The following is a 115,343-nucleotide window of genomic DNA, read 5'->3' as shown; positions in this document are numbered from 1 at the left end:
CTGGTTCTGCATACGTTCTAGCGAACACTCTAGGTTTTGTACACGGTACATCTTTCTCTCACGGTCTAATCGACTTCCTAGTTCTGTCTGGCAACGCGTCTAAGATGGGTCTAATGGTTGTTTGTGGCCTAGGTTACGCTGCACTTTACTACTTCGTATTCCGCACAGTAATCAAAGCACTAGACCTTAAGACTCCTGGTCGTGAAGACGAGTCTGAAGATCAAGCTGTAGCAACTGGTTCTGAGCTAGCTGGTGAGCTTGTTTCAGCATTCGGTGGCAAAGCTAACATCACTGGTCTTGACGCTTGTATCACTCGTTTACGTGTAGCGGTTGCTGATACTGAAGTTGTTGACCAAGACAAACTGAAGAAACTAGGTGCTGCTGGTGTAGTAGTAGTAGCTGGTGGCGTTCAAGCTATCTTCGGTACTAAGTCTGACAACCTGAAAACAGACATGGATGAGTGGATCCGTAACAACGGCTAATCACTGATTCAATCGAATAGAAGGAGGCTTTATGCCTCCTTTTTTCGTTTTTGTATGCTCTTCACCACTCTCGCTAAGTTGACTTAACATCCACCATTCTCTAACTCTAAGATGACATTTATCTTTTATAGGTATCTATGCTTCTTCGCATATATATTTATAGGGATTGATTATGAAACAGTATGGGTTATTGGGCTTACTCATAAGTAGTGTTGCCTTTACATCGCAAGCGTCAGAGAACGCAGACCTTGAAGTGGGTTTGGCATTAGACCAAGATTTGAGTGCCGTGATTGAAATTGATAGCACTTATCGCGTCACAGTAGGTAATGATGGCGCAGCCTTCGATTACATGCTTAAACGCGGCAAGTTTGATTCAGAAACGCCCTTAGATTGGTATGTGGGTGTTGGTGCTTGGGCTGAGTGGGAAGATGACTTTGGTGTCCGTGTTCCGCTTGGTGTGAAAGTTAACTTCTACGATGGCTGGAATGCTTATGCACAGGTTCACCCTGAGTTGGATTTGTACGCTGGTGCTGAATTGCAGCTTGGTGGTGCGGTAGGCGTGACTTATAAGTTTTAGCCCCAAAAAACAGCAAAATAGGTGCGGTTGAACCGCGCCTATTTTTTTATGTATCTAAGTGGGGCAGGTGGCTAAGCAGCTAAAAGGTAAAGGTCAGGCCCACGTTTGCCTGAAATTGGTTCATCCAGTCCGTATCAAATCGTATCACGCAGTTTTGACCTGTCGAAGGGACAGTACAAGCGCCACTGGTATCGTTGTCTACCACAGTTCCAAGCCATCGCAGTTGACTGGTGAAGGCGAGACTATCGGACAGTTTGTACTCCACACCGCCAAAGATTGACGCTGAGAATCCGTATTTATCCTTGGCCCAATCCACATCAACATAGGATGCACCTAAACCTAGGCCCAGGTAACCGGAAAATTGATTGGTTGCAGGGTAGTAAATGCTGCTCTGGAAATGCAAATACTGAATCGATGAGTCCAGTTTCAAAGAGTCTAGCTCAGACTGTTGGTTTGAATAAAAGAAGCCAACACGACCTTTTTCTAACGGTGTTTCAACGGCCAGAGAGTAGCTGGCTGCATTCTCCATGTCATAGGTATTGTCGTCTTCATCTTCGACCGCTCCGCCGCCGGTAAAGCCAATCATTGGCGTAATTAGAATCTCCGCAGACAGAGATGCCCCTGAATACATCAGGAGTGCGAAAAGCGCGAGAGTATTTGCTTTGTTATTCATGGGCCTATCCTTATCCATACACTCACTAATTGTGATGGTTACATCAATATTGTGCGACTAATTTCGACGATTCTTGAACATACTTCACACACCTGATATCACTTAAATAAGGCTAAACAAATTTATAATAACCAGAGGTGTCTATGGAACATGATCTGAAAAACGCTCTACAAATTACCGCTTTTATCTTTATTGTGCTGCTTACGTTCGGTTTCATCGCAATAACCAACTAATACAGCGACAATAGGCAAAGTACATCTCGTCAGGATGTGCTTTGATGCCGATGAACAGTGGCGTAATCACTAATACCGATATCGCAATAGACTTGTCTTACTACGACAAGTTTATTGCGGGTAAAACAGCTTTGGTTGCCCAAGGTGGTGGCCAGAGAGGTATTTTTACATCTGGTGTATTAGACGCCTTCCTTCTTTCCAATTTCGATCCATTCGATGACTTTGTCGGCACATCGGCTGGCGCTTTGAATCTGTGTGCTTTCGCCTGTCGAGACAAAGGTCTCGGTAAATCTTTCATTATGGATCTCACAACGGATCCGGAATTCTTCAATCTCTTTTCTTATATTCGTCATCGCAAAGGGCTAGGGATGGAGTGGGCGCTTGAAAAGATTTTGGCGTACCCTTACAAGCTTGATCTCGATTTGGGGCGGCAGGCTTTAGGTGGGCGCAATATCTACGCGGCGGTTACCGACACGAAAGACCTCAAAGATCATTATTTCCCTCTATTTAGCGAAGATTGGCGCAAGATCATGATTGCGACCTGCGCAATTCCACGTCTTTATAATGGTGAGGTGGAAATTGCAGGTGAGCGTTACGTAGATGGCGGTGTGTCGGCCTCTATACCGGTTCAGGAGGCGTGGAGAAGGCAAGCTCGTTCTATTGTTGTGATTCGAACTGAGCCGGCTTCTGAGGCGAACCCTGACAGCCAATCCGACCAAGATACTCCCAAGCCACCCAAACCGATCACGGCAGAAGAACTTGAATGGTTCCGTGACTCTTTTAGCAGTGTGCAAGAACATTGGCAGCAAAAAATAGATCAGTGGAAGGTAGATTGGACGTCGTTTTTCCAGCAGCAAATCACGCGTTCTAAACAGCAGAAGCGAGACAGGCGGCATTTAGACTTGCTCAATGGTGGTCGCTGGCTGTTTGGTGCCGACGATATTTATCGCCTTAGTCATTTGGTGGGAGATAAGTTTGATTCCGGTTTGGCGGATATGTTGATGGTGCACTATCAAACCTACTCATTAACCGAAGATTTCTTACACTCGCCACCCGATGACACCTTTGTTGTTCAGATTGCGCCGAGTGAGCCACTGAAATCGAACTCTTTGATGAGCGAAAAAGAAGATCTGCTGCACGACTACCAACTGGGAATGGAAGCCGGTTTCAAATTCGTCGAGTTGTATTGCTCAATACAGAACGCTAAAGCATCACACGTCATCCAATTCGCATAATCATCAATCCATTTTTGTTTTTCCCACAACTAAAAATGGCTGCGAGTTCATTATTCGCAGCCATGGCTTAGTGCACTGTTGCTTGGATATCGGGTTATTTTAATATTAAGTGACAGGCAAGATACGCATACAGTTTGTTGAACCAGCGACATCCATGATATCACCTTGCGTGATGATCACGAGATCACCAAACTTCAGCATCCCTTTCTCTTTTAAGCAGGTTAGGGTAGAGAGCGCGATATCAAAGCTGTCCTCTTTATCTGTTTCAAAGTAAATAGGGGTTACACCACGATATAAGGTACAGCGATTTAATGTGCCTTCGTTGCGCGATAAAGCGAAGATGGGCATATCGGCGCTTAGGCGTGACATCATCAATGCTGTGCGACCTGACTCTGTTAGGGTCACAACACCCTTGATCCCTTCCATATGGTTTGCCGAATAGATGGTGGCCATCGAGATGGTCTCTTCTGCTGTGACAAATGTGCGGTCAATTCGGTAATTAGATTGGTTAACTCCCGCCATCTTCTCAGCACCAATACAGACCTCTGCCATCGACTTAACCGTTTCTACAGGATACATCCCGGCAGCAGTTTCACCGGATAGCATGACGGCATCGGTGCCATCGAGTACGGCATTGGCCACATCCATTACCTCGGCACGGGTCGGCATGGGTGCGGAGATCATCGACTCCATCATCTGGGTTGCAGTGATGATGGTACGGTTAAGGGCTCTAGCGCGTCGTATAAGCTGCTTTTGTACACCGACTAACTCTGGGTCGCCTATTTCAACTCCGAGGTCTCCACGGGCTACCATGACCACATCTGAGGCCATGATAATGTCATCCATGTTCTCAATACTAGAAACGGTCTCGGCGCGTTCTACTTTGGCTACCAAATGCGCTTCTAAACCTGCGTCTCTTGCCAGCTGTCTTGCATAACTCATATCTTCTCCGTTGCGAGGGAAAGATACGGCTAGATAGTCGACTTGAATTTCTGATGCAGTAATGATGTCGCGCTTATCTTTTTCTGTGAGGGCTTCGGCTGAGAGGCCACCGCCTTTTTTATTGATCCCTTTGTTGTTAGAAAGCGGACCGCCAATGATGACTTCTGTATGTACTCGGCAGCCTTCGACGGCCGTCACTTTAAGCTGAACTCGGCCATCATCCAATAAAAGGATATCGCCGGTATCAACATCATTCGGAAGTTCTTTGTAGTCGAGGCCGACGGACTCTTGGTTTCCTTCGCCTTTTCCGAGGCTGCTATCGAGTGTGAACTTGTCACCGACCGAGAGTTGGATTTTACCGTCTCTGAAGGTAGAAACTCGAATCTTAGGACCTTGAAGATCGCCAAGGATAGCGACTTGTGTGCCAAGCTTTTTGGCGATAGCACGAACTTTTGCAGCTCTTTGAATGTGATCTTCGCTGCTACCATGAGAAAAGTTCATGCGAACAATGTTGGCGCCGGCCTTGATGATCTCTTCGAGGACATTGCCTTTATCTGTGGATGGACCCAGTGTGGTGACGATTTTTGTTTTTCTTACCTGTGCTGTCATGAATACTCCTACTGTGAGACCAAGTAATCTGTGTAAGACAGAATTAAGTATATGCAGTAATCAATAATTTATTGGGAGCCAACAAGATATTTCTCTAATTACATAAAATAATTGGTGTTGGGGCGCAGCGTGGATGTTTTCTGGTGAAAATTAAGTCTGAATTCAATCGGGATGGGATGAATTTCTATTAAAGTATTTGACTCGAAACACAAAGATTCATGTATATACGTGATACTGGTCACGGCAATATACCAAGGGACTTCACAATTACTTCGCAAAGTAAAAAAATTACCCGGTTGATGATTTCTGGAGCGTAAAATGTACATGGCTCAACCGGGCCATATTGATCATATCAAACAGGTCAATGCTGGTCGTGTATATAAACTAATAGACCTTAAAGGTCCCATTTCTCGTATCGATCTGTCCAAACAAAGTGAGTTGGCTCCGGCGAGTATTACCAAAATTACTCGTGAACTCATGGAAGCTCACCTTATTCATGAAACGACGGTACAAGAGGCGACCACGCGTGGGCGTCCGGCTGTGGGTTTGCAAACGAATAACGAAGGCTGGCAGTTCCTTTCTATGCGATTAGGTCGTGGCTACCTCACGATTGCACTCCATGAATTGGGCGGTGATGTGCTTATCGATACCAAGATCGATATCCACGAGCGCGACCAAGATGATGTGCTTGCGCGTTTGCTTCATGAAATCGACGAATTCTTCCAAACCTACGCTGAACAGCTTGATAGGGTAACCAGTATTGCTGTTACCTTGCCGGGTCTTGTGAACTCGGAGCAAGGTATTGTGCTGCAGATGCCTCACTACAATGTTGAGAACCTTGCCTTAGGCCCTGAGATCTATAAAGAGACGGGGTTGCCAGTATTTATTGCTAACGATACTCGCGCTTGGGCACTGGCCGAGAAGCTGTTTGGTAATTCTCAAGACAACGACAACTCTGTGTTGATCTCTATCCACCACGGTTTAGGGGCGGGTATCATCCTAGATGGCCGCGTTCTTCAAGGGCGTCATGGTAACATCGGTGAACTGGGTCATATCCAGATAGATAAACAGGGCAAGCTTTGTCACTGTGGTAACCGAGGTTGTCTCGAGACAGTAGCCAGCTCGCAAGCGATTCGTGAACAGGTGAAAGAGCGTATTGCGAATGGTGAAAGCTCTTCTCTAGAAGGTATCGAAGACGTTACCATCGAGCAGATCTGTGCTGCTGCGGCTGAAGGTGACCCGATGGCCGTTGAGGTGATTGAGCAGCTTGGGCACTACCTAGGTTCAGCGATCGCGATTGTGATTAACCTATTCAACCCTGAAAAAATCTTAATTGGTGGTGTGGTTAACCAAGCGAAAAACGTGCTTTATCCAGCGATTCAAAAATGCATCGAAGAGCAGAGCTTGAAAGTCTACCACCAAGACTTAGAACTGATGGAGTCTCGCTTTTACAAGCAGGCGACGATGCCGGGTGCGGCGCTGATCAAGCAAGCACTGTATGACGGTCAATTATTGATGAAGGTGATTGAAGGTTAATTTATAAATTGACTTCGTCACCGCTCATATCTGAACACCTACCATTTACTTCAATGGCATATTACTTACAATGTTGCCACTAGTTTAAGAACCTCCCTATGTAGTTTTGCTTTAGCCTATTGATTTAGGCTATTGTATCTGCAGTTATTGTTATCACTAAGGTGTTGTATGTCTGGCGTTTTGAACTCGGTTGATCAAAGAACCAAGTTAGTCGGTGAAAACCGTTTAGAGCTGTTACTGTTCAGTTTAAATAGCCGTCAATTGTTTGCGATTAATGTTTTCAAAGTAAAAGAGGTGCTTAAAGTACCTGCATTAACCAAGCTACCGGGTTCGCATCACAATATTACAGGTGTGGCCTCACTGCGTGGTGAGTCAGTGCCTGTGATTGACTTGCGTAGTGCCATTGGCTTCCCACCATCTCGCCAAGAGTCACAAGAGAGTAACCTGATCATTACGGAATATAACCGTACTGTGCAGGGCTTCTTAGTCGGGCAGGTTCGTAATATCGTGAATACCATGTGGACGGAGATCCAACCGCCACCAAAAACGGCAGGTCGTGCAAACTACCTAACCGCGATCACCCATATCGAAGAAGATAACCAACAGAAGATCGTTGAGATCATCGACGTCGAGAAAGTGTTGGCAGAGATCATTGATTACGATGTCTCGATCTCGGAAGGGGTACTGGATGCCGAGTTGGCCGTTCAGTTAGTTGGTCGTAACGTCTTGATTGTTGACGACTCTTCAACGGCACGTAACCAAATCAAAGGGACCTTGTCTCAGCTTGGCTTGAACATTATTGAATGTTGCGATGGCCTGGAAGCGTTGAACTTACTCAAGTCTTGGTGTGATGCTGGTAAAGATATCAACGAAGAGCTGCTATTGATGATCACCGATGCTGAAATGCCAGAGATGGATGGCTATAAACTGACTCATGAAGTACGTAGCGACCCTCGAATGCAAGATCTGTTTATCACACTGAATACTTCATTAAGTGGCAGCTTCAATGAGGCGATGGTAGAGAAAGTGGGGTGTAATCGCTTCATTTCTAAATTCCAACCAGACTTATTGGTGGAAGTGACTCAAGAGCGTATGCGTCAGATTTTATAATAATTGTCAGAGCGCGGTTAGTTTTAGATGATTTTATGGAAAACGTTTGCTATATTGGTGGTGCATATTTAAACAGAGTTAAATATGTACAAATGACTAACGTAACTTTTCATGAACAATCTAAGGTAATCCCTCTTAATGATATGGTTGACGTCAAAAGTCGTAATGACTTTGAGTTTATTACTATATAGGGAATTTAAGAAAAGACGTACGGAAGCTGAAGTTGAATCATAATTCAACGTATTAGATTTGAGGGAGGCTGATAGCCTCCCTTTTCTATTTCTGAGACAGCATTTGTTTGTCAAAGCCATTTTCTCTTAGCGAGTGAATGCTCTTAGCTAGTGAAACTCCCGCGATTTTGTTTTTAACCCCGTTAACTCGTCGGTCAGGTCGATCAGTTGCCCCGCAATTACATGAACGACATCGCCTTCTTTTTCGATGATTCCTTTCACTTTTAAAATTTTAGCGGTGAGATACGCTTGCTGCTGACAACGAGCGGTAGCCTTCCAAACCACAACATTGATGTTGCCGGTATTATCTTCTAGGGTAAAAAAAGTCACACCAGCGGCGGTTCCCGGGGACTGCTTACCAGTGACAACACCCACAACCGTTACAAGTGACTTGTCTCGTTGGTGCTTTAAATCTTGCATGTGGATAAAGCGACCGAGTTTGTTCGCTTGCTCAAGTAGCGTTATCGGGTGCTGGTTTAAAGAGATCCCAGTGCTGGTGAAATCCTCCAACAAATCTTGTGTTGCGTTCGGTTGTCGCAGCGGTTGAGGTTGTTCATGCACATCTCGAAAGAGTGGCAGTTCTGAAGCTGAGTCCATCAAAGTCCAGCGTGTCTGGAAGCGGTCACCTGACACATTGTGCATCGCATTGGCAGAGGCCAAAAGCTCGACATCTCTGCGGTTGATAGAGAGCTGAGTGATCTGATTTGGATGGGTATAACCTTGATATGGACGATTAGCAACCAAACTTTCCATTGCTTGTTCACTCAAGCCTTTGACTTGCCTCAAGCCCAGTCGAATCGCGAGCCCTTGCTCTACTTTGACGACAGTATGATCGCGTTGTGATGCGTTAACACAAACCGGCAGCACCTTAACGTGATGTCTCTGAGCGTCTTGCACTAGCTGTGATGGGCTATAAAACCCCATAGGTTGGCTATTTAATAATGAGGCGTAAAAGCACTCTGGGTAATAGCACTTCAACCAAGCGGAGCAGTAGGCGAGTACCGCAAAAGAGGCGGAATGACTTTCAGGAAAACCGTATTCACCAAAGCCACAGATCTGTTTAAAGATCTGCTCGGCAAAGGCGATGTCGTAACCGCGACTCTGCATTCCGTCGATGAGCTTAGATTTAAACTTAAAGACGTTTCCATTCTTCTTCCACGCCGCCATCGCTCGTCGTAACTGGTCGGCTTCACCGCCAGTAAAACCAGCTGCAACCATGGCCAGCTTAATGACTTGTTCTTGAAAGATTGGCACGCCTAAGGTGCGCGCGAGTACCGATTCGACCTCAGAAGAGGGGTAATTAATAGGCTCTTGTCCATTTCTTCGTTTCAGAAAGGGGTGCACCATATCACCCTGTATTGGGCCCGGTCGAACAATCGCAATCTGAATCACCAGATCGTAATAGCTCCTCGGTTTTAGGCGTGGCAACATGCTCATCTGAGCTCGGGATTCTATTTGGAAAATGCCTACCGTATCGGCTCTTTGAATCATTCCGTATACATTGGGATCGTCTTGCAAGCGAGTGATCTCTGCAATTGATAGGGAGTGTCCATAATGTTGCTGGATCATGGTGAAGCATTTACGAATCGCCGACAGCATACCCAGAGCCAACACATCGACTTTGAGCAGCCCAAGTGCCTCTAAATCATCCTTATCCCATTGAATGATAGTACGTTCTTGCATTGCAGCGTTCTCAACCGGTACCAACTCATACAGTGGACCAGAAGAGATCACAAAGCCTCCCACATGCTGAGATAAGTGGCGCGGAAAGCCGATGATCTCATCGACCAAATGGATAAACTGTTTTCCTTTGAGTGAGTCTGGCTGCAACCCAAGTAACGTGAGCTGCGCTTGCCAGCCCTGTTGCTTATCCCGGCGGTTGGTGTTCTTAATGAAATAGTCGAGCTGGGTCTCTTGTAGCCCTAATGCCTTACCGACATCTCGCACTGCGCTTTTAAAGCGATAAGAGATCACCGTCGCGGCTAATGCAGCCCGTTCGCGACCATATTTTCGATAGATGTACTGAATGACCTCTTCACGACGTTCATGCTCGAAGTCGACATCAATATCAGGCGGCTCATTACGCTCTTTACTGATAAAGCGTTCAAATAATACGGATATTTGACGAGGGTCGACAGAGGTGATCTCAAGACAATAACAGACCACAGAGTTAGCGGCTGAGCCTCTTCCTTGGTACAAGATCCCTTGCTGCTTAGCGAACATCACAATGTCGTGAATGGTTAGGAAAAAGAACGGGTAATCCAGCTCTTCAATTAAGTGGAGCTCTTTCTCTATGGTTTGTTCTATATCGTCGGATACCCCGTCAGGGAAGCGAATTTTCTTGCCCTGTTCAACCAAGTGTCTGAGGTGTTGAATTGGCGTTTGTCCTGCTGGTATCAATTCACTTGGATACTCATAACGCAGGCTATCCAAATCAAATTGGCACAAGCTGGCGATGTGGTTGCTTTCATCCAACCATGACTTTTGGAATACGTGACTGAGCTTGTTAATGCTTCGCAAGCACCTTTCGGCGTTAGCCAGTAAGTGACTGCCTACTTCAGGAACCGAACATTGATGTTTTATCGCGGTAAGCGAGTGCTGGAGTGGCAGGCGATTGGCACTGTGCATCAATACACCGCCGCACGCGGTAACCGGAAGCTGCAAGTTTTGAGAGAGTGAAGCACAGTGTGCGACATAGTCATGATCGCTCTGTTTTAAATGGCGCTGTACCCCGATCCACAATCGCCCTTGATGATGCTGATTGAGCCAGTTTCCCCAATGGTTGTCTTGATCGTGTTGCTGAGGAAGCCAAATAACTAAGCAGTGTTTTGCCGACATGATATCCCACTCTGACAGTTGGTATGCCCCTTTACTGCTGCGTCGACGTGCATTGGTGATAATACGGCATAGCTCCGCATAGGCTTGTCGGTTTGGGCATAAAAGCAGTAACTGACACTCCTCATTAAGCCAAAACATACTACCAACAATCTGCTTGAGCGAGAGTTGGTGCTGCTTGATAGCGGCGTGCACTTTGACGATTCCAGCCACAGAGCACTCATCGGTTACGGCTAAGGCGTTATAGCGCAGAAAATCGGCCTGCAGAACCAGCTCTTCGGCATGGGATGCTCCCTCTAAGAAAGAGTAGTTACTTTGACAAAAGAGCTCAGAATAGTGCTGTGTCATAGAGCGTTAAGATCCTGATAAGGTTGAAGAAGGCACAAGTTGTAGTTAGGTGCGCTCACCCATTTCTTATATAACTAGCTGAAAAGCCCATGGACAAACCATGCTTTATTGGGGGTGCGAAATACCCAGAGCCAGCGGCCTGTTTCACAGCGTGCAATGAAATAATCTCGAATCACTTTCTCACCATCCCACCAGCCAGAAACAATTCGTTCCGGTCCTTGAGACAGGGTAATAGGTGTATTCAAAGGCTCTGGAGTCGGCAATAAAATGCTTGGCCTTAAGCGCTTTTGAGACGGCAAAGGTGCGGCAATTATCGCTGGCGACTCTCGACTTTGTGACTGAGTTGTTAGGTCTGGCAACGAGTATTGATTGGCTTTTTCTGGCCTCGGGTCTTGATGGATTAAGGGAGAGTGAATCGCCCCTTGGCCAAGTTTAGCTTGCAGTAGAGAGAGCAGGTCTAACGAAGCCAACGTTCCAGTATTGCCATCAAACAGGTCGTGATACGCGGCTTGAGGCTCTCCGTGGCGAATTAAGGTCAGAGTGAGGCCCTGAACCGGTGCGTTAATCGTAACCGACTCTAAGCTGAGATGAGTAAGCTGCGCCCACTTACTGGCAAGGTAATCTCCTTGTGCAGAGAAAAAAGGCACACTGTGATCATCGCAGTCACGTAGATGCAGAGTGAGCTTGATTTCAAACGCGACACGGTCACGCAACTTCAAAAAGGCTTCAAGCTGCTTAAGTAGTTTGGTCAGTGGCTTCTCGATAAATTGCAGGTTCTCGATATCAAACAATAGCTCAAGGTACTGCTCGAACTTTTCAGGCGGATGATAAAAATCAATAGGGTGTTTAAACTGCCCATTCAAGCGCCCAACGTAGTTGACGAGATCAATATCAAAGCGGCGCGCAACGTCTTGGATCGGCAATTTCAATAAATCGCCAACCGTCTCCATACCCACACGTTGTAGTCGTTCTATTTGCTTCAATGGCAGTTCGGTGCTAGTTAAGCTCTGCTGCTGAACATGCTTCTTCATTGTCTCAGTATTGTTTGTGATGACATTCAGCGACTGCTTCCCCAACAAAATCGCAGCCAATGGGGAGTAACCTGTGGCGAACTGAAAGCGAACGTTCAACGCTGCTAGGTGCTGCTGCAAGGTTCCCCAGTAGTTATCTAATCCGTCATAGAGCGACAACATATTGGATGTTTTAATCAACAAGCCGTTTGGTGGTAGCAGCGCCATATCGGAGGTGACCAAATAGGCCCAATGTGCGATCTCTTTGAGGCGGTTTGACTCAAGATCGGCACGATACGGCAATACCTGAAGCTGGTGGTTGAGCGCTGCCGCAGAGCCCAGTCCCATACCAAGAGCGATTCCAGAGGCGATTGCCAAAGAATTGGCCTGCATGACCTTATGTGTCTTTTCATCGACAATGATCAGCGGGTGCTCGTTTTGGTTATCGCCACTGAATAGACTGTCTAATTGCAGCGACGGGAAATGAAGATAGAGCCACAACATGCTTCACCCTTGCTTTGCGATAGGGAAAGGGATGACAGTCGAGTGATCGTGCAGCTCGGCCGGTGTTTGCTCTGTCAGTAGTGGCCAATGCTGTTGCATGTTGATGATTATACTCCCATACGACCAACTTCCTTTGCGCTTGATGACTTCGACTTTTAAACCAAGGTGATGCGATGACAATTTCATGCTTAATGACACGGGTAGGGAAAGCTGGTTGTGATTGCTGTCTTTGAAATGAAACTGCAGACAACGACCCGTTTCACTCGCTGCTTGTAAACGCTTGGTTTGATGAATCTCTAGCTCTGTACCCCATAAGAGTACTGAGTGGCAGGCTCCACTTTTTAGGCACTGCTCAGCCGCCCACAAGGCTTCAATATCGCTGTTTGGGGTGATGACGAGTATGTTATTTAAGGGAAGCCCTTGAGCATCAAAGAACTCTCCACAGACATTACCGGGAGGGTTAATGAATACGGCAAGGCGTTGAGTATTTTGTTGTGCTAGATAAGGCGTCAGCAGACGAATTTCACCTAAACCGGGTTGAGACTCTACTTCTATTACGCCATGCGTAGGAAAGCCCCCGTTGAGCTGATTGTCGAGCTCTGGGTAGCCAGTTGAGAGAGTTTGCCCTTGCGTGCTGGGCTGTAGACCTTTCCAGATTAGCTGGCGGTCTTGTAGGTTTTTGATCAGTTCATGCATAGTTAAATACCTGTATATATATACAGTATATTTAACTCTGGGAATTATGGAAAGAAAAATGAGAGAAAGAAGCGAGCCCCATGTTCAATCGGTTGTTTTTAAAACAAAAAAAGCCGCAAATAATGCGGCTTGATTAAAAATGGGTTTGCTTATGTTGCTGCGCGATTATTTCTTTGGTTGCGCATCAATGCATTGACCATGCACGTCAGTCACACTTGGGTTCATCAAGTGCAGGTACAGCGGCATAATGTCCAGTGGTGTCTTCAGCTTGTTGGCGTCTTCGCCTGGGTAAGCTTTTGCACGCATACGCGTTTGTGTCGCACCCGGGTTAATCGCGTTCACGCGCATCGCAGTGCCTTCTACTTCATCCGCTAAGATTTGCATCATGCCTTCGGTAGCAAACTTCGAAATGGCGTAAGAACCCCAGAAAGCACGGCCAGAGTGACCAACGGTTGAAGAGGTGAAGATAATACGACCCGCTTCCGACTTCTTAAGTGCAGGCAGCAGAGCTTGAGTCATTAGGAACTCTGATTTCACGTTAATCTGCATAACATCATCAAAAGAGTCTTCTTCAATCTGTTCAAATGGGCTTAGTGTGCCCAGAACGCCAGCGTTGTGCAGAAGACCATCTAAACGACCGAACTGAGACTCAATGGTCTCTGCCATATCGATGTAGTTCTGTTTGGTCGCACCCTTAAGATCGAGTGGGATAATCGCAGGTTGTGGGTAGCCTGCGCTTTCAATTTCATCGTAAATAAACTCAAGGTTTTTTACGTTACGGCCGAGCAGAATCACTGTCGCACCATGTTGAGCAAAACTTAATGCAGCTTGGCGGCCAATACCGGCTCCAGCGCCTGTAACCAAAATTACTTTGTCTTTGAGGGCATCTGTAGAGATTGGGTAATCCACTGTGCTTATCCTTCTTTTTTATGTTCGTCATTCCATTGATGTTTAATCACACAGATAACCGCAGGAATGATTAGAAATTCTTGGTAATCGTGACAAGATGGTTACAATACACTAATTCGTACATTAGGGGATATGACATTGGAATTTTTGTTGGACTACGGCTTGTTTTTAGCCAAGATTGCGACTGTTGTAATCGCCATCGTTGCAATTTTAGTGATTGCAAAATCGGTGGGTGGCAAATCAAGCGCAATAAAAGGTGAGCTGGAAATCACTAACCTATCTGATCATCACAAGCAGACCATTGAACAGCTTGAACATCACCTACATGATGACGCTTTCATCAAGGCTCGTGACAAAGCAGAGAAGAAAGCGGAAAAAGAGAAAACAAAATCACGTGGCAAAGAAGTGAAGAAAGCGGCGAAAGAGGGCGAGCTAGACAGCAAGCGTGAACCGCACCTTTTCGTTTTGGAATTCAATGGCAGTATCGATGCTAAAGAGGTTGCTTCTCTGCGTGAAGAGGTGACAGCAGTTCTGGCTGTGGCTCGTGAAGGTGATGAAGTGCTGCTGAAGCTTGAGTCTGGCGGCGGCATGGTTCATGGCTATGGTCTAGCTTCTTCTCAACTTGATCGTATTAAAGCTGCAGGCCTTCCTCTGACTATCTCGGTTGATAAAGTTGCAGCAAGTGGCGGTTACATGATGGCGTGTATCGCCGATAAAATCGTTTCTGCACCGTTTGCGATTGTTGGTTCGATTGGTGTTATTGCACAGTTACCAAACTTCAATAAGCTACTGAAAAAGTATGACATCGAATTTGAACAGCTAACAGCAGGCGAGTACAAGCGCACGCTGACCATGTTTGGTGAGAACAACGATAAAGCTCGTGAGAAGTTTAAGCAGGAGCTTGAAGAAACACACGGTCTGTTTAAAGACTTTATCCGTGATCACCGCCCAGAGCTTGATCTTGAGAAAGTGGCGACGGGTGAACACTGGTTTGGTACACAGGCTCATGCATTAGGGCTGGTGGACGAAATCCGCACTTCTGATGACATCGTTGTGGATGCGTGCAAAGAGAAAACGGTACTGGCAATCCACTATGTTCAGAAGAAAAAATTGTCAGATAAGCTGGCTGGAGTGGCAGGTAAATCTGCAGACAACATCTTATTGAAACTGATCGAGCGTGGTCAAAAGCCAATCGTATAATGGCTAGCTAACTAGCTAATCAGCTTACGCCAGTAAAAGAAAAGCGCATGGGCTTCGGCCGATGCGCTTTTTTGTTATTAGGTTGCTTGGAATCTATGGTTTAGGCCTAACATTAGGCTTAAACGAGATTTGACTATATCTTCGCACCATAATCGTTACGTTTTGGACAAGTCGCGAGGATTTCTCGATGTCCGGTGTCTTTCAGTTCTTCTAACACCACATCGAAGCCCCATAAACGGTAGAGGTGCTTCATTACCTCGTCGTAGCCTTTATCAAGAGGAATACGGTCGTGAGGCACGTATTGCAGAGTCATTGAACGGTCACCGCGCACATCCACGTTGAATACTTGAATGTTTGGTTCTAGGTTACTCAAGTTGTATTGCGCTGCGAGTTTTTCACGAATCATGCGGTAGCCCATTTCATCATGAATTGCACTTACCTCAATCACGCTTTTACGGTCATCATCGAGTATCGAGAACAGCTTGAAGTCGCGAATGATCTTTGGTGACAGATATTGGCTGATAAAGCTTTCATCTTTGAAGTTATGCATAGCAAAATGCACAGCCTCGAGCCAATCACTACCAGCCAGCTCAGGGAACCACTCCTTGTCTTCATCTGTAGGATTCTCACAGATTCGACGTATATCTTGGAACATCGCAAAGCCGAGCGCGTAAGGGTTAATCCCGCTAAAATATGGGCTGTTGTAGGCAGGTTGCGCGACAACACTGGTGTGGCTATGCAGGAACTCAAGAATGAATTTGTCACTGACCAAGCCTTCATCATAAAGATGGTTCAAAATCGTATAATGCCAGAAGGTCGCCCAGCCTTCGTTCATCACTTGAGTCTGTTTTTGTGGGTAGAAATATTGGCTAATCTTGCGCACGATACGAACACACTCGCGTTGCCATGGTTCTAGCAGCGGCGCATTTTTCTCAATGAAGTAGAGAATGTTCTCTTGTGGCTCGCTAGGGAAACGTACCTTCTGCTCTTCCTCTTTATCGCGGTTCTTCGGTACGGTTCGCCACAGTTCGTTTACTTGAGATTGCAGATACGCTTCTCGTTCTTGTTGGCGAGCCGTCTCTTCTGCAATGGAGATTTTTTCAGGTCGTTTATAGCGATCTACACCATAGTTCATTAGTGCGTGACATGAGTCCAATAACTGCTCGACCTCCGAGACTCCGTATTTCTCTTCACAGTCGGTGATGTATTTCTTGGCGAACAACAAGTAGTCGATAATGGAACTGGCGTCAGTCCACGTTTGGAAGAGGTAGTTACCCTTAAAGAAAGAGTTATGGCCGTAACAAGCATGCGCCATAACAAGCGCTTGCATGGTCACGGTGTTCTCTTCCATAAGATAAGCAATACATGGGTTAGAGTTAATCACGATTTCATAAGCAAGGCCCATTTGACCGTGCTTATAGTTTTGCTCGGTTTGGATGAACTTTTTACCAAATGACCAGTGGTTGTAATTGATGGGCATGCCAATACTTGAGTAGGCGTCCATCATCTGCTCAGAGGTAATAACCTCGATTTGGTTAGGATAGGTGTCGAGTCGGTAGTGTTCAGCCACACGTTTGATCTCGACATGGTATTGTTCTAAGAGGTTAAACGTCCAATCAGGGCCGTCTGGCAGCATCTTGCCTCTGTTTTTATCCGCAGGGCTATCTTTCTCTGCAACGCTTGATTTTGCTGTCATGAAAAGCCTCCTTACGCTGTCTCTTTCTGGAACAGTTCTCTGAATACCGGGAAAATATCGTCCACAGTTTTAATGTTTTTCATGGCGAAGTTATCGAAGCTTGCTTCTAACTTCTCATACTCGTGCCACAACGTTTGGTGTGAACGACGAGTGATTTCTATGTAGGAGTAGTACTGACAGGTTGGCAGTAGTTTGTTAACAAGCAGTTCTTTACAGCGCGGTGAATCGTCTGCCCAGTTATCGCCATCGGACGCTTGTGCTGCATAGATGTTCCATTCGTTTGATGGGTAGCGTTCAGCGACGATTTCATCCATTAACTTCAGAGCGCTCGATACAATCGTGCCACCGGTTTCTTGAGAGTAGAAGAACTCATGTTCGTCCACCTCTTTGGCTTGGGTATGGTGACGAATGAACACCACATCGACGTTTTCATAAGTACGATTGAGGAACAGATATAGCAACACGTAGAAACGCTTAGCGATGTCTTTAGTCGCTTGATCCATTGAGCCGGACACATCCATCAAACAGAACATGACCGCTTGACTGGATGGGATAGGGCGCTTCTCATAGTTCTTGTAGCGCAGGTCAAAGGTATCGATAAACGGCACACTCTCGATTTTCTTTCTCAGTTCAGCGATTTCATCTTTAAGGCGCGTCTCTTCAAAAGGTTGAGCCGGTTCCGTCATCTGAACCTTGTCGAGTTGTTCCATCAGCTGATTTAATTCACGTCGTTTCCCAGCTGTCATTGCTGTTCTTCTAGCAAGCGACTGTTGCAGTGAACGAACTACTGCGATGTTGGAAGGAATCCCTGCTGTTTGATATCCAGAACGATGGGTTTTCCATTCAGTGATTTTGTTTATCTGATTCTTTTCTAGGTTAGGAAGTTCGAGATCCTCGAACAGAATATCTAGGTATTCGTCCTTGGAGATTTGGAAAATAAACTCATCTTGACCTTCACCATCAGGACTGGCTTCGCCTTGCCCTGAGCCACCACCTTGACCACCGCCTTTTGGACGTTCAATTTTGTCGCCAGTGATGAACTGATCATTACCTGGGTGGACGCGCTCTCTGACGCCTCCTTGCCCTTGATGGAAGCTTGGCTCTTTGATGTCTTTATGCGGAATAGAGACATCCTCACCGGTTTCGGTGTTGGTGATTGAGCGTCGGTTAACGGCATCGGCTACCGACTCTTTAATTTGCTCTTTGTGGCGTCGAATAAAGCGCTGCCTGTTTACGGCGCTCTTATTCTTACCGTTGAGCCTCCGATCAATAAATTGTGCCATAAGAACTCCCTCTCAAATTTATGTCGTGAACCTACTTCTTGTGAGTAGTGGAGCTGCCCGCATTAGGCAGCTCAACACGTTTGGCTTATGAGGACTTACGAACTCTTAGGTACCATTCAGAGAGCAGTCTTACTTGTTTCTCGGTGTAGCCTTTTTCCATCATACGAGCGACAAAGTCATCGTGCTTCTTCTGGTCTTCAGAAGATGTTTTCGCGTTGAAAGAGATAACCGGCAGTAACTCTTCTGTGTTTGAGAACATTTTCTTCTCAATCACAGTACGCAGCTTCTCGTAACTGGTCCAAACAGGGTTTTTACCGTTGTTGTTCGCTTTGGCACGAAGCACAAAGTTCACGATTTCATTACGGAAGTCTTTAGGGTTACTGATACCCGCGGTTTTCTCGATTTTTTCGAGTTCAGCATTTAGCGAAGCTCGGTCGAACAGTTGGCCTGTTTCAGGATCGCGGTACTCTTGATCTTGAATCCAGAAGTCGGCATAGGTGACGTAGCGGTCAAAGATGTTTTGGCCGTACTCAGAGTAAGACTCCAAGTAAGCGGTTTGAATTTCTTTACCAATAAACTCAACGTAGCGAGGAACAAGGTAACCTTTCAAGAACTCAAGGTATTTCTCTGAAGTCTCTTGAGGGAACTGTTCACGCTCAATCTGCTGTTCAATGACGTAGAAGAGGTGAACAGGGTTCGCCGCAACTTCAGTTTGGTCGAAGTTAAATACTCTTGAGAGAATCTTGAAGGCGAAACGTGTCGATAGACCTGACATACCTTCGTCAACGCCGGCGTAGTCACGGTACTCTTGGTAGCTCTTCGCTTTTGGATCCGTGTCTTTGAGGGTTTCACCATCGTAAACACGCATTTTAGAGAACAGCGATGAGTTTTCTGGCTCTTTCAAGCGTGACAGGATACTGAATTGAGACAGCAGTTCCAGCGTACTTGGTGAACATGGTGCTTTTGACAGTTCACTGTGCTCAAGCAGTTTCTGATAGATTTTCACTTCTTCAGATACGCGTAGACAGTAAGGGACTTTTACGATGTATACACGGTCGAGGAAGGCTTCGTTGTTTTTGTTGTTGCGGAATGTTTGCCACTCAGATTCATTCGAGTGAGCCAGGATCATGCCGTCGAATGGTAGTGCAGATAGTCCTTCGGTGCCGTTAAAGTTACCCTCTTGAGTTGCGGTTAGTAGAGGGTGTAGAACCTTAATTGGCGCCTTAAACATCTCTACGAACTCCATAAGGCCTTGGTTTGCCTTACACAATGCGCCAGAGTAGCTGTATGCATCTGGGTCATCTTGAGAGAAGTGTTCAAGTTTACGGATATCCACTTTACCAACCAGTGACGAGATATCTTGGTTGTTCTCATCGCCCGGTTCTGTTTTCGCAATCGCGACTTGGTCAAGAATGGATGGGCGAACTTTTACGACCTTGAATCGTGAAATATCACCACCGAATTCATGCAGACGTTTTGCAGCCCAAGGAGACATGATTGAGCGTAGGTAACGCTTTTCGATGCCATACTCTTGTTTCAGTACATCGCCGTCTTCATTAACGTCAAATAGACAGAATGGGTGGTCGTTAACAGGGCTTCGCTCGCCGTCAGCAGAAAGCACGTAAATTGGCACTTTTTGCATTAATGATTTTAGCTTCTCTGCCAGAGATGATTTACCACCACCTACAGGGCCAAGAAGGTATAAGATTTGTTTGCGTTCTTCTAACCCTTGTGCGGCATGTTTGAGATAAGAGACGATCTGCTCGATAGCGTCTTCCATGCCATAGAAATCTTCGAATTCACGATAGCGAGAGATCACACGGTTAGAGAAAATTCGGCTGAGCTGAGGGTCTTGTGCGGTATCGATGACTTCAGGCTCACCGATAGCCAGTAATAGGCGCTCAGCAGCGTTGGCATAAGCACTTTTATCGTCTTTACACAGCCCAAGGAACTCTTGCAGAGTCAGCTCTTCTTCTTTGGCTGCTTCGTAGCGTGATTGATAGTGGTCGAAAATACTCATAGTCACATTCCCCTTGTTAACCTGTCAAAACTGACGAGCGATTGAAAATTACGAACTCCCCACAACTTAAGCCTAGACCCGCTTATACAATTTTGCTTAACAATTATGCATTTATTTACATTTTTGTCTGAATTGTGATGTCCGAGAATGTTGCGAACTGCGGGTTTATGCTTAAACAAATTACTTTTTATACGAAGCCTTTTTAAACAGAGTTTTAAATTTTCAGTTTTTATTATTTGATAGATAAAAATGTGTAATATCTGGTATTGATTCTGTGTATGGTTGATTTTTGGGTATTTCGTACCATATAATGACTTTGGTTTCTATTTAGACGATGTGAATAAGGTTTTAGTAGTGAAGAGTAATTGGGTAAAAGCGTTGGTGGTGGGTACCACTTTATTGGCGACTTCTGGGGTGCAAGCAAAGATATCTCAATGGTCATTAGGCGTAGCGGCTTCTTACTCACCAGCGGTTTATAAAGATACCCCTTCTAACAAAGCTGTGATTCCAGTTGTGGGTTACGAAGGTGAACACTTTTTCATGCGTGGCTTTAGTCTTGGCTATCGTCTATTCCCTGTTGGTACACCTCAGAATATCGTTTTTCGTGCCCTTTACGATCCACGAACACTAAAACCGGGCGATTCCGACAACGCTGATATCCGAGAGCTGGATGAAAGAGAGGCATCGGTATTGGGTGGCGTGAGCTATCAATTGATTACTTTGGTGGGCATGCTTGAGGTTTCTGCTGGTTCAGACTTGGGTTTTAAACACAACGGCATCTATGCAGAAGCAGCTTGGAGACTACCGATTCGCCGTAAAGGGTGGGGGATTACGCCTTCAATTGGTTATGCGTATAACAGTGAACGTTTGAACAACCATCTTTACGGCGTGAGCTCTGAAGAGGCCGCAAGAACGAACCTGAACGAATTTGATGCCGATTGGGATGGTCAATACTTCATTGGTTTGGGTGGTTACATGCATATTACGCCAAACATTCGTGTAACCGGTGGTGTGCGTTATACCAATCTAGAGGGCGATATCGAGAGAAGTCCGATCATTGAGAGCGGCATTAATACGACCGCTAACGTTGGTATCGCCTACGTTTTCTAATATCCGTCTTTAAGATGTCAAAAAGGGTTGCCCATCATGAGCAACCCTTTATTATTTTTGTCTATCTACTATGCGTTGAAGATTTGAGATAGCTCTGTCGCACATAGGTGGTATTGGCGAGGGCAGTTGCGCCATGTCGTCAGCATGCGGCGGTACTTATCAAGCATCGGCATTTGGCTGTTGAAGTGGTGATCCGCTTTATCAAACTGCGGGTAAAGGCCTTCTGAGTCAGTCAGGAAGCGCACGTAATGTACGATCTGTGCTTCAGATGCAATGTCAAATCCTAGGAACTGTAAACGACGTTGATCCACTTCTTTACGCTCTTCATCTGCAAGCATCTTGTTTGATTCTTGCATCGCGTGGTACATCTCCATGATGTCGATAATTTCGCGACACTCTGCTTCTGTTAGGCAACCAAACTCTTTGTTCAGTTCACGCATTTGTAGTTCGTAACCACGTTCTACAATCGTTTGTAGACGCTGGTATTTAGCTGAGTTCTCAGGATCCATTTGAGACATTAGGTAGTATTGATTTGATAGAATTAGACGCTGAGCATTGGTCATTTCCATGGGAGGAACCTCACTAAAAAACTAAATGTTGTAATTTGTTTGTTGAGGTAAGAGTAACAGCAATTCTACTTACCGAAACATGATCTCAACACGGATTTAATACGTTTTTTTGAAATGATCAACAGAAGTTGTAACGAAAAATGAGAGGAGATGAATAGAAACCGTGAATGAGTGGCGCAGTAGAGCGCCAATAAAAAAGCGCCTCATCAAATGAAGCGCTCCTAAAGAATTAGTGGATCAGTACTTAACGTTGGAGTGGTACTCACTCAGTATTGATACAATCTCATCCATAGTCTCTTTGCTTGGTGGATTCACACCTTCTAGAGGGTACTCAATGCCTAGAGCTTCCCATTTGTGAGCACCAAGTTTGTGGTATGGCAGTAGCTCTACCTTTTCAATGTTGTCCATATCTTTAATGAACTCACCTAGTAGGCGCGCATCTTCAGGGTTGTCTGTGTAGCCAGGAACGACAACATAACGAATCCAAGTCGTCTTGCCAATCTTGTGCAGGTAACGGGCGAAATCGAGAGTACGTTTGTTAGATACACCTATGAAGTCTTGGTGGATTTCGTCACGCATGTGCTTAAGGTCAAGCATAACAAGATCAGATGCGTCTAGCACCTCATCGATAACGTCTGTGTGTTTGCGAATGTAGCCGTTAGTGTCGAGACAAGTGTGGATGCCTTCCGCTTTTGCAGCTAGGAAAAAGTCACGTACGAACTCAGGTTGTAACATTGCTTCACCACCTGAACACGTCACACCACCGCCAGAAGCCTTCATAAAGTGACGATAAGATTTTGCTTCGTTGATGATCTCTTCAACGGTTACTTCTTTGCCGTCATGCGTGTCCCAAGTATCACGGTTGTGACAGTACATACAGCGCATTAGACAGCCCTGTAGAAACACAATAAAGCGGATTCCTGGGCCGTCGACGGTACCACAAGATTCGAATGAGTGAATGCGACCAGTTGTAGACATGAGCTGTTCTCGTATTAGTATTTATGTTGGTTATTTTATTACAAAAACGGTACATAAAATAGGGTCAATGCCCTTTGAGCGCCTAAAAATAAAGGCAATCACCACTGAGGTTGATTGCCTTTATCTGTATGTTTAGCAAATGAATACTTCGGCTGATTTTAGCCTAGAAAAATGCGAAGAAAGTGACGCCGCCAGTGGTGTAAATTGACTCTTTGGCTTCTTCGTAATCGGGTGTTTTCATGGTCAATGAGAAAGCGGCACCCACATGTTGATTGTACCAAGCAACACCTGCAACAGCGGTGGCTTGAATGTTCTCTAGTGTTACATCATAAATTGCAGGGTTTTCGCCGTTTTCATTGGCATATTTTTCAACGCCAGAACGATCGCCTTCTATGGTGATGTCATTAAAACGGTAACGACCTTCAAGACCTGCGTATGTAAACCAACCTGTGTTTGAAGCACCGATCATGCCTGGGCGGAAAGGGTTTTCAGAGGTAATGGTTGCCGCACCAAAGTTGCCGCCTAAATCGGTACCCCAACGCAGCATGAAACCTGTTGAAATATCACTTCTAAAGTTACCGACATTCACCTCTGATACGTTAGAGATCTCGAAGTCTGTATTCGCGATAGAGCGCGAGCGCATTAAATTAAAATGACTTAGGTATCCAACGCTGCCCGCCCACTCATCATCAACTTGATATTCCCAACCTAAAGGATCATCTGATTTGGTGATTGAGTGAACCAGTTTTTGAGCATCTTCAGAAAGCGCACGCTCACCTGTTGTACCAAAGGTAATGTTAAAACGTTGTGCTTGTTGAGGGTGCAGGCTGATGTAGTTGAACTCTGTGTGCAAGTAACCTGCGTATGGGCGGTCATTAGGCGATGGTGTTTCCAATTCAATATCAGACGGTGTGTACATCTTATGTCCGATGGTTACTTCCCACTTATCAAGAGAGCTTGCGCCCCAAGCTGAAAGGCTGAGTGGTTTTGCCCAGGTGTAAGGGGTAATTGCCGATGAGGTATAACTCAAAAACAAGCCGTTCGTATAGTCTTGGTCAACGCCAAAGATGCCATCGTTGTCTAGAGCGAAAGTGACGGTGGAACGCTCTGAAGCAATCGATGAAAAAGACAATAGAATCAGGGGTAAAAAACGGACAAGTTTCATGAAAAGGTACTCTTTGGTAACGAACCGAGATAGTACCGCAATTTGGTGAAGTGTGTGGAAAAAAAGTGAATGTAAGAAAACATTTTTGCGCAACTTAACATTTCAATTTATCAATAAACCATATGGCATATATTGATAGGTATAAAAAAGCCCCGCACATTGGCGAGGCTAATATTTTTACTGTGTTAGTCAGCTATAAGATTATAGAGACTCAGTAAATGTACGTGCGATTACGTCAGCTTGTTGCTCTGCAGTTAGAGAGTTGAAGCGTACAGCGTAACCAGATACACGGATTGTTAGCTGAGGGTATTTCTCAGGGTGCTTAACTGCGTCTTCTAGAGTGTCACGGTTAAGAACGTTCACGTTAAGGTGTTGACCACCTTCAATGCCAGCTTCGTGGTGGAAGTAACCATCCATTAGGCCTGCAAGGTTCGCTTTCTGACCTTCAACGTCTTTACCAAGAGCGTTAGGTACGATAGAGAACGTGTAAGAGATACCATCTTGTGCATCAGCAAACGGTAGTTTACCTACAGACGTTAGTGACGCTACAGCACCTTTCTCATCACGACCGTGCATTGGGTTAGCACCAGGAGCGAAAGGAGCACCAGCACGACGACCGTCTGGAGTGTTACCTGTCTTCTTACCGTATACAACGTTAGATGTAATAGTAAGAACTGACTGTGTAGGGATAGAGTTACGGTAAGTCTTAAGCTTACGGATCTTGTTCATGAACGTAGAAACTAGTTCACAAGCGATATCATCTACACGAGAGTCGTTGTTACCGTATTTAGGGTAATCGCCTTCGATTTCGAAGTCAGTTGCGATACCGTCTTCGTCACGGATTGGCTTAACTTTAGCAAACTTAATTGCAGATAGAGAGTCAGCTGCAACAGATAGACCAGCGATACCACAAGCCATAGTACGACGAACGTCACGGTCGTGAAGAGCCATTAGAGACGCTTCGTAGCTGTACTTGTCGTGCATGTAGTGAATGCTGTTTAGCGCAGTCACGTATTGCTTAGCTAGCCAGTCCATGAATGTGTCTAGGCGACCCATTACGTCATCGTAGTTAAGAACTTCGTCAGTGATCTTGTCAGAAACAGGACCTACTTGAAGTTTAAGCTTCTCATCTACACCGCCGTTGATTGCGTAAAGCATTGTTTTCGCAAGGTTAGCACGAGCACCGAAGAACTGCATTTGCTTACCAACGATCATTGGAGATACACAACAAGCGATAGCGTAATCATCAGACTCAAGGTCAGGACGCATTAGGTCATCATTTTCGTACTGGATAGAAGAAGTATCGATAGATACCTTCGCACAGAAACGCTTGAAGCCGTCAGGTAGTTGCTCAGACCAAAGAACAGTGATGTTTGGCTCTGGAGAAGGACCCATAGTGTATAGAGAGTTTAGGAAACGGAAGTTCGTACGTGTTACTAGTGTACGACCGTCGATACCCATACCACCCATAGACTCAGTAGCCCAAATTGGGTCACCAGAGAATAGCTCATCGTACTCAGGAGTACGTAGGAAACGAACCATACGTAGCTTCATTACGAAGTGGTCGATCATTTCTTGAGCTTCAACTTCAGTGATCTTGCCAGCAGCGATATCACGCTCGATGAAGATGTCTAGGAAAGTCGAAGTACGACCTAGAGACATTGCAGCACCGTTTTGAGACTTAACAGCTGCTAGGTAGCCGAAGTAAGTCCACTGGATAGCTTCTTGAGCTGTTTGAGCTGGCTCAGAGATATCGAAGCCGTATTTAGCAGCCATCTCTTTGATTTGACCTAGAGCGCGGTGTTGCTCAGAGATCTCTTCGCGAAGTTGCATTGTTTCTGCTAGGTTTTCGCCGCTTTCGAATTGCTCTTGAAGAGAAGCAAACTGAGCTTGCTTGTCTTTCATTAGGAAGTCGATACCGTATAGAGCTACGCGACGGTAGTCACCGATGATACGACCACGACCGTATGCATCTGGAAGACCAGTTAGAACACCAGACTTACGACATTTTAGGATATCAGGTGTGTAGATATCGAAAACACCAGCATTGTGTGTTTTACGGTATTCAGAGTAAATTTTTGAAACAGCTGGATCTAGAGTCTCACCGTATGCTTTGCAAGAACCCTCAACCATGCGGATACCGCCGTTAGGGATGATAGCACGCTTAAGTGGTTTCTCAGTTTGAAGACCAACGATTGTTTCTAGGTCTTTCTCTATGTAACCAGCATCGTGAGAAGTGATGGTAGAGATAACAGAAGTATCGAATTCTACAGGCGCCTTAGTTGCGTTTTCCTGTTTGATACCTTCCATTACCGAAGCCCAAAGCTTGTTAGTTGCTTCAGTACCTTCAGAAACTAGGAAAGATTCGTCGCCTTCATACGGCGCGTAGTTCTTTTGAATGAAATCACGAACGTTTACTTCATTTTGCCACTCACCTGCAGCAAAACCTTCCCAAGCTTTAGCAAATTGCTCTGCCATGACATACCTACCTTTTTAGTAGAAAAAACACGTACTTTAACGCTGTTGAGCCAGCGCCCCTGTATAGGGTAGTACACTCTTATTAATAACAATATGTATTATCACATCGGATTCATATGATTATATATATTGTCATTACTTTTTAAATGGTGTCTCACTTCGATGTATTCAAGACTACGCTAAAAATTTTCTGCAAACCTTAAACTAAATCAATAAATGCTAAAAAAAGTTGAGAAAATAGGGGTGGTGACTTGCACCACCCAAACTTTTTTTGAATTTACTCTGTTTATTTGAATCTAGCTGTGCTCACTAAATACGTTTCATCAGAGTATTCAGACCAACTTATAGCCAAGCTTTAATGCCGTATTGGCCTTCAAGCATACCTACAGCAAGCATTGCAACAAGACAGATAACAAGTACACCAACCGGGATAACGATCTTGTCTACAAAAGATAGACGTTTAGGACGCTCTTTGTCACCAATTAGGCCATTGTTATCAAGAAGCATTGTTAGAGCCCAAGCTAGAACTGGGTTAACAACCGCTGAACCGAAGATACAGATACCAGCTGCTTGAGAGTCTTTTGAATCTTTAACCATCTGCATACCGGCTTCAAGTAGAGGTAGAGATACACCTACAAGTAGCGCAACACGCATCACTGGTGGCCATACTGCTACGTCCATTGGGAAGCCAAGAATCGCAACAATGATACATAGAGAACCAAGTAGGATTGCACCGCCAGGGATAGGACGTTTAGCAATCGCTGCTGGGATCATGTAAGTACCCCAAGAAGATGTGATGTTACCACCACCCACAGCTGTACCAACCATTTGACGTACTGAACACATAGTCATTGTGTCATCTACATCCATAAGAACTTTTTCAGACTTTTTAGGGTAGTTCAACTCTTGGAAGATACGGTGACCTAGGAAGTCAGGCGACCACATTGCTACCGCAAGGATTGCAAATGGTAGAGAAGCGATGAAGTGTTCTACGTTTGGTAGACCTAGCATCCAACCTTCTTCAGTTGAACCCCACCAGTAAATTGGGTTTAGGTTTGGAAGACCAGTTTCAGTTACGAACTTAATGTCAAAACCTGCACCAAGCACTAGAGCGATTATTAGACCAGTAAAGGCACAAACCGGAATCGCTAGCCAACGCTTATTTACTTTAGCAAGGAAAGCGTATAGGCCAATAGTAACCGCAAGTACGATTAGACCGATGTAACCCATGCTACCAGCAGCAACGGTGTCAGATTGAAGACCAACAGCCCACTCTTGGATTGAGTTGATTTGGCTCATAGTACCGGTTAGACCAAGGAAGATGAGCAAGCCACCGGCAGTACCTTCAGAGGTAAGGTTAACCAGTTTCGAACCACCTTTGAGTAGACTCAGGATTAAACCAAAGACACCGATAAGGATTGCCAATGCAAGAGGGTGAGCACCAGCAAGAGCAATGGTACCGATAAGAGGGATCATTGGGCCGTGGTTGCCGGCAAGGTTTGCTTTCGGGTTAAAGAAACCAGAAGCAAGAATACAGAAAAGTAGAGCAGGGATAAGCATCTCTACACGTGCTACTTCAATCGCGAAGTCTTTGCCTAGGTTAACGTGATCCCAAGCTGCCGTTAGACCTTCTGCCCAAGACATCATTACCGCTGAGTACATCGCGATGATGCCGATAGTACCAGCAAGTGCTGGAACAAGATCTTCAAGTTCAAAACGGAAGTCACGACCAGGAAGGTTAAGGCCGAAGCGGCGAGGCTTCATGATTTGCAGCTCGTGATCTAGGTAGTCTGAGCGGCTTTCGAATTCAGAAGCAGGGCGGTGAAGCTCTTGATAGCTTTTTTCTTCTACTTCAGAGTTCGCATTGTTGACAACGTCTGACATAGATTCCTCATATTTTTATTTGGTAGTAATTCTAAAGATGAATTCTATAAGTGCGCGAAATTGCGTCATCTCTTGTTTATAACTCATTAACACAATGTTGCACGATTTTTATGTGCCTTATGCAGCAAAGTTAAAAGAAACATTTGGCATTTTTATATGCCTTATTGTGTGTCGGGGAGTCTAACAAGCTTACCCTTTAGGGTGATTGATCTTGATCACTTTATGAGTTTATGTGAAAGAAAGCTACAAAATGCTCTTGCTCAATAAGTAAACTTTAAAGAAATGTGTAATTTGTTTTCATAACTTGACGTTTATCCCACCTCGTCACAGTTTTGTCCTAAGGATAAGGTAGCTCCTTAATGTTTGGCGTGCTTTTTGCTATATCATCCGCAGAGACTTAATTTTGGCGCGCTGTTGCCACAAACAGGACGAAAATCGATGAAAAAGACACAAATGTTGCCACTAGCGGCAATGATCTCAGGACTACTGGTTGGTTGTGGCGGCGGAAGCGGCGGTGGTGGCGGGGGCGGTGGTCCTGTAATAAAAAGTTATACATTTGAATTTGTGCAGATGGAAGTTAACAAGTCGACTTCAGAATGCACGAATACTAGTAGCCCAACTATTTTTAGATCCTATAGTGATGGCAACTTTGACTACGCAAAGATAGCTACAACGGTGTACGATATTCATAGTTATAATGCTGATGGTTCGTTCAATAAATCTTTGAAGGATAAGTTATCTAATGGCAAGTTGACATTCACAGAAAATGATGTTGAGGATGGTGGTTTTGTTACTGTTATTGATAGTGTAAGTTTCGCTGGTACTGAATTTGCGCATACATTGTCAATTCAAAAAGAGCTTTTAGGAAATTATCTAATCAATATTGAAGCGACACAAGGCACAGCTGCGTGCTATACATCAAATCAGCTCTCGCGAGCATCTGAAGAAAAAGCGGTTATACTCGCAAGCGCTAATAGTATCGCTTCATATTCGGTTGAAACTTATTGGAGTGGACAAAAGTTAGGAAATTCCCTTATCAAAGAGCTTAGCATTATTGATGGCAATGAGGATATCTTGGGGGCAGGGTATGATGCCAACGGCTCAATTATCGAGTACGCATCAATAAAAGGTAGTGATCTGTCGAATGATGATGGAACAACGCCGAATGCGGTGTCATTGAAAGAGCTAACTGATAGTGTTCCACTCTCATGGAATTCGAATAGTTCATTGAGCTCGGAATCTGCAGTTGTCAGTGCAAACGCGGATACAGCACGGTTCAAATGGCAAGCTGTAACTTCATTAGATCTTAACTTGAAATACTCGGATGATTTCACTTACTCAATATCGACGAGCGCCTATCACGATGAAGGGTGGACTATTGACAAAAATCAATACATCTCAAGCATGGGTAATTTCCTAGACGTTGATTTTGTTGATGCAGATGCGGTGATTACGAACAGTAACCCAAGGCTAGATTGTGGAGTAAGTAGCTGCGAAGTTAGTAGTAACGGTGCAGTTGATTTAAATGAAGAAACAGTAGTTAGAATTAATATTCCAGTGGATACTGTTGCAAAACATGCAGTCTATGCAAAATCATCTTCCTCTATTGTTGATGTAAATATCCCAGAATATGATGGTATTTCAAATAGTGCATTGCCGACCGATGGTAATGTAATTGAAGTGACATATATGTCTTTAGGTTCTGTTACGTCAACAGAGTTTGAGCTTTTAGCTAATGAGTATTCAAGCCCACAAAGTTCTGACAAATTCGTGGATAGAGTTTCGTTATTGTTACCACCTACGACAAAAAGAAGTTCAATTCTGGACAAATCTGAATTGAGTTATCAAAAAATTGAGAAAGAAATACCAGCTGGTTAATGTTGCTGGGTTAACAAAAATAAAACATAAAAGCCCCGTTAATCGGGGCTTTTTTATAGCTACTATTCATCTAATTGAGAGGAAAACGCTACTTTGTGCATAATAAATCAGAGTGAAGTGCTATTTATTCCTAAATGATAGGTTAATAATTTGTTGCATGTTGCTGCGTGGGGTGCTAGTTTGTATCGCATGAAAAGGTCGGAGTACCTTGCATTTACACAAACTTGGGAGAGAAAGCGCATGAAAGATGTACCAGCGCTGGACATAAAGGACTTACACAAAACGTTTGGTCAAAATGAAGTTTTAAAAGGAATTTCGCTTTCTGCGCATAAAGGGGACGTGGTTTCAATCATTGGTTCCTCTGGCTCTGGCAAGAGTACCTTTCTTCGCTGTATCAACCTTCTAGAAACGCCAACAGCCGGTGAGATTTGGGTAAACGGTGAGCTTATCCAAATGAAAAACAACCGCCTTGGCGAGTCAATTCCCGCAAATGAAAAACAAGTTCAGCGAATCCGTTCTCGCTTAGCGATGGTTTTTCAGGGGTTCAACCTATGGTCACATCTAACCGTTCTTGAGAATGTTATTGAGGCACCTGTCCATGTTCTGGGTGTACCTAAAGCTCAAGCCATTGAAAATGCAGAGATGCTACTCAAGAAAGTGGGCCTATACGAGCGTAAAGACTATTACCCTGGTCACCTTTCTGGTGGTCAACAGCAGCGTGCCGCTATCGCACGTGCACTGGCTGTAGACCCAGAAGTCATGCTGTTCGATGAACCTACATCGGCGCTTGACCCAGAACTCGTCGGCGAAGTATTGGGCGTAATGCGCGACTTGGCTGAAGAAGGACGAACCATGCTGGTGGTAACACACGAAATGGCGTTTGCCCGTGATGTATCGAACCATGTGATGTTCCTTCACCAAGGCTTGGTGGAAGAGCAGGGCGATCCAGCTAAACTGTTTACAAAACCTGAGTCAGAGCGTTTACAACAGTTTATCTCATCGATTTATTAACGTATTGCGGGCATCGCTATCAAGGTATGAGGCGGTGCTGTGTAATAAACACAACAATTTAACTAAAAACACAACATTAAAAATATCTAAATCACAGGAGTAGGGATATGAAAAAGTGGTTACTGGTAGCAGCACTTGCTGCAACTGCTGCAACTGGCGTAGCTCAAGCAAAAGAGTGGAAAACAGTTCGTTTTGGTATTGAAGGTGCTTACCCTCCATTTAGCTGGACTGAAGCTGACGGCTCTATTAAAGGCTTTGACGTGGATATGGCAAATGCACTTTGTACTGAGATGCAAGTGAAATGTAAGATCGTTGCTCAAGACTGGGATGGTATTATTCCTTCTCTACTTGCTCGTAAATATGATGCGATCATTGCGGCAATGTCTATCACTGAAGAGCGTAAGAAGAAAGTAGATTTCACAGGTAAATACGCGCAAATTCCTAACAAATTTATTGCTAAGAAAGGTGCAGGCTTAGACTTTGATAACTTAGACGGTGTGAAGATTGGTGTGCAGCGTGCAACAACGCACGATAAGTACCTAACAGATAACTACAAAGATGTTGAGATTGTACGCTATGGCTCTTTTGACGAGGCATATCTTGACCTGAACAATGGTCGTATCGCAGCAGTTCTAGGTGATGCATCAGCACTTGAAGAAGGTGTTATCAACAAAGCGGGCGGTGAAGCGTACGAGTTTGTTGGTCCATCACTAACTGATCCAAAATGGTTCGGTGATGGTATGGGTATCGCAGTTCGTAAGCAAGACAAAGACCTAACCAAGAAACTAGACGAAGCGATCATCTCGCTACGTGAAAAGGGTATCTACCAAGATATCGCAGCTAAATACTTCAACTACGACGTATACGGTCAGTAATATCCTGAGAAGACTCTAGGGAGAGAGCGCATCTCTCCCTATCTCTCCCAACTTTTTCGCTGTTCTGTTGGAATTCATTATGTTTGATTTACAAGGGTATGAAGCTTCTATCTTCAAGGGAGCTTTACTCACAATTGAAGTCGCTTTGCTGTCGCTGCTACTCGCTATGATATTGGGTATGTTAGGCGCACTGGCAAAATTGGCTCCTTATCGCTGGGCAAGAGCTATTGCCACACTCTACACCACCATTATTCGAGGCATTCCAGACCTTGTATTGATGATGTTGATTTTCTTTGGTGGTCAGATCCTTTTAAACAACAGTTTGTATTCCATCAATGAATGGCTCAACGAGTGGTTTACGTCGAGCGACCCTAACCACGAATGGACGTCATACCTTCCAGATTATATTGACGTTAGCCCATTCATCGCAGGTGTCTTAACCATCGGCTTTATCTTTGGTGCTTACATGGCTGAGACCTTCCGTGGCGCAATCATGGCGGTTGATGCTGGAGAGATGGAAGCGGCAAAAGCGTATGGAATGAGTCCTGTGAAGGCGTTTAGACGCATCCTCTTACCACAAATGATTCGTCATGCGTTGCCGGGCTTTGGTAATAACTGGTTAGTTCTGCTTAAAACAACCGCTTTAGTCTCAATTATCGGATTAGAAGATATGGTTCGCGTGAGTGCACTGGCTGCAGGTTCAACCAAAATGCCATTTACTTTCTACATGGCTGTTGCGCTTATCTTCTTGTTCTTTACCAGTGTTTCGACGGGGTTGTTGAAGCTGGTTGAACGCAAATTTAGTATCCACGCGAGGTAATTATGGACTTTTCATTGATTATTGAAAGTTTACCTATCTACCTAGACGGCCTTTGGACAACGGCGTGGATGGTAACAATTGCCCTTATTATCGGCTTATTTGTCGCGATTCCATTAGCAATTGCACGTAATAGCCACAATATGTTGATTAACGCCCCGGCGTGGTCGTTTATCTATTTCTTTCGTGGTACACCGCTTCTGGTTCAGCTTTATCTGATCTACTACGGTATGGATCAGTTTTTCCCAGTGAAAGACACACTGTGGGAAAATGCATGGTTCTGTGCATTAGTGGCGTTTATCCTCAACACGTCGGCTTACACGGCTGAAATTATTCGTGGTGCTATCAATGGTTTACCAAAAGGGGAAGTGGAAGCGGCAAAAGCGTATGGCATGAGTACTGCGAAAACCTATCGCCGTATCATCTTACCAAGTGCTCTTCGTCGTGCACTGCCGGCTTATAGTAACGAAGTGATCTTCATGCTTCATGGCTCTGCGGTTGCAGGTATCGTAACGATTATGGACTTAACAGGCGCAGCGCGTTTGGTTAACTCACGTTACTACGCACCATTTGAGTCGTTCTTAACCGCAGGCCTGTTCTACATGGCATTGACGTTTATCATCATTGCAATATTTAAATATGCTGAGAAACGATTCTTGGCTTATCTAAGACCACTTAGTTAATGAGACGGCGCTTTCGGGCGCCGTTTTTTATTGTTCAGTGTCCCCGTCACGTTTATCTCAAAAGCGTTAACTCCATTCAGGATATCGTTAGGTTATTGGTCTTATAAATTGATTTAAGCCTAACCATAGATACACTCAACTCGATTTTTTGGGAGTGTCATAAAACAATGAAAAAAAGCACATTAATGTTAAGTATGGCATTGCCTGTGTTTACTATGCTGTCTGCGTGTGGTGGCGGTGATTCTGGTAGTTCGGCGCAGCCACAAACGGCGGTTCAAAAAGCCTTAGAAAGCGGCGATGCAGCCCATGTTCAAAATGCCAATGAATTTATCGAGGCGAGCGAAACCTTAGTCAGCGATCTAAATCGCCAGTTTAATCAAGTAAAAAGCCATTTATTGCAGGGCGATGATGGCTCATCGTTGCAGCGATTGCATTGGGATCCAACCCACGACACTGCGATTATCTCACCGACCTTCGGTTTTAATGACACCATTCTTAAAACCAATAAAGCTATGATAGATGGCTACGCCGATCAAGAGCTTGTGATTGGTGTAGCAGGCTATACGCCTTCACAAACACGATATGCGGCACTGGCAAGTAATCCATTTCGAACTCAGAAACGTTTTTCTGATTCAGTTAATGAAGAAATGGAAGCATGGTTAAAGAACTTAATCAGCTGGACAAGTGGGGTAGATCAACCAAAGAAGATCGTATTGGCTCAATTCGATCAATCTCACTATTTTCCCGATGATCAGGCGACGCGTGACTGGATCAAGAAAAACATCAATCCTGACGCAGAGATCAACGACGATGACGCGTGTGACGGCGATAAATTAAAAGCGTGTCTTGAAGATAAACCTGATCTTTTGATTATTTCTCAGAAACTGAATGATGGTGATAACCTAAACGATGTGGTCGAAGGTTTAAAGTACGCATTCACCCACCAGATCCCAGTCTTATATTTGCATTGGGACGGAGGAATGACGGAGCTTGGTCATGCTCTTTTCGCAGAGATGCATATTACCTACGTGGGCGATAACTACTGGCGTAAACTTGGGATATCGGATTGGGATCCAAGTCAGCTACTTGATCAGCTTCCAGAATCGGTACTCGCCGAACAAGCCTTATTGAAACGTCTCAAAGATGACATCTTTAATGTCGACCTGAGTCTATGTGACGATAAGTCCTGTAGCGATGAATCATTGATGGATGAAGAGTTTTATCAAGCAGCAAACTCGATTCGCTCTCATTTAACCAATTTAGATAAACAGAAAGTCGACTTATTTGCGAGTGATGATTATGAGTACGAAAAACTCATGTTGCTGTTGGCCGACAGCTATCGACAAGACGTGCTTTATCCGATGGACAAGAACAGCACTGAGCGAATTGATTTTCTCAAGTCCTATTTCAGTGATTATGTCCAGTATCAAAGCCGTTCTTTGAATGCCGCACAGCCAAGCTTGGGTAACTTCAGCACTAAAACTTTTGAAGACGTTCAACTAACTGATAAAACGGTGACATTGGAATCAAAACGCAACTTCCGCTCGGCGGGTTTGTATGCGCTACCGGGTCAGACAATCAAAGTGACACGTGTTGATAACAATGATGTAAGTACTTCCATTGTATTTAATTCGCTACGCAGTGGTGCAACTCATGAGTTTTCTAAAGATGGCGGCTATGCGAGGCCGAAGTTCCTCACATCGGTCGCTTATCCTGTAGAACATGGCGAAACTATCACTCTGACCTCTGCCTATGGTGGAACACTGCAGGTTCATTTTGACAAGAATGATATCAACGTCGAGTTGAAGTTTGAGAACGTTGCTCAGCACCCGGTATGGCGAAGCGAGGATGATAATGATCGTTTTGTTGCAGAGCTAGAAGCCGCGAAATTTGATTGGGCTGAATTGATCACCCCGGGATTTGAGGTGCACTCAAAGTTAGACAAGATGCAAACCTCAATTGGTTCCAGTGACTGGAATCAACCGCATGATATGGCACTTGCCACTGAGCGATACATGCATAACTTCCCCCATGCTTTGGCGGGATTTAGAGGCCCGGGTATCGACGAGATAGCGCAAGTTCATGGGTATGGAGACAGTAAGGGGTGGCAAGTTGAGATGATAGATATCGTCAAACACATGAATGCTGATCAAGCGACCTGTGGCTATGGCTGTTCAGGCAACCCATATGATGCGTATTGGGCGTTTCATCCTCTTGGTCATGGTGACTTGCACGAGTTAGGACATGGGTTAGAGAAAGGGCGATTTCGATTCAGCGGTTGGGATGGTCACGCTACGACCAACTATTACTCGTACTACAGCAAGTCACAATACTATCGAGATACAGGAAAAGTATCTTCATGTCAGGGGTTGGACTTTAAAGGCCAGTATGAGCTTTTGCAGCAAAGTCGAAATCAACCAGACCCAAATACCTATATGGCTCAGCAAAACCAAACAAGCTGGAGTTGGGGTGCTCGTGTTTTCATTCAAATGATGATGTTGGCACAAGAGCAGGGCGTATTGGATTACGGTTGGCATATGCTTGGTCGTCTGCATTTGATTGAGCGAGAGTTTAATCGCCTTAAATCTAGCGATGAGCTTTGGAACACCAATAAACAGACGATTGGATTCGATAGCTATTCTAGAGATGAAGCAAACCAAATCACCAATGATGACTGGTTGTTGATAGCACTTAGCTATGTGAATGAGCGCGACATGAGAAACTACTTAGATATGTGGGGCTTTAGTTTTAGCGACAAAGCGAAACAACAAGTCGCAACTCTGAGCTTAACGCCAATGCCGTTGACCTATTTTGCAAGTTCAAACCAAGGTTATTGTGTTGATGAGTTTGCTAAAACGTCAGTCAGTGTCGATGGAGTGACGGCTTGGCCTTTGGATTAATCGACTAGGGTAAATAAATTCGTCTATTACAGGGCAAAGAAAAGGGCTTATTATTGTTAATAAGCCCTTTGGAGTGATTTATTTGAGTTACTTTTTATACCAGCATGAAGTCTCCATCGAAGCTTGCATCTGTGTAAATAACAACTTCTTTGTCTCCTTTGGTGAAGCTATAAGCAGTGATAGTTTCGCTGCCGTCCAGTCCAAGTTTATCCAGCATATCGGTATCTAAATCGACTTCATCTGATGTTCTATAGCTGAAGCCTTGTAGGTGACTCACATCAATATCTTCAATCCCAATGGCATAAAATTCGGCAACATGGTCTGTATTGCTATCTACCATAAAGTCAGACGCTACAGAATCATCACCATTTTTGGATCTGTTTCCATCCAGATCAAAGTTCTGATTGAAGGTTTTACCTAGAGATAAAGTCACCTTATCACCGACGTCATCACTGCCTATCACAGCTTCAAAACCGTTAATAGATGTTCCTTTTGACATGTCGATATCAACAGGACCTTGATTATCGGCCATTAAGACATCAAACCCTTTGCCACCATGAATGACAGAGTCTGCGGCATCATAGATAACAGTGTCGTTACCTTGACCGGCTTTGATGACATCACTGCCTTCGCCGCCATCTAGCACATCATCGCCTTGACCGCCTTTTAGCGTGTCTTCGCCGCTACCACCAAGAAGAATGTCATCGCCTTTGCCGCCCTTGAGTAAATCGTCCCCTGAACCGCCGTTGAGAACGTCATCACCTTGACCGCCTTTTAGTGTATCTTCACCACTTCCGCCAAGAAGGGTGTCATCGCCCTTGCCACCTTTAAGCAAGTCATCTCCTGAGCCGCCACCGAGGGTGTCATCACCATGCCCGCCGCCGAGGGTGTCGTTGCCGCTACCGCCAAGGACAATATCATCACCTTGCCCACCACGGAGCATGTCATCACCACTACCACCAATGACGGTATCATCGCCTTTACCGCCTTGGATGAAGTCGTTGTCAGCACCGCCATCTAGCCAGTCGTCGCCTTTACCACCGCGCAGGGTCTCTTTATCAGCTTCAAGACCGACAGTGGTTACAACGTCATCAAAGTCACTATCACTACCGCCAGGGTTGTCGTTGAAGTGTTGATTACCTTCACCTGGGATTCCGCTGTATAGATTTGGGGCGTCACCTAATGAATCAAATACAACGGACAATAAGTTGTTACCTGCTACGACGGTGATGTTAGCGTTAGTATCAGAGGTAGTGTTGACCGAAGAGTTGCTCTCGAGATCTGCGATATTGAAATTCAGCTCACTGTCTTTGGTGACGCCCTTATCTCCACCATCGGGAATAATGAAGAAGCCAAGGGTGTCAATACAGTGGCCAATAGACAACTCAAAACTAGGTTTGCCATCTTCAGCATCGGCTAGTGCGTCATGTACTTTGCCCCAAACGACGTCGATGTTAACTTCGCCTTTATCGTCAATGGTATAGTAGCCATATGAGTTGTTAAATCCGGCTTCGGAGCTCTCTAGGGTAATCGATAAGGTGCCTGAGAAGTTAGCCAGAGAGTAGGTACCGTTTTCATTGAGAGTTGGGGAGCTGTTGCTATTGTGACCGCCAAGGATCACATCGTTGCCGTGCCCGCCAACAAGGTAATCAGTACCATCACCTGAGAGTTCAAGTGAATCGACAGAGGTCACATAGAAGTCACTCGAATCATCGGCGACTTGATTACCATTCTTGTCAAACACTTCGCCCACGGCGGTGAATTGCAGTTCGTCAAAGGCTTTGAAGCCAGTATCAATGGGTGAAATGATCAAGTAGCCATTATTGTTGGATGTGCTAGAAGTTACACCATCATCTTGAACTAAATCGTTAGCAGTGAAATCACCTTCTGCAACCAACAACCCTTCGCGATAAGCCGCCCAGTGACCAGTCTCGTGAATGCCGCTACCACCTTCATTGAGGTAAAGGTTAGATATCCCAACTTTAGCAGCCATAGTGTGCTCGTCTAGAGACACGGAAAGCATTTCAGAACCGATAACATCGCCGTCGTTATCATAAGAGAGGCCGATTTGGGCATTAACGCCACTTTCTGGTACGCCTTCGACACCATAGCCCGTTCCACCTGCTCTAACGTTTCCTCCATTCGTTACGGATACATCGGCAGGTTCTCCATCAGGTCCGTAAGCGGAGAGGTTATCATCTGAGCTCAGGGTTACTGAATTGTCTTCTTCATCGCTGTAGGTATTATCAAAATCAAGGAAGAACGCACCTTGGTCTTCATCATAGTAGAGTGGGTTAAAACTATCACCAATAATGATGTCATCGCCTTTACCACCGCGAATCAAATCATCACCAGCCTCTGAGTGTTGATCCCAGTTACCATCGGTATCTCTTGGTGTACCATCACCGACTAAGAAGTCATTGGCTTGGTACTGATACAGCTCAACGTTAGCAATAAGGGCACCATAGGTATCTTCAGTTTGCTCGGTATCAATGGCGCGGAACGAAAGTGTGTGCTCACCTGCTTCCAAATCGAGATTGAGTTTGGCGTCGTACCATTTGTGGTCGAGATCTGTACCGTCGTTTTGGTATTCTGCGACCACTTCGCCATCAATGAGCACTTGGAATGGGCTGGTATTGGTTTCCTCGCCTCTGTGACGGTTTGCATAATCGAAAGTGAGTTGGAAGGTGCCGCCACGGCCAAGTAGGTCAGGCGAGACAGTAAAGCTGGTGGAAGCGGTAGTGTTGGTTTGGTCACTGCCGATACCGGCATGATTGTGTGAATCAAGTTCCAGCACGTTGCTAGGTGTTGATTCTTCTTCGCCATCACCCTCATCCGCTGGATGTTCACCTGCAGGTGCTCCTCCCACGCGAACAAATTGAATTTCCATTAAACCTTCAGGGGAACCGTCGACACCGTTGTTATCATTGTCGGCTTCCCAGCCTTCTATTGTCGCGTAAGTTCCCCAGCTACCTCCCAAACCCGGGCCTCCGGATTTATCATCGCTTTCCGTGACATTAAATGTACCGTTGGTAATCAGGTTCTGATTCTCAGCGAAGGTGTGGCCATTATGGTCTCCGTAAATGGCGTCATTGTTACCACCACCTTCGACATAGTCATTGCCTGCGCCGCCAACAATAACATCGTCAACGCAGTCTATAATGGCTTTGTCTTTGGCTCTGACTGCGTCAGGGTTAGCGAGTTCACCAGTTTCATCTTTAGCTTTAATAGAATGGTTCCAAGACTCAACGACATCATTACCGGCTCCCGCCCAAATGATATCTGAACCGCGTCCCGAGGCAATAAAGTCGTCATCACTTTCGGTAGGTAGGTCTGCGACGACAATATCATCTCCTTTACCTGCACGTATCGAGTCTGCACTACCGGTCCCCGAAATTATGTTGAGTGGATCGCCATTTTGGGATTGGTCTCGGTTAGGTACGGCTACCTTATTGGTATTTGTTTCTTCTGCCGACGTCCCTGTCACATCGTTTGTTAATTGAATAGCCATTGCTATCTTCCTCTAATATATCGTGTAGATATAAGAGGCAGCACAGCCATCTCACAAAGAGATCTGTTGCTTTCCGTCCCTACCTCGCAGTAGGTTTGGCTTTATCTTCTTTCTTGGGTTTAAATTTCTCTCATTGCTTTGTAGGCACTCACTGATAATGGGTTGAGTAGGTACTCAAGAGGTGTTTGCTGTTCCAAAAGGATCATCACCTCGGCGGGCATACCTGGGTACAACGAGATACTTTCTAACGCTTTTAACTCGGCCTTGTTTAATGAGACACGAGCTAAATAGGCGGAAGAACCGGTCGCTTGATCGCTAATGCGGTCAGCGGAAATATGAATCAACTTCCCGTTGATAGGGGGTGTTTTTCGAAAGCTGTAGGCAGTGAGCCTGACTTGGGTGTCTAACCCAACGCGCAGTGCTTCGATGTCTTCAGGTTTTACCAAGGCTTCCACGATTAATTCGTCTTCTTGAGGGACAAGCTCCATCAGGGTTTCACCGGGTGGCACAATGGCATTTTCAGAGACGATATTAAGCCCAACCACCACGCCACTTTGTGGGGCGACAATCTCAACGCGAGTTAAGACGTCTTGCGCATTAACCATGGCTTCACGAGTTTCATTGAGTTTACGTTCTAGATCTTGAATCTCTTCGCCGAGTGTTTTGGCGTAAGTGTAATCGGCATTGATCAGCTCAAGCTTTGCCTCAGCAATAGTGCGTTTTGAGCGCCCAATTCTTGCTTTCAAATCGGCCACATCGCCTTGGAGTTGTGAACGTTCGCGTTGCAGATCAAGTAAGCGTGATTTAGAGGTGTTACCCGAAAGCAGCAGTTTTTGGTGCATCTGCACTTGTTCTTCCAAATATTTCAAGCTGCGAGTACCGGCATAATAACGCTGTTGAAAACCTTGAAGGTCGAGTTTTGATTGCTCTACCTTTTGTTCAAGCACTTCGGACTCTCCTGACTTTAAGGATTGTCGTTTGGCGAATAGATTACTTTGGGTTTTGAGCAAGCTTGCGACGTTAGGATCGGAACCAAGCGAGAGTAGTCGCATGTCAAATTGGATCTCTGGGTGGTTTGCGAGCTCGGATTGAAGGCGATTGAGGCGTGCTAAATCACTTTGCCATTGGGCGCGTAATCTTAACAGTGACGCCTGCGCTTTGGTTGGTTTGAGTGTGATTAAAGGTTGCCCCTTGAGGACAAAATCACCATCAGACACATGAACCTGTTGAACTATTCCACCTTCTAGGTGCTGAATTGGCTTACGTTTTGACTCGACAATAACAACGCCGGGCGCGATCGATGCTGACGAGAGTGGAGCTAGATACGCCCAAGCGCCGAAACCGCCTAAGGTGAATATTAAAATGGTCCAAATGAAGAGTTGTGTTCGAGCGGTTGAGAAGACGACTTTTCTTCCATCGTCAAAACGAATACCTTTATCATCAAAATTTAGGTTAGCCATTAGATACCTCCTTAGAGGCAACGTTGAACATTGAACGTATCACTTTATCCGCCTCACCAGCACGAGATATCTGTCCATTTCTTATTTCAACCACCCAATCTACATGACGAAGAAGGCTTGGGTTGTGCGTCACCATGACCACTGAGATGGCTTCTTTCTTAGCAAGTTCGAGCAAAGAGATCAGATACTCTTCGCCTTCTTGATCGAGGTAGGAATCGGGTTCATCTAAGATCAATAATTTGGGTGATAGGACGATGGCTCTTGCCAGGGCTAACTTTTGAGCCTGACCGCCAGAGAGTTGATGCCCAAAGCTGCCTATCTGCGTCTCATAGCCATTTGGAAAGGCGGTGATTGCATCATGCACCCCAGCGCGAATTGCTGCACGGACGATTTGGCTATCGGTGACGTTGTCATCGAAACGGGCGATATTTTGTTTTACTGTGCCAGTTAGGAACTCAATATGTTGCGGAAGGTAGCCAACGATGTGCTTAAATTGGTTGCTGTTCCAGTGTTCAACATTAAGCCCATCTATCGTTACGCCGCCTTTGGTTGGGCGAATCATCTTGGTGACCATCTTACACAGAGTCGATTTCCCTGAGCCACTTGGTCCAATTAGGGCAACGCGATTACCGCTCTCAAGGGTGAATTTGATGTTTTGTAGAGTCGGGGTATTACTCTGCTCATTAGCAAACCAAGTGACGTTATCTATCGTTAGGTCGCCCTTGATCTCTTCGAGTTCAGTACGCTCTTGCGGAGTTCGGTGAGAAGAAAACTCTTTTCTTAGTCTTTTGTTCGCATCTAGCCCGGTGCGCCATGCTTGTATACCTCCAGAGAGCATTTCGATGGGCTGTAAGGCTCTCGCCATGAGAATTGAGCCTGCAATCATTCCACCCGCAGACATGGCATTCTCAATCACCAAACTGGCACCGACCGCCATAATCACCAACTGCAGTAGCATTCTTAAATAACGGGAGAAAGCACTAAGAGAGCAGGTGGCCTGATCTAAATTGTGTCGAGCCCAACTTTTTTCGGCGATTGTGTCTTGATAAGAGTTGGTAAGGCCTGGTTGTTGATGCTGGCTATAAATCGTATCGTGCTTTTGAAAGCATTCGTCGTTCTTTCGCTGTGTAGCAAGCTGACTTAAGTACGTTGCATTAAAGTGTTTTGACTTGAGCCAATGGGAGAAAAGCGTCGTGAGCAGAATAAACACCACAGCAGCCATACCAACAAATCCAATGCTTGGATGGATGGCGAACATAATGATGATAAAAATCGGTGTGAATGGAAGATCGAACATCACAAAGTAAGAAGGTGAGGCCAAAAGACTTTTCACCTCGTGGATGTCGTTAAATAGATTTTTCTCTTTGATACTCGGAGAGAGCGTGCACTGTTCAAATAGCTGTTTTGAGGCGAAGAACTCAAATTGTACTGCTTTTTTTTGCGCATACTTTGCGCGCGAGGCGTCAAGCAAGGCTTGTGTTGTCAGTAGGAAGACTGCAATGCCTGCGAGTAATAAGAGTGTGTCGAGACTTTGGCTTGATAATACGCGATCAAAAACTTGAAGACTGAATAAGGGAACCACGAGCATTAGCACACTGATCGCCCCGCTGACGACAGTCATCGGTAACAAGTTTTTCAAGCTGATGGGGTTGATGCTGCTCCAAGGCTTCACATCCATTTCAACTCTCCCTGACTATGGTTAATCGCTATTACAACGGTTGTGCCAATGAACGAGGTTGAATTTGATGTTTTAATTATGACTTGAAGTAAAGTACAAAAATCCGCATAAGCCAAATAAAACTTATGCGGATTTATAGGACTATCTTACTTAAATGTTGACCAAATTGGTGCGTGGTCCGATGGCTTCTCTATGCCGCGTAGTTCGTAATCGATGCCTGCTTCCGTACACTTATCAGCAAGTTTTTGAGTTGCGAGTACCACATCAATGCGAAGACCACGGTTGTCTACAAAGCCTTTAGAGCGGTAATCAAACCACGAGAATTGATCAGTGACTTCTGGGTGTAGTTGGCGGAAGGTATCTACGAAGCCCCAATCCATCAATTTTTTTAGCCATTCACGCTCTTCTGGTTGGAACGAACATTTACCTGTTTTCAGCCAACGTTTTGCATTCGGCTCGCCGATACCGATGTCTGCGTCGATAGGGCTGATATTGATGTCGCCCATCACGATGATTTGCTCATCTTTGTTGTGATAGTCGTTTAGGTAGGTCATCAAGTCTTTGTAGAATTCACGCTTATATGGATATTTGGTTTCATGTTTGATGTTGTCCCCTTGCGGGAAGTAGCCATTAAGCACGGTTGTCTTTTCGCCATTCTCATCTTCAAACGTCGCCATGATCATACGTTTTTGATGGTCTTCATTGTCTGTTGGGAAACCCTTCTGAACAGAGATAGGCTCTTGCTTACACAGCATCGCAACACCGTAGTGCGCTTTTTGGCCGTGGAAGTAAACCTTGTAGCCCATTGCTTCAACATCAGCAATTGGGAATGCCTCGTCGTGCACTTTGATCTCTTGTAAACCAATCACGTCAGGTTGATGTTTGTCGATAACCGCTTGCAGTTGGTGAAGGCGAGCTCTTAGGCCATTGATGTTGAAGCTAATTACTTTCATTGATTTTTATACCTCTCGTAAACCTTTGCCTACAGTGCAGCAAAGACTATTTGATTTGGTGAGTTTCATAGTTAATCGTATTTAACCATGCTTAATAATGTATGTCGCCATTTGTAGAGACAAAGTGGCGACATAAAACGACGTGAATACTTGTATTGAATTTATTGAGTCTTGAGCAAATCTAAGAAGAACGCGTATTCTAGTGCCTCTTCTTTTAGTCGCTTAAATCGACCTGATGCACCACCATGACCTGCTTCCATGTCGGTTTTGAACACAAGTACGTTGTTGTCTGTTTTCATCTCACGCAGTTTCGCTACCCATTTCATAGGTTCAAAGTACTGTACTTGTGAGTCATGTAAGCCTGTTGTCACCAACATATTCGGGTAGCTTTGAGCTTTGACGTTGTCGTATGGCGAGTAACTCAACATGTAATCGTAGTAGGTTTTATTGTTGGGGTTACCCCATTCGTCGTACTCGTTAGTTGTAAGAGGAATCGACTCATCAAGCATGGTTGTTACTACATCAACAAATGGAACATGAGCGCCAATGCCTCGATACAACTCAGGAGCTTGGTTGATGATTGCTCCCATCAAAAGACCGCCAGCCGAACCGCCTACTGCAAATACTTTATCTTCAGCCCCGTAGCCTTCTTCAACTAGGCCTTTGGTGACATCGATGAAGTCATTGAACGTGTTTTGTTTAGTCAGCTTTTTGCCATCGTCATACCAAGGGCGTCCTAGCATCTCTGAGCCACGAATATGGGCAATAGCATAAACGAAGCCTCGATCAAGCAGGCTAAGGCGAACTGAGCTGAAGGTTGGCTCTATGGTTGAGCCGTAAGATCCGTAACCATATTGGTAGATAGGGTTCGTGCCGTCTTTCTTGAATAGATCTTTGCGATAAACCAAAGAGACGGGTACTTGCTTACCATCGCGAGCCGTAATCATGATTCGCTCTGATTGATAATTTTCCGCATTGAAATCACCTAATACCGGCGTTTGCTTCATGATTTCGGCCTCACCTGTATTAAGGTCAAAATCATAGTAAGTGCCAGGAGTCGTTAGGCTGCTGTAATAGACTCGCACCTTAGAGTTATCTAACTCATAGTTACTTGTTAGGTAGGCAGCAAAGGCAGTGTCGTTGAACTCAAGTGGAAACTCTTTGCCTGTAGAGAGTTGACGCACTTTCACCGTAGACAAGCCATTTGAACGCTGCTCGTAAACCAGATGATCATTAAATAGCTCAAAATCGACAAGCTGTACGTTGTCGTCAGCTGGAATGACATCGACCCATTTTGAGCGGTCATGCATCTCTTCAGCCGTTGTTTTCATCAAACGGAAGTTGACCGCTTGGTAGTTGGTGTAGATGTAATACCAATCCTCTAGCTTGGCGATGCTGTACTCAATACCCGTTTCTCTTGGGTAGAAGGCTTCTGCTTTTGCATTTGGATTGTTGGCATCAATAATTGAAACACCACTGGTTTCAGTACTCGAGTGCCAAATGTATACCTGCTCGCCATCTTTACTCTTACTGATGCTGGTGTAGTAAGCACTGTCAGCTTCTTCGTAGATCAGCTCATCGCTTGTTTGAGGTGTGCCCAATACGTGGCGGTAAACTTGATAGCCGAGTAAAGTTTGTGGGTCTTTCTTGATGTAGTAGAAGGCTTGGTTGTCGTTTTGCCATGCAATAGCGCTCGAGGCGCCTTCAATTTTATCGTTTAGGTATTCACCTGTTGTCAGGTCTTTAATCTTAATCGTGTAAATACGGCGGCTCAGTGTATCTTCACCATAGGCCAACAAGTTTTCATTTGGACTGATTGTTAGGTTACCAATGCTGAAGAATTCATGTTCTTTAGCCAGTGCGTTAACATCTAAAATGACTTGTTTGTCTGTTCCTAAAAAGTGTTTTTCGCGCAAATGAACTGGGTATTCGTTGTCACCTGTCACTTCATTTGAGTAGTAATAGCTGCCTTTACGAACCGGTACCGAATTGTCGTCTTTCGCGATTCGGCCTTTGATCTCTTCGAATAGTTGCTCTTGGGATGCTTCTGTGTGTTTTAGTACAGTCTCTGCATACTGGTTCTCTTGCTCGAGGTGCTGCAAGATCTCTGGGTCTTGGCGTTCATCATCACGCATCCAATAGTAATCATCAATTCGTGTGTCACCATGAGTCGTCATTGAATGAGGGACTTTCTTAGCAACGGGAGCTTGGGTTTTTTGAGCGGCGAGTTGCGATGGAGAGTAGTGGTTCATGGTTGTGATTCCTTGATTGCTGCATCCGGCGACAAGCGTCATCGATACGGCCAATGTGGTTAAAGCGAAACGCATCTTTACATCCTTAGTGTGCATCTTACTCGTTTTAATGCCAGCATCCTTTGTTATTGGAGTATAGGTAACTTAGTTTCCTTCCAGTGATGTTATTTATAATTGGATTCTGGATATGCACCTTAAACGTAAGTGTCTGTTATTGTTTTCAAAAAATCAAAGTAATGTTTGTTGAAATTGGTGCTAGGTACTAGGCGAGGGTAAACGGGCAATAAAAAAGGGACACGCCTTTCAGCATGTCCCTCTGTTTGTGAGGCAAGATTTGGGTTCTACTTTAGATAGCCAATGGCATTTCGTTTGAGTGGTCAGGCTTACGATTAACCCAACGTAAACCAAGCATGGCGATAAGTGACATGGTAATCATCAAGCAACCCAGTGGCAGTTGGTCTTGAGCTGGGAAGAACGATGCTAGCAGTGTTGCAATGCCAGCACCTAGGTTCTGCATGCCCCCTAAGATCGCGCCACCCGTTCCAGCGTGGTATGGGAATGGCGACAGTGCCCCTGTTGTTGCTGCTGGGAATAAGATACCCGCGCCCAAGAAGTAAATGGTTGCACCGCCAATCAAAGTTAATGCTGTAGTTTGACCAAACAGACCCGGGATAAGCACGACAGCTGAGCCAACCAAGATCGACACTAAACCAACATTCAGTGCACGGCGCTCAGAGCGACGTTGTGCGATGTAACTCGATAGGCCTGCACCCACTAAGTAACCCGGAATAGGCAGCACAAACAGTAAACTCACGGTTGTTGCAGGTAAGCCAAGCACACCGCCAAGCAATACGCCAGCTGCTGCCTCGAACACGGCCACGCCCGCAAATGTTGCCACCAGTACCAACAAGAAGCCTTGGAAGCGTTTGTCAGACAGAACAAACTTGTAGCTGTTGATGACCGATTCATTTTTACGTCGCTCTTTTGGCAGAGTTTCCATCATGCTCGTCATCATGGTGATCACAACAGCGATACCAAACAACGCGAGAAACAAGTAGCTAGAACGCCAGCCGAACGCTTCTGTTAGGTAACCGCCTAATACTGGTGCCATCAATGGTGAGAAGATCACACACATGCTGATTAAGCTGTTCGCACGGTGTAGTTCAGCACCTTCAAAACAGTCGCGAGTCAATGTACGAGACATCGCACCACCACAACCGATGCCCAGTCCTTGAATAAAGCTACCTGCCAAGAACCATTCATATTCATGAGCGAACAGGGCGACCAAGGTACCAAGGATGTAGATGATCAAACCTCCGACGATGATCGGTTTACGACCGAGGCGATCAGAAAGCGGGCCGTAAACAAATTGCGACAAACCATAAGGGATCAGGTAACACGCCATCACAGCTTGAAGTGACGACGCAGAAACCAAGAACTCACCTGCCATATGACCAATAGAAGGCACGTACATCGTTTGAGTCATTTGACCTACGGCTGTCAGAATAGCGATTAAAAAGGTAAGTTTCGCTAATGGAAACGAGGCGGACATTTGCGTATCTCTCCAAAAATTAAAAACGTAAAAAGCCTTAGCGCTCCACTAAGGAGAGCCAACTAAATAAAGCAATTAGGGAATCTAGGCGCGAGATATTAGAGTTTGATTGCCGAATTAGCAATCAAAAAATGTGAAGTTGAACAAGATAAAAATCTATAATGTAGATGAGAAAAAGTAATCCGAAGTTTCTACCTTTAAAGATGTGAAATGTGGCAGTGAGCTTCATTGATATGTCTCTTTGACAAAGCGAAACTTCGATTAATAGTGTGAGTTAAAACATCTATTTAAGTAGCGAATATCGTTAGTTGAGCACCTTAGCTTCAATAACTTAACTAGACGTGACAACACCGAAAGCGATTGAAAATCAATGTGTAAAAATAGAAAGATACGTTTTATTAACATTTATATAAACTTTCGTTTTATATGTGACCGATTTGTGCTGTAATTGTCGGCTAAGCTATTCGTCTAAAAGACATAAGTAGAATTGCATTTTTGCTATCGGTATGTTTTTAGGTCCACGGAAGTCTTTTGGCTTAAATAAGGATATTCAATGCGCTCACTTTCAGTACAGTGGAAAATCACCCTCCTAGCAGGGTGTTGTTTACTCATCACTTCACTTTCTCTTATTGGTTTCTCGATCTACAACGCTTCAAGTAATCAGCAGGTGATCAAGTCTCAAAGCTCAGATTCTGTTATTAACAAAACGGAACAGCTATTGGCGTCTGTTTCGCAGTTAAATGCACAAGAAACCCAACGTTATGTAGATGAAGCAATCTATCGTGCAGAGATGCTAGCGGCGAGTGCTAAGTTTTTAAAGACTAATGCTGAAGAGAATTTTACGCCAAGCGAAGAGCTGCGAACTGCATTAGACGAGATGATTCGTCGTTCAGTTTTAGACTTTGATTCAATTCTCGGTGCTTATTTGGTATTTCGCCCTGAAATGCTCGATGGCGAAGATGGTAACTATGTGGACGCCGACTATGTGGGCTCTAACGAAGTGGGTCGTTTTGCCCCTTATTGGAAAGTGGCAGACAATGGAGAGAACGTACTGTCGAATGTTCTTTCTGAGCAACTCCTCAACGATAACTCAAACAGTGAGCGTTTCTATTGCCCGTTATCGAGCGGTCAAACATGTATCAGCACACCTAAGGTCGTGACTAGCGGTGGTCAATCACTACTAACTTCATCGATCTCTGTCCCCATTCTTATTGATGATACGCCAATCGGCTTTTTGGGTATCGACCTTCGACTCGATGGACTGACTGACATCGTCGCAGAGTCTGACGCTGAGTTGTTTAATGGTAATGGCGCAATCTATGTGGTTAGTTTAGACGGCTCTGTGATTGCAGCGGATGACGCCTCAGTCACGACAGGTTCTCAATTTGCTAGCAGCAATACCAGCAGCGACCAACTGACAGACTTTATGTTTGGCGGTGAGACCATGACTCAATGGAGCGAAAACGGTGAGTGGTTACTCGCATTTGCCCCGGTTATGGCGGCTAACCAAACTTGGGGTGTGTTGTTGGAGATCCCTAAGCAGAGCGTAGTGGCGGATGCCAACCTACTTGATGCCATCATTAGTGAAAAGTTGAGTGAAAGCATTAAGACAGAGCTACTAGCGGGTGGTCTGTTTATTGTGTTGGGCTTGGGTATCATCGCGTTTGCCTCACTCTCTATTGTGAAACCGATTCGTCAAGTCGTTGAAAGGTTGGACGACATCGCATCTGGTGAGGGCGATTTAACGCAGCGACTTGAGGTTAAATCTCAAGATGAAGTTGGTCAACTTGCACAAGGGTTTAATCGATTCTTAGATAAGCTTCAACCGACGATTAAAGAGGTAATTGCGACCTCAGAGCAGGTTGCGAACACCACAAGCGCAGCGAAGGCTTCAGCGTCTAGCACTCGTCAAAGCAGTGAATCGCAGTTTAAAGAAGTCGACTTAGTGGCGACAGCAGCAGAAGAGATGACGCAGACTGCAAGCCTAGTTGTTCAAAATGCTGAGGTAGCTGTTGGCGCTGCAAGTGAAGCTAACTCTTCTGCTAAGCAAGGACAGCAAGTAATCGAGCTGTCAGCTGGAGAAATGAGGAAGCTGGTGGAGCGTATGTCGAGCGCAGTACCTATTGTCGAAGATCTTGCGAAGAACAACGCTAACATTACCGACATTCTTGGTGTTATCGAAGGTATCTCAGAGCAAACCAACTTGCTGGCTCTAAACGCAGCGATTGAAGCGGCTCGTGCGGGTGAGCAGGGTAGAGGCTTTGCTGTAGTTGCTGATGAGGTGAGAAATCTAGCAAGTCGCACTCAGGCGTCGGTAGGAGAAATTCGCCAAGTCATTGATAAGGTTCAAGCGGGCACTCAGGATGTGGTAGAAGCGATTCAAGAAGGTAATATTCTAGCCAATGACACCGCCTTACATGTACAGAATGCGGTAGAAGATCTTGGTTCGATCTTTACTTCAATTGAAGCGATCAGCGATATGAACAATCAGATCGTGCGAGCGGCAGAAGAGCAACAGTCGGTATCGGGTGAGGTTAATCAGAGTGTGGTCAATATTCGCGATTTAAGTGCGCAAATTCTAGAGCAGGCCTCGAAATCTGAAGAGCAAGGAAACCAAATTGATACCTTATCTCAGCAGCAGCAAGCGCTAGTTAATCAATTTAAGGTTTAAAGACTTTTTGCGCTTTAAAAACAACAAAGGGACACGCATCAACGTGTCCCTTTTCGTTTGCTCAGAATTCGAATTACTCTTCGATAAACCAATAGCCTTTGTTGACGAGGTCGGTAATAAGCGCAATGCCAGACGGGCTTACCGTTTGTTCTGATGTGATCACTGGTTCATTACACAATGAGGTCAGTAGTGCGCTGTCATTCTCTTCGACTCTAATGACTTCGCCGTTAATGTAAGCAACATTCGCTTCTACTTCGTGGTATAGGGCTTTAAGGCCTGACACTTTGTAAATCTCACCCTGTGACGCAAGGTGGTTAGACACTTCTTCCGCATTCCACAGTGGTTCAGGAGCAACTATATCAAGCTGGTGGCGTGACTGGCTCAGTAGACAACCCATAAAGTCACTCACTGTGTTCGGTTGCTCTAGCGCTGAATGCAGCATTTTAGTCAGGCTTGCTAGGTCAGATTGACGAATTTGACCAAAGTTGCCTTGTGTTTTGAACTCAGGATCATGTAAGTGGGTATCACCCATGTCGTGTGCTAGAACAAAGTCAGCAAAATTACTGATCAGTTCTTGCTCTTTAGGTGAGCGATAACCGATTGAGTAGCTCATAGATGGTTCTAGCGTTGTACCTTCATGTGGAAACCCTGGTGGGATGTAAAGAATATCACCCGGCTCAAGAATCTGGTCAATGATTGGTTCGAAGCCTTCAATTTGGCGTAAAGCTGACGCTTGTACGGTCTCTTTGTATTGACCTTCATCTTTAGCACCCACTTTCCATTGACGCTTACCTTGGCCTTGGATGATGAATACATCGTATTGGTCGATATGAGGGCCAACACCACCATTTTCTGCTGAGTAACAAATCATCAGATCATCAAATAACCAGTTTGGAAGCTGTTGGAAAGATTCCGCTAATTGAGCTGCACCTTGATGCCAGTGGTTTGCGGCTTGAACAATCAATTGCCAGTGGCTTTGCGGGAGCTGTCCAAACTTCTCTTCTGTAAATGGACCGTGCTCAGCAGACCATTTGTTATCAAGGTTAGAAACAAAGCGAGAGTCGACCTCTTCTTCCATTGAAAGCCCGGCAAGTTCTTCTGGGCTGATTGGGTCAATGAAATCTTTGAATCCACCTTTGATGATGGTTGGTTGCTTATGCCAGTATTGTTCTACAAACTCGGCCATAGAGAAGTTAAGTTGGTACATGTGTATCCTGTTATATTCGTGCTAGGTGCTAGGTGCTAGGTGCTAATTTAGCTTGAAGGTCTTTTTCAACGATTTTGATCGCTTCTAACGCGATTTTTGGGTCAATTTCGTTGCTTTCAAAAAGGTAGATAAGGTCAACAGCCAGCTTGATCTCATCTGGGGCATTATCTAATGGTGATGGTGCTTGTTCAGTGCTCATCTCTATTTGGAACCTCTAGGTCTAACTGTCTTTGAATTTTTTTCATCGACTCTTCACAGCGTTCGAGTCGTTCGGTCGTAAGTTGCCACGCCTTTTCTGCTTGCTCTTTTTGATAAGCAGGTGCGGAATCCAACGCTGTTCGTTTTTGCTGAACAAGAGAGGATAAACGCCGTTGCCAATCCTGATGTTGGGATAGGGCATTGTAAAGCTGATTGGTCGAACTGGTCTGATTTAACTGGCGGTCGTCACGCAGGTCGTAGTTGGCAAGCTCCCTCTGGATTGCTGCTATTTGGTTTGTGAGCTTTTCAGTTAAGTGGCTTGCTCTTGCCGCAGAAAGTTGCCCATTGGCTAATTCAGACAGTATTCGCTTGTAATTTGATTGTGTCTCTAACGCATAAGGCATAAGCACCTTAGCACGAGACTTAAATAGCGTGCTATCAAACAGAGGCTGGTGATAAGCCCCACGAGCACCATCGACTTGTTGACAGTGACCAATGAGGGTTTCAAGTATCTTCGCGAGTTGATTAAATCGAGACATAGCCAAACGTTCGCTCAGTTAAAGGTTTACAAACCAAGCTTCATAAGCGAGTTTAATGGCGAGAACGCTCACAACAGTAACAAACACGGGGCGAATAAACTTAGCGCCGAAACGAATCGCCGAGTGCGCCCCAACGAATGCACCAGCCATTAAGCAAACACCCATAGTTAAACCCAGTACCCAATCGATATGACCAAGAATCGCAAAGGTGACAAGCGAGGTGAAATTACTGGTGAAATTCATCGCTTTGGATAAACCAGACGCGAGTAAGATGTTTAGGCGATACAGCGCCATAGAGCTAACTGTCCAAAACGCGCCAGTACCTGGGCCTGCAACGCCATCATAAAAGCCAAGAACAAAACCTTGGTACTTTTGTTTTTTCTTAAGCACAGGGCAAGGTTTTGGTGACACGTTGTGATTGGCATTCGGTGTCTTATGAAAAATCGTGTAGATCGCTGCAGCGAGAATAATCAGTGGTAAGACTTTCTCTAGCCATTGAGTGCTAATGGCATCGACGGTTAGCGTACCTATGGTTGCGCCGATCAAAGTCGCTATAAATGCATTTATCCAACATTCTGGCTTAAACAGCTTCTTTTTATAGTAAGTAAAAGCGGCGGTTGATGAAGCAAATGTTGCAGCGAGTTTGTTGGTTCCCAATGCAATGTGTGGAGGCAAACCAAGAGACAGCAGAGCAGGTACGGTAAGCATGCCGCCGCCGCCGGCAACAGCATCAATAAAACCAGCTGCAAAGGCAACCAGAGCAAGTATGACCAACATGGTTGGTTCAATCATTTCCATAAATAGCTATTATTCTCGTTATATGCTGTATCAGCAGTGTCGCTTTGAAATTTGCTCGTGACCGAACATTAAATGGGTATGTTCAGGAACGGCTTATGCGTTCCCAATCATTAGTATTTTATCGTACGTTTAAAAGGCGGTAAGGAGTCTAATAAAGACTTGCCGTAACGCTTTGTGACTATGCGTCGATCAAGGATCGTGACTTTACCAGAATCTCTTTCCTTACGCAGTAGTCGTCCAACAGATTGAATCAACTTTTTACTCGCCTCTGGAACCGTGATTTGCATAAACGGATTCCCACCTTTTGACTCTATGTATTCAGAGTGCGCTTGTTCGACCGGAGAGGTAGGTACGCCGAATGGTATTTTGGTGATCACCAAATTCTCTAGTAGTTCACCCGGTAAATCCAAACCCTCAGAAAAGCTACCAGTGCCGAAAAGAACGCTGGTTTTGCCTTTTTCTATAAGGTTTTTATGTTTTTTTAGGATTTCTGAGCGCGATGTGTCGCCTTGAACTTGTAACGCCCAGCCCTTTTTAACGAAATCGGTCGCCAAGCCTTCTGCAACCTGATTCATTTGCCAATAGGAAGAGAATAAAACGAGGTTGGCTTTGTTGTCTTCAATTACCTTAGGCAAAATTTCGATAAGATATTCTGTAAACTGCGGTGCCTGAGGTTCGTACTTCATTGCAGGTACAATTAACTCCGCTTGATTTTGGTAATCAAACGGCGAGGCTAACGCGAGAAACTGAACGCCGTCTTCTGGTTTTTGGCTAATACCAGCTTGATGACAGAAGAAGCTAAAGGAGTTCAGGGCTCGCATCGTTGCAGACACTAATACAGCACCAACGCAGCGGCTCCAGATTTGCTGATCTAGCTGCCAGCCAACCTCTAGCGGAGAGACATTAACAATGAAGTCGCCTTCACTCTCTTTGTTGAGCTCTAACCATCGGGCTAACGGAGCTCCTTTATCACGTTTAGGTTCAGCCATCAGACGCCAAACTTGCGCAAGGTTCTCAGTTCTTTGTATATAGAAGCCGATTTCTGCCAAGGCAGGTTCAGCAAGTTTGGTTGAAAGCTCACCCTCTTTGACGCGCTCAGCGATAAGGTCTGCGATTTTTGCGACCGCTTGGCTGGCCTTTTGACTCAACTGCTTTAGGTCTTTCGATTCGCTTTCTAGCCACTCAGGAAGATCGCCGTGTTCAAATCTATATAAGCCATCTTCGAACTGGCTGGCATTAAAACGCTTGCTTAACTGAGTCAGACTCGGAATAAGCTGTTGAACAGAATCTTGTAGCTCATTTCTAAACCGGTAGACACGTTTCTCTTCAGCTAGGCCAGAAAGCTTAGTGATTGATTGATTTAAACGCTCTAACCACGAAGCCGCACCTTTTAAGCTTGCTGCAGCCGAAGAGTGGTCTCGTGCCACATGAGGTAGATGATGCGCTTCGTCAAACACATAGATGCAGTTTTCCGGTTCAGGCAAGATGACACCACCACCTAAATCAGCATCGGCCATAACTAAACTATGATTTGCGATGATTACATCGGCCTTGTCTAGCTCAGAGCGCGCCTTTTGGAACGGACAGTCTCTATGTGCTGGCATACTGTTATTACAGCTGTGCTTATCGCTAACAATCATTTGCCAAATCATATCGTCAATAGGTTTTGGCCACGAGTCTCTGTCGCCGTCCCATTTACCTTGTGCAAGGCTGCGGTACATGGTTTCAAGCTGTTCAATGTCTTTCTTTTTAGGCTTTGACTCAAACATCGCCATTTGGCCGCCATCGGCACCACATGCCACAGCAAGCTTTTCTGCGCAGCAGTATCGTTGTCTGCCTTTTGCCAATATAAAAGAGAACTCTCTATCAGTCAGTCTTCTATATAGAGGCAGGTCTTTGTTGACGAGCTGCTCTTGTAGGGCAACCGTTGCTGTTGATATGACGATTTTTCGGTTGTTGAGAACCGCAACAGGGATCGTCGCCATTAAATAAGAGAGAGATTTACCAATCCCTGTGCCTGCTTCAGCAACAATCATGCGATTACTTTTATGGTATTGGCCACAAAGTGTCTTTGCTATTTCTGCAACAAGATAGTTTTGGGCGCGCCTAGGTACAAAGTTGTCCAACTGTGACTGAAGGTTTTGATAACTGGTGCGAATAGAATTTTGTATTTTAGTGGTTAGCATACTGTGACCCAAGTAACGAAGCCGCGATAGTAGCACATTTCACTAGACCGTTCATTTTCCGTGAAATAGCTTGCTTTTGAATCAAAGGTAGATCTTGTTCACAAAAAAAAACTGAACCTTCATGAAGTTAGCGATTTTATTTGTTGTTCAAAATATAAATATCAAAATAAAGCTCGCTTTGAGTGTTTAATTCTGTATTGTGGTTGTTGTTTAGTCTTTTAATGGTGTTTTTAACTGTTGTTGGGCTTTTTAGGTTTATTATATTTTTGGTGAAATGACCCGAGAAGTGTCTCGTAAAATGATGAAAAAAATTGTAAGTGATTGAATTTATTTGGTTTGTCTTTTTTTTAGGTTTGTTTTTAGTTTATTTGACACGCAGGATAATCTTTTGCAATCTAGACCTCGAAATTTAGTGGCGGTGGTTAACCAACAAAGAGTGGTAATCATCAACACAAAACAAAAAAAGGGAACCGGGCAAGGATCTCCCATTCTTAGAAAAGGCAGTGGATTTATTATGAAAAAGACTCTATTAGCTCTTGCTATCGCAGCAACAGCAACTTCAGTAAACGCAGCAGAAATTTACGCAAACGACGACACTAAAGTTGGCCTAAAAGGCGAGGTAGATATCTACCTAACAACTTCAGAAGTTGACCAAATCGGTGGTGGCGTTGAGAAGAACGAAGCTGACGTTTCAACTTGGGCGAAAATCCAACTTGATGCTGAGCAAAAGCTAAACGACCAATTTACAGCATTCGCATCTTTCGAAATCGAAACCGGTTCTGGCGGCAACGCTAAGTTTGATGATGTTCTAGTTGGTTTCAAAACTGACACTTGGGGTATGGCTTTCGGTGAAACAGGTGACCTAGCTGAGTCTGCTGATGCAATCCAAAAAGATGACATCACAAACGAAGGTAACTACATGGGTTCTACTGGTGGTCACCACGCAGAATCTAACGGCCACGGTGCAGTTTTCAAAGGTCAATTCCTTGAAGGTCTAACTCTTGTTGCTGACATCAACACTGACTCTACTGAAAATGTAGACAACACATACGGTATCTCTGCTGATTACGCATTCGGTGCATTCTCTGTAGGTGCTTCTTACATCACTGGTGAGCGTACTGAAAACGTTGATTACCTACTAACAGGTGTTTCTGCATCTGCTGAGTTTGGTGGCCTATACCTAGCTGCTACTTACGCACAGTACGAAGGTAACCAAGGTTACGGTTACTGGGATCTACCAACTAACTACGGTAACGGTGAGACAATGGGTGTTGCAGCAGCATACCAGCTAGACGCTGTACGTCTTTACACTACTTACTCTATCGCGACTACTGATGAAGAAGTTAATGCTACAACTGGTGTTGTGACTTCAATCTCTGACATTGACTCTACTAACCTAGTTGTTGGTGCTGACTACGCATTCCGTGACAACGTTCTATTCTTCGCTGAATACCAAACAGCTGACTTCGAGCAATCTGCATCTAACACTACTCTAGATGCTGACGGTATCACTGCTGGTGTTTACTACACTTTCTAAGTCGTAGCTTAGTATGATATATAAAAGCCAGCGTTAAGCTGGCTTTTTTACATTTATTGATAAGGAAACGTTCATGAACAAATGGGTTTTGGGTCTTGTTTGCCTTGCTGCTGCCCCGCATAGTTTTGCCGGTGTTGAATTCGGCAATGGTGTGACATTGAATACACTCAACGGTGAAGTTATTGAAGATGCTGAACAGGTGTCTTTAGAGCCGGGAGAGAACCAACTTGTACTCGATTATACCGGGTATCTAAGCGAGCGAGGTAAACGAGAGTTCTTAAGCACGGTTCCTTATATTGTCATTGTTGATGTACCAAAAGACAGTGATGTCGAGATTGACCTAAAAAGCCGAAAATATGGCCAAGTGTCTAGTTGGGTGGACAAAGAGCAGCCATTATTTGAAGTGACGGTAAACGGTGATGAAGTCGAAGCGATGCAAGAGATTTTACCGCCTGCAAAAGGTGCATTGCCTTATGGTGATATTCCAGAGTTAGTTAAGGTATATAACCAAGAGCATGGTTTAGTATTTGATTCTGGAAAAATTCGATCACTCAAAGAAGAGTTAGCGGCAGTACAAACAGGTGCAGTAGTCGGTTCTACAGTAGCCCCAGACAGCACTGTTCAAGAGTCTGAAAATACGCTTCAACTTAAGCTTTGGTATTCAAGAGCAAACGAAGAAGAGCGTAAAGCTTTCCAAAAATGGTTAGTTGACCAAAAGTAAGATAAAGATTTTTATGGCGAGGAGTTCAACCTGTATTTGGACTCCTCGCTTGTTCATATTCCTTTTTAGCTCCTAGAACCAGATCTAGGTTTAAATCTCTTTCCACTCTCCCGGTTGTAAATCACCTAAGTTCATTCCGCCCATTGAGTAGCGAATAAGTCGTAGGGTAGGGAAACCTATATTAGCTGTCATACGGCGTACCTGACGGTTACGGCCTTCAATGATTGTAATCGAGAGCCATGTAGTCGGAATGGCTGCTCTGAAACGGACGGGCGGGTTTCGTTCCCATACGCTAGGTTCTGGCATGATTTCCACTTTCGCTGGCAGAGTCATACCATCTTTTAGCTCCACTCCTTTTCTCAATTTATCTAAATCGTTCTCTGTTGGAGCGCCTTCGACTTGTACCCAATAGGTTTTTGGCGATTTAGAGTTAGGTTGAGTCAGTTTCGCTTGATAGATACCGTCATTGGTCAGCACCATCAGCCCCTCACTGTCTCGGTCTAACCGACCCGCTGCATACACATCTTTAACCGGGATAAAATCGGCTAAGGTCTTACGGCCCTCACCATCAGTAAATTGGCTCAAAGTATCGAACGGTTTGTTAAACAGAATCACCTTTCGGTCTTCTGGTGCGATCTTCGGTTTGTCACTGCTCGGTTTACGCTTGTAGCGCTGTTTACTGGATGAATTTGCTTTATTGGCAGCAGAAGAACGACGCTCATTACCCTTGTGATTTTGACGCGTGGTGGCTTGGCTGCCCCGTTTAAATTGACCGCCTTGACGAGAGGCCCCATTAGAGCGCGAAGTGCTACGAGAGCGAGTAGACATGTTAACTACCTTGCAAAAATGTAAACGAAGTGTGCTGAAAAGTTTTCACTGAAACGGAATTGAGCTATCATTTGCGCGCCTAAAAGACACAAAATAGAACAAGTTAATGGACTACAAAGCCCAATTTGTTTAATTATACCAACGTGTTTTATTATAACAACGCACTCACGGATTTGGTTCATACCGTCATAAATCGGTATGAAAAATAAGATAGAGTACGACTATCGAGTAGACATTCGGCGCTCTCAAGCGCAGTTTACTGGTCAATTTAAACATTCTCACAATGAGTGAGCTTGTCAGAACTATAGGGAAATTTCATGCCTACTGAAAAACCAACCATCATCTATACCATTACAGACGAAGCACCAGCACTAGCAACATACTCACTATTGCCGATCATTCAATCTTTCACCGCTTCTTCTGGTATCAACGTTGATACTCGTGATATTTCACTTGCAGGGCGCATTATTGCTAACTTCCCTGACTATCTAAACGAAGAGCAACGTATTGGTGATGCACTTGCTGAGCTGGGCGAGTTGGCAAAAACACCGGAAGCAAACATCATCAAGCTTCCAAACATTTCAGCGTCTATCCCACAACTTCAAGCAACAATCAAAGAACTTCAAGCAAAAGGCTACGCACTTCCTAACTACCCAGAAGAAGCAAGCACTGACGAAGAGAAAGCGATCAAAGCAACTTACGACAAGATTAAAGGTAGTGCTGTAAACCCGGTACTACGTGAAGGTAACTCTGACCGTCGTGCACCGCTTTCTGTAAAAAATTACGCGAAGAAAAATCCACACTCAATGGGTGCTTGGGCAGCAGATTCTAAGTCTCATGTAGCGAGCATGGACGGTAAAGACTTCTTCGGTAGCGAAAAATCAACAACAATCAACGGTGCAACAGAAGTGAGCATCGAATTTGTTGGTCAAGATGGCGCGAAGAAAACTCTTAAGCCTGCTTTTGCTCTACAAGACAAAGAGATCATTGATACGTCAGTAATGAACAAAGCTGCGCTTGTTGCCTTCTTTGAAAAAGAGATTGCTTCAGCGAAAGAGCAGGGCGTTCTTCTTTCTCTACATATGAAAGCAACGATGATGAAGGTTTCTGACCCTGTGATCTTTGGTCATGCGGTTAAGGTTTACTACAAAGATGTATTTGCTAAACACGGTCAACTATTTGAAGAGTTGGGTGTTGACGTGAACAACGGTATTGGTGACGTATACGCTAAGATCGCATCGCTACCGCAAGATCAGAAAGAGGCTATTGAAGCGGATCTGCAAGCGGTATACGAAACTCAACCACCACTAGCTATGGTTGATTCAGACCGCGGCATCACAAACCTACACGTACCAAGCGACATCATTGTTGATGCGTCAATGCCGGCGATGCTGCGTTCTTCTGGTCAAATGTGGGGCCCAGATGGCAAGCAAAAAGATACTAAAGCGATGATCCCAGATCGTAGCTATGCAAGCATCTACCAAGCGGTTATCGATTTCTGTAAAGAGAATGGCGCATTTGATCCAACCACAATGGGTAGCGTACCAAACGTTGGCCTAATGGCTCAAAAAGCAGAAGAGTACGGTTCTCACGACAAGACGTTCATCCAAGATGCGGCTGGTACGGTTCAAGTTGTTGACGCAAATGGCGCAGTACTTCTTGAGCAAGCAGTTGAGGAAGGCGATATCTTCCGTATGTGTCAGGTTAAAGACGCGCCAATTCAAGATTGGGTTAAGCTGGCAGTAACTCGTTCTCGTGCTTCAGGTACGCCAGCGGTATTCTGGCTAGACGAATCTCGTGCACACGATGCAGAGCTGATTAAGAAAGTAAATGCTTACCTACCTGAGCATGATACAGATGGTCTAGAACTGAAGATTCTTTCTCCACTTGAAGCGACTAAGTTCTCTCTAGTTCGTATCAAAGAAGGTCTAGATACAATCTCAGTAACGGGTAACGTTCTACGTGACTACCTAACGGATTTATTCCCAATTCTAGAGCTAGGCACGTCTGCGAAAATGCTATCTATCGTTCCGCTAATGAATGGTGGTGGTCTGTTCGAAACGGGTGCAGGCGGTTCTGCTCCTAAGCACGTTCAACAAGTTGAAAAAGAGAACCACCTACGTTGGGACTCTCTAGGTGAATTCCTAGCACTTGCAGCTTCACTTGAGCACCTAAGCACAGTAACAGGCAACGCGAAAGCGCAGGTTCTTGCTGATGCTCTAGATAAAGCGACTGGTGAGTTCTTAGATGAGAACAAGTCACCGTCACGTAAAGTGGGTGAGTTGGACAACCGTGGCAGTCACTACTACCTAGCAACATACTGGGCAAAAGCACTCGCAGAGCAAACGGCTGATGCGGAGCTTGCACAAGAGTTCGCAAGTGTTGCCGCTAGGCTTTCTGAAGGTGAAGAGGCGATTGTTGCTGAGCTTAATAATGCGCAAGGTGTGAAAGGCGAGCTAGGCGGTTATTACCTGTTTGACGATGCTCTGACTTCAGCGCTAATGCGTCCAAGTGCGACACTAAACGCAGTGATTAATGCATAATCACCGTCTAACCTAGACTCAGTAATTGATAAACGCCTCAGCCTAAATAGCTGGGGCGTTTTTTATTGGTGTATAGATATAAAAAAACGCTCTGCATAGGGCAGAGCGTCTTCGGATAATGAATGTAGCTGGACTACTTTGTTTGGCCAGTTTCTACCGGAATAACGGAGCTGGCGTGGGATCCTTTCGGGCCGCTCTCTACTTCATAGTCGACCTGCTGTCCCGCTTTGAGTGTGCGGTAGCCATCCATTTGAATGGTGGAGTAGTGGGCAAAAATATCGCCTTCTTCACCTTCTGGACAAATAAAGCCAAACCCTTTGGCATTGTTAAACCATTTTACTGTACCTGTAGCCATGCTATACATCCCTCATGCATTTTGTTACTGATGTTGTTTATATCAATTGTGAAAAGTGTCACTGATATGATTCGAAACGACGCGGTATCTGGTCGTTATTCTGAACTTCTACATTGCTGACATGAAATATCGCTGCCTTGCGTAATTATTCCGTGTTGTTAAATTTTAATGTAAAAAAAACCTTTTAGCTCCAATGTAGCTAATGATTGAGCACAGTCAATAGCAAATTGGTAGAAAATTGATCATTTTTAATAACAAATCACACCTGAGAATTAACACTACCTATTAACTATTTTGTAACTTATAAGCGCAAATATATGTTTTACGTATGTTTATGCTGCCTTTTTAATCAATCACATATGTTAATCGACGCAATAGGCATCTTTTATTTGCAGCAAGGTAAATGGTGGATTAGGCTCAATGTATGGGTTCTATTTTTGGTCTTGTTTTCTAACACGGTTTCGTAGTACACCCGACACTGTGAATGTGGTAGATTTAGAGTTCGCACATGTCGTATTTCCAAAAATAACCTTAGCAAAGCTAACATGAGTAGAAACTTTGAATGGGCGGCTCCAGGCTCTGATTTACTGGAGAAAGAAAAAACGAAAGTTAAGCCACCGGCAATGTATAACGTTGTACTTAATAACGATGACTACACGCCAATGGACTTTGTAATCGAAATCCTAGAGCGATTCTTCTCGCTAGATATCGAGAAAGCAACGGAAGTCATGCTCAAGGTTCATTATGAAGGTAAAGCTATCTGTGGGACTTACAGCGCAGAGATAGCGGAAACAAAAGTAGCGCAAGTAACGATGTACTCAAAGGAAAATGAGCATCCGCTACTATGTACAATGGAGCAAGCTTAAAGACTTGTTCGGACAACAATGTTGTTCCCTTAGGAGGTACTTATGCTGAATAAAGAATTAGAATCAAGCTTGAACGGCGCCTTTGCTCGAGCGCGAGAAAAGCGACATGAGTTTATGACTGTCGAGCACCTCCTACTTGCATTATTAGAAAATGATGCGGCCAAGGAAGCGCTTTTGGCATGCCAAGCCGATCTTGAAGCCTTACGCAACGAGCTCGATATTTTCATCGATCAAACCACACCTCTTATTCCTGAAAGCGACGAAACACGTGAAACTCAGCCGACGCTAAGCTTCCAACGTGTTCTTCAACGTGCCGTTTTCCACGTGCAATCATCTGGTCGCAGTGAAGTAACGGGTGCTAACGTGTTGGTTGCTATCTTCAGTGAACAAGAATCTCACGCAGCTTACTTGCTCAAGAAGAATGACATCAGCCGCTTAGATATTGTTAACTTCATTTCTCACGGTATTACCAAAGCAAGCAATGAAGGTGACAATGCTTCCTCTTCAGACTCATTCGGTGCTGAAAATGCGGAAGAAGCGAGTTCAGAAGATAGACTGGAAAATTTTGCAACCAACCTCAATGAAGTCGCGAAGAAAGGCAATATCGACCCACTTATTGGTCGTGACAAAGAGCTTGAGCGCACTATTCAGGTGTTATGCCGCCGTCGTAAAAACAACCCGCTTCTTGTGGGCGAAGCTGGCGTAGGTAAAACCGCCATTGCTGAAGGTCTTGCTTGGAGAATTGTCGAAGGCCAAGTACCAGAAGTGATCCAAAGCAGTGTCATTTACTCTCTAGATATTGGTTCTCTGCTTGCAGGGACTAAATACCGTGGTGACTTTGAGAAACGCTTTAAGGCGATTCTTAAACAGCTAGAGAAAGAAGAAGACGCGATTCTTTTCATTGATGAGATTCATACCATCATTGGTGCGGGTGCGGCTTCGGGCGGTCAAGTTGATGCGGCAAACCTCATTAAGCCTCTGCTAAGTAGTGGTAAGTTGCGTTGTATCGGTTCAACAACGTACCAAGAGTACAGCACCATTTTCGAGAAAGAGCGTGCGTTATCTCGCCGTTTCCAGAAAATCGATATTGTGGAACCATCGTTAGATGACACCACTAAGATCTTGATTGGTCTTAAGCCGAAATACGAAGCGCACCACGAGGTTCGTTACACTAATAAAGCCCTGCGTGCTGCCGTTGAGTTGTCAGCGAAGTACATTAACGAACGTCACCTGCCAGATAAAGCGATTGACGTAATTGATGAAGCAGGCGCTCGCAGTCGATTAGCTCCAGCAAGCCGTCGTAAGAAAACGGTGAGTGTAGCGGATATAGAGTCAATGGTTGCCAAGATGGCTCGTATTCCAGAGAAGTCTGTCTCTTCGTCAGATAAAGACATTCTACAAAGCCTTGATGATCGCATGAAAATGCTGGTATTTGGTCAAGACACCGCTATAGACGCGCTAAGTGAAGCGATCAAGCTAACTCGTGCTGGCTTGGGTGCCGATAACAAACCTGTTGGTTCATTCCTTTTTGCAGGCCCTACAGGGGTGGGTAAAACAGAGGTGACAGTTCAGCTGTCTAAACTGATGGGTATTGAGCTACTGCGCTTTGATATGTCGGAATACGGTGAACGCCACTCTGTGAGCCGTTTGATCGGTGCACCTCCGGGTTATGTCGGTTACGATCAAGGTGGTCTATTAACTGATGCCGTGATCAAGAACCCTCATTCTGTGGTACTGCTTGATGAAATTGAGAAAGCTCACCCTGACATCTTTAACCTACTGCTACAAGTGATGGATAACGGTACGCTAACGGATAATAACGGTCGTAAAGCTGACTTCCGTAACGTAATCCTTGTGATGACCACCAACGCCGGTGTAGCAGAGACAGAGAAGAAATCGATCGGCCTGATCCAGCAGGATCACGCGCCAGATGCGATGGGTGAAATCAAGAAGGTGTTTACACCAGAGTTCCGTAACCGTCTTGATAACATCATCTGGTTCAACAGCCTAGACCCAACAGTTATTAGCCAAGTGGTTGATAAGTTCATTGTCGAACTGCAAGTTCAACTTGATTCTCGTGGCGTGTCTTTGGAAGTATCAGAAGATGCTCGTCACTGGTTAGCAGAGAAAGGTTACGACAAAGCAATGGGTGCGCGTCCAATGGGACGTGTGATTCAAGAGCAGCTTAAGAAGCCTCTCGCGAACGAATTGTTGTTCGGTAGTCTAGTCGACGGTGGTACTGTTAAAGTGTCTCTGAAGAAAGATGAGCTGCAATTTAGCTATGTTGGTGCTAAAGAAGAAGTGATGCACTAACCAGTCAACTTGAATAGCTCGATTGAATCAATAAAACGTACGGCTCAGGTCGTGCGTTTTTTTATGCTTGCGAGATACGAGATACGAGATACGAGATACGAGATACGAAGAAATAGAGAAGATAGAGATAAGTGGAAAGGACAAAGTGCCAAGCGTTAGGCAATAAAAAACGGAGCACTAGGCTCCGCTTCTTATCGTATTCACTAATGAGACATTAACGAGCACGGAAGACGATGCGGCCTTTAGAAAGGTCGTATGGAGTCATCTCAACAGTTACTTTGTCACCAGTAAGAATACGGATGTAGTTCTTACGCATTTTACCAGAGATGTGTGCTGTCACTACGTGACCGTTTTCAAGCTCAACACGGAACATTGTGTTTGGTAGAGTATCAAGGACAGTGCCTTGCATCTCGATTACGTCTTCTTTAGCCATCTAATCCTCTTTCGACATTTGGCGGTTTTCAACGGCGATGATAGTGCCGTCAAAATCAAATTATGTAAAGTTGTGGCGTATTCTACCCTTGCCACACTTGATTTACTAGCCTTTGATGACGTTGAAATCGTACTTTATAGTTCATAGCGGGGCATTCGTCGATTTGATAACCCAAATAAAGCCACTGTTTTTGGGTTTGTTGGGCATGCTGAATTTGAAACAAAACCCCAAGCGTTCCCAGTGATAAGTCGACATCTGGGTCGAAGAAGGTGTAGAACGCACTGGTGCTTTGGCTCATGACATCGGTAACTGCAACCGCGACTAACTTTTCTTCCAGATAAACGTGCAAATACTGTGTATTAAGCCACTCGTTCTTTGAAAACTGCAAAAATTCGTCTTTCTGGGGTGGGTACATAGTACCTGAACGGTGACGAGCAGTAATATAACGGCTGTATAGATCAAACCAGTTTTCATCCATCTGTGACTTCATCGTCCATTGATAAGACTTTGCCTTGTTTAATAGCCGTTTTTGACTCTTTGAAAGTTGAGTGTCTGGAATAGACAATCTCAGTGCATGACACGAAGAACAGTTATCACAATGGGGCTTATAAATGGTTGCGCCACTGCGACGAAACCCATTAGCTAAAAGAACCTCATAATTATCTGAGGTATGCATATGCTCGTCGAGCGTGACGGCGACGCGCTCTTGACGCTCAGGCAAGTAGCTGCAGCTATGATTATCGGTTAATCCTATTCTGATTTGGTGCAAACCTGAACTCATTCCGACAGTTCCTCTAACCATTGTGAACGAAAACATAGTGGGTCAATAGGGTGCTCTTTTAATAATGACAGAGATTCAAGAAAAGTCTCTCTTTCAATCTCCAAAGCGCCTAAAGATTCAAGATGCGGATTCATCACTTGGCAATCGATCAGTTGGCCGCCATGCTGAGAAAAGTGTCGACAAAAATACCAGAGTGCGATCTTAGAGGCATTGGTTTGAGTACTGAACATGGATTCACCACAGAACAGCTTGCCCCGAAGAATGCCATACAGGCCTCCAACAAGCTCATCCCCTTGCCAAACTTCAACAGAGTGGCAGTGACCCATTTTGGCTAGTTCAATATAAGAGCGTTGCATATCTTGGTTTAACCAAGTCTCTTCTGCCGGGCGGAGTGAAGAACAGAGCCCAATGACTCTATCGGTCGCTTGGTTAATGCTGACACGATAGTTATGTTTTCTCTGAAATTTTTTGAGACTTTTCGCTGGTTGAAAGGTCTTAGGATCAAACACGGCTCGCGGAGCTGGGCTCCACCAAAGAATGGGCTCACCCGGGCCATACCATGGAAAAATGCCATGACTATACGCATTAAGAATACGCGCTGGAGAAAGGTCCCCACCAAAAGCAAGTAATCCGTTGGGATCATCAAGTGCTTCAAAGGGTGAAGGGAATTCTATACTAGTAGTATCCAACTCTGTTAAGTATATAGTCATTACTATCGCTTATTGATTTACATAGACCCGAGGTCGTTAGGAGTGTTGTTATGAAGAAGTTGCTTTGGATTTTACTGTTTTTGCCTCTTATAGCAAATGCAGCCTACAACCGGAATCAGGCTCGACCTGTGAATGAGGTGGTGTATGGCGAGATTGATACCGTACGTTACATAACCCAACAAGAGATTGTCGAGTCAAAAGCCAATGGCTGGGAAACCCTGCTTGGTGCTGCAATTGGTGGTTTAATTGGCAATCAGTTTGGTGGTGGCACGGGTAAAGAAGTCGCAACCGCGGTCGGTGCCGTTGCTGGGGCGGGAATCGCGAGAAACCGTGGCAATACACAATACCGAGTGGAGTATAAGTTAGTTGAACTATTAGTTAAAACCAAGGACAACAAGCTCGTTAATATTATTCAAGATGTCGACAGCTCAATGCTCTTTTCACGCGGTGACGATGTACGAATCCTATACTTTTCCGATGGTGTTCGCGTTGATCTAGTGTACTAGTTCGAAAATACACTTTGTTTGATGATTGATTGAGCTTTTTCTGGTCGATTTGCTCTGGAGTTCATCGGAAAAGTTCGTTAGTCTGCAATTACGAAGAATTATTCATCGCCTGAAAATAAATCCAAGACGGTCGATCAGGCGATACAAGGATTATATAGATTTAATGGAAAGCCTTACGTTACAACCAATCCAAAAAGTGAGTGGGGAAGTTAACCTACCTGGCTCGAAAAGTGTTTCCAATAGAGCTCTGCTTTTGGCGGCACTAGCACGCGGAACAACACGTCTAACCAACTTGCTAGACAGTGACGATATCCGTCATATGCTGAATGCTCTAACTAAGTTAGGTGTTACTTATCAGCTGTCTGATGACAAAACGGTTTGTGAAGTGCAAGGTTTAGGTGGAGCGTTTGAAAGCCCACAAGCATTGGAGCTGTTTCTAGGCAATGCTGGTACCGCGATGCGTCCACTGGCTGCAGCTCTGTGTTTAGGTACTGGTGAGTATGTACTGACTGGTGAACCACGCATGAAAGAGCGTCCAATCGGTCACTTAGTAACGGCTTTGAAAGAGGCTGGTGCGGATGTTGAATACCTTGAGAATGAAAACTACCCGCCATTGAAGATTAAAGGTACGGGCTTGAAGAGTGGCACAGTTTCAATTGATGGCTCTATTTCAAGTCAATTCCTAACAGCTTTTCTGATGGCTGCGCCGCTTGCGGATGGCGAAATCACGATTAAGATCGAGGGCGAGTTAGTTTCTAAACCTTATATCGATATTACGCTTCACATCATGAAACAATTCGGTGTCGATGTAATCAATAATGACTATCAAGAGTTTGTTATTCCAACTGGCCAACAGTATGTTGCACCCGGTGATTTCCTTGTAGAAGGTGACGCATCTTCAGCCTCTTACTTCCTAGCTGCAGCTGCAATTAAAGGCGGTGAGATCAAGGTAACGGGTATTGGTAAAAACAGTATTCAAGGAGATATCCAATTCGCTGATGCACTAGAAAAAATGGGTGCAGAGATCGAATGGGGTGACGACTACGTTATCTCTCGTGTTGGTCAATTAAAAGGCATTGATATGGATTACAACCATATCCCTGATGCCGCGATGACTATTGCAACGACAGCGCTGTTTGCTGAAGGCACGACAGCGATCCGCAATGTATACAACTGGCGCGTAAAAGAAACAGATCGTCTTGCTGCAATGGCGACAGAACTACGTAAAGTGGGCGCAGAAGTTGAAGAGGGTGAGGACTACATCATTGTTCAACCTGTTTCTGAGCTTAAACACGCGGCAATCGATACCTATGACGACCACCGAATGGCGATGTGTTTCTCGTTGGTTGCACTGAGTGATACACCGGTCACGATTAATGATCCAGGCTGTACGTCTAAGACTTTCCCTGATTACTTTGACAAGCTGAAAATGCTTAGCCAGTAATTGGATTTAGACTAAAAAAGCTTGCTCTAGGGCAAGCTTTTTATTTGCGGTTACCGATAAGCGATTCGTCGGCGAGGGCTCTCTATTAAAGTAAGTTTAACGGAGTACTTTTGATGCTGGTGAAAGGCTACTGTTGTAACGTAAACTCTTTGGATAAGTGATGAGCTAGGTATTTGAACATATTGAATACCGCAGTCGTGTTCTCTGTTGGTAAGCCGTTGCTATCCAAGAAGTATTCACCTTTGAATACCAATACATCATCTTTTTCTGTGACGCTCTCTGCGCGCATTCCCTCTATATAGTCATCGTGAGACTGAATGACTTGGTTGGCGATAAGCAGAAGGTCGAACTCTGTGATTACTTGTTTACTCATTGAGATTCTCTAATAACGATGGATAGATGGAGTTTAGAGCGACAGAGTAGAAATTCAATGACCTGACCCCAAGTCGAATAGGAGTTTTCGATTTTATGTTCGATATTTTGTGATTTATGACAAAAATAATTGAACAGGGCTCGCCATTGAAACATAGACAAGATTAGTATGACCCCGTTTATATAAGAAGCTTGAAAAACAGGCGTTTTGAAGTACGGTTTGATTGTACTTTAGTCTCAAATCCTATTGTGCCCCTTTTCTCAACTGAGTCGCTGAATTGTCGAGCGATCAGATCCAATTTTGAAAAAAGCGGTTGATCTTCTTTTAATCTCGCACAATAGTAAAAAAAGAAGCAATGAATTTAGAATATCATGCGTAAAAGCCCACAGTTTGAATTGTTGGTGCTGAAGCATCGTGATTAAGGACGTTAGTGTCAATATGGGTAAATCGCTCGTTATAGTGGAGTCGCCAGCCAAGGCTAAAACTATCAATAAATATCTTGGCAAAGACTTTGTCGTTAAGTCGAGTGTAGGTCACGTGCGTGACTTACCAACCGCAGGACAAAGCACAGGCAAGAAGGCGGCTGCAGTTTCAACAAAGGGTATGAGCCCAGAAGAGAAAGCTCGTATCAAGAAAGAAAAAGATCGCAAAGCTCTTATCAAGAAAATGGGTATCAACCCATATAAAGAGTGGGAAGCGAACTATCAAGTTCTGCCAGGCAAAGAAAAAGTCGTAGCAGAGCTTCAAAAGCTGGCTGAGAATGCAGACCACGTATATCTCGCAACCGATTTGGACCGCGAAGGAGAAGCTATCGCATGGCACCTTCGTGAGATCATCGGTGGCGATGAAGCGAGATATAAACGAGTAGTATTTAACGAAATCACTAAGAATGCGATTCAACAAGCATTCGAAACCCCAGGTGAGCTGAACATCGATGGTGTGAACGCTCAGCAAGCACGTCGATTCATGGACCGTGTTGTGGGCTTTATGGTGTCACCACTGCTTTGGAAGAAAGTAGCGCGTGGTCTATCTGCGGGTCGTGTTCAATCGGTAGCTGTAAAGCTATTGGTAGAGCGTGAACGCGAGATCAATGCCTTCATTCCAGAAGAGTTTTGGGACATCCACGCCGATACTCAAACTGGCGATAAGACAGATTTCCGTCTTCAGGTTGCTCAGAAAGCAGGTGTTGCTTTCAAGCCTGAAAACGAAGAGCAGACAAAAGCAGCCCTAAGTATTCTAGAGAAAGCGGAATACGAGGTGTGTAAGCGTGAAGACCGTCCGACTAAGAGTAAGCCGTCAGCGCCTTACATTACGTCGACGCTTCAACAAGCTGCGAGTACTCGTTTAGGCTACGGCGTTAAGAAGACCATGATGTTGGCTCAGCGTCTGTATGAAGCGGGTTACATCACTTATATGCGTACAGACTCAACAAACCTGAGTTCAGAAGCGGTCGATATGGCTCGCGACTACATCGTGTCAGAGTTTGGCGATAAGTACCTGCCAGCAAAACCACTGGTTTACGGCAGCAAAGAGGGCGCACAAGAAGCGCACGAAGCGATCCGTCCATCAAGTGTTGATGTTAAATCTGACGACCTGAAAGGCGTTGATGCGGATGCTCATAAGCTTTACTCATTGATCTGGAATCAGTTCGTTGCGTGTCAAATGACGCCAGCGCAATACGATTCGACCACAATCAGCGTTAAGGCTGATGAGTACACACTAAAAGCTAAAGGTCGCATCCTTAAGTTTGATGGTTGGACTCGCGTGCAGCGTCCAATGGGTAAAAACGATGACACTATTCTGCCATCGGTACAGCTTGGCGATAAACTGAACCTGATCACGCTTGATCCTAAACAGCACTTTACTAAGCCACCGGCGCGTTTCACTGAAGCGGCCTTGGTTAAAGAGCTTGAGAAGCGTGGTATTGGTCGCCCTTCAACTTATGCATCAATTATCTCTACGATTCAAGACCGCGGTTATGTAAAGGTTGAGCAACGTCGTTTCTATGCTGAGAAGATGGGTGAGATTGTTACTGACCGTCTAGATCAGAGCTTCAATGACCTGATGAACTACGATTTCACGGCGCGTATGGAGCAAAAGCTTGACCAAATCGCAGAAGGTGAAGCGAATTGGAAAGGTGTTCTAGATAACTTCTTTACTGATTTCACGGGTGACCTTGAGAAAGCCGACCTTGGTGAAGAAGAGGGTGGTATGAAGCCAAACCACATCGTAGAGACAGATATCGAATGTCCTACTTGTGGTCGTAACATGGGCATTCGTACCGCTTCTACCGGTGTATTCCTAGGCTGTTCTGGTTACGCATTGCCGCCAAAAGAGCGTTGTAAGACAACGATCAACCTTGGTGACGAAGAAGGTATCATCAATGTTCTTGAAGAGGACGTTGAAACGGCTGCACTACGTGCTAAAAAACGTTGTCCTATCTGTGAAACAGCAATGGACGCTTACCTAATTGATGATAAGCGTAAGATGCACGTTTGTGGTAACAACCCGAACTGTGACGGTTACATTGTTGAACATGGTGAGTTCAAGGTTAAAGGTTACGATGGTCCTGTTGTTGAATGTGACAAGTGTGGTTCAGACATGGTTCTGAAAAACGGTCGCTTTGGCAAATACATGGACTGTACCAACGAAAACTGTAAAAACACACGTAAGATATTGAAGAACGGTGAGGTTGCGCCACCGAAAGAAGACCCAGTTCACTTCCCTGAGCTTCCTTGTGAAAACTCAGATGCGTACTTTGTACTGCGTGATGGTGCTTCAGGCCTGTTTATGGCGGCAAGTAACTTCCCTAAATCGCGTGAAACACGCGCACCACTTGTGGAAGAGCTGGTTCGCTTTAAAGACCGTATTTCGCCTAAGTTCCAGTACCTGACGACAGCTCCTGTAGCAGACCCTGATGGTAAGCCGACAGTCGTTCGCTTTAGCCGTAAGACTAAAGAGAATTATGTTCGAACGGAAGTCGATGGTAAGCCATCTGGTTGGACCGCGCTGTTTATTGACGGTAAATGGGAAGTTACCGATAAGCGTAAAAAGCCGAAAGAAAAATAATCAATGATAAAAAGCAGCCGTTATGGCTGCTTTTTTTTGCTTGAAACATGCAAAAATATGCAACGCGATGCAATTTCTATCTCAAAGATGCAAATTGATTTATTTTATATGTTGAATTAAATGTATAAACAGAGCGATAAATCTTTGCGACGATTAACAGAAATGTAACTTAATTAAAATATTGTAATTAGCAGATCAGCATTTTCATGTAGAAGTCATGTGTTTTCATTGTTAATGTAATGTTTCTGAAAGTCTGTGTAGTGTGAGCTGCTTTGAGAGTTAGAAAAGCAATCGTTTCACATACCACAGAATGGCATCTTAAAAATTGAAATCGACTGAAAAGTCGATAACGTATATAAAACCAAGTGCAAAGAATAGTGCACACATAACAACGTTTGGCTTAGTATTTTGTCACTGAATATGAATGGATATGTACTAAGTGCCTAAAATAAATAGTTGGTACTTATCCCCCAAGGTAATCCTTTTGTAAGTACCAACATCGACAAGCTATAAATATATGGAGAATAAAATGGCTGGTGTATTGGGAATGATTCTTGCTGGCGGTGAAGGCTCTCGCTTAAGACCTTTAACTGAATCTCGCAGCAAACCCTCGGTTCCATTCGGCGGTAGCTACCGCTTGATCGATTTCGCACTTAATAACTTTGTAAATGCTGATCTGATGAAGATCTACGTGTTAACACAGTTTAAGTCGCAATCACTATTCCACCACATGAAAAAAGGTTGGAATATCAGTGGGATAACAGATAGATTCATCGACCCAATTCCTGCGCAAATGCGTACGGGTAAGCGTTGGTATGAAGGTACAGCTGATGCGATTTATCAGAACCTTCGTTTCATGCAACTAGAAGAACCAGACCAAGTTTGTATCTTTGGTTCGGACCACATCTACAAAATGGACATCAAGCAGATGCTTGATTTCCACAAAGAGAAGAAAGCGGCATTGACGGTTTCTGCTCTGCGTATGCCTTTGGCTGAAGCATCAGAATTCGGTGTTATCGAAGTTGATGCGGAAGGGCGTATGATTGGCTTTGAAGAGAAGCCTGCGAATCCTAAGTCGATCCCGGGTGACCCTGACTCTGCTTTGGTATCAATGGGCAATTACGTATTCGAAGCGAACGAGTTGTTTGCTGAACTGGTTGAAGATGCTGACCGTGAAGGCTCTTCACACGACTTTGGTAAAGATATTATTCCAAACATGTTCCCACGTGGTGATGTGTTTGTGTACGACTTCAGCACCAATCGTATTACGGGTGAGAAAGAAGAAGTGTACTGGCGCGATGTAGGTACGATTGACGCTTACTGGCAGGCTCACATGGATCTGTTAGAAAAAGATGCGCCGTTCTCGCTATACAACCGCAAGTGGCCACTTCACACTTACTATCCACCTCTACCGCCAGCGACGTTTACAGACTCTGCTAACGGACGTGTCCAGATCATCGATAGCTTGGTGTGTAATGGTAGTTATGTACGCGGCTCGCGCATTGAGAAATGTGTTCTTGGTTTCCGCAGTAACATTGCATCTGCTTGTGATATCAGCGAAAGTATCTTACTTGGCGACGTTAAAGTCGGAGAAGGCTGTGTTCTTCGCCGTGTTATCGTCGATAAAGATGCAGATATCGCACCGGGCACGCAGATCGGTGTCAATCTGAAAGAAGATAAAAAGCATTACCATGTATCAGAAGATGGTGTTGTGGTAATCCCTAAAGGAGCACGAGTTGGTTACTAAGACTCTCTCGGTACTTTTTGTAGCGTCTGAAGTTGAAGGTTTAATTAAAAGTGGTGGCTTGGCTGATGTAGCCAAGGCACTGCCGAAAGCGTTACAAACACTCGAACAGGACGTTCGAGTGACCATCCCCGCATACAGTAAAATCCCAAATATTGAGTCGGCAGAAGTTATCTTGTCGACTGAATTAGACCACTGGCCTCATACGGCTTATCAAGTAAAACAGCTCAACGTAGAAGGTGTTCAAGTGTTTGGTATTGAGTGCCAACAGTACTTTGAGCGCCCTGAAATGTACGCTGAAAACAATCAAGCTTACGCTGATAATGGCGAAAGATTTGCGTTTTTTAGCGCAGCTTGTTTAGACATGTTGCCAAAACTTGGCTTCCAGCCTGATATCGTTCATGCCAACGACTGGCATACTGGCTTTGTTCCATACCTACTAAAGTCTCGTTATCAAGAACACGATTTCTATAAATCGATGCGCAGTGTTATTTCGATACATAACGCGGTCTTCAAAGGTGTGTTCTCTTATGATGAGTTGCAGAACTTGCCAGAAATGCATAGTCGTCATGTACCGGAAGCAGCTGTGAGCGATACGCACGTTACTATGCTGAAAGCTGGCGTCATGTGTGCTGATAAGATCAATGCGGTAAGTCCAACTTATGCTGAAGAGTTAAAAACGGAACTTGGTAGCCACGGTATGGCGAAAGAGTTCCAGCATCGCTCTGCAGACTTGTTTGGTATTTTAAACGGCTGTGACTATAGCGCGTGGAATCCTGAAACAGACGCTTACTTACCACGTAAATACAAAGCGACTAAGCATAGTATGGCACGAGGTAAGTCCGCGTGTAAGCAGAAGCTACAACAAGAAGTTGGATTACCTGCGACGGATTGTGCGGTGTATGGCATGGTGTGTCGTCTGACGAATCAGAAAGGTGTTCATTACCTAATCCCAATCATTGAAGAGTTCCTTAAAAACGAACTACAAATCGTGATAGTAGGGACAGGTGACCCTGTATTGGCCAGTCAGCTAAAAGAGCTTTCGGCACTCCACTCAGAGAAGTTCTCTTTTGTTGAAGCGTATAACAATGAGTTGGCGCATTTGGTCGAAGCTGGGTCTGATTTCTTCTTAATGCCATCGGAATTTGAACCATGCGGTTTGAATCAGATTTACAGCATGGCTTATGGCACTCTGCCAATCGTGCGTTCAGTTGGTGGTTTGAAGGACAGTGTTAATCACTATGATGACAATCCAGAGTTGGCGACAGGTTTTGCGTTCGAAGAACCGACACCACAAGCTCTGCTCTCTGTTCTTCATCGTTCTTTGTTGCTTTATGCACAGCGCCCTTCAGAGATCAAACGTGTCCAGCTTTATGCTATGGAACAGAATTTCTGCTGGGAAGACGCTGCCAAAGCATACCTCGCGATGTATCAAACGGCATTGTAATAGTCGATAAAACAAATCAAGGTGCTCTAGTGAGGGCACCTTTTTTCGTTTCTGTGGACGAGAAAGGATTTTTGCTTTCGAGGTTTGCATTCAAATAGTGTTTGAGTGGTAATTAGCTATTCACAAGGCTGATTGATGATTGACACTACTATCACTTAATCGGTTTAATAGCGTGCTATCATTACAAAGCGCCTGATAGAGGTGCACAAGCCAATAAGTAGAGTTTAAGCGATAGGTATGTCTGAGAGTTTATTATTCCATAAAACATTCAATCACCCGACCAGTGATGAGTGGGTCGTTTTCGTCCACGGTGCTGGTGGTAGCTCGTCTATTTGGTTTAAGCAGATCAAAGCCTACAAGCAGCATTTTAATTTGTTGTTGATTGATCTAAGAGGACACGGTAAGTCTGACAATCTACTCAAAGAGTTGATCAGTAACCGCTATACGTTTAAAGCGGTAACACTCGATATTCTTAAAGTGCTCGACCATCTAAAAATCCGTTCAGCTCACTTTGTTGGCATGTCTCTAGGTACCATCATTGTACGCAATGTTGCGGAGCTAGCAGCAGAGCGCGTTCGCTCTATGGTACTAGGTGGTGCAGTCACACGTTTGAATACACGCTCTCAAGTGTTGGTTAAATTAGGTAATCTAAGCAAACACATTATCCCTTATATGTGGCTATACAGCTTGTTTGCTTACATTGTGATGCCGCAGAAAAGCCAGCGTGAATCACGACACCTTTTCATTCGTGAAGCGAAAAAGCTGTGTCAGAAAGAGTTTAAGCGCTGGTTTATTCTCACTGCAGAAGTAAATCCGTTGATGCGTTATTTCAAAGAAAGAGAACTGCCAATTCCCACTTTGTATCTGATGGGAGAACGCGACTATATGTTCATCAAACCTGTTAAAGAGATGGTGGCAGCACATAAAGCGAGTGAACTGGTAGAGATCGCCAATTGTGGCCACGTTTGTAACGTGGAGCAGCCGGAAGAGTTTAATCAGCGTTCGATAGCCTTTATTCAAAAGCAGATTCAGTAGTGCAGTTATCTTAGAGAAGCTAATTTGAGCCCAATAGATACAAAAACAGGAAGCCTATGAGCTTCCTGTTTTTATTTGGGGAGTGAGATAGCAACTCGGGGAATGAGATAGTCAGGCAAAGAAATAGTTAATCGGGGCATGGAGCGCCACATTGCCAACAAGATCCAAATTGCGCCTCATTAACTTCATGACAATGTTTACAACGCCACTCTTCATAAATGATTGAATCTTGTTGTTTCTTATAAGCATTGATAAGAGTTAGTGCTACAGATGCCTGTTCAGGCTCATAGAGCCACACGTAAGGGTCTGTTTCTTCGGAGAAAGGTATCTCGCCCTTTAACCCAAACAAACCCTCTCCACGTACCTCACAGGCAATTTTCTCACTTTCCAGAAGCCCACAAATGATATGGGCTTCTGTAGGGTTAGCAGCACTGAATATCTTCATTAATTTTTCCTTAGCTATTCAGCGACCGGCGCTGAACGAAACTTGCTCATAATCCATTTTGCGGCAATTGGGAAAACCCCTAACAGTGCAAATGACAGTAGTACAGAAGGCGAGACAATACCCGATAATGAATCGATTTCCGCAAGTTGTGTACCTGCATTTAGGTAGACCGCTGTACCCGGTAGCATACCCAATTGACTGGTAAGATAGTAGCGACCCACAGAGATTGGCGTTAACCCCATTAATAAGTTAATCAGGAAAAACGGAAATACCGGTATCAAACGAAGAGAAAACAAGTAGAAAGCGCCATCTTTTTCAACACCTTGGTTGATAGTCGACAGTTTGTCACCAAACTTACCTTGAACCCAATCACGTAGTAGGAAGCGACTACTCAAGAAGGCTAAAGTAGCACCGATAGTACTCGCAAACGAAACAAGCAATAAGCTAGTCCAAAAACCAAACAGTGCAGCTCCGAGCAGTGTAACAACTGCTGCGCCCGGAATAGAGAATGCGGTGATCATGATATAGAGGATGAAGTAGGTTGCTGCGGCAACAACAAAGTTTGTCTCTATATAATCGTTCAGTAGTGCCTGTTGAGCTTTGGCATTTTCAAGCGTTAAGTATTGACCAAAGTTGACGGCTAGCAACACTATCGTGGCAACTAAAATTATGCCTAAAATCATTTTCTTACTCATGGGCTCGTCCCTTAATGTTTTGCTTATAGTTAGTATAGATAGACAGGCGAAGGAAAGATTAACTTTCAGAAAAATTTAAGATTCTTAGTTAATAACTAAACCGACTCTTCTTGGCTGTGGGTATATTTACCGACGATATAGTTATCAGTCTAGTTAATCTAACTAAATGTGATTATTAATTCGCCAGAGAGTAATTCACGTTAACGCTTTGTTTCTACAGTGGGTTGCGACATCGTAAGCAAGAAAGATAAGGAATAACTTTTTTTGAACGGTAAATTTTTTGAAATGATTTTGGTCTAGGTCGGTTCTTTATACGTAGCAATCGTGACACAAAGGTTGTTTAGGTAATCGTTCAGGCAGGAAACTAAGGAGTCAGCTATGAAACTACTATCAGCTATTTCGATTATTGCTACGATGAGCGTAATGTCATTTCAGGCTACGGCATCAGGGATTTACCACAGAGCAGGTGTAGACAGCAAAACATTCAATGGTGATGTCGCAGCCTCTGAAACACAAGCTTATGCCAACGGTCAAAAGGTTTGGCAAAGCATAAATAGCAAAGAGTCATACGAATTGAGTAAGATTCTACCGAGTGCTTCTCAAAAAGTAGATGTGAGATCGTTTGAAATTAAAAATGGCTACATCAAAGTAAAAGAAGTCATGAGCCCAGACGGCAACATCAACTTTATCCCTGTAGTGAAAGTGCACTACAAATACAAATACCGCCCTTCGTTTTAGAGCTCAGAAACTTTAGATAAAGAAAAAGCCGCGTCTAATCGCGGCTTTGCGTTATTCTAAGGCTAGTTAATATAGCTGATGAGCTCATCGCGTCGTTGCTGTGGTATCACAGACCAGTGAGTACCGTTGATAGCACCTTCTAATGCCCACAATAGCTCTAGGCTAACGCTTGATGAGTGTGACTCTTTGATCGCTTTGTACGCATTCACAGAGCCAGATTCATACAGGCTTTCAACAGAATCGATGCCGGCTTTTTTCAGCATGCGCTCTGTTGCCAAGCGAAGGTTAGGCAGATCTTTCAATCGACTCGGCTTGGCCGTAGATTGGATTTGCTTCTCTTCTTTAGCACATGTCAAAGAGGCTTTTGCTAGCTCGATAATGCGTTCTTGACTCTGCCAAAGGTCTTCTGGAAGAGCAAAGTACTTTGTGACAACGGGGAAACCACGTTTCTTATAGACGTAAGGTTCAAAGCCCTGCTGTTCAAATTGTGAAGTAGTGTGTTTGTCCGCTCGAATGTGCAATTGGTTATTTACAACCAGTGCAAACATAGTGTCATCGGCAAATAGGCCGAAACCGCCAAACATTGAGCGTGACTTTATCTTTCCAAGTGGCTCAAACAACTTCATTGAGTCCTTGAGTATCGGTTTATCCATATTGTTTATCTCGGTGTATTTGAATTACGCCACCAAATAAGCAGGTCCGAGAGATTAGCAAAATGTCGCAATAAAATTGTCAATAAGCCGTAAATTACTACTAAGGGTAGGAAATACTGCATTTTGCCATCGGTAACCCCGCTACCATACCAAAAATGGGTTAGGCCGGAGGCTTTGCGTCTCACTCTTTCAAGTGATTTGCCCTGTGCGTGACTGTTTATTAAGAATAAAGTTTTTTGTTGAATGAGGTTCACACTTGTTGCTCAAAAGTGTGATCTTAATTCAGTTAATTGTTGTCTTTATATGCAATTGGGTTTCTATTTTTGACGAATAAAAAAAACGCACCAAGCGGTGCGTTTTATTAGAATTTTCTAAAGTTTACGTTATTTTAACGTTTTTACCGTTGCGCGTTCAATGATCTCTGGATGCATTTCGAACACTCGTTTTTCGTGGTCTTTATCCTTAATGCGCTCTAGAAGAATTTCAAAGGCGTTCTTACCGACACGACGCTTAGGCTGGTGGACCGTGGTTAGCGGTGGAGAGAAGTACTCTGCCAGCTCAATATTGTCGTAGCCAATCACTGAAATGTCTTCAGGGATCTTAATGCCTTGCTGTTGAAGACGGCTCATCAGGCCGAGTGCCATAGTATCGTTAAAACAGAATACCGCTGTTGGACGATTTTCCATTGCGACAATCTTATCGGCTGCGATGACTGCCGTATCACACTCGAAGTTACCTTCAAGGATAAGGTTCTCGTCAGACTCGATGTTCGCTTCAGCTAAAGCACGGCGGTAGCCAGCGATGCGTTCAACACACGCTGCTTTGTCTAGGTGACCACTTAGACAAACAATACGTTCATGTCCGCGTTCTACAAGGTATTTGGTTGCTAGGTAGCCACCTTCCTCTGAGTTGTCGATGATCTTATCCGCTTGTGAGCTCTCTGGGCCCCAGTCCATTACTACCTTTGGAATGTCTGCATGGCGGTCAAGCATTTCACGAAGTTCTTCGGTTAGGTCTGAACACATAACCAAGATACCATCTACACGCTTTTCCGCTAGCATGCGGATGTAGTCACGTTGCTTCTCGTAGATGCCACCTGTGTTACATAGAATCAGCGTGTAGCCTTGACGGTAACAGTAGCTCTCTACACCATCGATCACTTCTGAGAAGAATAGGTTAGTTGATTGAGTAACCAACATGCCGATTGTACGTGTCGAGTTACATTTCAGGCTACGAGCAACAGCACTTGGTGCATAGTTTAATTCGTCTACGGCTTTGTTTACTTTTTCTTGAGTCGCTTCTGCTACAAAACGTGTCTTGTTGATCACGTGAGAAACGGTGGTTGTTGATACGCCGGCTAAGCGAGCGACATCTTTTATAGTTGCCATGGCTTTATCCTATTGATAGCTACTTTCTCAACAGTACGGAGTAAGCAGCCGTTTAAGCTACCAGAACAAGAGCTTAGAATGTGTAGGGCTCTCTCGGTACTAAAGTGCTAAAAACAAAAAACCGCTATACGAGAGCGGCTTGTCTTAACACCGAAATGCTCTTAGCTAATTTAAAGCATAGCATTTCGAGAATGTTTCATATTTTATCGTTTGCGGTCACAATTTTAGACTGACTAGAAAATACTCGCAATAACATTCACCCAGTTTTCTGGGTGAATTGTCACATTCTACCTAAATTGTGCCTTTAGTCATTAGTGAAAACTATTCACCAGCTAAATATTGAACGTCAAGTTTGCAGAATGCCAGTAGCAACTCTGCAACACAGGCGTAAAAACCAAACTCGTCGAACTCGCGACACTTGCTCGCAAACTGTGGTACCCAGCTCAGCAGTTGTTGTTCAACAAATTCTTGTTGTGCAGTGAAAGCCGCCTCGAGATCTTGCTCTGATTCCGCTTCGTTTGAGCGAACAATGATGTTGCCAAGAAAATCGAGTTCAATCGCAATGTGATCCGCGGGTTCGTTTAGGTCTTGGTTTACCGCAATACCGTAAGAAGCCATGATAGCTTCCATATCTTGAGCCGGTTTCGCGTTTAGTAAGCCGCTCTTATCTAGGTAAATAGATGCGTACGGTAGAGCACCGTATTTATCGGACTTTAGGAATAGCTCACAGAAGTCTGATGAAAGCTCAAGTTGAGCATCTTCGCGGTTTTGCAAACGGTTCAGAGCGTTAACTAGGTTATTGATAGCTGGCTTTAACGTCTCATTGTCGCCTAGGCCAGTTAAAAACGAACGAATCTCAACGGAATGGTAGTTATCTAACTCTTCTTGAGTCAGTTCTTTCGCGAACAGGCTCGATAGCCACCAGTAAATTTCAGCTCGTTGTTCATTGAACGCTTTCGTTTCTTTCATCTAAATAATCCTAATATCGTCTTTCGTAATATCTGCGGTACGAAGGCTAGCTAACAGAGGTATTTGCTCGTTGCAAAGTCACTCGTTAGTAGTAATGCCTATATTGAATTGCGATGGAGGCCAAATAGCAAGGTTTAAGATTGTCTTGTATCAAAAAAAATCCATGTTTCTGGCTTTTATCTTGCGTACTACTAGAATTGTTACTAGTTATGAATAGAATAGTCACTGAAACTATTAAATAAGAAAAGTGGTGTAGATGAGCTATCACGTATTGGTCGTTGAAGATGATGTGGTGACCCGTAGTAAACTGGTTGGTTACTTCCAGAACGAAGGTTACACAGTGAGCGAAGCTGAAAGCGGTGCTCAAATGAGAAACGTATTAGAAGAGAATAACGTTGACCTCATTATGCTGGACATCAACTTACCAGGCGAAGATGGATTGATGCTAACTCGCGAATTACGCAGTCAATCAGACATTGGTATTATTTTAGTTACTGGACGCACGGATAGCATCGACAAAATTGTAGGCCTAGAGATGGGCGCAGATGATTATGTTACTAAACCATTCGAACTTCGCGAATTATTGGTTCGAGTGAAAAACTTACTTTGGCGTATTTCGGCTGCTCGTAACTCACCATCAGGTGCGGTTGAGCAGGCAGAGGATGAGTCAATAGTTCGCTTTGGCGAGTGGACGTTCGACATTCCTCGTCGTGCATTAAGCAAAAATGGCGAACCGGTGAAGCTAACTAAAGCAGAGTACGAACTGCTGGTGGCGCTGTCGTCGTACCCGAACCAAGTATTGAGCCGTGAGCGTATCTTAAACATGATCAGCCATCGTGTTGACGCGCCAAACGACCGCACTATCGACGTACTGATTCGTCGTATGCGTGCCAAGATGGAGTTCGATCCAAAGAACCCGCAAATCTTTGTGACGGTTCATGGTGAAGGCTATATGTTTGCTGGCGATTAACGCTCAGAACTAAAAAGCTTAACTGACAAAAATTAAAAAACCGAGATACTCAGTATCTCGGTTTTTTTGTTTATGGTGCTTGTTTGTGTAGCGCAATATTGTTCGGCAGTAGTCCTAACAAACTCGATGCCGACAATGGTGAACAAGGCTATTGAGCTGTTTGCGCACTGCTTGTTGCTTGTGCATCAGAAACCGCTGGCGCTTCGTCTTCAAGCAGTGAAGGCTCCGAAATAATAATTGGGTCTTCTAGATCAGAGTTTTGATTGTCTAGCCAATCTCGTAAGCTCTGCCACATTAACCCCATTGTTTCGTGCCAGTAACGCTCAGTCTGCTCAAGATAGATAGCTTTTGGCATGTACTTATTCCAAGGCTGTTCAATTCCTTCCTGCGCGAGGTAGTTCGTTGGCGCCGGAAGTGGTTTCATCCCTGCATCATGAAATTCATTCAATGCGCGTTGCATGTGGCTGGCAGAAGTCACTAGCACCATGCGCTTATTCTTAACGAAAGCCGCAGCTTGTCTTGCTTCTTCCCAGGTGTCTTTGGCTGTCTCAAGTAAAATAATGTCAGGCTTAGCAACGCCAAGCGCCAATGCTACTTTAGCCATCATACGAGCGTTACTTACTTCTGTGCCACCACCGTAGCCAGATAAGATCAGCTTTGCGCCCGGGTAGATTCTTTGAATGCGGATACCTTCACTGAGTCTCATTAGGCCAGTTCGGCTGAGCTCTGAAGTTGGCGGGATTTGGTCATCGACCACGTGGCCGCTACCTAATACCATCACGTAGTCGACCGATTCATTGGTTGGCAAAAATGCGGTGTGTTGTCGTTCCATTGGCATGAGAAGTTGGCTAGAAACGGGTTGGAACGCGATTAGGAAAATACCACATAAAGCAGACAGTGTGATAAGGCACCCTGTTTTGCGTTTTGTAGTGAACATAACGAGGGCTAGGCCCAGGAAAGCGAGAATTAACATTGCTGGCAGCGGCATCAACAGGGATGACACTACTTTTTTCAGCTCAAACATATCCGAATAGTCCGAAAAAACATCACTTAGTACTAAAAAGAGACATCGCCTCTTTATTCCTGAAATTCCTGTGACAGAATAGCAGGCACGATAGGACATGATAACTCAAGTAGCTGTGACTGAAGACCGTAATTTCGACGATATTGCCCACAAATTTGCAAAAAATATTTACGGCTCTGACAAAGGAGAGATCCGTCAGATCATCGTATGGGAAGATTTAGAGCAAGCGTTAAGCACATTTGAAACCGATGAAACACCTTTGCATATTCTGGATGCAGGAGGCGGTTTAGCACAGATGTCGCAAAAGATTGCAAGCTTAGGGCACCAGGTGTCTCTGTGTGACCTTTCTTCTGAAATGCTGAATTTGGCGCAACAAGATATTGATAAAGCCGGCTTGCTTGATCAGTATCGATTCATCCATTCTCCTGTTCAAAACATTGCACAACATATGGATGAACCGGTGGATATGGTGATGTTTCACGCAGTCATGGAGTGGTTAGCCAATCCCAAGGAAGCGTTAGACATCCTGCTTGAGCAAGTTAAACCGGGTGGTGTGGCATCGATTATGTTCTACAACCATCACGGATTAGTCCTTAAAAATGTGATTTGTGGCAATATTCCTCATGTATTAAATGGGATGCCACATCGAAAACGGTTTAAGCTGCAACCCCAAAAAGGCTTGAAGCCTGAAGAGGTCTATCAGTGGATAGAAGAGGCAGGGCTTGAGATAAAAGGTAAGTCGGGTATTCGTTCGTTTAGCGATTACATTGGCAACATGGAATACATGGGCGACTACCAATTTGAAGATGTGCTAGAGCTTGAGAAACAGCTATGTCGTCAAGAACCTTATCTCTCTTTGGGTCGATATATTCACGTTTGGGCGCAGAAACCAGAATAAAAACGGTAAAGAATGTGGTACAAGAGTTGCCATCGCATTCCTAGGCTACAATCGACAACTGATAGCCCGCGTTAAAAAGAAAAGGCGTAACATCGACAAACGCTCGGTGTTACAAAGAACAGTAACAGGAACCACAATGAGTGAAATGACTCAAACTGCCGAAGAGCAGCCAATTGATGAGTTGGTGGGCTGGGTCAAGCAGCATGATTTTTCATTAAACTTGCCGCCTGAGCGACTGGCATTTCTAATTGCTATCGCAGTATTAAGCAACGAAAGGTTCGATGAAGAGTTAGGTGAGGGTGAATTGCACGACGCATTTACCATCGTCACTCGTCTGTTCGAAGATACCGGCGAAGCCTCTGCGTTTCGCGCAAACAATGCAATCAACGAACTGGTGAAACAGAAGCTGATTAGCCGCTTCACCAGTGAGATCACCGATGGCGCGAGCATTTATCGCCTGTCTCCACTCGCGATCGGTATTTCAGACTATTACCTACGTCACCGTCAATTCTCAAAACTCAAACTGTCGATTCAACTGTCGATGGTTGCTGATGAGATGGCGAAGGCAATTGAAGCTGCACAAAAAGGCGGAACGCCTGGCCATTGGCGTAAGAACGTTTATGGCGTACTAAAATACTCTGTTGGTGAGATTTTTGATCAGATCGATCTTAACCAACGTGTTATGGATGAGCAGCAGCAAACCGTAAAACAGCAAATCGCAGACCTTCTTAATAAAGATTGGCGTGAAGCGATCAATAACTGTGAAGCGCTGCTATCGGAAACCTCAGCGACCCTAAAAGAGCTGCAAGACACATTGCAAGCTGCGGGCGACGAGCTTCAGACACAAATTTTAGACATCCAAGAAATTGTCTACGGCGACGATGAGCTTGAGTTCGTGGGTGAAACCCTATTCGGCCTGCAAATGAAGCTAGACCGCATCACAAGTTGGGGCCAACAAGCTATCGATCTGTGGATTGGCTATGACCGCCACGTCCACAAATTTATCCGTACAGCGATCGACATGGATAAGAACCGCGCGTTCAGCCAACGTCTGCGCCAGTCGGTTACTGACTACTTCGACGCACCTTGGCTACTTACTTACGCGGACGCTGAAAAACTCACAGATCTGCGTGATGAAGCGCTCGTTCTGCGTGATGATGAAGTAATGGGCCAAGCGCCACTCGATGTCGAGTATGAAGAATTTGAACAAGTGAATGATTACCTCTCAGACAAGATCGCTGAGATGTTGAAGATTCACAAACAGCAAGGGACACCAATTGACCTTGGTTTAGTACTGCGAGATTACCTTGCAGAACACCCTCGCACACACCATTTTGATTTAGCCAGAATTGTTGTCGACCAAGCGGTGCGCTTAGGTTACTCAGAGTCTGACTATCAGGCGATTCAGCCTGATTGGCAGGCAATCAACGATTTCGGTGCAAAGGTACAAGCCAATGTCATTAACAAGTACTGATGATTACATGCCAGAGAAACTGGTAAAAGCGATTGCAAACCCATTGTTCCCAGCGCTTGATAGCATGCTGCGTTCAGGTAAGCATATCTCAACGGAAGATCTTGATAACCACGCACTGTTGTCAGATTTCGAACTGGAACTTCAGCAGTTTTACCAACGCTACAACACCGAGTTGGTAAAGGCACCTGAGGGTTTCTTCTACCTACGTCCGCGTTCTACGTCATTGATTGGCCGTAGCGTATTGTCTGAGCTCGACATGCTAGTGGGTAAGGTACTGTGTTTCCTTTACTTGAGCCCAGAGCGTCTTGCTCACGAAGGTATCTTTACTAACCAAGAGCTATTCGAAGAATTGATGGCTCTTGCGGACGAAAAGAAACTGATGAAGCTAGCAACAAACCGCGCATCAGGCTCAGATCTAGATAAAGAAAAGCTATTCGAGAAAGTAAGAACGTCTCTGCGTCGCTTACGTCGTATCGGCATGCTTATCTCAATTGGTGAAACAGGCAAATTCCGTATCAGCGAAGCCGTGTTCCGCTTTGGTGCTGACGTTCGTGTTGGTGACGACATGAGAGAAGCACAGCTGCGCCTAATTCGCGATGGCGAAGCGGTTGTTCATACTCAAGAGCCAAACCAAGGCAGCTTGCTAAATGAAGAGCAAGAAGAGACAGAACAAGACGCTCAACAAGATATTTTCGGCGACGAAATGCTTAGCAATGAACAGATTAAAGAAGAAGGTGAAGCATGATTGAAAGAGGTAAGTATCAATCATTAACCATGGTCAACTGGAACGGCTTCTTCGCACGTACTTTTGATATTGATGGATTGGTTACAACGCTTTCTGGCGGTAACGGTGCGGGTAAGTCGACTACGATGGCGGCATTCATCACTGCGCTAATCCCAGACCAAACCCTGCTTCACTTCCGAAACACAACCGAAGCGGGTAGTTCACAGTCATCTCGTGACAAAGGCCTTTACGGTAAACTTCAACCGGGTGCGTGTTATGCGGCGCTTGACGTTGTGAACTCACGTAACCAACGCCTGTTGTTTGCTGTTAAGCTTCAGCAAGTGGCTGGCCGTGATAAAAAGGTCGATATCAAGCCATTCTTGATTCAAGGTCTACCGAGCCACGTTAAGCCAACGGATGTCTTGATCGAAAACGTATCAGATAGCCACGCACGTGTGTGTCAGTTGAACGACGTTAAAGCGGCTGTTGCTCAGTATGAAGGCGCGCACTTCAAAGCCTTCTCTTCAATTGTTGATTACCACGCGCAGATGTTTGAGTTCGGTGTTGTGCCGAAGAAACTGCGTAACAGTGGCGACCGTTCTAAATTCTACCGCCTGATCGAAGCATCACTGTACGGTGGTATTTCGAGTGCGATTACTCGTTCACTACGTGACTACCTACTGCCACAAAATGGCGGGGTTAAGAAAGCCTTCCAAGATATGGAATCGGCGCTACGCGAAAACCGCATGACGCTGGAAGCGATCAAGACAACTCAGTCGGATCGTGACCTGTTCAAACACTTGATCACGGAATCGACCAACTACGTAGCAGCGGATTACATGCGCCATGCGAATGATCGTCGCAACAAGCTTGATCAAACCATGAAGCTACGTGGCGAGCTGTTCGGATCTCGTGAAACACTGCTAGAGCAAAACAACCTGCTTAACCGAGTTCAAGAAGAGCTTGAGCTATTGGTGGATCAAGAGTCTGCGCTTGAGCAAGATTACCAAGCGGCTTCGGATCACCTACAGCTAGTTCAAACGGCACTTCGTCAGCAAGAGAAAATTGCACGCTACAGCGAAGATCTTGAAGAGCTAAGTGAGCGTCTTGAAGAGCAGATGATGGTGGTTGAAGAGGCGCAAGAGCGTGTTCTTCTTGCTGAAGAGCAGGCGACCATTACTGAAGAAGAAGTGGATAGCCTGAAAACACAGCTTGCTGATTACCAACAAGCGCTAGATGTTCAGCAAACGCGTGCACTTCAATACCAGCAAGCGGTACAAGCCCTAGAAAAGACTAAGCAGCTTCTGGGCGATGATTCAATCACTGCAGAAGGCGCGTTGACGCTGGTGTCTGAGCTTAAGGCTCAAGAAGAGCAGAGCACACAGACGCTACTGGCGACTAAGCACAAGCTAGACATGTCTTCAGCGGCTTCGGCGCAGTTCGAAAAAGCCTTGTCACTGGTCAAGAGCATTGTTGGTCAAGTTGAGCGTAATGAAGCGTCTCAAGCGGCTAAGCAAGCGCTAGAGCAAGGCCGCAATGCAAAACACATTGTTGAGAATGAACAGCAATGGCGCGCACAGCACCGTGATATGGCGCGTGATGTTGCACAGCAGCGTCAAGCAAAAGAACTGGCTGAAGAGTACCAGAAACAGCACAACACTCAGCTGAATGATGAAGCGGTCTTTGAAGAAGAGCGTGAACGTCATGCAATGCAGATCGAAACCCTTGAATACGCTCAAGAGGAACTTCGTGAAACTAAGAGTGAAAAACGTCGCGTACAGCAGAACCACGACCAAGAGATTCAAAAGCTAGAGGCGATTGCTCCTGCTTGGATTACAGCAAACGATGCACTTGATGGCCTGCGTGAGCAAACCGAAGCTGAGCTAGAAGATAGCCAAGCGGTAATGACTCAGATGCAGCAAGTGCTAGAAGATGAGAAATCACAATCTCTGGCGAAAGACCAACTTGCGCAGCGTCGCAGTGAGCTTGAACTTGAAATTGAGCGCCTAGCGTCACCGGGTGGTTCAAACGATCCTCGCTTGAAAGGTCTGGCGGATACACTTGGCGGCGTGCTGCTGTCTGAGATCTACGATGACATCACGATTGATGACGCGCCATACTTCAGCGCAATGTACGGCCCAGCGCGTCACGCGATTGTGGTTTCTGATCTGGACGGTATTAAAGAGAAGCTGGTGGATCTTGAAGATTGCCCAGAAGATCTTTACATCCTTGAAGGTGATGTAGACGCGTTTGATGATAGCTCGTTCAATGCCGATGAATTAGAAGGTGCGGTGTGCGTTCAATTGAATGATCGCCAAATGCGTTACTCGCGCTTCCCAGACATTCCGTTGTTTGGTCGTGCAGCGCGTGAACAACGTCTTGAGAAACTGCGTGAAGAGCGTGATGTGGTTGTTGAAAACCATGCGAAAGCGGCGTTCGACTCACAAAAGCTTAACCGCCTGTACCAAGCGTTCAACAACTTTGTGGCTAAACACCTGCATGTCGCATTCAATGCAGACCCTGAGCAGGCGTTGGCATCGGTACGTGATAAGCGTAACCAAGTTGTTCGTGCCCTAGCTGAACTGGATGCCAAAGAACAGCAGCAACGTAGCCAGCTTACACAGAGCAAGCAAGCACTGGCAGCTCTAGACAAGCTAGCACCAATGGTTCGTATTCTTGAAGATGAAACCTTGGCAGAGCGCCTTGCTGAACTAGAAGCGCAGCTTGAACGCCTTGGTGAAGCGAAGTCTTACCTGAGCAATCACGGTAAAGCGCTGCAAAACCTAGAGCAAATCGTAACTGCGCTAGATGCTGACCCAGAGCAATTTGATGCACTGGAAGCTGAATACAAGCAAGCAGACCAAGCACTACAAGCACTGAAAGCGAAGGTGTTTGCACTGTCTGATCTAATTGAACGTCGTCACTACTTTGCTTACTCAGATTCAGTAGACCTACTGAACAAGAGCAGCGAACTGAGCGAGCAGTTAAAAGCGAAACTGGTTCAAGCTGAGCAAGCACGTACTAAAGGTCGTGATGGCTTGAAGCAAGCGCGTGAGCAGATGAACCAGTACAACCAAGTATTGGCGGCTCTGAAGAGTTCACACCAAGCGAAGCTGGAAACGGTTCAAGAGTTCAAACAAGAACTTCAAGAATACGGCGTGAATGCTGACGAAGGTGCTCAAGAGCGCGCTGTTCGTCGTCGTGATGAACTGCAAGAGCGTCTGCATACGTCACGCAGTCGTAAGAGTGAATACGAGCGTACCATCACTTCAACTGAGCTTGAGATGAAGTCTCTGGCTAAACGTCTGAAGAAAGTACAGAAAGAGTACACCGAGCTTCGTACCTTCGTGGTTGCAGCGAAAGCGGGTTGGTGTTCAGTGTTGCGTTTGGCTCGTGAAAACGATGTTGAGCGTCGCCTACACAAGCGTGAACTGGCTTACCTATCTGCAGGTGAACTGCGTTCGATGTCGGATAAATCTTTGGGTGCACTGCGTTTAGCTGTTGCCGATAATGATGATCTGCGTGATGCACTGCGTCTGTCGGAAGACAATGCGCACCCAGAGCGTAAGGTTCTATTCTACATCGCTGTGTACCAACACCTACGTGAGCGTATCCGTCAAGACATTATCCATACTGATGATCCAGTAGAAGCGATCGAAGAGATGGAAGTGGAACTTGCGCGACTGACGGAAGAGCTAACACAGCGTGAAAACCGTCTAGCGATCAGCTCTGAGTCGGTAGCAAGCATCATTAAGAAGACGATTCAGCGTGAGCAGAACCGAATTCGAATGCTTAACCAAGGTCTATCGAACATCTACTTCGGTCAGGTTAAGGGCGTTCGCTTGAATGTGAAGATCCGTGAGAGTCATGAGATTTTGCTGACTGGTCTTGCTTCTCAACAGGAGCAGCACAAAGATCTGTTTGAAAGTTCTCGCTTCACTTTTTCTGAAGCAATGGCGAAACTGTTCCAGCGTGTTAACCCACATATCGATATGGGCCAACGCTCACCACAAGTACTAGGTGAAGAGCTGCTTGATTACCGTAACTACCTAGAGCTAAGCGTTGAAGTAAACCGTGGTTCAGATGGTTGGTTACAAGCGGAGTCAGGCGCGCTATCTACAGGTGAGGCGATCGGTACTGGTCAATCTATCTTATTGATGGTTGTTCAAAGCTGGGAAGAAGAGTCACGTCGCCTGCGCAGCAAAGACATTGTTCCATGTCGCCTGCTGTTCTTGGATGAGGCAGCACGTCTGGATGCGAAGTCTATCTCTACTCTGTTTGAGCTGTGTGACCGTCTTGGCATGCAGTTGCTAATCGCAGCACCTGAGAACATTAGCCCAGAGAAAGGCACAACGTACAAACTGGTTCGTAAGGTATTTAAAGACCACGAACATGTACACGTTGTTGGCCTGCGCGGTTTCGCTCAAAACCGCACTGAATCGCCAGTTCAAGAGCTGATAGAAGAAGCCTAACCAGCAAGAGCGAATAGCAAATCTGGATAACCAAGCCCCTTTTCGAAGGGGCTTTTTTTATGTCTGAAATCGCCCTCATTAAAATCCCTTCATACTTTGTGGTTAATATCAATGGAACGAGTTTGCGGTCACACGCACAAAACCACAATTAATGTATGGTAATAGTAACCATGATGAAATATTAATAATATTGTATTACTTAATTGTTCATTTTAGATGCTGTGTAAGGAAGGCTCGCTATGATTCAGATTGTGATTGATGGGAAGTACCGTATCGTAGAGCAAGGACAAACGGTGCTGGAAGCGGCAAACACATGTGGCGTTGAGATCCCTTCATTGTGTGGTCTTAATCGTTCGGGTGACAAAATCCCCTGTGACCTTTGCGTCGTAGAAGTGGAAAGTGGCGGGACTAAACGCGCGTGTGAGCTTGAGGTTCATAATGGGCTAACGGTGAACACCCAATCGCCGCAACTCACACAACATCGCCATCGCGCGCTAAATCGAATCATGTCTGATCATTATGCTGATTGTGAAGCACCTTGTCAGACGGCTTGTCCCGCTGGCGTTGACATCCAATCCTACCTGCATCACATCGCACAAAACGACTCGTTGAAGGCGATAGAGGTCATCAAACAAACCTTACCTATGCCATTGTCGATTGGCCGCGTATGCCCAGCTTTCTGTGAAACTGAATGTCGCCGCAACTTAGTTGACGACTCAATTGCGATACGTCAGTTAAAGCGCCACGCTGCGGATATCGATTTAGAAGCGCAAGAAAGCTACACGCCACCTAAGAAACCGGACAATGGAAAGCGGGTCGCGATTGTGGGAGGTGGGCCGGGTGGGTTGACGGCTGGCTACTATTTGGCGAATGAAGGCTATCAAGTTGTTGTCTATGAGTCGATGCCTAAAGCTGGTGGCTGGTTGCGTTATGGTATTCCTGAGTATCGTCTACCAAAGTCAATTCTAGACAAAGAAATTGAGTTGATGTGCCGTAACGGAATGGTGATTGAATGCGATAAGAAGCTTGGTGAAGACTTTTCGCTGTCGAGTCTATCGCAAGACTTTGATGCGGTTTGTTTAGCCGTTGGTGCTTCCAGTGCAGTAGAGATGAATTATGCGGGTAGCGATTTAGAGGGTTGTTACCTCGGTGTCGACTATCTGAAGGATTACGTCACTGATCAACAATATACAACAGGCAAAAAAGTAGCGGTCATCGGTGGCGGTAACACCGCGATAGACTGTGCTAGAACGGCGGTCAGAGCAGGGGCTGAGACAACACTGATTTATCGTCGGACTCGAGACGAGATGCCAGCCGAAGATTACGAAATCGAAGAAGCTGAACACGAGGGCGTTAAATTCCACTTTCTGACCAACCCTGCGGAAAATATCGCAGACGACAATGGTCGCGTTAAAGCGATTCGTTTAGAGCGAATGGAACTCGGGGCACCAGATGCTTCAGGACGACGAAGCCCGAAAGCAACCGGAGAGTTTTTCACAGAAGCATTCGACACTGTGATTGCAGCGGTATCCCAAAAGCCAGACTTGAGCTTCATGACCGATGAGTCTTTAGAAATTCCCCTCACTCGTTGGAATACTGCTGATGCCAACCCAGATACCATGCACACAGGGGTAGGCAATATCTTCAGTATCGGCGATTTTAGACGTGGGCCAGCAACAGCGGTTGAGGCTGTTGGAGATGGTCGTATTGTTGCTCAGGCGATAGACCGTTTCTTTAGCGGCACTATGACACAGTTACCAGTGAAGCCTTTCAATTCACGCAAAGAGAAGCAATTAAAAGCAGTTGAACGGCAACAATATCAAGCGATTCAAAGTGTCGCCCGAAAGATTATGCCTGAGCTAAGTGCAGAGCAGCGTGAACAAAGCTTCGATGAAGTTGAACTCGGTTTCACCAACGCTGATGCGATTGAAGAAGCGCAACGTTGTCTAGAGTGTGGTTGCCAAGCGAACACTCAGTGTGACCTGCGAGACTACGCGACAGAATACCAAGCTGTGCAAACATTCAATGATTATAAGGTCGATGTTACGGATGATGCGGTCTGGCAAGCAGTAAAAGCTAAGCAAGGGAATAGTAGCCAGCAACCACGACATAAGTTTGAAGTGGATGCGAGTTCAGAGTTCATCGTCTTTGATGCCAATCGATGTATCAGCTGTGGTCAGTGCATTCAAGCGTGTAGAGAGCAGAATGTTCATGGTGTCTTAAGCTTCATGTGTGCACAAAATGGGAAGCCAAGCTTTAGGCCTGAACTTAGACCGAATTTTGGTCCAAATCAGACGCTAATGGGCGACTCTAATTGCGTTCAGTGTGGCGCTTGTGTCCAAGCGTGCCCGACGGGAGCAATGGTGGATGCGAGATACAAACAGCAAGGCTCTGTTGAGCAACTACAAAAAGTCGATACTATCTGCACCTATTGTGGTGTGGGTTGCAAGCTCACTATGCATGTTGACGAATCGGTGAATAAGATTCGTTATGTGGAAGGCGCTAACTCGCCAGTCAATGAAGGCATGTTGTGTGTTAAAGGTCGTTTCGGGTTTGATTTCGTCGGTAGTGACGAGCGACTTACGACACCTTTGATTCGTAAAGATGGTTGGCTACAACCTGCTAGCTGGGAGGAAGCTATTCGTTTGGTTGCCGATAAGTTTTCCGCTATTAAGAAAGGTGTTGGCAGTCAGGCGCTAGCGGGCTTCTCTTCAGCAAAAACCACTAATGAGGACAACTACGCTTTTCAAAAATTCATCCGTCGAGAGCTGGGGACAAACAACGTCGATCATTGTGCACGCCTTTGCCACGCCTCCACAGTCACCGGGCTTGAGGCGTCACTGGGCAGCGGTGCGATGACTAATGATATTCCGAGTATCAAACACTCCGATGTTATCTTTATTATCGGCTCGGATACCACATCGGCACACCCGATCATTGGCTCTCACATTAAGCAGGCCGTGCGACATGGCGGTGCACGATTGATTGTTGCTGATCCTAAGCGCATCGATATCGCCGACCACGCCGAACTTTATCTAGCTCATCGACCAGGGACTGACGTGATGCTGCTTAACGGTGTGATGCAGCAGATCATAAAGCATGGTTGGTACGATCAGGAGTATATTGATGAGCGTGTCGATGGCTTTGATACCTTGCTACAAGAGGTTATGTCACCGAGTTATTCCCTCGACAAGGTGGAACTGGTCACGGGTGTAAAAGCGGAAGACATCTTTGCGATGGCGCGATTGATAGGCACAGCCGAGCGCACAGCCGTCTATTACTCCATGGGCATTACTCAGCACACCACTGGACACGACAACGTACGCTCTATCGCTAATCTGCAACTGTTGTGCGGAAACATCGGCATTGAAGGAGGCGGCATTAATCCGCTGCGCGGTCAGTCAAACGTGCAGGGGGCTTGTGACATGGGGGCTTTGCCAAACAACCTACCGGGTTATCAAAAGGTCTACAATCCTCTGGTTCGTAAGAAATTTGAGATGGAATGGGATATTGCTGAATTGCCTGCTGAGAGCGGTTTAACACTCACTGAAATCATTGATGGCGCGTGTAATCGTGAAGTCCGTGGACTTTACGTGATGGGGGAAAACCCAATATTGAGTGATCCAAACCAAGCCCATGTGATTGAGGGGCTAGAAGCGCTCGATTTCTTGGTTGTGCAAGACATCTTCCTCACGGAAACCGCTCAATATGCAGATGTGGTGTTGCCGTCATGCTCGTTTGCTGAAAAGTCTGGGCATTTCACTAACACGGAACGCCGAGTGCAGCGTATTAATCCAGCGGTAACGCCTCCCGGCGAAGCGAAAGAAGATTGGATGATCATCCAGATGATAGCTAATGCGATGGGAAGTGATTGGGGCTACCAAACGGTGGCAGACATCACCAATGAAATTGCGCGAGTTACCCCTCAGTATGGCGGTTTACGCTGGGAGAATATTACTCTTAATGGCGTTCAATGGCCGAGTAACAAAAACAATCCAGATGGTACTCGTATTATGCACCAAACCCAATTTACGCGTGGGCGAGGGCAGATGGAGGCGATTCCATTCCGATACGCAGCAGAATTGCCTGATGAGGACTACCCACTGGTGTTGACGACAGGGCGGATTCTAGAGCAATTCCACACTGGAACCATGACGCGAAAAACCAAGGGGTTGGATAATCTAGCAGGACCGAGAGCGATGGTGAGTGTGCAAGATGCGGAAGCGTTAGGTATCTCAAATGGTCAAATGCTTAAAGTCTCAACGCGTCGTGGAGAAATAGAGATTGCTGCGTTTGTAACTAAGCGAATGCAGAAGGGGGTGATATTTATTCCGTTCCATTTTGTTGAGTCGCCCGTCAATCGACTCACAACGACTGCGACCGACCCACATGCCAAAATACCTGAATTTAAGGTGGCAGCAGTGAAGGTTGAGCCGATCATCATTGAAGAGAACGTCACCGTGTAATAGAAAATTATTTGAGGTACAAAAAAGCCGCGTCACTCAGTGATGCGGCTTTGGTATTTTAGAATGAGAAATAGAAGCAACACGGTTAGCGCTGCTCTATAGGACGTTAGACGTCACTTACGCCAAACTGCTTCGCTGCATAAGCAACACGCTCAGCCGGTTTTGGGTATTCTGCAGGCGTACCGAGGTTTTCAATATGATGAAGGCGAGGCAACAAGCCTGTACCATTAGCAATCTGGATTGCTAACCCCGGACGAGCATTCAGCTCAAGTACCATTGGTCCTTCTTCTTGATCAAGCACCATATCGGTACCCATATAACCTAGGCCAGTCATCTCCCAAGCACTTGATGCAAGCGTTAATAGCCTCTCCCAATGCGGAACTTGCAGCAGGGCAAGCTCTTTTCCTGTATCTGGGTGATGTGTGACGGGTTGGTCAAATTGAACCGCTCTTACGGCTTTGCCGGTCGCGATATCAATCCCAACCCCAACCGCACCTTGGTGAAGGTTAGCTTTACCGTCAGAGGCTGATGTAGATAAGCGCATCATCGCCATCACAGGGTAGCCCTTGAAAACAATGATACGAACGTCCGGCACGCCTTCGTAACTGAAGCCATCAAAGCAGCTATCGAACTTAATCAAATTCTCAACCACAGCCACATCGTTCTTACCACCTAGCGAGAACAAACCCGCTAGTGCGTTACTGATGTGACGCTCAACGTCTTCTTTGCCAATTGTTGAGCCAGACGGCTTAGTGTAAACGCCATCTTTGTGAGAGGTGATAACTAAGATACCTTTACCACCACTGCCTTGCGCTGGCTTGATTACAAAGCCAGGCCACTCTTTCACCATGTTATGGATAGTCTTCACTTCGGCTTGGTGACCGATCACGCCAATCAGTTTTGGTACTGTTGCACCCGCTTGCTCAGCGATGATCTTGGTTTTTAGCTTGTCATCCACCAAAGGGTATTTGGAACGATCATTGTAGCGACCAATGTAACTATGGTTACGCTTGTTCATCCCCATGATGCCTTTGTCTTTTAACTTAAACGGTGACGTAAACTGTTCAAACATAACTTAATCCTCCGCTAGCGGTTTAAAGCGACGTAGCTCAGTTAAGCGGTAACCAGTGTAAGTACCAAGAAGTAAAATACCACCTAGAACGATAAGTTGTAGACCAATAAAGTTAAACGTTAAGTGCTGAATGAATGGGTTGGTCATCGCCAAGTAAACAAGCACAGCAGTCAGTAGCGAGCCACCACCTTGTAGCACAACCTCTTTCGCACCTTCTTCTTCCCATAGGATAGACATACGTTCGATAGTCCAAGATAGAATGATCATTGGGAAGAACGTAATCGATAGACCTTCGGTCAAGCCAACCTTGAACGCAACAACCGTAAAGATGGAGATAATCATGATTACGGTGATGATCACCGCGGATATCCGCGCGACCAGCAAGAGGTTGAGTTTGGATAGATAGCTACGAATAACCAGACCCGTACCAACGATTAGAAGGAAACCAACAATACCGGTAACCAGCTGCGTCTGTACGAAGGCAACGGCAATCAGTACAGGCATGAAGGTACCAGAGGTTTTCAAACCAACGATAACACGTAGGAACACTACAATGAGTGCGCCAATCGGAATCAACATGATGGTCTTAAACATTGCTTGCTCTTCGAGTGGCAAGCTGTGAATCGAAAGATTCAGTAGCTGGTCAGCAGAGATCTTGCTGTTGGTTGCTTCAGTCGGAGAGACTTCTTGAGCAATCATCGAGAAGTGAACTTTACTGTTTTGTCCGCCAACGACGTCAAGTAGTGATACGTTCGACTCATCCCAAATCAGTAAGTTTGGCTGAACTTGTTGTTGGCTTGACTCTGTAGAGAAAAGTACCCATTGGTCCTTGTCCCAAACCTGAATCATATGTTGGATAGATTGGCGACGACGGCCATCTTCAAGTTCGATAACGCCAACCACTTTATTGTGGATACCCGCGAAGGAAAGTAACTTGTGTGCTGCTTCCACTTTATCCATGTTGTTCAGGATTAGAGCGGAGTTTTGGCTGTCAGGGTCATTCAGCGTTTTGACAAGCTCACGAGTGAAAGTGAGGTTATCAGCAGAGCGTTGTGTTGCGCGCTCAATCAGTGCTTTCGCTGCAGCTTCTTCTGGGCCGTCAAAGCTTGGCGTTGCGACGTCACCTTCTGGTGGAACGGCATTAACTTGCGCTTGAGGATCAACTAAGAATTGAGTCTTGTAGTAAATTGTCTGTGCGCCGCTAGCCTGACGGATAGACCACTCAGCTCGACGACCCGTGTCGGTAGTCACGTAAGAGATACCGTAGCCAGGAGAGGAAGCGGATTCGCCGATGAGAGTGTAGTTTGATTGCGTGTGAGGAGCAGCCAGTGAAACTTTTGCCTCTTGGCCCATGGCGTTGAACTCGATTCGAGCCTCAACATCCCAGACTTGCCTTGTTTCTCCCGGCGTCCATGGCACGCCGTAGGTCGTGTGTCTGAACACACTCAATGTGATACCAGCTGCTATCAGTAACACGATCGAAATATAAAATGGGATTCTTGACGTCATAGCTTACCCTACTATTGTTATTTATCTTCCGTTTGTACGTACTTTTTACTTACATCCACTAGGGCGATATCTTTGATAAACTCACGCCCTAGTAATACAGGGTGACTCATTTGAGAGCGATCCGCCAATGTAAATTGCGCTTTTTCATGGATTTTTCCAACTTTCACCCATAATTCGATCACAGCTCGACGTTCTGTCTCGTCGCTGGTCGATTGACGAATCTTCACGTAGCGTACAACGGGTGCTTCAATCCATTTTTGCTCTTCGGCAGGTTGCGACTTATCAGCAAGGTGGAACTTCACCCAATTCTTGCCATTACGCTCAAATTCTTTGATGTCGACAGCATTCAGTGAAGACGTAGTTGCACCGGTATCAACACGCGCATCGAACTTTTGCTTGATCGATTCAATGGTAACTTTCTCAATGGCACCAAGAACGGTAGGTTGCTCGGTAGTCACAACCGGGACACGAGTGATAACTACCTCTTCCTCTTCAATCTCTTCGATCTGTTGTTTTTCAAGCGTGGTGAGATGGACTTCAACTTCGTTAGATAGCGCAATAATTTCTTCTTCTAGACTCTCGATGTAGTCACTTTGATTGCTAAGTTGAAGCTCTAAGTTTTGAACTTTATTTGCGATGTTTGTCTCTGATTTTGCAATAGCATCCAGAGTTTCTTGGTGATAAGCCGCGCTATTAGTGAGAGTACAGCCAGAGAGCAAACCAACCGCCAGAATAGGCGATAATCGCTTAAACATATAAAAACCTTTGAAATTAGAAAATAGTTCAGACTATTGAATAGTTTAGCCCACAAAAAAGGATGCGTGAAGCATCCTTATGTTAGCGTCCGGTCATATTGACTGACCATGTGAGGCGAGAGCCAATTATCATTCGACGAAATAGCTCATTCATTGAGCTCGAAGCGGATTTTATCCGACATTTCGGCTTCTTTCGTCAAATGCTTGTCAACGTCTAGCGTTTTTCAAGGTTTAGTGCTTTTCAAGGTTTAGAGCTTTTCAAAGTTTATACCTTTATTGCAACTACAAACGCTTATGGCTTTGTTGCAACCAAAACAGCACGGCGTGGTGCAGGGTGGCCTTCAACGGTTTTGCTCGGGTCGTTTGGATCAAGGTAGTCTGGCAGTGAGTTGTGCGTCATCCATTCAGTCGTGCGCTGTTCACCGACAGTTGTCACGTTTTCATCGACAATACGAACATCTTTAAAACCTACTTGCTCTAGCCAACGCTTCAAAGCACGAGCAGATGGGAAGAAGTACACGTTACGCATTTGCGCATAACGGTCGACAGGTACAAGTACTGCATTCTCATCGCCTTCGATAACCAGAGTTTCAAGCACTAACTCGCCACCAGAAACTAGCTGGTCTTTCAATTGGATTAGGTGATCAAGCGGAGAGCGACGGTGGTAAAGAACGCCCATGCTAAATACCGTGTCGAACGCTTCCAGTTTTGGTAGTTGCTCAATGCCTAACGGTAACAGGTGAGCACGTTGATCGTCGCCCATCAGCTTACGAATCGCTTCAAACTGAATTAGGAACAGGTGAGATGGGTCAATACCAACTGTTAGGCGTGCGCCTTCACCCAGCATGCGCCACATGTGATAGCCGTTGCCACAACCAACATCGAGAACAGAGCGGTTTTTTAGCGGAGAGATATGTGGAAGCACGCGGTCCCATTTCCAATCACTGCGCCACTCAGTATCGATATGAATACCGTGAACCGTGTAAGGGCCTTTGCGCCAAGGATGGAATGTTTTTAGTAGGTTCTCTAGCTTCTTCAGCTCACCATCATGAAACGGAGTGTCGTTAGTTAGCGTCACTGAGTTTTTGATATCAATTTGGTCTGGAGCACCTTGAGGGATCTTGTTTAGTGCACGAACCCAGCGGTCGAAGTCACCGTGTTCTGCATTTTGCCAATCCGTTAACTGTTGAGGAAGAATATTCAGCCAAGGTTGCAGGCGTGTATCTTGGGCAATGAGTTGGTAAAAATTGGCAAAATTAAACATAGTTTTTCACTGAGTTAATTAGGGTCGATAACCCTAAAGTAAAAATTAAATTCGTCATTCCCTACAGTGAGGGACGAACATGATAGGGAATCTCGGCTCTATCGTATTGGGTTTGAGATCCCCAACTCGCTCGTTCCTCGCCCTTGAGGATGACGCTCTGGTACGAGTTATTTGTGACGCGCTTATGAATTCAAGATTGTAGCGTTAAATTGAAAACTACTTAACAGCAAACATCGAGCCGAAGTTAAAGCACTGGAACCAAACTTCGTGGCTTGAGAAGCCAATCTTATCGAATCGCTCTTTGTGCATCTGAATCGAGTCGGGGCGCATCACGTTTTCAATCGCACTGCGCTTTTGGCTTACTTCTAGCTCGCTGTAGCCATTCGCACGTTTAAAGTCGTGGTGAAGGTCAATCAGCAGCTCGTTGGCGTTCTCATCTTCAAACACATACTTCTCAGACAAGATCAGTACGCCACCAGGACGAAGACCCGCGTAGATTTTCTCTAGTAGAGCGAAGCGGTCTTCTGGCGAAAGAAACTGCAGGGTAAAGTTAAGCACAACAACCGATGCGTCGATGATTTCAATTTCACGAATATCGGCTTCAATCACTTTAACCGGAGTATCGCTGCGGTAAGCATTAACGTGTAGCTTACAGCGCTCAACCATGGCTTCTGAATTGTCTACTGCGTAGATAGTGCAGCCTTCTTGCTGAATATGACGTCGCATAGATAGCGTCGCTGCACCCAAAGAACAACCTAAATCGTAGATGTTCGAGTGGGGTTTCACGAAACGCTCAGCCATCATGCCGATAGCAGAAATGATGTTGCTGTAGCCTGGAACGGAGCGTTGAATCATATCTGGGAATACTTCAGCAACCCTTGCATCAAAGGTGAAATCACCAATTTTATCAATAGGAGCGGAAAAGATAGTGTCTTTGTTGCTCATAACGTTCTCTCTCGACAGTCAGCAAATTAACACGCTTTCACGTGCCAAATAAAAGGGGGCGTATTTTACGTAAAAAATGCCACTGTGTCACGAAAACTCAGGTTTCAGTGATTAGCCTGTAGATATGAGTGGCGTCTAGTGTCTATTTACTCGTTGAAGATGCTCAGAGCTCAGAACTTAGAACTTAGAACATGCTGATTTGGTGATTGCCTTTATTAGCGGGGAACTCAGATAACTGCGGCAACGCAATATTGTGCTGTTGTTTACACTGCTCTTGGAGCTGCTTATACACGGTTACCGCTAGCTCTGGTGCATGGTTGTTATCAGGAGTATGAATCATCAAGTAGGGCTGCTTTCCCTCTGCAATCCAAGTCGGCAATTTCGAGATCCATGGTTTGAAGAAGTCGAGATTAGGCTTCTCTTCATTTTGTCCAATAAAGCGAATCATAGGGTTGTTTGATGTGGCTATGGCATGAACCGGCACACGGGGTTTCTTCTTGTGGGCGTCAATGATGGCCTCCGTTGTCGGCGCTGCGGCAAACACCGGGCGGCTGTCCATAATGATCCGGTTAATGTTCTCTTCAACCAACCATTGATTGAACCGTTTTTCATCATCGCCTTTATCGAAAAAACCAAGGTGACGAACTTCGACACCCAGCTTCATCTCTTTAGGGAAAAGCTTACAAAACTGTTGCAAGGCAGGGAGCGATTCTGGTTCAAATTGATGCGGAAGTTGGATGGTCCATTGCCCAATTCGCTCGTGCAGTGGAGCCATGATCTGAAGGAACTCTTTCAGCTCAGCTTGGCAATGTCTGAGTTGTTGCTGGTGGGTGATGAATTTAGGCAATTTGAAGGTGAAACGAAAGTCATCGTGACTTGCGCTACGCCAATTGTTTACAGTCGTAATTGAAGGGGTTGCGTAGAAGGTGGTATTGCCTTCAACGGTATGAAAAACATGACAATATTTCTCTAGTCTTTCTGCAGGTTTGGTTCCTTTTCCATAGAATTGGCTCTGCCACTCTGAGTGTGACCACATAGTCAGTCCGAGTCTTAAAGGTAATCTTGTCATGGTATCTAAAAGTGCTTTGGTTGCTTTAGTCAAAAACACTCTACGAGACTTTTGCTGACTTGGGTACTTTCAATATATAATTAGCGCAATTTTTTCAGTGTTGATGAATATTTGTTCGAGATTTGTGCCCCTTTGGCTGTTTCGTGAGCTATAAAGCGTCAAAGCTGAATAAAACACAACAAATAGGCGTGGGAAAGGTCGATTTTAGACAAGTTTCCGCGTATAAATGGATCTTTGAATTGTAATTAGATTCGGTCTAGTTACAGCATAGAAATTAGTAATTATTAAGAGATTGGGAAATTCATTATGCGTACCCATTACTGTGGTAACCTGAACAAGTCCCTGGCGGGACAAACTGTAGAACTTTGCGGCTGGGTAAACCGTCGTCGTGATTTGGGCGGTCTTATTTTCATCGATATGCGAGATCGTGAAGGTATCGTTCAGGTAGTTGTAGACCCAGATATGGCAGATGCGTACGAAGTAGCTAACCAACTTCGTAATGAATTCTGTATCAAACTAACGGGTGAAGTACGCGTTCGTCCAGACAGCCAAGTAAACAAAGACATGGCAACAGGTGAAGTTGAGATCATCGCTAAAGGTCTTGAAATCATCAACCGTGCTGACGTTCTGCCACTAGACTTCAACCAGAAGAACTCAGAAGAGCAGCGTCTAAAGTACCGTTACCTAGACCTACGTCGTCCAGAAATGAGCGACCGTATCAAGCTACGTGCTAAAGCATCTAGCTTTGTTCGTCGTTTCCTAGATGACAACGGCTTCCTAGACATCGAAACACCAGTACTAACTAAAGCGACGCCAGAAGGTGCTCGTGACTACCTAGTACCTAGCCGTGTTCACAAAGGTTCGTTCTACGCGCTTCCTCAGTCTCCACAGCTATTCAAACAGCTGCTAATGATGTCTGGTTTTGACCGTTATTACCAAATCGTTAAGTGTTTCCGTGATGAAGATTTGCGTGCTGACCGTCAACCAGAATTCACTCAAATCGATATCGAAACATCGTTCATGAGCGCAGAAGAAGTTCGCGCAACAACTGAGAAGATGGTTCGCAACATGTGGCAAGAGCTTCTAGACGTTGATCTAGGTGAGTTCCCAATCATGCCATTCTCTGAAGCGATGCGTCGTTTCGGTTCTGACAAGCCAGACCTACGTAACCCACTAGAGCTAGTAGACGTTGCTGACCTAGTGAAAGACGTTGAGTTCAAAGTATTCTCTGGCCCAGCAAACGACGAAAAAGGTCGCGTTGCAGTAATCCGTGTACCAGGTGGCGCTAAGCTAACTCGTAAGCAAATCGACGGTTACGGTGAGTTCGTTGGTATCTACGGTGCGAAAGGTCTAGCTTGGATGAAGGTTAACGACCGTGCTGCTGGCATGGAAGGTATCCAATCTCCAGTTGCTAAGTTCCTAAACGAAGAAGTGATCAACGGTATTCTTGAGCGCACAGGCGCAGAGACTGGCGATATCATCCTATTCGGCGCAGACAAAGCAAACACTGTATCTGAAGCAATGGGCGCGCTACGTCTGAAACTAGGTACAGACCTAGAGCTGACAGATGAGTCTGCGTGGGCTCCGCTATGGGTTGTTGACTTCCCAATGTTCGAAGAAGACGACGAAGGCAACCTACACGCTATGCACCACCCATTCACATCACCTCTAGGTGTGACTGCGGAAGAGCTAAAAGCGAACCCAGCGGCTGCCAACTCAAACGCGTACGATATGGTTCTTAACGGCTACGAAGTGGGCGGCGGTTCTGTACGTATCCACAATGCTGAAATGCAATCTGCAGTATTCGATATCCTAGGTATTGAAGCTGACGAGCAACAAGCTAAGTTTGGCTTCCTACTAGACGCACTTAAGTTCGGTACACCACCGCACGCAGGTCTAGCATTCGGTCTTGACCGTCTAGTAATGCTACTTTGTGGTACAGAGAACATTCGTGATGTTATCGCGTTCCCGAAAACAACGAATGCTTCTTGTCTACTAACAGACGCACCAAGCCTAGCTAACCCAGCTGCGCTTGAAGAGCTAGCAATCGCAGTTAAAGCTGCTGAAAAGAAAGAAGAATCAGCTGAATAAGCACGCTCTACTTTTCTTTAAATGACTCTTTTTTGAGTGAATTGAAATGCCCGTTAATTTAACGGGCATTTTTTTTATGCTTCTATATACTAAGCTCATAAATAAAAGTATGTATAAATAATCAGTATTTTAAGTTATGTCTATTATTCTTGGGATTGATCCCGGCTCTCGCATCACTGGTTATGGTGTTATTCGTCAAAATGGTCGCCACCTGCAATATTTGGGTAGTGGCTGTATTCGTATGTCTGAGAAAGAACTGCCAGGACGCTTGAAGCAGATTTATGCGGGTGTTAGCGAAATCATCACGCAGTTTCAGCCAGACGTGTTCGCCATCGAGCAGGTGTTTATGGCGAAGAATGCCGACTCGGCACTTAAGCTCGGTCAGGCCCGTGGCAGTGCGATTGTTGCTGCTGTAAATGCAGATCTTCCAGTACATGAGTACGCCGCACGTCTTATCAAGCAAGCCGTAACTGGCAATGGCGGGGCAGACAAATCACTGGTGCAAAACATGGTGATGAGCATGCTTAAACTCCCAGCAAAACCGCAAGCAGATGCTGCCGATGCACTGGGTGTCGCAATTTGTCATGCTAATACCAATAAAACGCTGATCGCGTTAGCAGGTAAAGCAACCACAGCGAGACGCGGCCGTTATCGTTAATTCTTCCAATTGATATTCCAATCGCCATCAATTACTTATCTTTGATATGAAATGAGACTTCAAAAACAGTTTTTGTTAAATAGGTTCGCATTCTATTTAACGATTAACTAACATTGGTCGGAGGTCTTACAAGTCAATCAAGGATGATTATCGATGAACCCTATTACATGGTGGCGATCGCTCTTTCTACCCAAAACTCATCAATGGGGGAGTAATGAGTCGCGACAGGCGGACATTTTATTACTGTTTACTTTCATTGCGTTTATCGTAGGACTTTACAGTCTGATCAAATGGAGCAAGCATGGCGAACAGCTATTAATTGCGACCTCTATCTTCCTGATTGTTCTTGAACTGGCGTCGGCGATCATCTTAAAGATTTCCAAAAATCCGATACTGGCACTGAATTTTGGTTTTGTCGGCATGGCCGTTCATGCGTTAAACATCATTTATCAAAGCGGTGGGGTCGTGGAATCAACTCAAGCCTACTGGGTACCATTGCTGGTGGTCGCGTTCTTTTTGTCTGGCACACGTATAATCGCCCTAGCATGGAGTGCATTGGTGATAGGTGTTGCGGTAGTAATGACATCCATGCATCTCAACGGTGCTGTATTCCCAAATATCACTCTGACTGAACAAGCAATGGTAGTTGAGACTTGGTCTGGCGTGGTGATGCCTTTGGTTGTGATCTGCATTGCTCAAGCTTTTACTGCAAAGCAAAAAGAGATTGCGATTGAACAAGCGGAATTCGCCCGAACTCAGAGTCAAAGCGTGGCAGCACAAGCGACGCAGAGTGAAGCACAATTGTCGGTGGTATTAGAGCAAGCGAATACTAACTCACAAAGCTTACAGGGTGTCTCTGTTCAACTCGACCAGCAATCGAATGATCTCCATTCGCAGGTTGAAGTCCTCAATATGAACTGTGAATCGCAGGCCAGCGCCGCTGAGCAAATGAGTCAACAGCTGCATCAAATGACCGAAGGGCTCGAAGAGTCCAACTCGTTTGTCAATGAACTTAAAGAGCGCAGCGAAGCGGTTGGCGTCAAGGCTCAGAAAAGCTCAGAATCGCTGGAAGCGTCAACCAACGCCATCAGTCAAATCATCCAGAGTAACCAAGAGATCATGAAAGTGGCCGATCTCATCACCTCAGTAGCAGAACAAACCAATTTACTGGCTCTTAATGCGGCGATTGAAGCGGCGAGGGCAGGGGAGCAAGGTCGAGGCTTTGCTGTGGTGGCGGATCAAGTGCGTGAGCTATCAGCTAAGAGCAGCCATTCTGCTATAGAGATCCGAACTTTACTTGATCGCAGTAAAGAAGAGGTTGAACACGGACGTACTATTATCGAAACCACTGAAACTGAAATGAATAGCATTATTTCAGAGGTACAGACCATATCATCGGATGTGAATCAGTTAACCGACATAATGACAATGCAGATGGGTTCACTTCAAGAGTTAGACCAAGCCAGTACTGAAGTAGCAAAAAGTGTTGCTGAAACCAAAACCGTCTCAGGGCAAGTTGCGTCAAACGGCGTGCAATTAAATCAACAAGTCGATCTCGTTAAACAATTAGTCACTAGCTTGAATAGCGCGGTATCCCACGCCAAACAAGCCTAATTAATTCCCTCAATCAAATAGAAAGAACTGGATAAGCATCCAGTTCTTTTATATTCTGTCCATCAAATAATTTTCCACCAAGAGAGTAAATTGTGATCGGACGTCTTCGCGGTATTTTAATTGAAAAACAGCCACCAGAATTGTTAATTGAAGTCAGTGGTGTTGGCTATGAGGTACAGATGCCAATGAGCTGTTTCTATGAACTACCTGCTGTTGGCGAAGAGGCGATTATCTATACTCACTTTGTGGTGCGTGAAGATGCGCAGCTTTTATATGGCTTTAACACCGTAAAAGAGCGTGCTCTGTTCAGAGAAGTAATCAAAGCGAATGGTGTTGGCCCTAAGCTTGGTCTCGGTATTTTGTCGGGCATGACGGCAAGTCAATTCGTGCAGAGTGTTGAACGCGAGGATATCTCTACGTTGGTTAAACTGCCGGGTGTAGGTAAGAAAACCGCTGAACGCTTAGTGGTTGAGATGAAAGACCGACTTAAAGGTTGGGGTGCGGGTGACCTATTTACTCCAGCGACAGATGCGGCACCGATTGACTCAACGCCTAACGCACATGACGCTGAAGAAGAAGCAGTAAGCGCGCTACTGGCTCTTGGCTACAAACCAACGCAAGCATCGAAAGTTGTTTCTCAGGTAGCGAAAGACGGCATGACTAGCGAACAGCTGATTCGTGAAGCACTTAAGTCGATGGTATAAGTTTAGCCACAGCCAAGTATTAGAATCACCTCTGCAATTGTTGATGAACGTTTCTGATTGCAGAGTGAAGTGTAAGAATTTAAAGAATAAGAGCTCGTCACTCTTAAATTGGAATGACCTATGATTGAAGCGGATCGCCTGATAGCACCGGACAACCCAGTATTCAAAGATGAAGATGTAATCGACCGTGCGATAAGGCCAAAAGCGTTAGCTGACTATCAAGGCCAAGATCACGTGCGTGATCAGATGGAGATCTTCATCAAAGCCGCACAACTGCGTAACGAAGCGTTAGACCATCTATTGATTTTTGGTCCCCCAGGTTTGGGCAAAACCACGCTGGCGAACATTGTGGCTAACGAAATGGAAGTAAACATTCGCACCACGTCTGGCCCTGTGCTTGAGAAAGCAGGTGACCTTGCTGCACTGCTGACCAACCTTGAAGAAAATGATGTCTTGTTCATTGATGAGATTCACCGACTCAGCCCTATGGTTGAAGAGGTGCTCTATCCTGCGATGGAAGATTATCAATTGGACATTATGATTGGTGAGGGGCCTGCGGCTCGTTCTATCAAGATCGATTTACCTCCGTTCACCCTCATCGGGGCGACAACCCGCGCGGGCTCTTTGACATCGCCACTGCGCGACCGTTTTGGTATTACCCAGCGTCTTGAATACTACAAGGTCGATGACCTACAAAACATTGTTCAGCGTAGTGCGGATTGTTTAGGGCTATCAATGGAAGCAGATGGAGCGCTTGAAGTGGCGCGTCGTGCTCGTGGTACACCGCGTATTGCCAACCGCTTACTGCGTCGTGTTCGTGACTATGCCGAAGTGAAAGGCAATGGCCACATTTGCGCTGACGTTGCTGATAAAGCACTTAATATGCTCGACGTCGATGCAAAAGGTTTCGACTATATGGATAGAAAGCTGTTGTTGGCGATCATGGAGAAGTTTGGTGGTGGTCCGGTTGGTATCGATAATATGGCGGCCGCGATTGGTGAAGAGCGTGACACGATTGAAGATGTGTTAGAGCCATATCTGATTCAACAAGGCTATCTGCAGCGTACCCCGCGAGGAAGAATTGCGACTGATCGTGCCTATCTTCATTTCGGTATCGATAAGCCAAGTTAATTACTGATAAGCAATGTAGGTGATTAAAGTAATGGTTTGGTTTTGGCGTGCCTTTACATTTATGATCAAAAAATAAACTTGTTGGTATTAATTTAATCAAATCCATCATTAAGTTTTATAAACCCCGGTTGCATAAGCGCCGGGGTTTTTAGTTTTTTATAGAATAACAACTCTTTGAGCGAGTCGATATTACTGGTCAATACGCCATTCCAAAATTGAAAACATTGATTTCAAATTTGAAGTTGATAACAAAAATTGAAATAAGTTGTCATATTTCTTGTTAATACTTTATGGGTAGTTGTAATTCAAATGTTGAGGGGGTGATAGCGGCATGTCACAGATATCATGCTTCGTTATTACCAATCCAAGAATTGGTGTGATTTTAATCATGATTGGTTAAAAATAACTCTAAATTGCTCGTAGAAATTTGATACAAATCAACGCAGGGTTCTCCTATAAACCTTTTGAAACATACTGATTTTACCAGTAATATTAGCGGCAGCTATATTAGCTCATGCTTAACAATAATCTAACTATAACGGTACGTTTTTGCTACAAATTTCAACTTGTAATAACAATCACGTTAATTGTTTTAACATGGATTTTTGCGGTGAATAATCACACAAGTGTCATTCAGCCGACACAAAGGAGTTACCATGATTGATGTTGTTGATCTGTCGCGATTGCAGTTTGCACTGACAGCGATGTATCACTTCTTATTTGTTCCACTGACTCTAGGTATGGCATTCCTACTTGCCATCATGGAGTCTGTTTATGTAATGACTGGCAAGCAAATTTACAAGGACATGACTAAGTTCTGGGGTAAATTGTTTGGTATTAACTTTGCTCTTGGTGTAGCGACAGGCTTAACCATGGAGTTCCAGTTTGGTACTAACTGGTCTTACTATTCTCACTATGTTGGCGACATCTTTGGTGCTCCGCTAGCTATCGAAGCGCTTGTTGCATTCTTCCTAGAGTCTACTTTTGTTGGCCTTTTCTTCTTCGGTTGGGATAGATTGTCAAAGCGTCAGCACTTAGCGGTAACGTGGTTAGTAGCACTAGGCTCTAACTTCTCAGCGCTATGGATCTTGGTTGCTAACGGCTGGATGCAAAACCCAGTTGGTGCTGAATTTAACTTCGAAACAATGCGTATGGAAATGGTGAGCTTCGCTGAAGTTGTCCTAAACCCAGTAGCGCAAGTTAAGTTCGTACACACAGTGGCGTCTGGTTACACAACGGGTGCAATGTTCATCCTTGGTATCAGCGCATACTACATTCTTAAAGGTCGTGACCTTGCCTTTGCTCGTCGTTCTTTTGCGATTGCAGCATCATTCGGTATGGCGGCGATCCTATCTGTAATCGTTCTAGGTGACGAATCAGGTTACGAACTAGGTGAAGTTCAGAAAGTGAAGCTAGCAGCTGTAGAAGCTGAATGGCACACAGAAGAAGCACCTGCTGCATTCACTGTATTTGGTATTCCAAACCAAGAAACAATGGATACAGACTACGCAATTAAGATCCCTTACGTAATGGGTATTATTGCAACGCGTTCTTTCGATAAAGAAGTAACAGGTCTGCGTGATCTACGTGATGAGCACGTTGATCGTATCCGCACTGGTATGTACGCATACGAGCTTCTAGAAAAACTGCGTGCAGGCGACAAGTCTGAAGAGAACATGGCAGCGTTCGACGAAGTGAAAGGTGACCTAGGTTACGGTCTACTTCTTAAGCGCTACACAGATGAAGTTGTTGACGCAACAGAAGAGCAAATTCAAATGGCTGCGGATGACTCTATCCCGACTGTTTGGCCTCTATTCTGGTCGTTCCGTATCATGGTTGCGTGTGGCTTCATCATGCTATTCGTATTTGGTGCTGCGTTTGTACAAACGTGTCGCCAGAAAATCGAACAGAAACCTTGGGTACTTAAAGCAGCGCTATTCTCAATCCCACTTCCTTGGATTGCGATTGAAGCAGGTTGGTTCGTAGCAGAATACGGTCGTCAACCATGGGCTGTAGGTGAAATCCTACCGACCAATGTTGCTGCCTCTGCACTGACTCTTGAACAGCTTTGGACTTCTCTATTCGCTATCCTTGCACTGTACACAGTGTTCTTGATTGCAGAAGTTTACCTAATGCTTAAGTTTGCTCGCAAAGGCCCAAGTAGCCTTAAGACAGGCCGTTACCACTTCGAACAAAACGATAACTCTGTTGAAGACAAAGTTAGCCGTTCAGTCGAAGTATAAGTGAGGGAATATTATGTTTGATTACGAAATCTTACGACTTATTTGGTGGATCCTAATCGGTGTACTACTGGTAGGCTTCGCTGTGACTGATGGCTTCGACATGGGCGTTGCGTCTCTGTCTCCTGTTATTGGTAAGACCGACACTGAACGTCGTATCATGCTTAACACGATTGCCCCTCACTGGGACGGCAACCAAGTTTGGCTAATCACGGCTGGTGGTGCACTGTTTGCTGCATGGCCTCTTGTGTACGCAACGTCGTTCTCTGGCTTCTATCTAGCAATGTACGTAACACTAGCAGCACTTTGGCTTCGTCCACTTGCTCTTGATTACCGTTCTAAGATTGAAGAGCCAAAATGGCGTAAAGCTTGGGATTATGCGCTTTGCTTCAGTGGCACAGTACCGCCAATCATCTTCGGTGTGGCATTTGGTAACTTGCTTCAAGGCGTACCGTTTGAGCTAAACAACCTGCTGATGTCTGAGTACAAAGGTTCGTTCTTTGCTCTATTGAACCCGTTCGCACTTCTGTGTGGTGTTCTAAGCTTGATGCTGTTTGTTATGCAAGGCGCAACTTGGCTACAAATGAAAACCACAGAAGCGATTCATGAGCGTGCTCGTGCAGCAGCTCAAATCGCGGGTGTAGCGGCTATCGTTCTATTCGTACTGGGTGGTTTCTGGGTTCAATCTATTGATGGCTACGTGATTACAAGCACGCTTGATACAATGGCTGACTCAAACCCACTGAACAAAGAAGTAGCAGTTCAAGCTGGCGCTTGGATGACAAATTTTGAAACGTACCCAGCAATGTGGGCTGCGCCAATCCTAGGTGTGGTAATGCCACTGCTAGCGGTTCTTGCTTCTCGTTTTGAGCGTTGTGGCTTTGCATTCTTGTTCTCAAGCTTGTCGAACGCGGGTGTTATCCTAACGGCTGGTTTTGCGATGTTCCCATTCGTAATGCCTTCAAGCCTGATTCCGAACCACAGCCTAACAATGTGGGATTCAACGGCAAGTGAACTGACACTTGGTCTGATGACTGCAGTAGCGGCGGTAATGGTACCTGTGATTCTTGCTTACACGACTTGGACTTACTACAAAATGTTCGGTCGCCTAGATAAGAAACACATCGAAGATAACGACGTTTCAGCTTACTAAGCTAGAAGTTAAATAACTTAGGAGAAATTTTATGTGGTATTTCGCATGGATTTTGGGTGTACTTCTAGCATGTGCATTCGGCATCATTAATGCTCTTTGGTTAGAGCACTCTGAAATGATGGATAAAGACAGTGAGTAATCTCACTGAGCAAGTGACTAAGCTGCACCAACCTATGGACAAGACTCTGCTAAGAGTTTTGTCTCTAGTACTGGGTTTCGTGCATGTAGGCTTGGTTATGTGGGACCCCGAAGCTTACGCAGAGAGCATTGGCGGATTTAACGCCGTGATTAGCCCATTGTTAATTTGGGCAGTCTGTTCAAGCATGGTTTTCGGGGTTGGTTTCAAGCCGAGAGCTTGGGTATGGCAACTGCTGTTTAGCCCTTACGCTTCCCTCACAATTTTGCTCTACCTAACAGCGTTAAGGTTCATATAGTGGCGGCAACGCCCGTCAATACTGCCTTTATAGCACTGTTTGGTTTTTAGCCAGAAAGAGGTCATCTTATACAGATGGCCTTTTTTTTCACCACACAAATCAAATATTTCATGCCGTTATACTATTAATGTCAAAGAGTTGAGTTATAGTGATATCTTTAACGTTTTTGTATTGTGGTATGAGTTTGCAGGGATCATCTAAGCCGTTTACGTGGCCTGTCACCGTCTATTATGAAGACACGGATGCAGGTGGCGTCGTTTATCATTCCAACTACCTGAAGTTTTTTGAGCGTGCACGAACCGAGATGCTGCGCTCAATTGGGGTATCTCAGCAAGTCCTCTTAGAACAAAACATTGGTTTTGTTGTCCGACACATGGATATTGATTTTATCCAAGGTGCGCGCCTTGATGACTCTTTACAAGTCATTACAAAGATTTATGAACTGAAACGTGCTTCCTTAGTATTCTGTCAGGAGATCGTAAATCCTGATGGCAAAGCATTGTGTAAAGCAATGGTTAAGGTAGCATGTATCGACAATCAGAAAATGAAACCTAAGGCTATGCCGACTTTTATTCTTACGGAGCTGACAAACAGTGACTGCTGAAATCTCAATTTTAGGCCTTATTTTAGAAGCCAGCTTACTGGTTAAACTGGTAATGCTTACCCTGATGGGTATGTCGGTCGTCTCTTGGGCGATGATCATAAAAAGAAGTAAAGTGCTTTCTCAAGCGACTAAACATACCGAAACCTTTGAAGATAAATTCTGGTCGGGTGTTGATCTGTCTAAGCTATATCAAGAAAGCAACAAGCGTAAAGACGAACTCTCTGGCACAGAAGAGATCTTCTACGCAGGCTTCACCGAATTTGCTCGCTTGCGTAAATCAAACGCAGCGTCACCTGACTTCATTATGGAAGGCACAGGCCGTGCGATGCGCGTTGCCGTTGCTCGTGAGGTCGATGAACTAGAAACCAACTTACCGTTCCTTGCAACGGTTGGCTCAATCAGCCCATACATTGGTCTGTTTGGTACGGTATGGGGCATCATGCATTCATTTATCGCCTTGGGTGAAGTGAAGCAAGCAACCCTAGCCATGGTAGCACCAGGTATTGCAGAAGCACTGATTGCAACTGCAATGGGTCTTTTCGCTGCAATCCCAGCGGTAATGGCATACAACCGTTTCAGCAGCCGCGTTGGTAAGCTAGAACATAACTACGCGACATTCTCTGAAGAGTTCCACAGTATTCTTCACCGTCAAGCGATGGCTGGCAGGGAATAATCGATGGCAGGATACCAACCTAAAAAGCGCAAAATGACCGCAGAGATTAACGTTGTACCTTACATCGACGTTATGCTGGTTTTGCTGATTATTTTTATGGTGACCTCGCCGTTTGTAACACAAGGTGTGGATGTTGAGTTGCCACAAGCATCAACGGCTAAATCGGCTCAGGATCTGTTAGGTGACGACAATGCCAGCTTTATCATCGTTGAGGTGAATAAAGAGGGTGAACTCGGTTTAAGCGTCAACAATGAAGAAGTTCAGCGTGGCTTATCACTTGAAGAGATCATAGTTCGTGTGAAAGCGGAACTCTCGATTAAACCAAACTCGCCAGTGGCGGTTGGTGGCGATGCCGCAACGCCTTATGCAGAAGTTGTTTTACTACTTGATGAATTAAGCCGAGCAGGGGTGCCTAAGGTTGGCCTACTGACGGATATAAGGGAATAGCTCCGTAGCATTCATGAAAACAAAAAAGACTAAATCGAATAGCTTAAGTACACCGCTTATTGTGTCGCTTGCGCTACACGTGGTGTTATTCGTTGTGCTGATTGTGGGTGCAGACTTCACTATGTCTGAACCAGAGCCTAGTGGCCAAATGGTTCAGGCGGTTGTGATTGATCCACAGTTAGTTCGCCAGCAAGCGCAGCAGATTCGTCAGCAACGCGAAGCGGCCAGCAAGAAAGAGCAAGAGCGTCTCGATAAGCTGCGTCGTGAAAGTGAGCGTCTAGAGCAAAATCGTAAAGCGGAAGAAGAGAACATTCGCAAGCTGAAAGAGAAGCAAGCCAAAGAGGCGAAAGCAGCTCGTGAAGCGGAGAAGCGTCGCGTTGAACAAGAGAAGCAACGCAAAGCGGAAGAAGTTCGTCTAAAGCAAGAGAAAGAGCGTGCTGCTAAGGCTGAAGCGGATCGTAAGCTGAAAGAAGCGGCGTTAGTAAAAGCGGAACAAGAGCGTAAAGCGAAAGAAGAAGCGATTGCTAAAGCAGAACAAGAACGCTTGGTAAAAGAGCAGGCAGCGAAAGAAGCCGCTGAAAAAGCACGTAAAGAGAAAGAAGCGGCTGAGCGAGCTGAAAAAGAGCGCTTAGCAAAAGAGAAAGCGGCCAAAGAAGCGGCAGAAAAGGCACGTAAAGAGCAAGAGCGATTGAAGCGATTGGAAGAAGAGCGTAAGCAGCAAGAAGCGGCGCTTAACGACATCTTTGCGGGCCTTGAAACTGAGGCTTCGCAAAACTCTTCTGCAAGACAACAATTTATTGGTGATGAAGTTCAGCGATATGGTGCGATTTACACCCAGCTCATACAGCAAAACTTGCTGTTGGAGGATAGCTTTAGGGGAAAGTCGTGTAGGGTAAACCTAAAACTGATCCCAACTGGCTCAAACGCTATCTTGGGTAACTTCTCGATTTTAGAGGGCGATAGCCGCCTTTGTGCTGCGACCAAACGCGCGGTAGCACAAGTGCAGTCTTATCCATTACCTAAAGATCCAGATATCGTAAACTCGTTGAAAAACATTAACCTAACAGTATCACCAGAGTAAAAGGACGAACCCGTGTTAAAGAAACTATTACTGAGTTTTATGTTTGTAATAGCGACCAGCAGTCAATTTGCACACGCTGCTTTGGAACTCGTTATTACAGACGGTATTAACTCGGCACGACCAATTGCGATTGTGCCGTTTAAATGGGAAGGCAAAGAGAAACTACCACACGATGTATCAGCTGTTATCGCATCAGACTTACAGCGCAGTGGTAAATTCAGCCCAGTTGCGACCAGCAAGATGCCGCAAACACCATACAGCGAAGCTGACGTTGATTTCGATGCATGGACAAACTTAGGTGTTGATTCACTTCTGACCGGTAGCATCACTCAGGATGCACAAGGCCAATATGTGGTGAACTACCAGCTTGTGGATATTGTTCGTGGTCAACTCACAAACGGTCAAAGCCGTGCACTGAGCGATGAGGGCCAATTGGTTCTTTCTAAAGACCATGTCCTCTTCAATAAGAAAGCAACGGTACCGGGCCCACGCTTGCGTGAGTATGCACACCGTATTTCTGATCTTGTGTATGAAGAGCTAACGGGCGAAAAGGGCGCGTTCCTAACACGTATCTCTTATGTTGTGGTAAACGACAAAGACAAGTACCCATACCAACTTCGTGTTGCTGACTACGACGGTTACAACGAGCGTCTAGTTTTACGTTCTAAGCAGCCTCTAATGTCTCCAGCTTGGTCGCCAGACGGTAAGAAACTCGCTTACGTGAGCTTCCAAAATGGTCAAGCAGAGATCTTTATCATGAACATCTATACCGGTGAACGTGAAAAGGTGACGTCATA

89 protein-coding genes, 1 pseudogene and 2 riboswitches (2 of these 92 cut by a window edge) are annotated in these 115,343 nt (G+C 45.2%); of the genes and pseudogenes, 47 read left to right on the top strand and 43 right to left on the bottom strand.

Annotation, left to right across the window (positions count from 1 at the left end; genetic code table 11):
• Together ptsG and KI655_RS04890 are read left to right on the top strand one after the other, a co-directional pair.
• On the top strand, positions 1 to 482 hold the 3' portion of the coding sequence (gene ptsG, locus KI655_RS04895) for a PTS glucose transporter subunit IIBC (RefSeq protein ID WP_285402265.1). 949 nt of this gene lie to the left of the window's left edge; the window shows 482 of its 1,431 coding nt (coding positions 950-1,431); its start codon lies off the left edge, out of view; the stop codon is at positions 480 to 482.
• A 172-nt stretch (positions 483 to 654) separates the two neighbouring features.
• Positions 655 to 1,059, top strand: coding sequence for a hypothetical protein (locus KI655_RS04890; RefSeq protein WP_285402263.1), 405 nt, complete (start codon positions 655 to 657; stop codon positions 1,057 to 1,059).
• 79 nt (positions 1,060 to 1,138) lie between these two features.
• Here the strand turns inward: KI655_RS04890 and KI655_RS04885 are convergent, their stop codons facing one another.
• The gene (locus tag KI655_RS04885; protein WP_285402261.1) at positions 1,139 to 1,732 is read right to left on the bottom strand and encodes an outer membrane protein; all 594 of its coding nucleotides are present in this window, start codon (positions 1,730 to 1,732) and stop codon (positions 1,139 to 1,141) included.
• 143 nt (positions 1,733 to 1,875) lie between these two features.
• Here KI655_RS04885 and KI655_RS24150 point away from each other — a divergent pair, with 143 nt between their 5' ends.
• Both KI655_RS24150 and KI655_RS04880 read left to right on the top strand, forming a co-directional pair.
• On the top strand, positions 1,876 to 1,965 hold the full coding sequence (locus tag KI655_RS24150) for a YnhF family membrane protein (protein ID WP_150868968.1): 90 nt from the start codon (positions 1,876 to 1,878) through the stop codon (positions 1,963 to 1,965).
• Positions 1,966 to 2,015: 50 nt separating this feature from the next.
• Positions 2,016 to 3,200, top strand: coding sequence for a patatin family protein (locus KI655_RS04880; RefSeq protein WP_285402476.1), 1,185 nt, complete (start codon positions 2,016 to 2,018; stop codon positions 3,198 to 3,200).
• A gap of 105 nt (positions 3,201 to 3,305) precedes the next feature.
• Here the strand turns inward: KI655_RS04880 and pyk are convergent, their stop codons facing one another.
• Positions 3,306 to 4,751, bottom strand: coding sequence for a pyruvate kinase (pyk, locus tag KI655_RS04875; RefSeq protein ID WP_285402259.1), 1,446 nt, complete (start codon positions 4,749 to 4,751; stop codon positions 3,306 to 3,308).
• Between the two features lie 318 nt (positions 4,752 to 5,069).
• Between pyk and KI655_RS04870 the strand changes: the two genes are divergently transcribed.
• Both KI655_RS04870 and KI655_RS04865 read left to right on the top strand, forming a co-directional pair.
• Positions 5,070 to 6,287, top strand: coding sequence for an ROK family protein (locus KI655_RS04870; RefSeq protein WP_285402257.1), 1,218 nt, complete (start codon positions 5,070 to 5,072; stop codon positions 6,285 to 6,287).
• A gap of 168 nt (positions 6,288 to 6,455) precedes the next feature.
• Positions 6,456 to 7,397, top strand: a complete 942-nt coding sequence (locus KI655_RS04865) for a chemotaxis protein CheV (RefSeq protein WP_285402255.1) — start codon at positions 6,456 to 6,458, stop codon at positions 7,395 to 7,397.
• A 338-nt stretch (positions 7,398 to 7,735) separates the two neighbouring features.
• Here the strand turns inward: KI655_RS04865 and KI655_RS04860 are convergent, their stop codons facing one another.
• The 4 genes from KI655_RS04860 to KI655_RS04845 all read right to left on the bottom strand — a co-directional run bounded on the left by KI655_RS04860 (position 7,736) and on the right by KI655_RS04845 (position 13,929).
• Positions 7,736 to 10,810, bottom strand: coding sequence for an error-prone DNA polymerase (locus KI655_RS04860; RefSeq protein ID WP_285402254.1), 3,075 nt, complete (start codon positions 10,808 to 10,810; stop codon positions 7,736 to 7,738).
• Positions 10,811 to 10,884: 74 nt separating this feature from the next.
• A complete protein-coding gene (locus tag KI655_RS04855) occupies positions 10,885 to 12,324 on the bottom strand; it encodes a DNA polymerase Y family protein (RefSeq protein WP_285402253.1) in 1,440 nt (479 codons plus the stop codon).
• A 3-nt stretch (positions 12,325 to 12,327) separates the two neighbouring features.
• On the bottom strand, positions 12,328 to 13,020 hold the full coding sequence (imuA, locus tag KI655_RS04850) for a translesion DNA synthesis-associated protein ImuA (RefSeq protein WP_285402251.1): 693 nt from the start codon (positions 13,018 to 13,020) through the stop codon (positions 12,328 to 12,330).
• A gap of 165 nt (positions 13,021 to 13,185) precedes the next feature.
• Positions 13,186 to 13,929, bottom strand: coding sequence for a YciK family oxidoreductase (locus KI655_RS04845; RefSeq protein WP_285402249.1), 744 nt, complete (start codon positions 13,927 to 13,929; stop codon positions 13,186 to 13,188).
• A 132-nt stretch (positions 13,930 to 14,061) separates the two neighbouring features.
• On the opposite strand from KI655_RS04845, the gene sohB reads away from it, so the two are divergent.
• Complete coding sequence (gene sohB / locus KI655_RS04840; protein ID WP_285402247.1) at positions 14,062 to 15,129, top strand: protease SohB; 1,068 nt, start codon at positions 14,062 to 14,064, stop codon at positions 15,127 to 15,129.
• A 133-nt stretch (positions 15,130 to 15,262) separates the two neighbouring features.
• Here sohB and KI655_RS04835 read toward each other — a convergent pair whose 3' ends face one another.
• From KI655_RS04835 to KI655_RS04825, 3 genes are all read right to left on the bottom strand, one after another.
• On the bottom strand, positions 15,263 to 16,825 hold the full coding sequence (locus tag KI655_RS04835; protein WP_285402245.1) for a SpoVR family protein: 1,563 nt from the start codon (positions 16,823 to 16,825) through the stop codon (positions 15,263 to 15,265).
• 11 nt (positions 16,826 to 16,836) lie between these two features.
• Positions 16,837 to 18,108 carry a YeaH/YhbH family protein gene (locus KI655_RS04830; RefSeq protein WP_285402243.1) on the bottom strand — a complete coding sequence of 424 codons (1,272 nt, stop codon included), beginning with the start codon at positions 18,106 to 18,108 and terminating at the stop codon, positions 16,837 to 16,839.
• Positions 18,109 to 18,193: 85 nt separating this feature from the next.
• On the bottom strand, positions 18,194 to 20,128 hold the full coding sequence (locus tag KI655_RS04825) for a PrkA family serine protein kinase (protein WP_285402241.1): 1,935 nt from the start codon (positions 20,126 to 20,128) through the stop codon (positions 18,194 to 18,196).
• A gap of 378 nt (positions 20,129 to 20,506) precedes the next feature.
• On the opposite strand from KI655_RS04825, the gene KI655_RS04820 reads away from it, so the two are divergent.
• Positions 20,507 to 21,238 carry a MipA/OmpV family protein gene (locus KI655_RS04820; protein WP_306416319.1) on the top strand — a complete coding sequence of 244 codons (732 nt, stop codon included), beginning with the start codon at positions 20,507 to 20,509 and terminating at the stop codon, positions 21,236 to 21,238.
• Between the two features lie 68 nt (positions 21,239 to 21,306).
• Here the strand turns inward: KI655_RS04820 and KI655_RS04815 are convergent, their stop codons facing one another.
• The 5 genes from KI655_RS04815 to KI655_RS04795 all read right to left on the bottom strand — a co-directional run bounded on the left by KI655_RS04815 (position 21,307) and on the right by KI655_RS04795 (position 28,312).
• Positions 21,307 to 21,807: a YfbU family protein gene (locus KI655_RS04815; protein WP_255231035.1), complete on the bottom strand. Its 501-nt coding sequence runs from the start codon at positions 21,805 to 21,807 to the stop codon at positions 21,307 to 21,309.
• A gap of 237 nt (positions 21,808 to 22,044) precedes the next feature.
• Entirely contained in the window at positions 22,045 to 22,785 is a 741-nt protein-coding gene (gene pflA, locus KI655_RS04810; protein ID WP_285402238.1) for a pyruvate formate lyase 1-activating protein, read from the bottom strand.
• Between the two features lie 163 nt (positions 22,786 to 22,948).
• The gene (locus tag KI655_RS04805) at positions 22,949 to 23,950 is read right to left on the bottom strand and encodes a lipid A deacylase LpxR family protein (RefSeq protein ID WP_285402236.1); all 1,002 of its coding nucleotides are present in this window, start codon (positions 23,948 to 23,950) and stop codon (positions 22,949 to 22,951) included.
• 201 nt (positions 23,951 to 24,151) lie between these two features.
• Positions 24,152 to 26,428 (bottom strand): formate C-acetyltransferase, encoded by a 2,277-nt coding sequence (pflB, locus tag KI655_RS04800; RefSeq protein ID WP_285402234.1) that lies wholly within the window; start codon positions 26,426 to 26,428, stop codon positions 24,152 to 24,154.
• A 342-nt stretch (positions 26,429 to 26,770) separates the two neighbouring features.
• Positions 26,771 to 28,312 carry a DUF3360 family protein gene (locus tag KI655_RS04795; RefSeq protein ID WP_285402232.1) on the bottom strand — a complete coding sequence of 514 codons (1,542 nt, stop codon included), beginning with the start codon at positions 28,310 to 28,312 and terminating at the stop codon, positions 26,771 to 26,773.
• A gap of 438 nt (positions 28,313 to 28,750) precedes the next feature.
• On the opposite strand from KI655_RS04795, the gene KI655_RS04790 reads away from it, so the two are divergent.
• The 6 genes from KI655_RS04790 to KI655_RS04765 all read left to right on the top strand — a co-directional run bounded on the left by KI655_RS04790 (position 28,751) and on the right by KI655_RS04765 (position 36,476).
• A complete protein-coding gene (locus tag KI655_RS04790; protein ID WP_285402230.1) occupies positions 28,751 to 30,190 on the top strand; it encodes a hypothetical protein in 1,440 nt (479 codons plus the stop codon).
• Positions 30,191 to 30,430: 240 nt separating this feature from the next.
• Complete coding sequence (locus KI655_RS04785; RefSeq protein WP_285402228.1) at positions 30,431 to 31,201, top strand: ABC transporter ATP-binding protein; 771 nt, start codon at positions 30,431 to 30,433, stop codon at positions 31,199 to 31,201.
• Between the two features lie 107 nt (positions 31,202 to 31,308).
• Complete coding sequence (locus tag KI655_RS04780; RefSeq protein WP_255231029.1) at positions 31,309 to 32,076, top strand: ABC transporter substrate-binding protein; 768 nt, start codon at positions 31,309 to 31,311, stop codon at positions 32,074 to 32,076.
• A gap of 79 nt (positions 32,077 to 32,155) precedes the next feature.
• Positions 32,156 to 32,896, top strand: a complete 741-nt coding sequence (locus tag KI655_RS04775) for an ABC transporter permease (protein ID WP_285402225.1) — start codon at positions 32,156 to 32,158, stop codon at positions 32,894 to 32,896.
• Positions 32,897 to 32,898: 2 nt separating this feature from the next.
• On the top strand, positions 32,899 to 33,576 hold the full coding sequence (locus KI655_RS04770) for an ABC transporter permease (protein ID WP_285402223.1): 678 nt from the start codon (positions 32,899 to 32,901) through the stop codon (positions 33,574 to 33,576).
• A gap of 167 nt (positions 33,577 to 33,743) precedes the next feature.
• Entirely contained in the window at positions 33,744 to 36,476 is a 2,733-nt protein-coding gene (locus KI655_RS04765; RefSeq protein WP_285402222.1) for an ImpA family metalloprotease, read from the top strand.
• Between the two features lie 94 nt (positions 36,477 to 36,570).
• Here the strand turns inward: KI655_RS04765 and KI655_RS04760 are convergent, their stop codons facing one another.
• From KI655_RS04760 to emrD, 6 genes are all read right to left on the bottom strand, one after another.
• Entirely contained in the window at positions 36,571 to 39,987 is a 3,417-nt protein-coding gene (locus KI655_RS04760; protein WP_285402220.1) for a calcium-binding protein, read from the bottom strand.
• A gap of 33 nt (positions 39,988 to 40,020) precedes the next feature.
• A riboswitch (cyclic di-GMP riboswitch) is annotated at positions 40,021 to 40,097 on the bottom strand.
• Positions 40,098 to 40,106: 9 nt separating this feature from the next.
• Positions 40,107 to 41,447, bottom strand: a complete 1,341-nt coding sequence (locus KI655_RS04755; protein WP_285402218.1) for an HlyD family type I secretion periplasmic adaptor subunit — start codon at positions 41,445 to 41,447, stop codon at positions 40,107 to 40,109.
• Entirely contained in the window at positions 41,440 to 43,125 is a 1,686-nt protein-coding gene (locus tag KI655_RS04750) for a type I secretion system permease/ATPase (RefSeq protein ID WP_285402216.1), read from the bottom strand. The genes KI655_RS04755 and KI655_RS04750 overlap by 8 nt, the downstream gene beginning before the upstream one ends.
• A gap of 146 nt (positions 43,126 to 43,271) precedes the next feature.
• The gene (gene xthA / locus KI655_RS04745; protein ID WP_285402215.1) at positions 43,272 to 44,078 is read right to left on the bottom strand and encodes an exodeoxyribonuclease III; all 807 of its coding nucleotides are present in this window, start codon (positions 44,076 to 44,078) and stop codon (positions 43,272 to 43,274) included.
• A 161-nt stretch (positions 44,079 to 44,239) separates the two neighbouring features.
• Positions 44,240 to 46,330: a S9 family peptidase gene (locus KI655_RS04740; protein ID WP_285402474.1), complete on the bottom strand. Its 2,091-nt coding sequence runs from the start codon at positions 46,328 to 46,330 to the stop codon at positions 44,240 to 44,242.
• A 346-nt stretch (positions 46,331 to 46,676) separates the two neighbouring features.
• Entirely contained in the window at positions 46,677 to 47,882 is a 1,206-nt protein-coding gene (emrD, locus tag KI655_RS04735) for a multidrug efflux MFS transporter EmrD (RefSeq protein WP_285402213.1), read from the bottom strand.
• A 553-nt stretch (positions 47,883 to 48,435) separates the two neighbouring features.
• Here emrD and KI655_RS04730 point away from each other — a divergent pair.
• Entirely contained in the window at positions 48,436 to 50,553 is a 2,118-nt protein-coding gene (locus KI655_RS04730; protein WP_285402210.1) for a methyl-accepting chemotaxis protein, read from the top strand.
• A gap of 73 nt (positions 50,554 to 50,626) precedes the next feature.
• Here the strand turns inward: KI655_RS04730 and KI655_RS04725 are convergent, their stop codons facing one another.
• From KI655_RS04725 to dinG, 5 genes are all read right to left on the bottom strand, one after another.
• Positions 50,627 to 51,760: a cupin domain-containing protein gene (locus KI655_RS04725; protein WP_285402208.1), complete on the bottom strand. Its 1,134-nt coding sequence runs from the start codon at positions 51,758 to 51,760 to the stop codon at positions 50,627 to 50,629.
• Positions 51,761 to 51,788: 28 nt separating this feature from the next.
• The gene (gene rsmS, locus KI655_RS04720; protein ID WP_285402205.1) at positions 51,789 to 51,959 is read right to left on the bottom strand and encodes a pleiotropic regulatory protein RsmS; all 171 of its coding nucleotides are present in this window, start codon (positions 51,957 to 51,959) and stop codon (positions 51,789 to 51,791) included.
• Positions 51,949 to 52,497, bottom strand: a complete 549-nt coding sequence (locus KI655_RS04715; RefSeq protein WP_285402203.1) for a primosomal replication protein — start codon at positions 52,495 to 52,497, stop codon at positions 51,949 to 51,951. The genes rsmS and KI655_RS04715 overlap by 11 nt, the downstream gene beginning before the upstream one ends.
• An 18-nt stretch (positions 52,498 to 52,515) precedes the next feature.
• Positions 52,516 to 53,295, bottom strand: coding sequence for a TSUP family transporter (locus KI655_RS04710; protein ID WP_285402201.1), 780 nt, complete (start codon positions 53,293 to 53,295; stop codon positions 52,516 to 52,518).
• Positions 53,296 to 53,405: 110 nt separating this feature from the next.
• On the bottom strand, positions 53,406 to 55,481 hold the full coding sequence (gene dinG, locus KI655_RS04705; protein ID WP_285402200.1) for an ATP-dependent DNA helicase DinG: 2,076 nt from the start codon (positions 55,479 to 55,481) through the stop codon (positions 53,406 to 53,408).
• 514 nt (positions 55,482 to 55,995) lie between these two features.
• Between dinG and KI655_RS04700 the strand changes: the two genes are divergently transcribed.
• Both KI655_RS04700 and KI655_RS04695 read left to right on the top strand, forming a co-directional pair.
• On the top strand, positions 55,996 to 57,018 hold the full coding sequence (locus KI655_RS04700) for a porin (protein ID WP_285402199.1): 1,023 nt from the start codon (positions 55,996 to 55,998) through the stop codon (positions 57,016 to 57,018).
• Between the two features lie 73 nt (positions 57,019 to 57,091).
• Complete coding sequence (locus KI655_RS04695) at positions 57,092 to 57,739, top strand: DUF2057 family protein (protein WP_285402198.1); 648 nt, start codon at positions 57,092 to 57,094, stop codon at positions 57,737 to 57,739.
• Between the two features lie 90 nt (positions 57,740 to 57,829).
• On the opposite strand, the pseudogene KI655_RS04690 reads toward KI655_RS04695, so the two are convergent.
• Positions 57,830 to 58,438, bottom strand: a pseudogene (locus tag KI655_RS04690) (pseudouridine synthase); the annotation flags it as partial.
• A gap of 446 nt (positions 58,439 to 58,884) precedes the next feature.
• Between KI655_RS04690 and KI655_RS04685 the strand changes: the two are divergent.
• Entirely contained in the window at positions 58,885 to 61,110 is a 2,226-nt protein-coding gene (locus tag KI655_RS04685; protein WP_285402196.1) for an NADP-dependent isocitrate dehydrogenase, read from the top strand.
• Between the two features lie 133 nt (positions 61,111 to 61,243).
• On the opposite strand, the gene cspD is transcribed toward KI655_RS04685, so the two are convergent.
• On the bottom strand, positions 61,244 to 61,465 hold the full coding sequence (gene cspD, locus KI655_RS04680; RefSeq protein WP_285402194.1) for a cold shock domain-containing protein CspD: 222 nt from the start codon (positions 61,463 to 61,465) through the stop codon (positions 61,244 to 61,246).
• Between the two features lie 545 nt (positions 61,466 to 62,010).
• Between cspD and clpS the strand changes: the two genes are divergently transcribed.
• Together clpS and clpA are read left to right on the top strand one after the other, a co-directional pair.
• Entirely contained in the window at positions 62,011 to 62,331 is a 321-nt protein-coding gene (gene clpS, locus KI655_RS04675; protein ID WP_285402192.1) for an ATP-dependent Clp protease adapter ClpS, read from the top strand.
• A gap of 42 nt (positions 62,332 to 62,373) precedes the next feature.
• The gene (gene clpA / locus KI655_RS04670) at positions 62,374 to 64,644 is read left to right on the top strand and encodes an ATP-dependent Clp protease ATP-binding subunit ClpA (RefSeq protein ID WP_285402190.1); all 2,271 of its coding nucleotides are present in this window, start codon (positions 62,374 to 62,376) and stop codon (positions 64,642 to 64,644) included.
• A 214-nt stretch (positions 64,645 to 64,858) separates the two neighbouring features.
• Here clpA and infA read toward each other — a convergent pair whose 3' ends face one another.
• The 3 genes from infA to aat all read right to left on the bottom strand — a co-directional run bounded on the left by infA (position 64,859) and on the right by aat (position 66,568).
• A complete protein-coding gene (gene infA, locus KI655_RS04665) occupies positions 64,859 to 65,077 on the bottom strand; it encodes a translation initiation factor IF-1 (protein WP_001040192.1) in 219 nt (72 codons plus the stop codon).
• 82 nt (positions 65,078 to 65,159) lie between these two features.
• On the bottom strand, positions 65,160 to 65,858 hold the full coding sequence (locus tag KI655_RS04660) for an arginyltransferase (protein ID WP_285402188.1): 699 nt from the start codon (positions 65,856 to 65,858) through the stop codon (positions 65,160 to 65,162).
• Positions 65,855 to 66,568, bottom strand: a complete 714-nt coding sequence (aat, locus tag KI655_RS04655; RefSeq protein WP_285402186.1) for a leucyl/phenylalanyl-tRNA--protein transferase — start codon at positions 66,566 to 66,568, stop codon at positions 65,855 to 65,857. The genes KI655_RS04660 and aat overlap by 4 nt, the downstream gene beginning before the upstream one ends.
• Positions 66,569 to 66,618: 50 nt before the next feature.
• On the opposite strand from aat, the gene KI655_RS04650 reads away from it, so the two are divergent.
• Both KI655_RS04650 and aroA read left to right on the top strand, forming a co-directional pair.
• Positions 66,619 to 67,074, top strand: coding sequence for a glycine zipper 2TM domain-containing protein (locus KI655_RS04650; RefSeq protein WP_285402184.1), 456 nt, complete (start codon positions 66,619 to 66,621; stop codon positions 67,072 to 67,074).
• A gap of 163 nt (positions 67,075 to 67,237) precedes the next feature.
• Complete coding sequence (gene aroA / locus KI655_RS04645) at positions 67,238 to 68,518, top strand: 3-phosphoshikimate 1-carboxyvinyltransferase (protein ID WP_285402182.1); 1,281 nt, start codon at positions 67,238 to 67,240, stop codon at positions 68,516 to 68,518.
• A 127-nt stretch (positions 68,519 to 68,645) separates the two neighbouring features.
• On the opposite strand, the gene KI655_RS04640 is transcribed toward aroA, so the two are convergent.
• Positions 68,646 to 68,891 carry a YciN family protein gene (locus KI655_RS04640; RefSeq protein WP_285402180.1) on the bottom strand — a complete coding sequence of 82 codons (246 nt, stop codon included), beginning with the start codon at positions 68,889 to 68,891 and terminating at the stop codon, positions 68,646 to 68,648.
• Between the two features lie 438 nt (positions 68,892 to 69,329).
• Between KI655_RS04640 and topA the strand changes: the two genes are divergently transcribed.
• From topA to KI655_RS04620, 4 genes are all read left to right on the top strand, one after another.
• On the top strand, positions 69,330 to 71,960 hold the full coding sequence (topA, locus tag KI655_RS04635) for a type I DNA topoisomerase (RefSeq protein ID WP_285402179.1): 2,631 nt from the start codon (positions 69,330 to 69,332) through the stop codon (positions 71,958 to 71,960).
• A gap of 517 nt (positions 71,961 to 72,477) precedes the next feature.
• Positions 72,478 to 73,707, top strand: coding sequence for a glucose-1-phosphate adenylyltransferase (gene glgC, locus KI655_RS04630; protein WP_084181813.1), 1,230 nt, complete (start codon positions 72,478 to 72,480; stop codon positions 73,705 to 73,707).
• Positions 73,697 to 75,151, top strand: a complete 1,455-nt coding sequence (gene glgA / locus KI655_RS04625) for a glycogen synthase GlgA (protein ID WP_285402178.1) — start codon at positions 73,697 to 73,699, stop codon at positions 75,149 to 75,151. Before glgC ends, glgA begins: the two co-directional genes overlap by 11 nt.
• Before the next feature lie 237 nt (positions 75,152 to 75,388).
• On the top strand, positions 75,389 to 76,186 hold the full coding sequence (locus tag KI655_RS04620) for an alpha/beta fold hydrolase (RefSeq protein ID WP_285402177.1): 798 nt from the start codon (positions 75,389 to 75,391) through the stop codon (positions 76,184 to 76,186).
• A 127-nt stretch (positions 76,187 to 76,313) separates the two neighbouring features.
• Here the strand turns inward: KI655_RS04620 and KI655_RS04615 are convergent, their stop codons facing one another.
• Together KI655_RS04615 and KI655_RS04610 are read right to left on the bottom strand one after the other, a co-directional pair.
• Entirely contained in the window at positions 76,314 to 76,631 is a 318-nt protein-coding gene (locus KI655_RS04615) for a putative signal transducing protein (protein WP_285402175.1), read from the bottom strand.
• A gap of 14 nt (positions 76,632 to 76,645) precedes the next feature.
• Positions 76,646 to 77,326, bottom strand: a complete 681-nt coding sequence (locus KI655_RS04610; protein WP_239840596.1) for a TVP38/TMEM64 family protein — start codon at positions 77,324 to 77,326, stop codon at positions 76,646 to 76,648.
• Between the two features lie 378 nt (positions 77,327 to 77,704).
• Here KI655_RS04610 and KI655_RS04605 point away from each other — a divergent pair, with 378 nt between their 5' ends.
• Positions 77,705 to 78,064, top strand: a complete 360-nt coding sequence (locus tag KI655_RS04605) for a DUF3316 domain-containing protein (RefSeq protein ID WP_285402172.1) — start codon at positions 77,705 to 77,707, stop codon at positions 78,062 to 78,064.
• Positions 78,065 to 78,126: 62 nt separating this feature from the next.
• Here the strand turns inward: KI655_RS04605 and KI655_RS04600 are convergent, their stop codons facing one another.
• From KI655_RS04600 to torD, 3 genes are all read right to left on the bottom strand, one after another.
• Entirely contained in the window at positions 78,127 to 78,717 is a 591-nt protein-coding gene (locus KI655_RS04600) for a TfoX/Sxy family DNA transformation protein (protein ID WP_285402171.1), read from the bottom strand.
• A gap of 128 nt (positions 78,718 to 78,845) precedes the next feature.
• Positions 78,846 to 78,930: riboswitch (cyclic di-GMP riboswitch) on the bottom strand.
• Positions 78,931 to 79,100: 170 nt separating this feature from the next.
• On the bottom strand, positions 79,101 to 80,105 hold the full coding sequence (gene purR, locus KI655_RS04595; protein WP_285402170.1) for an HTH-type transcriptional repressor PurR: 1,005 nt from the start codon (positions 80,103 to 80,105) through the stop codon (positions 79,101 to 79,103).
• 321 nt (positions 80,106 to 80,426) lie between these two features.
• Positions 80,427 to 81,074 (bottom strand): molecular chaperone TorD, encoded by a 648-nt coding sequence (gene torD, locus KI655_RS04590; protein WP_285402168.1) that lies wholly within the window; start codon positions 81,072 to 81,074, stop codon positions 80,427 to 80,429.
• A gap of 256 nt (positions 81,075 to 81,330) precedes the next feature.
• Between torD and torR the strand changes: the two genes are divergently transcribed.
• The gene (gene torR / locus KI655_RS04585) at positions 81,331 to 82,044 is read left to right on the top strand and encodes a two-component system response regulator TorR (RefSeq protein WP_285402166.1); all 714 of its coding nucleotides are present in this window, start codon (positions 81,331 to 81,333) and stop codon (positions 82,042 to 82,044) included.
• Positions 82,045 to 82,192: 148 nt separating this feature from the next.
• On the opposite strand, the gene elyC is transcribed toward torR, so the two are convergent.
• On the bottom strand, positions 82,193 to 83,068 hold the full coding sequence (gene elyC / locus KI655_RS04580; protein ID WP_285402164.1) for an envelope biogenesis factor ElyC: 876 nt from the start codon (positions 83,066 to 83,068) through the stop codon (positions 82,193 to 82,195).
• 115 nt (positions 83,069 to 83,183) lie between these two features.
• Between elyC and cmoM the strand changes: the two genes are divergently transcribed.
• The 5 genes from cmoM to fdhF all read left to right on the top strand — a co-directional run bounded on the left by cmoM (position 83,184) and on the right by fdhF (position 95,102).
• Positions 83,184 to 83,966: a tRNA uridine 5-oxyacetic acid(34) methyltransferase CmoM gene (gene cmoM, locus KI655_RS04575; protein WP_285402472.1), complete on the top strand. Its 783-nt coding sequence runs from the start codon at positions 83,184 to 83,186 to the stop codon at positions 83,964 to 83,966.
• A gap of 136 nt (positions 83,967 to 84,102) precedes the next feature.
• Positions 84,103 to 85,440 (top strand): chromosome partition protein MukF, encoded by a 1,338-nt coding sequence (gene mukF, locus KI655_RS04570; protein ID WP_285402162.1) that lies wholly within the window; start codon positions 84,103 to 84,105, stop codon positions 85,438 to 85,440.
• Positions 85,421 to 86,185 carry a chromosome partition protein MukE gene (mukE, locus tag KI655_RS04565; protein WP_239840603.1) on the top strand — a complete coding sequence of 255 codons (765 nt, stop codon included), beginning with the start codon at positions 85,421 to 85,423 and terminating at the stop codon, positions 86,183 to 86,185. Before mukF ends, mukE begins: the two co-directional genes overlap by 20 nt.
• Positions 86,182 to 90,636 (top strand): chromosome partition protein MukB, encoded by a 4,455-nt coding sequence (mukB, locus tag KI655_RS04560; RefSeq protein WP_285402160.1) that lies wholly within the window; start codon positions 86,182 to 86,184, stop codon positions 90,634 to 90,636. The genes mukE and mukB overlap by 4 nt, the downstream gene beginning before the upstream one ends.
• 239 nt (positions 90,637 to 90,875) lie before the next feature.
• On the top strand, positions 90,876 to 95,102 hold the full coding sequence (gene fdhF / locus KI655_RS04555) for a formate dehydrogenase subunit alpha (protein WP_285402158.1): 4,227 nt from the start codon (positions 90,876 to 90,878) through the stop codon (positions 95,100 to 95,102).
• Positions 95,103 to 95,208: 106 nt separating this feature from the next.
• Here fdhF and KI655_RS04550 read toward each other — a convergent pair whose 3' ends face one another.
• The 6 genes from KI655_RS04550 to KI655_RS04525 all read right to left on the bottom strand — a co-directional run bounded on the left by KI655_RS04550 (position 95,209) and on the right by KI655_RS04525 (position 101,716).
• Entirely contained in the window at positions 95,209 to 96,174 is a 966-nt protein-coding gene (locus tag KI655_RS04550) for an alpha-L-glutamate ligase-like protein (protein WP_285402156.1), read from the bottom strand.
• A gap of 3 nt (positions 96,175 to 96,177) precedes the next feature.
• The gene (locus KI655_RS04545) at positions 96,178 to 97,683 is read right to left on the bottom strand and encodes an inactive transglutaminase family protein (RefSeq protein WP_285402154.1); all 1,506 of its coding nucleotides are present in this window, start codon (positions 97,681 to 97,683) and stop codon (positions 96,178 to 96,180) included.
• A gap of 17 nt (positions 97,684 to 97,700) precedes the next feature.
• Entirely contained in the window at positions 97,701 to 98,438 is a 738-nt protein-coding gene (locus KI655_RS04540; RefSeq protein WP_285402152.1) for an ATP-dependent zinc protease, read from the bottom strand.
• Between the two features lie 292 nt (positions 98,439 to 98,730).
• Positions 98,731 to 99,702: a tRNA 5-methoxyuridine(34)/uridine 5-oxyacetic acid(34) synthase CmoB gene (gene cmoB, locus KI655_RS04535; RefSeq protein WP_285402150.1), complete on the bottom strand. Its 972-nt coding sequence runs from the start codon at positions 99,700 to 99,702 to the stop codon at positions 98,731 to 98,733.
• 216 nt (positions 99,703 to 99,918) lie between these two features.
• Positions 99,919 to 100,647 (bottom strand): carboxy-S-adenosyl-L-methionine synthase CmoA, encoded by a 729-nt coding sequence (gene cmoA / locus KI655_RS04530; protein WP_285402148.1) that lies wholly within the window; start codon positions 100,645 to 100,647, stop codon positions 99,919 to 99,921.
• Positions 100,648 to 100,831: 184 nt separating this feature from the next.
• Positions 100,832 to 101,716, bottom strand: a complete 885-nt coding sequence (locus KI655_RS04525) for a DUF72 domain-containing protein (RefSeq protein WP_285402470.1) — start codon at positions 101,714 to 101,716, stop codon at positions 100,832 to 100,834.
• Between the two features lie 306 nt (positions 101,717 to 102,022).
• On the opposite strand from KI655_RS04525, the gene aspS reads away from it, so the two are divergent.
• The 14 genes from aspS to tolB all read left to right on the top strand — a co-directional run.
• The gene (aspS, locus tag KI655_RS04520) at positions 102,023 to 103,807 is read left to right on the top strand and encodes an aspartate--tRNA ligase (protein WP_261882879.1); all 1,785 of its coding nucleotides are present in this window, start codon (positions 102,023 to 102,025) and stop codon (positions 103,805 to 103,807) included.
• Positions 103,808 to 103,943: 136 nt separating this feature from the next.
• Complete coding sequence (gene ruvC, locus KI655_RS04515) at positions 103,944 to 104,465, top strand: crossover junction endodeoxyribonuclease RuvC (protein WP_032549418.1); 522 nt, start codon at positions 103,944 to 103,946, stop codon at positions 104,463 to 104,465.
• 153 nt (positions 104,466 to 104,618) lie between these two features.
• Entirely contained in the window at positions 104,619 to 106,079 is a 1,461-nt protein-coding gene (locus KI655_RS04510) for a methyl-accepting chemotaxis protein (RefSeq protein WP_285402145.1), read from the top strand.
• A 92-nt stretch (positions 106,080 to 106,171) separates the two neighbouring features.
• Positions 106,172 to 106,783 (top strand): Holliday junction branch migration protein RuvA, encoded by a 612-nt coding sequence (gene ruvA, locus KI655_RS04505; RefSeq protein WP_285402143.1) that lies wholly within the window; start codon positions 106,172 to 106,174, stop codon positions 106,781 to 106,783.
• Between the two features lie 120 nt (positions 106,784 to 106,903).
• Entirely contained in the window at positions 106,904 to 107,914 is a 1,011-nt protein-coding gene (ruvB, locus tag KI655_RS04500; RefSeq protein WP_285402141.1) for a Holliday junction branch migration DNA helicase RuvB, read from the top strand.
• Between the two features lie 656 nt (positions 107,915 to 108,570).
• A complete protein-coding gene (cydA, locus tag KI655_RS04495) occupies positions 108,571 to 110,157 on the top strand; it encodes a cytochrome ubiquinol oxidase subunit I (RefSeq protein ID WP_285402140.1) in 1,587 nt (528 codons plus the stop codon).
• Positions 110,158 to 110,170: 13 nt separating this feature from the next.
• Positions 110,171 to 111,307: a cytochrome d ubiquinol oxidase subunit II gene (cydB, locus tag KI655_RS04490; RefSeq protein ID WP_285402138.1), complete on the top strand. Its 1,137-nt coding sequence runs from the start codon at positions 110,171 to 110,173 to the stop codon at positions 111,305 to 111,307.
• A 31-nt stretch (positions 111,308 to 111,338) separates the two neighbouring features.
• Positions 111,339 to 111,446: a cytochrome bd-I oxidase subunit CydX gene (gene cydX / locus KI655_RS04485; RefSeq protein WP_000270284.1), complete on the top strand. Its 108-nt coding sequence runs from the start codon at positions 111,339 to 111,341 to the stop codon at positions 111,444 to 111,446.
• Positions 111,439 to 111,741: a cyd operon protein YbgE gene (ybgE, locus tag KI655_RS04480; protein WP_285402136.1), complete on the top strand. Its 303-nt coding sequence runs from the start codon at positions 111,439 to 111,441 to the stop codon at positions 111,739 to 111,741. Before cydX ends, ybgE begins: the two co-directional genes overlap by 8 nt.
• A 166-nt stretch (positions 111,742 to 111,907) precedes the next feature.
• Positions 111,908 to 112,345, top strand: a complete 438-nt coding sequence (gene ybgC, locus KI655_RS04475; RefSeq protein WP_285402468.1) for a tol-pal system-associated acyl-CoA thioesterase — start codon at positions 111,908 to 111,910, stop codon at positions 112,343 to 112,345.
• The gene (tolQ, locus tag KI655_RS04470) at positions 112,335 to 113,018 is read left to right on the top strand and encodes a protein TolQ (RefSeq protein ID WP_285402134.1); all 684 of its coding nucleotides are present in this window, start codon (positions 112,335 to 112,337) and stop codon (positions 113,016 to 113,018) included. The genes ybgC and tolQ overlap by 11 nt, the downstream gene beginning before the upstream one ends.
• A gap of 3 nt (positions 113,019 to 113,021) precedes the next feature.
• Positions 113,022 to 113,465 (top strand): protein TolR, encoded by a 444-nt coding sequence (gene tolR / locus KI655_RS04465; protein ID WP_239840617.1) that lies wholly within the window; start codon positions 113,022 to 113,024, stop codon positions 113,463 to 113,465.
• Between the two features lie 13 nt (positions 113,466 to 113,478).
• On the top strand, positions 113,479 to 114,546 hold the full coding sequence (tolA, locus tag KI655_RS04460; protein WP_285402132.1) for a cell envelope integrity protein TolA: 1,068 nt from the start codon (positions 113,479 to 113,481) through the stop codon (positions 114,544 to 114,546).
• Positions 114,547 to 114,558: 12 nt separating this feature from the next.
• Positions 114,559 to 115,343 carry the 5' portion of a Tol-Pal system beta propeller repeat protein TolB gene (gene tolB / locus KI655_RS04455; RefSeq protein ID WP_285402130.1) on the top strand. The gene runs 568 nt beyond the window's last position, so only the first 785 of its 1,353 coding nucleotides appear in the window; the start codon lies at positions 114,559 to 114,561; the stop codon falls past the right edge of the window.

This window comes from Vibrio sp. D404a (genome assembly GCF_030248535.1).
GTDB lineage: Bacteria > Pseudomonadota > Gammaproteobacteria > Enterobacterales > Vibrionaceae > Vibrio.
This window is presented reverse-complemented; position numbering and strand designations above follow the sequence as displayed.

Coding starts and splice junctions, on each gene's coding strand:
- KI655_RS04890 (WP_285402263.1), top strand. CDS start 655: ATGAAACAGTATGGGTTATTGGGCTTACTCATAAGTAGTGTTGCCTTT.
- KI655_RS04885 (WP_285402261.1), bottom strand. CDS start 1,732: ATGAATAACAAAGCAAATACTCTCGCGCTTTTCGCACTCCTGATGTAT.
- KI655_RS24150 (WP_150868968.1), top strand. CDS start 1,876: ATGGAACATGATCTGAAAAACGCTCTACAAATTACCGCTTTTATCTTT.
- KI655_RS04880 (WP_285402476.1), top strand. CDS start 2,016: ATGAACAGTGGCGTAATCACTAATACCGATATCGCAATAGACTTGTCT.
- pyk (WP_285402259.1), bottom strand. CDS start 4,751: ATGACAGCACAGGTAAGAAAAACAAAAATCGTCACCACACTGGGTCCA.
- KI655_RS04870 (WP_285402257.1), top strand. CDS start 5,070: ATGTACATGGCTCAACCGGGCCATATTGATCATATCAAACAGGTCAAT.
- KI655_RS04865 (WP_285402255.1), top strand. CDS start 6,456: ATGTCTGGCGTTTTGAACTCGGTTGATCAAAGAACCAAGTTAGTCGGT.
- KI655_RS04860 (WP_285402254.1), bottom strand. CDS start 10,810: ATGACACAGCACTATTCTGAGCTCTTTTGTCAAAGTAACTACTCTTTC.
- KI655_RS04855 (WP_285402253.1), bottom strand. CDS start 12,324: ATGTTGTGGCTCTATCTTCATTTCCCGTCGCTGCAATTAGACAGTCTA.
- imuA (WP_285402251.1), bottom strand. CDS start 13,020: ATGCATGAACTGATCAAAAACCTACAAGACCGCCAGCTAATCTGGAAA.
- sohB (WP_285402247.1), top strand. CDS start 14,062: ATGACATTGGAATTTTTGTTGGACTACGGCTTGTTTTTAGCCAAGATT.
- KI655_RS04835 (WP_285402245.1), bottom strand. CDS start 16,825: ATGACAGCAAAATCAAGCGTTGCAGAGAAAGATAGCCCTGCGGATAAA.
- KI655_RS04830 (WP_285402243.1), bottom strand. CDS start 18,108: ATGGCACAATTTATTGATCGGAGGCTCAACGGTAAGAATAAGAGCGCC.
- KI655_RS04825 (WP_285402241.1), bottom strand. CDS start 20,128: ATGAGTATTTTCGACCACTATCAATCACGCTACGAAGCAGCCAAAGAA.
- KI655_RS04815 (WP_255231035.1), bottom strand. CDS start 21,807: ATGGAAATGACCAATGCTCAGCGTCTAATTCTATCAAATCAATACTAC.
- pflA (WP_285402238.1), bottom strand. CDS start 22,785: ATGTCTACAACTGGTCGCATTCACTCATTCGAATCTTGTGGTACCGTC.
- KI655_RS04805 (WP_285402236.1), bottom strand. CDS start 23,950: ATGAAACTTGTCCGTTTTTTACCCCTGATTCTATTGTCTTTTTCATCG.
- pflB (WP_285402234.1), bottom strand. CDS start 26,428: ATGGCAGAGCAATTTGCTAAAGCTTGGGAAGGTTTTGCTGCAGGTGAG.
- KI655_RS04795 (WP_285402232.1), bottom strand. CDS start 28,312: ATGTCAGACGTTGTCAACAATGCGAACTCTGAAGTAGAAGAAAAAAGC.
- KI655_RS04790 (WP_285402230.1), top strand. CDS start 28,751: ATGAAAAAGACACAAATGTTGCCACTAGCGGCAATGATCTCAGGACTA.
- KI655_RS04785 (WP_285402228.1), top strand. CDS start 30,431: ATGAAAGATGTACCAGCGCTGGACATAAAGGACTTACACAAAACGTTT.
- KI655_RS04780 (WP_255231029.1), top strand. CDS start 31,309: ATGAAAAAGTGGTTACTGGTAGCAGCACTTGCTGCAACTGCTGCAACT.
- KI655_RS04775 (WP_285402225.1), top strand. CDS start 32,156: ATGTTTGATTTACAAGGGTATGAAGCTTCTATCTTCAAGGGAGCTTTA.
- KI655_RS04770 (WP_285402223.1), top strand. CDS start 32,899: ATGGACTTTTCATTGATTATTGAAAGTTTACCTATCTACCTAGACGGC.
- KI655_RS04765 (WP_285402222.1), top strand. CDS start 33,744: ATGAAAAAAAGCACATTAATGTTAAGTATGGCATTGCCTGTGTTTACT.
- KI655_RS04760 (WP_285402220.1), bottom strand. CDS start 39,987: ATGGCTATTCAATTAACAAACGATGTGACAGGGACGTCGGCAGAAGAA.
- KI655_RS04755 (WP_285402218.1), bottom strand. CDS start 41,447: ATGGCTAACCTAAATTTTGATGATAAAGGTATTCGTTTTGACGATGGA.
- KI655_RS04750 (WP_285402216.1), bottom strand. CDS start 43,125: ATGGATGTGAAGCCTTGGAGCAGCATCAACCCCATCAGCTTGAAAAAC.
- xthA (WP_285402215.1), bottom strand. CDS start 44,078: ATGAAAGTAATTAGCTTCAACATCAATGGCCTAAGAGCTCGCCTTCAC.
- KI655_RS04740 (WP_285402474.1), bottom strand. CDS start 46,330: ATGAACCACTACTCTCCATCGCAACTCGCCGCTCAAAAAACCCAAGCT.
- emrD (WP_285402213.1), bottom strand. CDS start 47,882: ATGTCCGCCTCGTTTCCATTAGCGAAACTTACCTTTTTAATCGCTATT.
- KI655_RS04730 (WP_285402210.1), top strand. CDS start 48,436: ATGCGCTCACTTTCAGTACAGTGGAAAATCACCCTCCTAGCAGGGTGT.
- KI655_RS04725 (WP_285402208.1), bottom strand. CDS start 51,760: ATGTACCAACTTAACTTCTCTATGGCCGAGTTTGTAGAACAATACTGG.
- rsmS (WP_285402205.1), bottom strand. CDS start 51,959: ATGAGCACTGAACAAGCACCATCACCATTAGATAATGCCCCAGATGAG.
- KI655_RS04715 (WP_285402203.1), bottom strand. CDS start 52,497: ATGTCTCGATTTAATCAACTCGCGAAGATACTTGAAACCCTCATTGGT.
- KI655_RS04710 (WP_285402201.1), bottom strand. CDS start 53,295: ATGGAAATGATTGAACCAACCATGTTGGTCATACTTGCTCTGGTTGCC.
- dinG (WP_285402200.1), bottom strand. CDS start 55,481: ATGCTAACCACTAAAATACAAAATTCTATTCGCACCAGTTATCAAAAC.
- KI655_RS04700 (WP_285402199.1), top strand. CDS start 55,996: ATGAAAAAGACTCTATTAGCTCTTGCTATCGCAGCAACAGCAACTTCA.
- KI655_RS04695 (WP_285402198.1), top strand. CDS start 57,092: ATGAACAAATGGGTTTTGGGTCTTGTTTGCCTTGCTGCTGCCCCGCAT.
- KI655_RS04685 (WP_285402196.1), top strand. CDS start 58,885: ATGCCTACTGAAAAACCAACCATCATCTATACCATTACAGACGAAGCA.
- cspD (WP_285402194.1), bottom strand. CDS start 61,465: ATGGCTACAGGTACAGTAAAATGGTTTAACAATGCCAAAGGGTTTGGC.
- clpS (WP_285402192.1), top strand. CDS start 62,011: ATGAGTAGAAACTTTGAATGGGCGGCTCCAGGCTCTGATTTACTGGAG.
- clpA (WP_285402190.1), top strand. CDS start 62,374: ATGCTGAATAAAGAATTAGAATCAAGCTTGAACGGCGCCTTTGCTCGA.
- infA (WP_001040192.1), bottom strand. CDS start 65,077: ATGGCTAAAGAAGACGTAATCGAGATGCAAGGCACTGTCCTTGATACT.
- KI655_RS04660 (WP_285402188.1), bottom strand. CDS start 65,858: ATGAGTTCAGGTTTGCACCAAATCAGAATAGGATTAACCGATAATCAT.
- aat (WP_285402186.1), bottom strand. CDS start 66,568: ATGACTATATACTTAACAGAGTTGGATACTACTAGTATAGAATTCCCT.
- KI655_RS04650 (WP_285402184.1), top strand. CDS start 66,619: ATGAAGAAGTTGCTTTGGATTTTACTGTTTTTGCCTCTTATAGCAAAT.
- aroA (WP_285402182.1), top strand. CDS start 67,238: ATGGAAAGCCTTACGTTACAACCAATCCAAAAAGTGAGTGGGGAAGTT.
- KI655_RS04640 (WP_285402180.1), bottom strand. CDS start 68,891: ATGAGTAAACAAGTAATCACAGAGTTCGACCTTCTGCTTATCGCCAAC.
- topA (WP_285402179.1), top strand. CDS start 69,330: ATGGGTAAATCGCTCGTTATAGTGGAGTCGCCAGCCAAGGCTAAAACT.
- glgC (WP_084181813.1), top strand. CDS start 72,478: ATGGAGAATAAAATGGCTGGTGTATTGGGAATGATTCTTGCTGGCGGT.
- KI655_RS04620 (WP_285402177.1), top strand. CDS start 75,389: ATGTCTGAGAGTTTATTATTCCATAAAACATTCAATCACCCGACCAGT.
- KI655_RS04615 (WP_285402175.1), bottom strand. CDS start 76,631: ATGAAGATATTCAGTGCTGCTAACCCTACAGAAGCCCATATCATTTGT.
- KI655_RS04610 (WP_239840596.1), bottom strand. CDS start 77,326: ATGAGTAAGAAAATGATTTTAGGCATAATTTTAGTTGCCACGATAGTG.
- KI655_RS04605 (WP_285402172.1), top strand. CDS start 77,705: ATGAAACTACTATCAGCTATTTCGATTATTGCTACGATGAGCGTAATG.
- KI655_RS04600 (WP_285402171.1), bottom strand. CDS start 78,717: ATGGATAAACCGATACTCAAGGACTCAATGAAGTTGTTTGAGCCACTT.
- purR (WP_285402170.1), bottom strand. CDS start 80,105: ATGGCAACTATAAAAGATGTCGCTCGCTTAGCCGGCGTATCAACAACC.
- torD (WP_285402168.1), bottom strand. CDS start 81,074: ATGAAAGAAACGAAAGCGTTCAATGAACAACGAGCTGAAATTTACTGG.
- torR (WP_285402166.1), top strand. CDS start 81,331: ATGAGCTATCACGTATTGGTCGTTGAAGATGATGTGGTGACCCGTAGT.
- elyC (WP_285402164.1), bottom strand. CDS start 83,068: ATGTTTGAGCTGAAAAAAGTAGTGTCATCCCTGTTGATGCCGCTGCCA.
- mukF (WP_285402162.1), top strand. CDS start 84,103: ATGAGTGAAATGACTCAAACTGCCGAAGAGCAGCCAATTGATGAGTTG.
- mukE (WP_239840603.1), top strand. CDS start 85,421: ATGTCATTAACAAGTACTGATGATTACATGCCAGAGAAACTGGTAAAA.
- mukB (WP_285402160.1), top strand. CDS start 86,182: ATGATTGAAAGAGGTAAGTATCAATCATTAACCATGGTCAACTGGAAC.
- fdhF (WP_285402158.1), top strand. CDS start 90,876: ATGATTCAGATTGTGATTGATGGGAAGTACCGTATCGTAGAGCAAGGA.
- KI655_RS04550 (WP_285402156.1), bottom strand. CDS start 96,174: ATGTTTGAACAGTTTACGTCACCGTTTAAGTTAAAAGACAAAGGCATC.
- KI655_RS04545 (WP_285402154.1), bottom strand. CDS start 97,683: ATGACGTCAAGAATCCCATTTTATATTTCGATCGTGTTACTGATAGCA.
- KI655_RS04540 (WP_285402152.1), bottom strand. CDS start 98,438: ATGTTTAAGCGATTATCGCCTATTCTGGCGGTTGGTTTGCTCTCTGGC.
- cmoB (WP_285402150.1), bottom strand. CDS start 99,702: ATGTTTAATTTTGCCAATTTTTACCAACTCATTGCCCAAGATACACGC.
- cmoA (WP_285402148.1), bottom strand. CDS start 100,647: ATGAGCAACAAAGACACTATCTTTTCCGCTCCTATTGATAAAATTGGT.
- KI655_RS04525 (WP_285402470.1), bottom strand. CDS start 101,716: ATGACAAGATTACCTTTAAGACTCGGACTGACTATGTGGTCACACTCA.
- aspS (WP_261882879.1), top strand. CDS start 102,023: ATGCGTACCCATTACTGTGGTAACCTGAACAAGTCCCTGGCGGGACAA.
- ruvC (WP_032549418.1), top strand. CDS start 103,944: ATGTCTATTATTCTTGGGATTGATCCCGGCTCTCGCATCACTGGTTAT.
- KI655_RS04510 (WP_285402145.1), top strand. CDS start 104,619: ATGAACCCTATTACATGGTGGCGATCGCTCTTTCTACCCAAAACTCAT.
- ruvB (WP_285402141.1), top strand. CDS start 106,904: ATGATTGAAGCGGATCGCCTGATAGCACCGGACAACCCAGTATTCAAA.
- cydA (WP_285402140.1), top strand. CDS start 108,571: ATGATTGATGTTGTTGATCTGTCGCGATTGCAGTTTGCACTGACAGCG.
- cydB (WP_285402138.1), top strand. CDS start 110,171: ATGTTTGATTACGAAATCTTACGACTTATTTGGTGGATCCTAATCGGT.
- cydX (WP_000270284.1), top strand. CDS start 111,339: ATGTGGTATTTCGCATGGATTTTGGGTGTACTTCTAGCATGTGCATTC.
- tolR (WP_239840617.1), top strand. CDS start 113,022: ATGGCAGGATACCAACCTAAAAAGCGCAAAATGACCGCAGAGATTAAC.
- tolA (WP_285402132.1), top strand. CDS start 113,479: ATGAAAACAAAAAAGACTAAATCGAATAGCTTAAGTACACCGCTTATT.